At 38.6% G+C, this 115,343-nt stretch carries 133 protein-coding genes and 1 riboswitch (2 of these 134 only partly in view); of the genes, 18 read left to right on the forward strand and 115 right to left on the reverse strand.

Annotated elements, in window-relative coordinates:
• The 4 genes from LIS78_RS21755 to LIS78_RS21770 all read right to left on the reverse strand — a co-directional run.
• Positions 1-118, reverse strand: the 5' portion of a protein-coding gene (locus LIS78_RS21755; protein ID WP_028411482.1) for an RsfA family transcriptional regulator. 485 nt of this gene lie to the left of the window's left edge; the window shows 118 of its 603 coding nt (coding positions 1-118); its start codon is at positions 116-118; the stop codon falls past the left edge of the window.
• Between the two features lie 178 nt (positions 119-296).
• Complete coding sequence (locus LIS78_RS21760) at positions 297-1,064, reverse strand: enoyl-CoA hydratase/isomerase family protein (protein ID WP_252284344.1); 768 nt, start codon at positions 1,062-1,064, stop codon at positions 297-299.
• Between the two features lie 170 nt (positions 1,065-1,234).
• Complete coding sequence (gene rpmF, locus LIS78_RS21765) at positions 1,235-1,408, reverse strand: 50S ribosomal protein L32 (protein ID WP_013058976.1); 174 nt, start codon at positions 1,406-1,408, stop codon at positions 1,235-1,237.
• A gap of 65 nt (positions 1,409-1,473) precedes the next feature.
• Positions 1,474-1,992: a YceD family protein gene (locus LIS78_RS21770; protein ID WP_014458367.1), complete on the reverse strand. Its 519-nt coding sequence runs from the start codon at positions 1,990-1,992 to the stop codon at positions 1,474-1,476.
• Between the two features lie 179 nt (positions 1,993-2,171).
• Between LIS78_RS21770 and LIS78_RS21775 the strand changes: the two genes are divergently transcribed.
• Complete coding sequence (locus tag LIS78_RS21775) at positions 2,172-3,371, forward strand: nucleotidyltransferase (RefSeq protein WP_252284345.1); 1,200 nt, start codon at positions 2,172-2,174, stop codon at positions 3,369-3,371.
• A gap of 27 nt (positions 3,372-3,398) precedes the next feature.
• Here LIS78_RS21775 and LIS78_RS21780 read toward each other — a convergent pair whose 3' ends face one another.
• Positions 3,399-4,415, reverse strand: a complete 1,017-nt coding sequence (locus LIS78_RS21780) for a SepM family pheromone-processing serine protease (RefSeq protein WP_280640294.1) — start codon at positions 4,413-4,415, stop codon at positions 3,399-3,401.
• The gene (locus LIS78_RS21785; protein ID WP_013058980.1) at positions 4,405-5,202 is read right to left on the reverse strand and encodes a patatin-like phospholipase family protein; all 798 of its coding nucleotides are present in this window, start codon (positions 5,200-5,202) and stop codon (positions 4,405-4,407) included. The genes LIS78_RS21780 and LIS78_RS21785 overlap by 11 nt, the downstream gene beginning before the upstream one ends.
• A gap of 466 nt (positions 5,203-5,668) precedes the next feature.
• On the opposite strand from LIS78_RS21785, the gene ylbJ reads away from it, so the two are divergent.
• Entirely contained in the window at positions 5,669-6,877 is a 1,209-nt protein-coding gene (gene ylbJ, locus LIS78_RS21790; protein WP_209150635.1) for a sporulation integral membrane protein YlbJ, read from the forward strand.
• Between the two features lie 58 nt (positions 6,878-6,935).
• Here the strand turns inward: ylbJ and coaD are convergent, their stop codons facing one another.
• Complete coding sequence (coaD, locus tag LIS78_RS21795; protein ID WP_013058982.1) at positions 6,936-7,430, reverse strand: pantetheine-phosphate adenylyltransferase; 495 nt, start codon at positions 7,428-7,430, stop codon at positions 6,936-6,938.
• Between the two features lie 35 nt (positions 7,431-7,465).
• Entirely contained in the window at positions 7,466-8,035 is a 570-nt protein-coding gene (rsmD, locus tag LIS78_RS21800) for a 16S rRNA (guanine(966)-N(2))-methyltransferase RsmD (RefSeq protein ID WP_252284346.1), read from the reverse strand.
• Between the two features lie 611 nt (positions 8,036-8,646).
• Between rsmD and LIS78_RS21805 the strand changes: the two genes are divergently transcribed.
• The gene (locus tag LIS78_RS21805) at positions 8,647-9,033 is read left to right on the forward strand and encodes a DUF7147 family protein (protein ID WP_013084871.1); all 387 of its coding nucleotides are present in this window, start codon (positions 8,647-8,649) and stop codon (positions 9,031-9,033) included.
• A gap of 79 nt (positions 9,034-9,112) precedes the next feature.
• On the opposite strand, the gene LIS78_RS21810 is transcribed toward LIS78_RS21805, so the two are convergent.
• Complete coding sequence (locus LIS78_RS21810; RefSeq protein WP_013058985.1) at positions 9,113-9,388, reverse strand: YlbG family protein; 276 nt, start codon at positions 9,386-9,388, stop codon at positions 9,113-9,115.
• 77 nt (positions 9,389-9,465) lie between these two features.
• Here LIS78_RS21810 and LIS78_RS21815 point away from each other — a divergent pair, with 77 nt between their 5' ends.
• Positions 9,466-9,780: a hypothetical protein gene (locus tag LIS78_RS21815; protein WP_116073455.1), complete on the forward strand. Its 315-nt coding sequence runs from the start codon at positions 9,466-9,468 to the stop codon at positions 9,778-9,780.
• 5 nt (positions 9,781-9,785) lie between these two features.
• Here the strand turns inward: LIS78_RS21815 and LIS78_RS21820 are convergent, their stop codons facing one another.
• The 37 genes from LIS78_RS21820 to LIS78_RS21995 form a co-directional block, all read right to left on the reverse strand.
• Positions 9,786-10,232, reverse strand: a complete 447-nt coding sequence (locus tag LIS78_RS21820) for a YlbF/YmcA family competence regulator (RefSeq protein ID WP_028410752.1) — start codon at positions 10,230-10,232, stop codon at positions 9,786-9,788.
• A 100-nt stretch (positions 10,233-10,332) separates the two neighbouring features.
• Entirely contained in the window at positions 10,333-10,719 is a 387-nt protein-coding gene (locus LIS78_RS21825) for a carbohydrate-binding protein (RefSeq protein ID WP_048019818.1), read from the reverse strand.
• A gap of 99 nt (positions 10,720-10,818) precedes the next feature.
• Positions 10,819-11,055 (reverse strand): YlbE-like family protein, encoded by a 237-nt coding sequence (locus LIS78_RS21830; RefSeq protein ID WP_013058988.1) that lies wholly within the window; start codon positions 11,053-11,055, stop codon positions 10,819-10,821.
• Between the two features lie 5 nt (positions 11,056-11,060).
• Complete coding sequence (locus tag LIS78_RS21835) at positions 11,061-11,471, reverse strand: YlbD family protein (RefSeq protein WP_013058989.1); 411 nt, start codon at positions 11,469-11,471, stop codon at positions 11,061-11,063.
• Between the two features lie 82 nt (positions 11,472-11,553).
• Complete coding sequence (lhaT, locus tag LIS78_RS21840; RefSeq protein ID WP_195781953.1) at positions 11,554-12,141, reverse strand: lipoprotein heptaprenylglyceryl N-acetyltransferase LhaT; 588 nt, start codon at positions 12,139-12,141, stop codon at positions 11,554-11,556.
• Between the two features lie 135 nt (positions 12,142-12,276).
• Complete coding sequence (locus tag LIS78_RS21845) at positions 12,277-13,044, reverse strand: menaquinol-cytochrome c reductase cytochrome b/c subunit (RefSeq protein ID WP_013058991.1); 768 nt, start codon at positions 13,042-13,044, stop codon at positions 12,277-12,279.
• Between the two features lie 110 nt (positions 13,045-13,154).
• A complete protein-coding gene (gene qcrB, locus LIS78_RS21850) occupies positions 13,155-13,829 on the reverse strand; it encodes a menaquinol-cytochrome c reductase cytochrome b subunit (protein WP_013058992.1) in 675 nt (224 codons plus the stop codon).
• A 3-nt stretch (positions 13,830-13,832) separates the two neighbouring features.
• Entirely contained in the window at positions 13,833-14,333 is a 501-nt protein-coding gene (locus LIS78_RS21855) for a QcrA and Rieske domain-containing protein (protein WP_013058993.1), read from the reverse strand.
• Between the two features lie 204 nt (positions 14,334-14,537).
• On the reverse strand, positions 14,538-14,996 hold the full coding sequence (locus LIS78_RS21860) for a YpiF family protein (RefSeq protein ID WP_025750392.1): 459 nt from the start codon (positions 14,994-14,996) through the stop codon (positions 14,538-14,540).
• A gap of 117 nt (positions 14,997-15,113) precedes the next feature.
• Positions 15,114-15,659, reverse strand: a complete 546-nt coding sequence (locus tag LIS78_RS21865; protein ID WP_195781950.1) for a ReoY family proteolytic degradation factor — start codon at positions 15,657-15,659, stop codon at positions 15,114-15,116.
• A gap of 97 nt (positions 15,660-15,756) precedes the next feature.
• Positions 15,757-17,019: a tetratricopeptide repeat protein gene (locus LIS78_RS21870; RefSeq protein WP_434092312.1), complete on the reverse strand. Its 1,263-nt coding sequence runs from the start codon at positions 17,017-17,019 to the stop codon at positions 15,757-15,759.
• Positions 17,020-17,261: 242 nt separating this feature from the next.
• Entirely contained in the window at positions 17,262-17,396 is a 135-nt protein-coding gene (locus LIS78_RS31515; protein ID WP_268241085.1) for a hypothetical protein, read from the reverse strand.
• Between the two features lie 140 nt (positions 17,397-17,536).
• Positions 17,537-18,826 (reverse strand): 3-phosphoshikimate 1-carboxyvinyltransferase, encoded by a 1,290-nt coding sequence (aroA, locus tag LIS78_RS21875; protein WP_252284348.1) that lies wholly within the window; start codon positions 18,824-18,826, stop codon positions 17,537-17,539.
• A 21-nt stretch (positions 18,827-18,847) separates the two neighbouring features.
• Positions 18,848-19,948, reverse strand: a complete 1,101-nt coding sequence (locus LIS78_RS21880) for a prephenate dehydrogenase (protein WP_195781947.1) — start codon at positions 19,946-19,948, stop codon at positions 18,848-18,850.
• A gap of 72 nt (positions 19,949-20,020) precedes the next feature.
• Positions 20,021-21,124, reverse strand: coding sequence for a histidinol-phosphate transaminase (hisC, locus tag LIS78_RS21885; protein ID WP_252284349.1), 1,104 nt, complete (start codon positions 21,122-21,124; stop codon positions 20,021-20,023).
• Between the two features lie 4 nt (positions 21,125-21,128).
• Positions 21,129-21,944 carry a tryptophan synthase subunit alpha gene (gene trpA, locus LIS78_RS21890; RefSeq protein ID WP_195781945.1) on the reverse strand — a complete coding sequence of 272 codons (816 nt, stop codon included), beginning with the start codon at positions 21,942-21,944 and terminating at the stop codon, positions 21,129-21,131.
• A complete protein-coding gene (gene trpB, locus LIS78_RS21895) occupies positions 21,931-23,145 on the reverse strand; it encodes a tryptophan synthase subunit beta (protein ID WP_013059002.1) in 1,215 nt (404 codons plus the stop codon). The genes trpA and trpB overlap by 14 nt, the downstream gene beginning before the upstream one ends.
• The gene (locus tag LIS78_RS21900) at positions 23,142-23,768 is read right to left on the reverse strand and encodes a phosphoribosylanthranilate isomerase (RefSeq protein WP_195781944.1); all 627 of its coding nucleotides are present in this window, start codon (positions 23,766-23,768) and stop codon (positions 23,142-23,144) included. Before LIS78_RS21900 ends, trpB begins: the two co-directional genes overlap by 4 nt.
• Complete coding sequence (trpC, locus tag LIS78_RS21905; protein WP_252284350.1) at positions 23,758-24,525, reverse strand: indole-3-glycerol phosphate synthase TrpC; 768 nt, start codon at positions 24,523-24,525, stop codon at positions 23,758-23,760. Before trpC ends, LIS78_RS21900 begins: the two co-directional genes overlap by 11 nt.
• A complete protein-coding gene (trpD, locus tag LIS78_RS21910; RefSeq protein WP_195781942.1) occupies positions 24,515-25,540 on the reverse strand; it encodes an anthranilate phosphoribosyltransferase in 1,026 nt (341 codons plus the stop codon). The genes trpC and trpD overlap by 11 nt, the downstream gene beginning before the upstream one ends.
• Positions 25,533-27,047 (reverse strand): anthranilate synthase component I, encoded by a 1,515-nt coding sequence (gene trpE / locus LIS78_RS21915; protein ID WP_195781941.1) that lies wholly within the window; start codon positions 27,045-27,047, stop codon positions 25,533-25,535. The genes trpD and trpE overlap by 8 nt, the downstream gene beginning before the upstream one ends.
• A 283-nt stretch (positions 27,048-27,330) precedes the next feature.
• Positions 27,331-28,413 (reverse strand): 3-dehydroquinate synthase, encoded by a 1,083-nt coding sequence (gene aroB, locus LIS78_RS21920; RefSeq protein WP_195781940.1) that lies wholly within the window; start codon positions 28,411-28,413, stop codon positions 27,331-27,333.
• Positions 28,413-29,585, reverse strand: coding sequence for a chorismate synthase (gene aroC, locus LIS78_RS21925; RefSeq protein WP_013059008.1), 1,173 nt, complete (start codon positions 29,583-29,585; stop codon positions 28,413-28,415). Before aroC ends, aroB begins: the two co-directional genes overlap by 1 nt.
• A 134-nt stretch (positions 29,586-29,719) precedes the next feature.
• Positions 29,720-30,502, reverse strand: coding sequence for a CheR family methyltransferase (locus tag LIS78_RS21930; protein WP_252284351.1), 783 nt, complete (start codon positions 30,500-30,502; stop codon positions 29,720-29,722).
• A 210-nt stretch (positions 30,503-30,712) separates the two neighbouring features.
• Positions 30,713-31,162, reverse strand: coding sequence for a nucleoside-diphosphate kinase (gene ndk, locus LIS78_RS21935; RefSeq protein WP_013059010.1), 450 nt, complete (start codon positions 31,160-31,162; stop codon positions 30,713-30,715).
• 115 nt (positions 31,163-31,277) lie between these two features.
• The gene (hepT, locus tag LIS78_RS21940; protein WP_252284352.1) at positions 31,278-32,243 is read right to left on the reverse strand and encodes a heptaprenyl diphosphate synthase component II; all 966 of its coding nucleotides are present in this window, start codon (positions 32,241-32,243) and stop codon (positions 31,278-31,280) included.
• A gap of 81 nt (positions 32,244-32,324) precedes the next feature.
• The gene (menG, locus tag LIS78_RS21945; RefSeq protein WP_195781938.1) at positions 32,325-33,029 is read right to left on the reverse strand and encodes a demethylmenaquinone methyltransferase; all 705 of its coding nucleotides are present in this window, start codon (positions 33,027-33,029) and stop codon (positions 32,325-32,327) included.
• Positions 33,030-33,033: 4 nt separating this feature from the next.
• Positions 33,034-33,825 (reverse strand): heptaprenyl diphosphate synthase component 1, encoded by a 792-nt coding sequence (locus LIS78_RS21950; protein ID WP_252284353.1) that lies wholly within the window; start codon positions 33,823-33,825, stop codon positions 33,034-33,036.
• A 281-nt stretch (positions 33,826-34,106) separates the two neighbouring features.
• Complete coding sequence (gene mtrB / locus LIS78_RS21955; RefSeq protein ID WP_028411509.1) at positions 34,107-34,337, reverse strand: trp RNA-binding attenuation protein MtrB; 231 nt, start codon at positions 34,335-34,337, stop codon at positions 34,107-34,109.
• A 25-nt stretch (positions 34,338-34,362) separates the two neighbouring features.
• Positions 34,363-34,929: a GTP cyclohydrolase I FolE gene (gene folE, locus LIS78_RS21960; protein WP_013059015.1), complete on the reverse strand. Its 567-nt coding sequence runs from the start codon at positions 34,927-34,929 to the stop codon at positions 34,363-34,365.
• A 148-nt stretch (positions 34,930-35,077) separates the two neighbouring features.
• A complete protein-coding gene (locus LIS78_RS21965; protein WP_013059016.1) occupies positions 35,078-35,350 on the reverse strand; it encodes an HU family DNA-binding protein in 273 nt (90 codons plus the stop codon).
• A gap of 373 nt (positions 35,351-35,723) precedes the next feature.
• Positions 35,724-37,202, reverse strand: a complete 1,479-nt coding sequence (spoIVA, locus tag LIS78_RS21970) for a stage IV sporulation protein A (RefSeq protein WP_013059017.1) — start codon at positions 37,200-37,202, stop codon at positions 35,724-35,726.
• 229 nt (positions 37,203-37,431) lie between these two features.
• Complete coding sequence (locus tag LIS78_RS21975) at positions 37,432-38,154, reverse strand: YphF family lipoprotein (RefSeq protein ID WP_098599820.1); 723 nt, start codon at positions 38,152-38,154, stop codon at positions 37,432-37,434.
• Positions 38,155-38,178: 24 nt separating this feature from the next.
• Positions 38,179-38,382, reverse strand: coding sequence for a DUF2768 domain-containing protein (locus LIS78_RS21980; RefSeq protein ID WP_116073485.1), 204 nt, complete (start codon positions 38,380-38,382; stop codon positions 38,179-38,181).
• A 316-nt stretch (positions 38,383-38,698) separates the two neighbouring features.
• Entirely contained in the window at positions 38,699-39,730 is a 1,032-nt protein-coding gene (locus LIS78_RS21985; protein WP_252284354.1) for an NAD(P)H-dependent glycerol-3-phosphate dehydrogenase, read from the reverse strand.
• Positions 39,731-39,747: 17 nt separating this feature from the next.
• Entirely contained in the window at positions 39,748-41,058 is a 1,311-nt protein-coding gene (der, locus tag LIS78_RS21990) for a ribosome biogenesis GTPase Der (protein WP_057243147.1), read from the reverse strand.
• Positions 41,059-41,355: 297 nt separating this feature from the next.
• Entirely contained in the window at positions 41,356-41,961 is a 606-nt protein-coding gene (locus tag LIS78_RS21995) for a YphA family membrane protein (protein WP_252284355.1), read from the reverse strand.
• A gap of 120 nt (positions 41,962-42,081) precedes the next feature.
• Between LIS78_RS21995 and LIS78_RS22000 the strand changes: the two genes are divergently transcribed.
• Entirely contained in the window at positions 42,082-42,219 is a 138-nt protein-coding gene (locus tag LIS78_RS22000; RefSeq protein WP_116073489.1) for a YpzI family protein, read from the forward strand.
• A 29-nt stretch (positions 42,220-42,248) separates the two neighbouring features.
• On the opposite strand, the gene LIS78_RS22005 is transcribed toward LIS78_RS22000, so the two are convergent.
• From LIS78_RS22005 to prsW, 10 genes are all read right to left on the reverse strand, one after another.
• Positions 42,249-43,463: an MFS transporter gene (locus LIS78_RS22005; RefSeq protein WP_195781933.1), complete on the reverse strand. Its 1,215-nt coding sequence runs from the start codon at positions 43,461-43,463 to the stop codon at positions 42,249-42,251.
• Between the two features lie 176 nt (positions 43,464-43,639).
• Complete coding sequence (gene fni, locus LIS78_RS22010; RefSeq protein ID WP_252284356.1) at positions 43,640-44,692, reverse strand: type 2 isopentenyl-diphosphate Delta-isomerase; 1,053 nt, start codon at positions 44,690-44,692, stop codon at positions 43,640-43,642.
• A 16-nt stretch (positions 44,693-44,708) separates the two neighbouring features.
• Positions 44,709-45,845: a 30S ribosomal protein S1 gene (gene rpsA, locus LIS78_RS22015; RefSeq protein ID WP_252284357.1), complete on the reverse strand. Its 1,137-nt coding sequence runs from the start codon at positions 45,843-45,845 to the stop codon at positions 44,709-44,711.
• Between the two features lie 162 nt (positions 45,846-46,007).
• Positions 46,008-46,595: a lysophospholipid acyltransferase family protein gene (locus LIS78_RS22020; protein ID WP_252284358.1), complete on the reverse strand. Its 588-nt coding sequence runs from the start codon at positions 46,593-46,595 to the stop codon at positions 46,008-46,010.
• The gene (gene cmk / locus LIS78_RS22025; protein WP_013059029.1) at positions 46,592-47,266 is read right to left on the reverse strand and encodes a (d)CMP kinase; all 675 of its coding nucleotides are present in this window, start codon (positions 47,264-47,266) and stop codon (positions 46,592-46,594) included. Before cmk ends, LIS78_RS22020 begins: the two co-directional genes overlap by 4 nt.
• A 162-nt stretch (positions 47,267-47,428) precedes the next feature.
• Positions 47,429-47,605, reverse strand: coding sequence for a YpfB family protein (locus tag LIS78_RS22030; RefSeq protein WP_013059030.1), 177 nt, complete (start codon positions 47,603-47,605; stop codon positions 47,429-47,431).
• Between the two features lie 69 nt (positions 47,606-47,674).
• Positions 47,675-48,340, reverse strand: coding sequence for a flagellar brake protein (locus LIS78_RS22035; protein WP_252284359.1), 666 nt, complete (start codon positions 48,338-48,340; stop codon positions 47,675-47,677).
• Between the two features lie 155 nt (positions 48,341-48,495).
• Positions 48,496-49,845, reverse strand: coding sequence for a germination protein YpeB (gene ypeB / locus LIS78_RS22040; RefSeq protein ID WP_195781929.1), 1,350 nt, complete (start codon positions 49,843-49,845; stop codon positions 48,496-48,498).
• Between the two features lie 17 nt (positions 49,846-49,862).
• Entirely contained in the window at positions 49,863-50,795 is a 933-nt protein-coding gene (gene sleB / locus LIS78_RS22045; RefSeq protein ID WP_057233606.1) for a spore cortex-lytic enzyme, read from the reverse strand.
• A 146-nt stretch (positions 50,796-50,941) separates the two neighbouring features.
• Positions 50,942-51,592, reverse strand: a complete 651-nt coding sequence (gene prsW / locus LIS78_RS22050) for a glutamic-type intramembrane protease PrsW (RefSeq protein WP_013059034.1) — start codon at positions 51,590-51,592, stop codon at positions 50,942-50,944.
• Positions 51,593-51,790: 198 nt separating this feature from the next.
• Here prsW and LIS78_RS22055 point away from each other — a divergent pair, with 198 nt between their 5' ends.
• Complete coding sequence (locus tag LIS78_RS22055; RefSeq protein ID WP_195781928.1) at positions 51,791-52,762, forward strand: asparaginase; 972 nt, start codon at positions 51,791-51,793, stop codon at positions 52,760-52,762.
• Between the two features lie 19 nt (positions 52,763-52,781).
• Here the strand turns inward: LIS78_RS22055 and LIS78_RS22060 are convergent, their stop codons facing one another.
• The 10 genes from LIS78_RS22060 to LIS78_RS22105 form a co-directional block, all read right to left on the reverse strand.
• On the reverse strand, positions 52,782-53,753 hold the full coding sequence (locus LIS78_RS22060; RefSeq protein WP_252284360.1) for a YpdA family putative bacillithiol disulfide reductase: 972 nt from the start codon (positions 53,751-53,753) through the stop codon (positions 52,782-52,784).
• 124 nt (positions 53,754-53,877) lie between these two features.
• The gene (locus tag LIS78_RS22065; RefSeq protein ID WP_370506064.1) at positions 53,878-55,143 is read right to left on the reverse strand and encodes a Glu/Leu/Phe/Val family dehydrogenase; all 1,266 of its coding nucleotides are present in this window, start codon (positions 55,141-55,143) and stop codon (positions 53,878-53,880) included.
• A gap of 357 nt (positions 55,144-55,500) precedes the next feature.
• Positions 55,501-56,103 (reverse strand): genetic competence negative regulator, encoded by a 603-nt coding sequence (locus LIS78_RS22070; protein WP_252284361.1) that lies wholly within the window; start codon positions 56,101-56,103, stop codon positions 55,501-55,503.
• 127 nt (positions 56,104-56,230) lie between these two features.
• Positions 56,231-57,142 carry a MerR family transcriptional regulator gene (locus LIS78_RS22075; protein WP_060747016.1) on the reverse strand — a complete coding sequence of 304 codons (912 nt, stop codon included), beginning with the start codon at positions 57,140-57,142 and terminating at the stop codon, positions 56,231-56,233.
• A gap of 107 nt (positions 57,143-57,249) precedes the next feature.
• On the reverse strand, positions 57,250-58,017 hold the full coding sequence (locus LIS78_RS22080) for a metallophosphoesterase (protein ID WP_252284362.1): 768 nt from the start codon (positions 58,015-58,017) through the stop codon (positions 57,250-57,252).
• Positions 58,018-58,037: 20 nt separating this feature from the next.
• Entirely contained in the window at positions 58,038-58,412 is a 375-nt protein-coding gene (locus LIS78_RS22085; protein WP_195781924.1) for a hypothetical protein, read from the reverse strand.
• Between the two features lie 54 nt (positions 58,413-58,466).
• Positions 58,467-58,919 (reverse strand): DUF2663 family protein, encoded by a 453-nt coding sequence (locus LIS78_RS22090; protein ID WP_252284363.1) that lies wholly within the window; start codon positions 58,917-58,919, stop codon positions 58,467-58,469.
• 91 nt (positions 58,920-59,010) lie between these two features.
• Positions 59,011-59,616 (reverse strand): CPBP family intramembrane glutamic endopeptidase, encoded by a 606-nt coding sequence (locus tag LIS78_RS22095; protein ID WP_252284364.1) that lies wholly within the window; start codon positions 59,614-59,616, stop codon positions 59,011-59,013.
• The gene (locus LIS78_RS22100) at positions 59,616-61,133 is read right to left on the reverse strand and encodes a RecQ family ATP-dependent DNA helicase (RefSeq protein WP_252284365.1); all 1,518 of its coding nucleotides are present in this window, start codon (positions 61,131-61,133) and stop codon (positions 59,616-59,618) included. Before LIS78_RS22100 ends, LIS78_RS22095 begins: the two co-directional genes overlap by 1 nt.
• A gap of 23 nt (positions 61,134-61,156) precedes the next feature.
• Positions 61,157-62,206, reverse strand: a complete 1,050-nt coding sequence (locus LIS78_RS22105) for a YpbB family protein (RefSeq protein WP_252284366.1) — start codon at positions 62,204-62,206, stop codon at positions 61,157-61,159.
• A 257-nt stretch (positions 62,207-62,463) separates the two neighbouring features.
• Between LIS78_RS22105 and LIS78_RS22110 the strand changes: the two genes are divergently transcribed.
• A complete protein-coding gene (locus tag LIS78_RS22110) occupies positions 62,464-62,712 on the forward strand; it encodes a ferredoxin (protein ID WP_013059046.1) in 249 nt (82 codons plus the stop codon).
• A 78-nt stretch (positions 62,713-62,790) separates the two neighbouring features.
• On the opposite strand, the gene LIS78_RS22115 is transcribed toward LIS78_RS22110, so the two are convergent.
• On the reverse strand, positions 62,791-63,366 hold the full coding sequence (locus LIS78_RS22115) for an ECF transporter S component (RefSeq protein WP_195781919.1): 576 nt from the start codon (positions 63,364-63,366) through the stop codon (positions 62,791-62,793).
• Positions 63,367-63,520: 154 nt separating this feature from the next.
• A riboswitch (FMN riboswitch) is annotated at positions 63,521-63,663 on the reverse strand.
• 299 nt (positions 63,664-63,962) lie between these two features.
• On the opposite strand from LIS78_RS22115, the gene serA reads away from it, so the two are divergent.
• On the forward strand, positions 63,963-65,537 hold the full coding sequence (gene serA, locus LIS78_RS22120) for a phosphoglycerate dehydrogenase (RefSeq protein ID WP_209150642.1): 1,575 nt from the start codon (positions 63,963-63,965) through the stop codon (positions 65,535-65,537).
• Between the two features lie 32 nt (positions 65,538-65,569).
• On the opposite strand, the gene LIS78_RS22125 is transcribed toward serA, so the two are convergent.
• The 12 genes from LIS78_RS22125 to LIS78_RS22180 all read right to left on the reverse strand — a co-directional run bounded on the left by LIS78_RS22125 (position 65,570) and on the right by LIS78_RS22180 (position 77,406).
• Positions 65,570-66,259: a peptidoglycan DD-metalloendopeptidase family protein gene (locus LIS78_RS22125; RefSeq protein ID WP_043976344.1), complete on the reverse strand. Its 690-nt coding sequence runs from the start codon at positions 66,257-66,259 to the stop codon at positions 65,570-65,572.
• Positions 66,260-66,430: 171 nt separating this feature from the next.
• Entirely contained in the window at positions 66,431-68,203 is a 1,773-nt protein-coding gene (locus tag LIS78_RS22130; RefSeq protein WP_116742589.1) for an ATP-binding protein, read from the reverse strand.
• Entirely contained in the window at positions 68,203-68,919 is a 717-nt protein-coding gene (locus LIS78_RS22135; protein ID WP_013059051.1) for a response regulator transcription factor, read from the reverse strand. Before LIS78_RS22135 ends, LIS78_RS22130 begins: the two co-directional genes overlap by 1 nt.
• A gap of 417 nt (positions 68,920-69,336) precedes the next feature.
• A complete protein-coding gene (gene ccsB, locus LIS78_RS22140; protein WP_209150643.1) occupies positions 69,337-70,515 on the reverse strand; it encodes a c-type cytochrome biogenesis protein CcsB in 1,179 nt (392 codons plus the stop codon).
• An 11-nt stretch (positions 70,516-70,526) separates the two neighbouring features.
• The gene (gene resB / locus LIS78_RS22145) at positions 70,527-72,149 is read right to left on the reverse strand and encodes a cytochrome c biogenesis protein ResB (protein WP_252284367.1); all 1,623 of its coding nucleotides are present in this window, start codon (positions 72,147-72,149) and stop codon (positions 70,527-70,529) included.
• A 12-nt stretch (positions 72,150-72,161) separates the two neighbouring features.
• Positions 72,162-72,683, reverse strand: coding sequence for a thiol-disulfide oxidoreductase ResA (gene resA, locus LIS78_RS22150; RefSeq protein WP_014458314.1), 522 nt, complete (start codon positions 72,681-72,683; stop codon positions 72,162-72,164).
• 197 nt (positions 72,684-72,880) lie between these two features.
• Positions 72,881-73,606, reverse strand: a complete 726-nt coding sequence (locus LIS78_RS22155) for a pseudouridine synthase (RefSeq protein WP_013059055.1) — start codon at positions 73,604-73,606, stop codon at positions 72,881-72,883.
• Between the two features lie 86 nt (positions 73,607-73,692).
• Positions 73,693-74,226 (reverse strand): spore maturation protein, encoded by a 534-nt coding sequence (locus LIS78_RS22160; RefSeq protein ID WP_013084923.1) that lies wholly within the window; start codon positions 74,224-74,226, stop codon positions 73,693-73,695.
• A complete protein-coding gene (locus tag LIS78_RS22165) occupies positions 74,223-74,822 on the reverse strand; it encodes a nucleoside recognition domain-containing protein (RefSeq protein ID WP_013059057.1) in 600 nt (199 codons plus the stop codon). The genes LIS78_RS22160 and LIS78_RS22165 overlap by 4 nt, the downstream gene beginning before the upstream one ends.
• Complete coding sequence (locus tag LIS78_RS22170) at positions 74,815-75,963, reverse strand: D-alanyl-D-alanine carboxypeptidase family protein (RefSeq protein ID WP_252284368.1); 1,149 nt, start codon at positions 75,961-75,963, stop codon at positions 74,815-74,817. Before LIS78_RS22170 ends, LIS78_RS22165 begins: the two co-directional genes overlap by 8 nt.
• A gap of 118 nt (positions 75,964-76,081) precedes the next feature.
• Positions 76,082-76,654 (reverse strand): SMC-Scp complex subunit ScpB, encoded by a 573-nt coding sequence (gene scpB / locus LIS78_RS22175; protein WP_252284369.1) that lies wholly within the window; start codon positions 76,652-76,654, stop codon positions 76,082-76,084.
• Positions 76,651-77,406: a segregation/condensation protein A gene (locus LIS78_RS22180; RefSeq protein WP_013059060.1), complete on the reverse strand. Its 756-nt coding sequence runs from the start codon at positions 77,404-77,406 to the stop codon at positions 76,651-76,653. Before LIS78_RS22180 ends, scpB begins: the two co-directional genes overlap by 4 nt.
• 198 nt (positions 77,407-77,604) lie before the next feature.
• Here LIS78_RS22180 and LIS78_RS22185 point away from each other — a divergent pair, with 198 nt between their 5' ends.
• Complete coding sequence (locus tag LIS78_RS22185) at positions 77,605-77,703, forward strand: YjcZ family sporulation protein (protein ID WP_170836726.1); 99 nt, start codon at positions 77,605-77,607, stop codon at positions 77,701-77,703.
• A gap of 132 nt (positions 77,704-77,835) precedes the next feature.
• Positions 77,836-78,357, forward strand: a complete 522-nt coding sequence (locus LIS78_RS22190) for a DUF309 domain-containing protein (RefSeq protein ID WP_014458309.1) — start codon at positions 77,836-77,838, stop codon at positions 78,355-78,357.
• Positions 78,358-78,432: 75 nt separating this feature from the next.
• Here LIS78_RS22190 and LIS78_RS22195 read toward each other — a convergent pair whose 3' ends face one another.
• On the reverse strand, positions 78,433-78,786 hold the full coding sequence (locus tag LIS78_RS22195) for a GNAT family N-acetyltransferase (RefSeq protein ID WP_195781912.1): 354 nt from the start codon (positions 78,784-78,786) through the stop codon (positions 78,433-78,435).
• 244 nt (positions 78,787-79,030) lie between these two features.
• The gene (locus LIS78_RS22200; RefSeq protein ID WP_013059064.1) at positions 79,031-79,465 is read right to left on the reverse strand and encodes a peptidylprolyl isomerase; all 435 of its coding nucleotides are present in this window, start codon (positions 79,463-79,465) and stop codon (positions 79,031-79,033) included.
• 388 nt (positions 79,466-79,853) lie between these two features.
• Between LIS78_RS22200 and LIS78_RS22205 the strand changes: the two genes are divergently transcribed.
• Complete coding sequence (locus LIS78_RS22205) at positions 79,854-80,729, forward strand: DUF1002 domain-containing protein (RefSeq protein WP_195781911.1); 876 nt, start codon at positions 79,854-79,856, stop codon at positions 80,727-80,729.
• Positions 80,730-80,778: 49 nt separating this feature from the next.
• Here the strand turns inward: LIS78_RS22205 and lysA are convergent, their stop codons facing one another.
• The 20 genes from lysA to LIS78_RS22305 all read right to left on the reverse strand — a co-directional run bounded on the left by lysA (position 80,779) and on the right by LIS78_RS22305 (position 96,053).
• The gene (lysA, locus tag LIS78_RS22210; RefSeq protein ID WP_195781910.1) at positions 80,779-82,098 is read right to left on the reverse strand and encodes a diaminopimelate decarboxylase; all 1,320 of its coding nucleotides are present in this window, start codon (positions 82,096-82,098) and stop codon (positions 80,779-80,781) included.
• A 138-nt stretch (positions 82,099-82,236) separates the two neighbouring features.
• A complete protein-coding gene (locus LIS78_RS22215; protein ID WP_252284370.1) occupies positions 82,237-83,718 on the reverse strand; it encodes a spore germination protein in 1,482 nt (493 codons plus the stop codon).
• Positions 83,711-84,277, reverse strand: a complete 567-nt coding sequence (gene spoVAEA / locus LIS78_RS22220) for a stage V sporulation protein SpoVABEA (RefSeq protein WP_280640295.1) — start codon at positions 84,275-84,277, stop codon at positions 83,711-83,713. Before spoVAEA ends, LIS78_RS22215 begins: the two co-directional genes overlap by 8 nt.
• Positions 84,278-84,283: 6 nt before the next feature.
• Positions 84,284-84,634 (reverse strand): stage V sporulation protein AE, encoded by a 351-nt coding sequence (gene spoVAE, locus LIS78_RS22225; RefSeq protein WP_013059069.1) that lies wholly within the window; start codon positions 84,632-84,634, stop codon positions 84,284-84,286.
• Positions 84,622-85,653, reverse strand: a complete 1,032-nt coding sequence (spoVAD, locus tag LIS78_RS22230; RefSeq protein WP_252284371.1) for a stage V sporulation protein AD — start codon at positions 85,651-85,653, stop codon at positions 84,622-84,624. The genes spoVAE and spoVAD overlap by 13 nt, the downstream gene beginning before the upstream one ends.
• 13 nt (positions 85,654-85,666) lie before the next feature.
• Complete coding sequence (gene spoVAC / locus LIS78_RS22235) at positions 85,667-86,128, reverse strand: stage V sporulation protein AC (protein WP_013059071.1); 462 nt, start codon at positions 86,126-86,128, stop codon at positions 85,667-85,669.
• A gap of 18 nt (positions 86,129-86,146) precedes the next feature.
• Entirely contained in the window at positions 86,147-86,569 is a 423-nt protein-coding gene (locus tag LIS78_RS22240; RefSeq protein WP_014458301.1) for a stage V sporulation protein AB, read from the reverse strand.
• On the reverse strand, positions 86,559-87,179 hold the full coding sequence (locus LIS78_RS22245) for a stage V sporulation protein AA (protein ID WP_014458300.1): 621 nt from the start codon (positions 87,177-87,179) through the stop codon (positions 86,559-86,561). Before LIS78_RS22245 ends, LIS78_RS22240 begins: the two co-directional genes overlap by 11 nt.
• Positions 87,180-87,340: 161 nt before the next feature.
• Positions 87,341-88,102 carry an RNA polymerase sporulation sigma factor SigF gene (gene sigF / locus LIS78_RS22250; protein ID WP_013059074.1) on the reverse strand — a complete coding sequence of 254 codons (762 nt, stop codon included), beginning with the start codon at positions 88,100-88,102 and terminating at the stop codon, positions 87,341-87,343.
• Positions 88,103-88,114: 12 nt separating this feature from the next.
• Entirely contained in the window at positions 88,115-88,558 is a 444-nt protein-coding gene (gene spoIIAB, locus LIS78_RS22255; RefSeq protein WP_013084935.1) for an anti-sigma F factor, read from the reverse strand.
• Positions 88,558-88,908, reverse strand: coding sequence for an anti-sigma F factor antagonist (spoIIAA, locus tag LIS78_RS22260; protein WP_013084936.1), 351 nt, complete (start codon positions 88,906-88,908; stop codon positions 88,558-88,560). Before spoIIAA ends, spoIIAB begins: the two co-directional genes overlap by 1 nt.
• Positions 88,909-89,010: 102 nt before the next feature.
• The gene (locus LIS78_RS22265) at positions 89,011-90,177 is read right to left on the reverse strand and encodes a D-alanyl-D-alanine carboxypeptidase family protein (protein WP_028410701.1); all 1,167 of its coding nucleotides are present in this window, start codon (positions 90,175-90,177) and stop codon (positions 89,011-89,013) included.
• Between the two features lie 116 nt (positions 90,178-90,293).
• Positions 90,294-91,124 (reverse strand): purine-nucleoside phosphorylase, encoded by an 831-nt coding sequence (locus LIS78_RS22270; protein ID WP_013084938.1) that lies wholly within the window; start codon positions 91,122-91,124, stop codon positions 90,294-90,296.
• Between the two features lie 16 nt (positions 91,125-91,140).
• On the reverse strand, positions 91,141-92,322 hold the full coding sequence (gene deoB, locus LIS78_RS22275) for a phosphopentomutase (RefSeq protein ID WP_209150645.1): 1,182 nt from the start codon (positions 92,320-92,322) through the stop codon (positions 91,141-91,143).
• A 197-nt stretch (positions 92,323-92,519) separates the two neighbouring features.
• The gene (gene xerD, locus LIS78_RS22280; RefSeq protein ID WP_013059080.1) at positions 92,520-93,413 is read right to left on the reverse strand and encodes a site-specific tyrosine recombinase XerD; all 894 of its coding nucleotides are present in this window, start codon (positions 93,411-93,413) and stop codon (positions 92,520-92,522) included.
• 6 nt (positions 93,414-93,419) lie between these two features.
• Positions 93,420-93,647 carry a YqzK family protein gene (locus LIS78_RS22285; protein WP_013059081.1) on the reverse strand — a complete coding sequence of 76 codons (228 nt, stop codon included), beginning with the start codon at positions 93,645-93,647 and terminating at the stop codon, positions 93,420-93,422.
• A gap of 196 nt (positions 93,648-93,843) precedes the next feature.
• Positions 93,844-94,296, reverse strand: coding sequence for a ferric iron uptake transcriptional regulator (gene fur / locus LIS78_RS22290; RefSeq protein WP_013059082.1), 453 nt, complete (start codon positions 94,294-94,296; stop codon positions 93,844-93,846).
• A 112-nt stretch (positions 94,297-94,408) separates the two neighbouring features.
• Entirely contained in the window at positions 94,409-95,053 is a 645-nt protein-coding gene (spoIIM, locus tag LIS78_RS22295) for a stage II sporulation protein M (protein WP_116073553.1), read from the reverse strand.
• A 113-nt stretch (positions 95,054-95,166) separates the two neighbouring features.
• A complete protein-coding gene (locus LIS78_RS22300) occupies positions 95,167-95,331 on the reverse strand; it encodes a hypothetical protein (RefSeq protein WP_195781907.1) in 165 nt (54 codons plus the stop codon).
• A gap of 170 nt (positions 95,332-95,501) precedes the next feature.
• A complete protein-coding gene (locus tag LIS78_RS22305; protein ID WP_013059084.1) occupies positions 95,502-96,053 on the reverse strand; it encodes an NUDIX hydrolase in 552 nt (183 codons plus the stop codon).
• A gap of 71 nt (positions 96,054-96,124) precedes the next feature.
• Between LIS78_RS22305 and mciZ the strand changes: the two genes are divergently transcribed.
• A complete protein-coding gene (mciZ, locus tag LIS78_RS22310) occupies positions 96,125-96,289 on the forward strand; it encodes a Z-ring formation inhibitor MciZ (RefSeq protein ID WP_013059085.1) in 165 nt (54 codons plus the stop codon).
• 93 nt (positions 96,290-96,382) lie between these two features.
• On the forward strand, positions 96,383-97,300 hold the full coding sequence (locus tag LIS78_RS22315; RefSeq protein ID WP_195781906.1) for an aldo/keto reductase: 918 nt from the start codon (positions 96,383-96,385) through the stop codon (positions 97,298-97,300).
• A gap of 27 nt (positions 97,301-97,327) precedes the next feature.
• Here LIS78_RS22315 and LIS78_RS22320 read toward each other — a convergent pair whose 3' ends face one another.
• The 4 genes from LIS78_RS22320 to LIS78_RS22335 all read right to left on the reverse strand — a co-directional run bounded on the left by LIS78_RS22320 (position 97,328) and on the right by LIS78_RS22335 (position 100,442).
• A complete protein-coding gene (locus LIS78_RS22320; protein ID WP_016765509.1) occupies positions 97,328-97,576 on the reverse strand; it encodes a YqkE family protein in 249 nt (82 codons plus the stop codon).
• 64 nt (positions 97,577-97,640) lie between these two features.
• The gene (locus LIS78_RS22325) at positions 97,641-98,309 is read right to left on the reverse strand and encodes a 3-oxoacid CoA-transferase subunit B (protein WP_016765510.1); all 669 of its coding nucleotides are present in this window, start codon (positions 98,307-98,309) and stop codon (positions 97,641-97,643) included.
• A gap of 20 nt (positions 98,310-98,329) precedes the next feature.
• On the reverse strand, positions 98,330-99,019 hold the full coding sequence (locus LIS78_RS22330; protein WP_013059089.1) for a CoA transferase subunit A: 690 nt from the start codon (positions 99,017-99,019) through the stop codon (positions 98,330-98,332).
• Positions 99,020-99,254: 235 nt separating this feature from the next.
• A complete protein-coding gene (locus tag LIS78_RS22335) occupies positions 99,255-100,442 on the reverse strand; it encodes an acetyl-CoA C-acetyltransferase (protein ID WP_195781905.1) in 1,188 nt (395 codons plus the stop codon).
• Between the two features lie 177 nt (positions 100,443-100,619).
• Between LIS78_RS22335 and LIS78_RS22340 the strand changes: the two genes are divergently transcribed.
• Together LIS78_RS22340 and LIS78_RS22345 are read left to right on the forward strand one after the other, a co-directional pair.
• Entirely contained in the window at positions 100,620-101,516 is an 897-nt protein-coding gene (locus LIS78_RS22340; protein ID WP_195781904.1) for a hydroxymethylglutaryl-CoA lyase, read from the forward strand.
• Positions 101,517-101,584: 68 nt separating this feature from the next.
• On the forward strand, positions 101,585-102,496 hold the full coding sequence (locus LIS78_RS22345; protein WP_214984344.1) for an alpha/beta hydrolase: 912 nt from the start codon (positions 101,585-101,587) through the stop codon (positions 102,494-102,496).
• Here the strand turns inward: LIS78_RS22345 and LIS78_RS22350 are convergent.
• The gene (locus LIS78_RS22350) at positions 102,493-102,831 is read right to left on the reverse strand and encodes an iron-sulfur cluster biosynthesis family protein (protein ID WP_195781902.1); all 339 of its coding nucleotides are present in this window, start codon (positions 102,829-102,831) and stop codon (positions 102,493-102,495) included. The genes LIS78_RS22345 and LIS78_RS22350 overlap by 4 nt on opposite strands.
• Positions 102,832-102,961: 130 nt before the next feature.
• Between LIS78_RS22350 and LIS78_RS22355 the strand changes: the two genes are divergently transcribed.
• Positions 102,962-103,177, forward strand: a complete 216-nt coding sequence (locus LIS78_RS22355) for a CDGSH iron-sulfur domain-containing protein (RefSeq protein ID WP_013059094.1) — start codon at positions 102,962-102,964, stop codon at positions 103,175-103,177.
• Positions 103,178-103,250: 73 nt separating this feature from the next.
• Here the strand turns inward: LIS78_RS22355 and LIS78_RS22360 are convergent, their stop codons facing one another.
• Entirely contained in the window at positions 103,251-104,045 is a 795-nt protein-coding gene (locus LIS78_RS22360; protein WP_252284372.1) for an SDR family NAD(P)-dependent oxidoreductase, read from the reverse strand.
• 23 nt (positions 104,046-104,068) lie between these two features.
• The gene (locus tag LIS78_RS22365) at positions 104,069-105,025 is read right to left on the reverse strand and encodes an MBL fold metallo-hydrolase (RefSeq protein WP_195781900.1); all 957 of its coding nucleotides are present in this window, start codon (positions 105,023-105,025) and stop codon (positions 104,069-104,071) included.
• 268 nt (positions 105,026-105,293) lie between these two features.
• Between LIS78_RS22365 and proI the strand changes: the two genes are divergently transcribed.
• Together proI and namA are read left to right on the forward strand one after the other, a co-directional pair.
• Complete coding sequence (proI, locus tag LIS78_RS22370; RefSeq protein ID WP_050688182.1) at positions 105,294-106,142, forward strand: pyrroline-5-carboxylate reductase ProI; 849 nt, start codon at positions 105,294-105,296, stop codon at positions 106,140-106,142.
• 137 nt (positions 106,143-106,279) lie between these two features.
• The gene (namA, locus tag LIS78_RS22375) at positions 106,280-107,296 is read left to right on the forward strand and encodes an NADPH dehydrogenase NamA (protein WP_252284373.1); all 1,017 of its coding nucleotides are present in this window, start codon (positions 106,280-106,282) and stop codon (positions 107,294-107,296) included.
• A gap of 28 nt (positions 107,297-107,324) precedes the next feature.
• On the opposite strand, the gene rnz is transcribed toward namA, so the two are convergent.
• The 7 genes from rnz to hydA form a co-directional block, all read right to left on the reverse strand.
• Positions 107,325-108,254, reverse strand: a complete 930-nt coding sequence (rnz, locus tag LIS78_RS22380) for a ribonuclease Z (protein ID WP_195781898.1) — start codon at positions 108,252-108,254, stop codon at positions 107,325-107,327.
• A 68-nt stretch (positions 108,255-108,322) separates the two neighbouring features.
• A complete protein-coding gene (locus LIS78_RS22385) occupies positions 108,323-109,681 on the reverse strand; it encodes an aspartate aminotransferase family protein (protein ID WP_195781897.1) in 1,359 nt (452 codons plus the stop codon).
• Positions 109,682-109,774: 93 nt separating this feature from the next.
• A complete protein-coding gene (locus tag LIS78_RS22390) occupies positions 109,775-111,244 on the reverse strand; it encodes a CoA-acylating methylmalonate-semialdehyde dehydrogenase (RefSeq protein WP_116073579.1) in 1,470 nt (489 codons plus the stop codon).
• A 208-nt stretch (positions 111,245-111,452) separates the two neighbouring features.
• Positions 111,453-113,084, reverse strand: coding sequence for a PucR family transcriptional regulator (locus LIS78_RS22395; RefSeq protein ID WP_252284374.1), 1,632 nt, complete (start codon positions 113,082-113,084; stop codon positions 111,453-111,455).
• Positions 113,085-113,223: 139 nt separating this feature from the next.
• Positions 113,224-113,415, reverse strand: coding sequence for a hypothetical protein (locus tag LIS78_RS22400; RefSeq protein ID WP_013059103.1), 192 nt, complete (start codon positions 113,413-113,415; stop codon positions 113,224-113,226).
• A 395-nt stretch (positions 113,416-113,810) separates the two neighbouring features.
• On the reverse strand, positions 113,811-114,023 hold the full coding sequence (locus tag LIS78_RS22405) for a hypothetical protein (RefSeq protein WP_013084958.1): 213 nt from the start codon (positions 114,021-114,023) through the stop codon (positions 113,811-113,813).
• A gap of 33 nt (positions 114,024-114,056) precedes the next feature.
• Positions 114,057-115,343: the 3' portion of a dihydropyrimidinase gene (gene hydA, locus LIS78_RS22410; RefSeq protein ID WP_252284375.1), read on the reverse strand. It continues 132 nt past the right edge of the window; 1,287 of the gene's 1,419 nt are visible here — the last part of the coding sequence; its start codon lies off the right edge, out of view; the stop codon is at positions 114,057-114,059.

Here is a 115,343-nt window from a genome sequence, read left to right on the forward strand (position 1 = left end):
TCCCCACTTCTTCAAATGCAGCTAGCTGAGTGCCACCTTCACGTATATGACGCAGTACAATTTCTGCGAGTAATAAATCTTCATCATGAGTCCATGCATCTTGACGAGAAGAAGTCATTTTTCTATCCCTCCTTATCCGTACTTATTAAATGAATATGCACCTACTAGATAAGATAGACTATTGTTCCTCTTCTCAATCAAGAAAATCTTTCATATACTTTGAAGCAAAATGAGAAATTCGTGATTCTTTCATCTTTCGCTTATTAACTATATTGCTATGGAAATGCAGTTCATAACTATGTTTTTTTAACGATGACCTTTTGAACCGCTTCTTCATGCTCAGGCGACTCCCACAATATCGAACAGCGATGAATTTCTTGTTCCATCCGATTCCAAACCCGGCTTTGCTCCCATTTCTCAATAGCGATTTCTTTGTAAGCTTGCAATACCTGGGTCGGTTTATGAGTGATAGGCGCTAACCACTCCTCACACCTCATAGTTAGTTCTTTAAACGACGTGACATAGGAAAGAAACCCAATTTGCTTTGCTCGTTCTACTCCATACAGCTGAGCACTGTAGATCATTTCCATCGCTTCTTGATAACGCAGCTTTTCAAGAAGAATGGTTCCTCCTCCCCAGCCTGTTGTAATTCCTAAATCCCCTTGAATAAAGCCCATTTCGCTATGTGTTGCACTTATACGGAAGTCACATGCAATCGCAAGCTCACATCCTCCTCCAACCGATGTTCCATTCAAAAGGGCAACTGTTGGTTTTGGGAGTGTTAAGATTTCATAGAGAATTTTCCCCATTTTCGTTAACATTTGAGACGCCTCTTTCGAAGTCTTTAGCTCATGAAATACGCTTAAATCTCCTCCACTGCAAAATGCGTCTGAACCAGCACCTGTAATTACAAAAGCTTTTACTAACTGATTATGTTTCACATAACCTACAGCTTGCTGCAGTTCATTCATAACATCATAATCAATAGCATTACGCTTTTCAGGACGATTAATCACAAACGTAGCAATGCCTTGGCTTGTAGTAAACAGCTCGCTTTTTTTCATGCTTTTTCCTCCTTATAGACAAGGTATGAATCTTTTTACAACAGTAATTGTTTATTTAAAAAGAGTTCTTGTTCTATAAGAAAAATCCTTCTCTTCCAAAGGGCAGAGAAGGAAAAAAGGCAAAAAAAAATAAAAGACCCTTTAAGAGGGTCTTTTATTTAAATAAGCAATTATTTGCTTACTACGTCATTTCCTTTGTAAGTACCACAAGCTTTACATACGCGGTGTGATAGTTTCATTTCACCACAATTTGGGCACTCTACCATACCAGGAACTTGTAATTTAAAGTGCGTACGACGCGTTCTTTTCTTCATTTTAGATGTTCTTCTAAAAGGTACAGCCATTATTCCCACCTCCTTAAAAGAATTTTAAAATCATATGAAGGCCCGAAAGCCGGATCTTCGCATTTTTATTTCTTTTTGTCTTTAAAGAAATTTTCGAGTACGGCTAAGCGGGGATCTACTTTTTCCTGCTGTTCTTCTTCGGTAACAACTTCCCAGTCTTTTCCTGACTGTGGAGCTGCTCCTGCCGCTTGCTGATTTTCACTAAATACCTGCAGAGGAATTTCAACAATAATTAACTCTTGAATCAAAGGTTGTAAATCAACCGTTTCTCCCTCTACAATGCGTACTTCAGCATCTTCTTCATAATCAGCATTCACATTCAATAAAAACGTTTCAGTTGCGTTAATTTCAAACGGATACGGAACGTCAACTAATGTACGAGCACAAGGCAACGTCATTTCTCCTGAAATTTTAAGGTGAAACGTTACTTTCGAAGAGCTAATGTCGGCTCTTCCTTTCACGTTTACATCTGACATTCTACGAATTTGAGGATCAGCATTCATAAACTCTTTGCCGTCAATCACTTCGTCAAATGTTAGACCTTTATTTTGCAACTGATACAATTGATGTATTGTCCATTTCATTGTTAATCACCTCAAGGCAACAAAGGTTATTATAGCTTTCACAAGATTATTTGTCAATATTTTTTCTTTACACTATAATGTACTTAAATATGCTTTTTTGTAAAAATTTCTTACTTTCATAAAAAAATGTTTTTAAAACAAAGAGCTAGACTAAAAATAATAAATTAAAAGGAGACATTATGCAAGCAGTTGGAATAATTGTCGAATATAATCCTTTTCATAACGGACACGCTTATCATTTGCAGCAAGCGAAACAACAAACCGGAGCAGATTGTGTGATTGCTGTGATGAGCGGGCACTTTTTGCAGCGCGGAGAGCCTGCTCTTGTATCGAAATGGTCCCGCACAAGAATGGCTTTAGCCGCTGGTGCAGACTTAGTCGTTGAATTACCCTATGCTTTTTCTACTCAAAAAGCTGAAACATTCGCAAGCGGCGCTATTTCTATTTTAGAATCCCTTCACGCTGACTTTGTATGCTTTGGCAGCGAAAATGGCAATATTGACTCATTTACCCGCACCGCTGATTTGCTCGAAGCTCATGAATCAGAACTATCCGCTTTAATTCAACAAGAGATGAAAAAAGGAAACAGTTATCCAAAAGCAGCTTCCAATGCTTTCTTACAGCTTTTCACGGAGGCTCCTATTGATCTATCTCAGCCAAATAATGTGCTTGGAATGAGCTATGTAGCTGCCATTAAAAAACAGCATGCATCTATTAAACCATATACAATCACTCGAATTCAATCACATTATCACGATGATTCCCTGTCTTCCTCTTTTATTTCAAGCGCTACAAGCATACGTAAAGCTATTTTTGACAGCAGCAGCCATGGGGACCTGAGCAAGCACATGCCAGTTAGTACGGCAAACGAATTAGCAGCTTACAAGCAAGCACACGGACAGTTTCATCATTGGGAGCATTATTTCCCATTTTTGAAATACAAATTATTAACTACTCCGCTTTATGACTTACAGCGTATTTATGAAATAGAAGAAGGTATTGAACATCGGCTGCTATCTTATATTTCTTCATCTACTTCATTTGAAGATTTTTTAACAAATGTTAAAACGAAGCGATATACGAGAACCCGTTTACAGCGCATGTTCGTTCACCTTTTAACCAATACAACAAAAAGTGAGATGCAACAAGCTGATCCTTATATTCGCTTATTGGGAATGTCAAAGACAGGACAAACCTATTTAAAAACAATTAAGAAAAAGCTGTCCCTTCCTATTGTATCCACTGTATCGCAATGTAAACTAAAAGAAATTGATACCGATATTAAAGCGACACATGTTTATAGTATGCCGTTTCAGGAGCCTTTGCGCTCTCAGTTTATGAAACAAGAATATACGCAGCCCCCTATCCTTTGGCCATAAAAAAATCGTCTGCAAGAGACGATTTTTTTATGGTTTCAGCTTTTCTAAATATGTTACGGCATCCGAAAATGAATCTACGGGTACAATTTTCATATCACTTTTTATTTTTTTAGCTGTCTTCACTGCTTCTCGGTAGTTAGAGCCCGCAGCCCCTTTTTCATTTGGTGCAAAGAAAATCTCTGCTCCTTCTTTATCTGCGGCTACAATTTTTTGCGAAATACCTCCGATTGGTCCTACCTCTCCTTTATCATTGATAGTCCCTGTACCTGCAACGCGGTGGCCTTTTGTCATGTCCTCTTTAACAAGCTGATTATAGATTTCAAGCGAGAACATCAGTCCCGCTGAAGGCCCTCCTATTTTTTCAGTATCAATATGTATATCGGGCTTAACTTCTAATTCTTGGTTCGTTTCTAAAGCAATTCCTAGGCCTACTCGTTTCGGCTCGTCAGGAAATGCTTTAACTTTTAGAGTATGTTTGCTTTCTTTGCCATCTCTTTTTACATAAATTGATACTGAATCTCCTGCTTTTTTAGTCGATACGTAGTTGATTAAGTCCTCAGCAGTTTGAATTTTTTTCTCGTCTACTTTCGTCACTACATCTCCAACATGAAGTTTTCCGTGTGCAGGCATATTTTCTACGACATATGTAACATATACGCCTTTATTGTGATAGGAAACGCTCTTTCCAGCTGCTTCGTATGCTACTGAAATAGCGGCATTTTTTGACGTATCCATCATATGTAATTGCCTTGTCGAGTAATCTTCATCGCTTTCACCTTGCTGCAAAATTTGCTTTGTAGGGAAAATTTCATGAAAGTCCTGTATTTTCGCAAGACCATATGAAAGAGGAGTTGCTCTGCCCATTCTTACAGTTGTAAGCATAAACGTCCCTTTTTCATGGTATCCATCTTCTACTTTAATAATAGGCGCAAGTTCTTCTGCCATTCCAGGCTTTGTAATGTAGTACGGCAAAGGATAAAAACAAAGCATTGCCACCACTGCAATAACAGCCAAATATACCAAAATTCTAATTCTAGATTTCACTTTTTTTGTTCTCCTTCCAATGATCAATTGCTTGTAGAATAGAAGGCAACTGCTCATGTGCTGCTTGTTCACCAATTGAAATCATTTCTTGAATGTTTGTAAACGCTCTGGAACTAAAAGTATCGAGATTAGGACGAATCATAATGTCTGAAGCAATGGTCCGATGAGCTACTAGCTCATCTTGCAAAATATCTAAACTTTGCATAATGACATCAAAAATGGAGCTGATTTCTGCATTCACTTTCGCTTTTGATACATCGACTCCAATGACAATATCAGATCCCATTTCTTTTACAACCGATACAGGAATACGGTCCACTACCCCGCCGTCTACAAGCAATCGTCCATCAATTACTTCGGGAGCAAAGATTCCTGGAATTGAAATACTTGCTCTCACCGCTTCAGCGATAGGTCCTTTTTTAAACACCACTTTCTCTCCTGTTTTCAAATCTGTCGCTACAATGGCAAACGGTATAGATAACTGTTCAATGGTTCTATTTTGCGTAAAGGTGCGAACCAGCGATTTTACTCTGTTGCCCGTAATAAATCCCATTTTAGGCACGGTAAAATCCAAATAATACTTTCGTTTGAACGTTAGCGCCATTTTATAAAGAGTTGCCAGTTCAATACCTGACGCATATAGTGCACCAACTAAAGCTCCCATGCTGCTGCCAGCTAGAAAATCAATAGGAATGTTATTTTCTGTTAGCGTTTTGATTACTCCTAAATGTGCAAAACCTCTAGCTCCACCTGAGCCTAACGCAACTCCTATTTTTGGGCTTTCCACTTTACCTGCCCCCTCGTTTTACCTTATAGACTTCTAAAAATGTAAAAACATTTGATGAGCTTCTCTATCATTGTTGCCCTGTCTTCGGTAGGACTATTCTTCATTTTCTATTTGTTCATTTAGTATGAAGCTAAAGATATGTTTTGCTCAATACACGGTGGTTATTAAGCATTATACTATACTGAAGGTTGTTTTAAGAAATTCTTACTCTTCGCTTGCTGCGTATACGTTTTTTTACTCCTTGACTATCCTAGAAGTGCATTGATTTATGTATATGAATTGTATTTCCAAATGTGACAAGACGCCTTTTTATTCAGCATGAATTTATTTTCTCCTTACTCATAGGCATAAAGTCGATGCATAGCTTCGTATATTGATATATAGAAGAACTTGTACATTTGCCTAAAACTCCTCATTTCATTCATATCAAAATGACGTGAGCTTAGAAAAGGAGATGAATCGTTCGTTGAATAAATCGATGGTGAAAACACTTCTGCTCGGGACGAGCGTAACGCTTCTCGCTATTGCGCTTATTGTATATCCAAAAGAAGCGCTAGAAGGTTCAGTAAGAGGTCTCAACACATGGTGGAAGGTCGTCTTTCCTTCTCTGCTGCCCTTTTTTATTGTTTCAGAAATGCTTATTGGGTTTGGCGTAGTGAAGTTCATTGGGATCTTATTAGAGCCGTTTATGAGGCCTTTATTCCGAGTACCTGGAGTAGGGGGGTTTGCTTTAGCAATGGGCATGGCTTCTGGGTTTCCTTCAGGTGCAAAAATCACTTCCCGGCTGCGTCAAGAAAAGCAGCTAACAGCTATTGAAGCTGAAAGACTCGTATCATTTACTAACTCATCTAACCCTATTTTTATTTTTGGAGCTGTGGCCGTTGGCTTTTTTCACAATCCAGCTGTCGGTATCATATTAGCTCTCTCTCATTACATAGGGAATATTTGTGTAGGGCTGGTGATGCGGTTTTATGGATCAGCAAAACCGAAAGGACAAGTAACTCAAAAACCTTCTTTATCGTTAGCTTTTCATGAAATGCATAAAACGCGTTTAAAAGACAAGCGTCCTATCGGGAAGCTTCTAGGAGATGCGGTTACTTCTGCTGTTCAATCTCTCTTAATGATTGGCGGTTTTATCATTTTATTTTCTGTATTAAACAAACTTTTATATGTTACTCATATCACGGCCTTTTTAAGCAGCGGTCTAGCTTATTTATTTTCCCTTTGTCATATAGGGACTGAACTGAGTCTTCCCTTTATTTCAGGGCTTTTTGAAATCACGCTAGGAAGCCGGCTAGCAAGTGAAGCGCCAGACACGCTGCTGTTTCATCAAATTATCATCGTTAGCTTTGTATTAGGCTTCAGCGGTTTCTCCGTTCAAGCACAAGTGGCTAGCATACTCGCCGAAACAGATATTCGATTTTTCCCGTTTTTTATTGCACGCATTTTTCACGGTTGTTTTGCGGTAGTATTCACTATCTTTCTATGGGGTCCTCTTCGAGAATCCATTACTACTTTTCAAGCATCTGAAGGAGCACTGCCGGTTTTTTCTCACTTGGAGTCTGTTACGATTCTATCGCAGTGGCTAAACGTGTACGGTCCGCTCTTAACGATTTTTACGCTGTGCTGCTATATTTATATATATTCAAAACGAACGTTTCTTCATCGGTCCTAGTAAAAAAAGAACGTGAGGTTTTCTTATCGGCAAAGAAAACCTCACGTTCTTTTTTATCTTATTTTTGAGACAACTGTTCAAATTTTTCCGCAAGCGCTTCTCTAACAGGGGGAGGAACTAATTCAGAAATATTCCCGCCATATTTGGCTACTTCTTTTACAATACTAGAACTTAAAAACGAGTATTGATTATTTGTCATCATAAATAACGTTTCGATTTCTTTATCTAATACGCGATTTACAGATGTGATTTGCATTTCGTACTCAAAATCCGATACTGCACGCAAACCTCTTAAAATGGTCTTTGCCTGCTTTTCTTTTGCATATTCCATTAATAATCCGCTGTACGACTCTACTACCACATTAGGAAGTGATTTTGTTACTTCTTTCAGCAAAGCTACTCGCTCTTCCCCTGTAAATAGAGGACTTTTTGAAGAGTTATTTAAAACAACCACATAAATCGTATCAAATACATTTGCGCCTCGTTTAATAATATCAAAATGTCCATTTGTAACTGGATCAAAGCTTCCTGGACAAACAGCTATACTGCCCATACGTATCCCCTTTCTACATCTAACAGCTCATTGATTTATTCAACTGATTCTTCTTTTTTGTATGTATAAATAGAAACACCAATGATACCGTACGTTTCGCTTTTTATTTTTTCAAATAAACCAATCTCATTATCTAAATGTACATCATGAGAATGCTCCGCTACAATAATTCCTGTTTTTTTCAGAAGGTTTTCTTCACTTACCGTTTCGATAAGCGCTTTCAACTTTTGTGCTTTATACGGTGGATCAAGCAAAAGTAAATCGACAGTCAGCTCCCTTTTCTTTATCGCTTTCAGTGCACGTTCTGCATCATTTCGATACACTTCAGCGCGGTCTTCTAACCGGCAAGATGCTAAGTTTGCTTTAATCGTCTGAATCGCTTTGCCATCCCGGTCCACAAAAATGACTTTATCTATTCCTCGACTTAGAGCTTCAATTCCCAAGCCACCGCTTCCACCGAACAAATCAAGAGCTGTTCCACCTTCAAAAAACGGTCCAATCATATTAAAAATAGCTTCTTTCACCTTATCTGTTGTAGGGCGGGTTGAGTATCCTGGAACCGCCTTTAACGCATGGCCTTTATATAAACCTGCTACTACTCTCATCCTTATCACTACCTTACTTTTACTTCCTTATTCTTCATTATCCTAACATATTTTGAATTACAAAGACTAGCAAAAATCCTCAATTTATTCAATGGTGTATGCATTCTGTGCAATAACCCAGCAGCTTGCTTTTATGCTGGACTTTTACGACCGTGTCCTTAGATACACTGATTCTTTTCTAAGAGATACACCTATGAAGATCATTCGGCATTTCGTTCATAGAAGATTTCCTTTACTTTAATATGTCATAATAAACGTAAATTTACCCTTTTTCTCTGTCATGTTATCAGTCTTTTATGTTTTAAAAAGTGAATTTCACAAGACAGGTATATGAACGTTTAAAACGGACATACTGACTAGTAACAACATCATCTAACCGATGTTGTTGCCAACCGCGGAGAAGACTTACGTTTCCCCATAAGTTCTTCCTCCGGTTTCTCCTCTCCCTTTGCCTTCATCAAGGTGCTTGTAATCGCAGAGGTGATTACACCCCTTTATTGAAGGGCCCTACAATGAGTAGTTGTAGGGATTTTTTTATTTACTCTTAAAATATTCAGTGATACATTAAACTACGTGAGTTTGCTTTTTAATACATAAAGGGGGAAATACATATGATTCAGCGTTTTATTGAGCTCGGAGAAGGGTATTCAGATATTTATGAGCTGTTAGAGATTGTCAAAAGCAACAAACATCGTCTTGCTCATCTTATTATGCTGCGAACAGTAAAAGAAGATCGACAAGTAGCTTCTTTTGTCGCTGTCTTGCATCCAACAGCTGAAGGGAATTTCCAACCGCTTTACGTTTGCCGAGAAGGAATTGTTTTAAAACAAAACGACAGCAAGCGCGTTGAGTTATTTAAACGAGCTGCTGAGGAAGCGGGAAAAGAAATTGTGGTACTCGATGTCAAACCATCTACTACATTTCCAGAAACAGCACTATACTATCAGCACCTTATTGGCATTTTGCGAATGAACCGCTTTATTCCGCCAATGCAATAATCTCATCTCATCCCTGCCTATTCGTTTGCTAAGGGCAAGTAAAATAAAAAAAGGAATGTACATCACATTCCTTTTTTGTTTAAATTCCTATCTTATAGTCATATTCCTTCGCCTTATCTGGCTTTGAATTTTCGAATTCTGTTTTTAAAAACGGCCGATAAGAAGGATCTACTTTCTTCACAAAAGGTAGAGACTGAAGTTTATGGATTGTTTTTTCAATGCCATCTTGGTTGCAATATAAGACAACATACTTTAATTCTTTAGATACGTAATGTACATTTCCGTACTTTCGCAATGCTTTTGCTTGCTTAACAGAATGCACATACGCCACAATTCCTTGACGTTCAACAAACATATTTAGTTCCCCTTTTGCATACGTTATATTGGTTTTCTTTATCATAAATTCTTTTATATGAAGTAGGTGCTTTATGTATGAATTTAGATGATATCTGGATGCTCTTTCTTACTCATTTTAACGAGCACAGAGCTATTGAACAAGTCATTTTCAAAAAAATCACAAATATACCCTTTTTGTATATAAACACATCAATTAAGCGTAGAAAAATAGATGAGCTTCTAGAAGCTTCATCTATTTTTGCTACATCCAATACAAATGCTACTTGGCGCTCGACCTTTGTCAGAAGTCAGCATCTTACTTATGTCTATCAGCACAGGTTTTACGTTCCACAGCGTAAAATGGCCTGCTGCGGAAATTCCTGTGCTGATTGCATTCGATTTATACAGTGAACGGCTTATGCGCTGCACCCACAGCTTCCACCAGATCCGCAGCCACCGCCGCAGCTGCTTCCCGTATCAAAAAACGGATTTCCCGTCGGTACTTTAACGTGCTCTGAAACAGCTTGACCAAGGATAACGCTAATTTCATCAAGCAGCTTTTGTAATTCATTTTCTGCTTTTTTGAACGCAGCGATTGTCGCGTGTAAATCAACTTGACGCTTTACATCACGTACTTGTCTCGTAATGGTTTTATAATCAGGATGATATTTTCCAAATCGCTGAACATCCTCATACTGTTCCTTTATTTTCACAAATTCAGCAATTAATGCCTGTGCATGTGAATCTTTATTTAATCTATATAAACATTGACGATAGTTCTCGGCTACGTCTGATTGTAACACCATGTTAGCTACGTGATCAGACTCATCGAGTAATTCAACAGTTCTCATTGTTGTCAGCATGGCTGTGCACCTCCGTTTTTATCTTATCACGTTTTGGATCTAAAGAAAAAGAACTTGCTAAAACAGCTTACACTGATTTACTACAAGTTCTACTTTTTAACTATATAATTTCAACCGTAAAGGTATTCCTCACTTGATAACTTTCTTCTTTAGATTTCATCAGTTCAATCGTAACAGTATGAGATCCTTTTGGAAGATCACTTAAAACAAAGGCTGCTTGCTTCATTTCTTTAAATGGTTTTCCATCTACTGTAATTTGAAGGAATCCACTCTCTGTTGAAAATGAAAACCCGCTTAGAATACATTCGACGTATACGTTTTGTCCTTTCACATGCTGGTGTACCATCAGTGAAGGTTTTGTATTCATTGCACCAAACGTTTCAGCTGCCCGCGGTTGAGAGGAAATTTTAGTTTCAGGTTTTGGTTTATCATGGTTGCATCCTAGCAGAGAAACTACACATAAGGCCGTCGTTAATAGTAAGCGCATAATACCATTCCTTTATCATTCGTTTCTCCATAGTGTTTACAAACTCTTTGTTTTTACTCATGATGTGCAAAAATCTCTGCATCGCTATGTATGCAGAGATCATTGATTTTTCATGGACTGAAACATATGAAACATCATGTTTGCCATTTGAATCGAATTCGAAAACTTTTCGACTTTATGAGGAATCGTTTGTTTGTAGTAGTGTTTGGATTCTAATTCAAATTTCTCCAGTTCTTCAGGATTTCTAGATAAACGTCGGTACCACATTGGCTGTTCACGAACGAAGTCGTTGAGTTTAGGACGAGACTGCATATACTCGTATATATCTTTTCTCATTGCGTTTAATCTTTCCTAAAGCCAAATGGATTCCCTGGCCCGGAAGCTGCTCCTCCACCGGATGGCTTAGATGGTTGAAATTGCTGCAGTACTTGTTGAATATTCGAAATAGCTGAATTTACATTTGTGATATGATTTTGCATTTGATTCAAGTCCATGTTTTTCAGCGAGGATACAATTGTACCCATAATATCTTTTTTCTCCTCTGTTGCAGCAGCTGGTTCAGCCTTTGCACTTTCTTCTGAACGATATGCCTCCCACATTGGATCTTCTGCACCGAATAAATACCAATCTTCATATAGCTCTTTCCACGTTTTTTGCTGCTTTCGAACCTGTTCTACTAATTTGGGATGTGATTTTACAAATTGTTTAAATTCCACAACGGACGGATGAAGCTCTCGTTTGGTTTCCTTCACAGTCACTCACCTCATACTTAAATATAGCCTACTATATCTTAGAAAAAGAGAGCTCGTTTCGTGCGCCTATTTCAAAAATTTTTTATAGCTGTTTTTTTGAAGAAGCACGAACTGTGAACCAGTATGTAATGAAAATAGATAAAATGCTTAGCCAAAATGTAAAATAACCAATTTCAGACATATACGCATTGAGCATGCTGTATCTTGGCATCATAGAAAAAACGTAATCAATGATATCATTATGTACGGTCCATACAGCGGCAACAGCTAAATGCCATAATTTAATCCGGTAAAACGGTACGTATAAAAGCCCTTGAAAAGCCATTGCTGCATGAGAAGCCATCAACATAAGCATCATCCAATCAATGTATCCTGTTAACACATAGACCAATACATTCATTACGACGGCCCAAATCCCGTATTTAAACAGCGTGATCATTGCTAAAGCTTCAAATAGTGAAAAATGTTTTCCAAGTAAAAGACCGATAAGTACAATAACAAAAAACAAGCTTGCCGTTGGACTATCAGGCACAAATACTAAAAACTTCTTAGGCGTTTCCGCTAATTGACTACCATACCAAATATATCCGTAGATTGTTCCTAGTATATTCACAATCAGCAAAAGCGTTAAAAAACGCTTATCTTTTAAGGTATACCATAACCAAGCCATTTAGAAAGTCTCCTTTACATTTACTCTCTTCTTTATTATGTACAGTTTTTGAACAATAGCAAGCACCTATCTCATTGATGTAAAACACAGCATTAAATAAATTCAAAAAAAAACCAGCCCTTTGGCTGATTTTCATTATTCTTTCCCTAAGTTGCCGACAAATTCCGAGAGCGTTTTCAATTCTTTATCTGAACCTTTGAAAACACCTTTTGGCATATTGCCTTTACCATTTTTTGCGATATTGGCGATTTCTTCAGGAGATAAATCAATTCCTGTTAAAGCCGGAGCCGCAGGGCCTCCCTGTAAATTATCACCGTGACAGGTCAAGCACGTTTGCTCTTGCATGATTTTGTAGCCTTCTGAATTTTTGTCAATCGCTACTTCTTCTCTAATTTTCCCTTGCTCTTCACGCGCTTTCCAATCCACCTGTGTCGCTGACTGCCACGTTAGGAAAAAGACTGCTGCTATAGCCAAAAGCATGAATCCTGTTGCAAATGGCCTCTTAGCTGGTCTTCTTTCTGGTCCTCGATCAATGAACGGAGCAAGCATTAATGCGCCAAATGCAATCCCTGGAATAATAAATGCACCTATAATATTATATGGACCAGAAGCAAATGAATATTTAAGCAATTGATATAGGAACAAAAAATACCAGTCAGGAAGAGGCAAGTACCCCGTATCAGTCGGATCGGCAATACGTTCAAGAGGAGATGGATGAGCGATGGTTAAACATAAATAACCGATTAAAAAAACTGCCCCTACCATCCATTCTTTTAGTAAAAAGTTTGGCCAGAATGCTTCTGTTTTCCCTGGAAATTCAGAGTAATCTTTTGGAATATTGGGTTTTCGTTCTGCAGGAACACGTGAATCTCCAACAAACTTCATCCCTTTACCACGATGCATGTTCTCCCTCCTTTTTCTCACTGTTCTAGTGAAAGTACTAACAACGGAGTATGTGCTTGATGCATATGATGACTAGTGTGATTGACTAATTGAATAAAGCGTATAAAATTTTATAGTGGTCCTGAAATTCCTTGTTTACGAATCATTAAGAAGTGGGCACCCATTAAGCCAAGTAGGGCTCCGGGTAAAAAGAATACGTGAATGGCGAAAAAGCGAGTTAGTGTTTGAGCACCAACGATGTCTGGATGTCCTGAGAGTAATGTCTTCACTTGCTGGCCTATAATTGGTGTGGATTCAGCAATTTGCAAACCTACTTTCGTTGCAAATAGCGCTTTCATATCCCACGGCAACAAATAACCTGTAAAACCTAAACCTAACATAACAAAGAAAATTAACACACCCACAATCCAGTTTAACTCGCGGGGTTTTTTGTATGCTCCTTGGAAGAAAACACGAAGTGTATGTAAAAACATCATGACGATAACCAAACTTGCTCCCCAGTGATGCATACCTCGAACAATTTGTCCGAAAGCGACTTCATTTTGCAGATAATAAACGGATTCCCATGCATTTTTTATATCTGGTACATAATACATGGTTAAAAACATACCTGATAAAATTTGAATAACGGTAACAAAAAACGTTAATCCACCAAAACAATACACAAATGCTGAAAAGTGATGTGCAGGATTTACGTGCTCTGGCACTTCATGATCGGCCACATCTCGCCATAAAGGAGTAATATCTAGCCGTTCATCCACCCAGTCATAGATTTTATTCAACATTTTCTATGCCCCTCCTTGTGGTTTGGCTTTTCCTAGATATAACGTACCGCCTTTTACCTTTTGAACGTATACATCTAACGGTCCCATCGGTGGTGTCCCCGGTACATTTTTACCGCTTTTTTCATACATTCCCCCATGACAAGGGCAGTAGAAACGATGTGGATAGTTTTTGTCACCAGCCCAGTTAACCGTACAGCCTAAATGCTTACAAATTGGTGACAGCGCGACGATTTCACCTTTATCAGTTTTGTACACCCAAGCCGATCTTGGTTCTTCTGATTTATGCCACGCATCCACTTGCTTGATTTTAAAATCGACACGTTTCGGCTCTTTTGTAATGTCTTTAACCTGCGCTACAGCTACTAAATCCTGACCCGCTTCTTTTTCCAAAATTGGATCTACTGCAAAGCGCACCATTGGCATTAACATTCCAGCAGCCATGAATCCCCCTACACCAGTGAGCGTATAGTTTAAAAACTGTCGTCTTGATACCCGATCACCCATGCTTTTCCCCCCTTTAAAAAAGTTCAGTCCAGAGAATTTTGGACACATGATGGACCATTCTATTAAACTAGGACATAATCATGATATATTAATATTTCTGGAAGGTCAATACAATAAAAACCTAAAACATGGAAATAATCTTTATTTTTCTAAATTTTTTGTCATTATTTTGTTTGCGCTTCCATTACTTATTCTACAGTCTTTTTAAACACTCCATTTCTCTACAAAAATCGGTAAGAGCTGTTGAACTTGTTCATGTATGAGCGTATACTTATGCGACTCATCTATATGCTCAAGCGGTAAAGCAGGTATCCAAATGCAGTACGCCCCTATTTCTTTTTCAAACTGCAGCCAGTCTCGGTCGCTAGTAAGCACAAAAAGATGTTTTACTTCATTGTCATTTATATGCTCATTCCAACGAAGTAATGTTTCATAAACAGCAGCTACTCCATCTTTTTTTAAGTATGTAAAACTAGGTGTTAAAATCACTCTTCCTTTAAATTGCCTCTCTAACTCTTCAGTAAGAGCAGTCGTGTATTCACTCATAGATGCAGTAAGCTTTAAATCTTCTCCGAAATCAATCGGAATGAGTGGAACCAATACGGTATCAACATAACTTTTGGATTGTAGGTACACATCCATTTCCTTGGCCTGAAGCTTCAACTTTCTTCTCCTCTCAGCAAGCCTGCTAAGGCTTGTCTTATTTATTTTCCAAAATGGATAAGGAGATAAAAAAAGAGATTGACCTTTTTCTAAGAAGCTAGCCAATCCCTCGTTTATCTACTGTACATAATGGTTATTTAAATATTCGCTTAAGCGCTGAAATTCCTCTTTATCGTTTTCATCTAATGCTTTATCAATTAGTTCCATGATTTTTGATCGCTGAAACTTCTGAATAGATTCTTCCAATATTTGCTCAGCTAATACTCTGTCTTTTTCATTTGTTTGATTAGTTTTTGGCATATACGGATTGTCTTCCAGTACAGCCACATATTGAGGCGATGAATACAACGATCGGAAGTTTAATTGAATATAAATGTCTTCTTCTCGATTCAAACGAATATCATGAAATGATTTTTCTGCATCGGTTGTCATGATATTTTCTTTATAAAAACGAAATGGAGGGTCTTCCACACAGTGCGTAGACATCACCATCCCGCGAGGACAAAACTGTGCTTGCTCAACGAAGTGAACTCGTTTCATCAATTGATCATGGCTCATCAAATAATTTAAAATCCATACACATTCTCTTCGCTTCAGCTGATAATTCGTTAAAAACCAGCGAACAAATTCTTTTTTCTCGTTGACAGTAACAGGGGTCGTCATATTCTCACTTCCCTCCTCTGTGTTTAAACTCTCAGTTAAAACACCTTTTACAGTTATTTATTCCACACGGCAGCAATAAAATCCTCTGAACTATTATTTATTCTTCTAATTGAAATAATATGTCTTGAATTTCAACAGCTGTTGGATCCATTGCTAATAAGGCTTGGAAAATCCCCTTCGCTTTCGAGCGCTGTCCTTCTTCTAATAAGAAGTAGCCATACTCTTCTAAAAACGCATACTCTTCTTTAAAAACAGTGTATGCAGATTCGTAGTATTTTAGCGCTTCTTCATAATTTTCTAATTCTTGGTGAGCTTTTGCTAAATCCCATTCAAAATGAGGGTCATGCTCATTATATTCTTTGGCGTGTTCGATATTCTCTACTACATCTTCATATCTCTCTTGACTCATATAAAGTTTAGAGAGAGTTAAAATGGCTTCAATATACCCTGGATCTAGTGCAATCGCTTGTTGAAATGCCGATTCAGCCTCTTCTTCTAGACCGCGCTTTAATGCTATCTTCCCTTTAAAAAAGTAAAGTTCTTTTTGAAATTCATCCTGCGCAATACCTTCGTTGACAGCCACCGCAGCCTCTTCTAGCATCTCTTCGTGTTCATATGATTTTGCTAAATATAAATAAAGAGAATGGTACTCACGGTCTAGCTCTTTTAGTTCTGTGAACTTTTCAATAGCGGTCTGATAATGACCTGCTTGATACGCTGAAATCGCATATTCAAATAGTGTGTTAATCTCAAGCTTATCTTTTAGCGCTTGATCAAAGTAAGGAAGCGCTTCTTCGAACTGGCCGATACCTGCTAAACTTTCAGCTAATCGCTGACGAAGATCCGTGCCGTTAAATTCTTTTTCTGTTTTTAGCAGCGTTTGATAAAAAGGAATCGCCTTTTGATAAATTCCTTGACTGCTGTAAAATTCACCGAGCCCAAAATCTATAACCGGCTCATTTGGAAGCATTTTTTTCGCTTCCATTAACTTTTGCTCACTTACTTCACTAAGGCCTTGCATTTGATATAAGTCAGCTACAAGAAGCAGAGCTGGCACGTAGTTATCATCTTCGCTGCTAATTTGATTTAAAATATGAATTGCTTCTTCTTCTTCTTCTAAATCAATAAGCATTTCAGCTTTTAATAAATACAGCTCGCCTTCTTCTGGGTATTTAGCGATGAGCTCGTCTATTAAAGGCAGCGCATCATTCACTAGTCCCCACTCCTGAAGCTGTTCAGCCATTAAAAATTTTTCTTCGTCTGTAGCTTTATCTTTCAATTCATGAATAAGGGCAAGACCTTTTTCAATTTCATTGGATTCTACGTAACCTATCGCGCGGTCTAGTTCTTTCACACACAATTCTCCTTTATTATTACATTCACTTTTTATATAAAAATAAAACGAATTAATTTTCTATTTTTTCCAAACCGAAGCAAGAACACATGCTTCTATACACCATGATAAAATAGTTTGAGCGTTTGTTCAACAAATCAATTTGAATACGCTTACATTTTTTAGATAAAAACGAGATTGAGACATGATTACATTAATCGAATCTAAAGGCGAACAAACGGGATAAATAAGCCAGTATAGATCGCTTGTTACACCGCTGTTGATTTCCGTGCAAGGCTTCGCTTTCCGCGGGCGGCCGGTGAGCCTCCTCGTCGCTTATGCTCCTGCGGGGTCTCACCTCTTCCGCTTTTCCCGCAGGAGTCTTCGCCTTGCTCTTCAATCAACAGCTAGAAGCACCTACATACATGAAAACTACGTTCACCCTATCAATAAAAAATCCGAACGAGTTGGATTCTCCATCAAGAATATCAATTCATCGTTCGGATTTCCCTTCAACCAAAATACGTTTGTCCCAGCCTCTTTCTTATTCGCTTAGTTTATCAAGATCTTCAAAGAAAGTAGGATAGGAGACGTGAATGGCTTCACTTCTCATTAGTATTACATCTCCCGTTGCAATGGCTGCTGCGACCGCAAGCATCATTCCAATTCGATGATCTCCGTAACTGTCTACTTCACCGCTTTGCAGGGCCGTCTTGCCTTCAATGATGAGGCCATCAGCTGTTGGAGTAACAGAAGCACCCAGCTTGCTTAGCTCCGTTGCAACCGTATCAATACGGTTCGTTTCTTTTACTTTTAATTCTTCGGCATCTTTAATAACCGTTTTCCCATTGGCCTGAGTCGCCAAAAGAGCGATCACTGGAATTTCATCAATTAAACGAGGAATTAAATCCCCCCCAATTTCAATCCCTTTCAACTGAGACGTTTCAATCGTCAAATCGCCAATAGGCTCTCCATTTTGAATACGTTCATTAGAAATTGTAAGACGTGCACCCATTTGCTGAAGCACATCAATAATACCTGTTCTTGTAGGATTGAGTCCGACGTTTTTCAAAACGATTCGGCTGTTTGGAACAATGGCTCCTGCAACAAGAAAGAACGCGGCTGAAGAAATGTCACCAGGTACGTATACATCCGTTCCGCGCAGAGATTGTCCTCCTTCAATACTTACAGTCGTTCCCTCTACCTCTACGTCTACTCCAAAGGCGCGAAGCATACGCTCTGTATGGTCACGTGATGTAAAAGGCTCGGTTACTTTTGTTGTGCCTTCCGCATGAAGTCCCGCTAGTAAAATCGCTGATTTTACTTGTGCACTTGCTACAGGAGAATGGTAATGAATTGCTTTTAAAGCTCCTCCTCGAGTGGATAAAGGCGTATATTGGCCATGCTCACGCCCATCAATCTTTGCACCCATAGAGCGCAGGGGCACCGTAACGCGGCTCATAGGACGCTTGGCAATCGAATCATCTCCAATTAGAGACGTATGAAATGGCACACCTGCAAGAATCCCAAGCATTAAACGAGTAGTTGTTCCTGAATTTCCTACATCTAGGATGGAAGTAGGTTCACTTAACCCTTCGATACCTTTACCTTCCACTTCGACATACTCGCCTTCTCTTTTAATCGATACGCCCATCTTTTCAAAACACGAAATCGTACTTAAGCAATCTTCCCCTGCTAAAAAATGATTAATCGTTGTTTTCCCTTCTGCCATCGCTCCGAACATCACAGCTCTGTGAGAAATCGATTTATCTCCAGGAATAGAAATTTCTCCTTGGAGAGATGAAAGATTAGTTTTTAATTGTTTTCCACTCATTTCATTCACACCTTTCGTACATTAAGAAATAAACGTCTGATATTGATGCTGATGGAGACACGCTCTTGCCCGCTTTCTATCTTCCTCTGTTTGAAAGCTCAAACGTAATACTCCATATATGTCTTCTCGTGTTTCTAAAATTCGAATGTTTGTAATACTGATTTCATCTTCTGCTAAATAACCCGTTACTTCTGAAATAATCCCCGGATAGTCAGGAACATCCACATAGAGATCATAAAAGGATGGAATCGCTCCTTTGGTTCGTACAGGAAGCTGATCTCTAAATTGTTTTGCTTGTGAAAAATATGTATAGATATCGTTCGCGTCTTTTCGTTCGATCATATTTCGCACGTCGTTCATTTCTTCAAGCCAGTGGTCAAACATTGAAAGAAGCGCATCCTGGTTATGAAGCAAAATATCTCTCCACATCGCTGGACTGCTTGAAGCAATACGTGTAATATCACGAAACCCTCCAGCTGCAAGCTGCGAAACTAGCTGGTTGTCTTGTTGGTAATATTCTGCTTGATGAACAAGGCTTGCAGCAATAATATGAGGAAAATGGCTGATGACACCTGCTAATTTATCATGTTCTTTTGGTGACATCACAATAATTTTAGCTTTTGTACCACTTAGCAATTCCTTTAAACTGTCTAAAGCCTCCGAAGAAGTAGAAGATGAAGGTGTTAATACATACATTGCATTTTCAAATAAATGAGCTTTAGAAGCAGCTACTCCGCTTTTATGAGACCCAGCCATTGGGTGGCCGCCGATAAACTCAATGCCTTGAGCAATAAGAGTCTCCGCTGTCTTCACTACCTCTTCTTTTGTACTTCCTACGTCTGTGACGATAACAGACTGTTTGAGCGTAAAATGTTCTAACTGTTTTAGCACTTCCGCTGCTTGAGTGACCGGAATGGCAATAACAATATAATCCGCTTGCTCCGCGCCTTGTTGCAAAGAAGAAGCCGCTTGGTCAATTACACCTAGGGTTTTGGCAAGCTCCAGCTGCTCTTGATTAATGTCAAAACCTATTACATCAAGATGATGATGCGTCTTTTTTATATTAAGTGCCAGCGATCCTCCAATTAACCCCAGGCCTATAACAAAAACATTTTCTTTCACTTTCCTTCACCTCATTGTACATATGAAGATGAGAGTGTGAAATCACACTCTCATCTTTTACTATATTAGGTATTAAGCTTTCGCTGCTGCTTGGTTAACAAACTGCTGAAGCAATTCAATGATTTGTTCATTTTGTTCTTTTGTTCCCACTGTAATACGAACGGAAGTTGGGAAGCCTAATGCATTCCCTGAACGAACGATAAATCCGCGCTGCAATAAAAATTGAAACACTTCATCGCCTTGACGACCAAAATCAATTAGAACAAAATTAGTGAAAGACGGATAATAGTTTAAGCCATTCTTATCACAGAAAGCATAGTATTGCTGCAAACCTGCTTGATTTTTCTTTTTACACTCTTCAATGAACGCTTGGTCTTCAAGAGCAACGATTGCTGCTTTTTGAGCCATGCGGCTTGTATTAAAAGGTTCACGAGCCGGCTCAATTTTTTGTAGCAATGATTCGTTTGCAATACCGTAACCAATACGCAAAGAAGCTAAGCCGTATGCTTTTGAAAATGTGCGAAGTACAATTAAGTTTTCGTATTCATTCAAAAACTCTACCGTATTCGGATAGTCGGCTTGATCTGCTGCATACTCAAAATAGGCTTCATCCATAACGATTAATGTATGCTTAGGAACTTGTTTCATAAAAGAAATTAACTCATCGCCCTTCACATACGTTCCCGTTGGGTTATTAGGACTGCATACCCACACAATTGTCGTATTTTCATCAATTGCACGAAGCATAGCATCTAAATCATGATCTCCGCCGCGCAGCGGTACTTCACGAATTTCTGCACCTTCAATTACGGCATTGTGCTTATATTGAGGAAATGACGGCGTCGGCATGACAGTATTTGTATCAGCCGATAGCAAAGCTCGGCAAATAATTTGAATGACTTCATCAGACCCATTTCCAAAAATCAGCTGATCTTGCTCTACGCCTACGTGCTTTGCTACTGCTGCACGCAGTTCAGCTGCATAACCGTCTGGATAAAGCGCCATATTTTCGATTTCTGCAGCAATCGCCTCTTTTACTAAAGCAGAACTGCCGTAAGGATTTTCATTAGACGCTAATTTTACAACGCGATCTAAATTAAATTCACGCTTTACTTCTTCAATTGGCTTACCTGGTTTATATGGAGATAAAGTTAGTAATTGTTCTTTTACCTTCAACGTGTTACACCTCGCATTTTTGTATAGGCGAAACGATGGATGCAACATACTCCTCAATTTGATTTAATCCGTCTCGGCGTGTATCCTTATTTAAAAGAACTTGTTCAAGCTGGCCAATTTTATTAACAATTGCACTTCCAATTACAATGCCGTCGCTATGTTCTTTTAACACCTCTACTTGTTCACTTGTTGAAATCCCAAAACCGACGGCAACCGGTATAGAAGCTGCTGCTTTCACATCTTCTAAAAAGGTGCCAATATCAGCTGGCAACGTAGAGCGAACCCCAGTAACGCCTAAAGACGACACGCAGTATAAGAAGCCCGTTGCATCTGCAGCGATTTTTTGAATACGCTCTTTAGATGTAGGAGCAACCATTGAAATGTACACAACTTCATTTTCAGCGGCAAGCTCCCGGATACGGCCACTCTCTTCGTACGGTAAATCCGGAATTAGCACTCCATCTATTTCATTTTCTCGCATTAACGCGAAAAAGGATTCTAAACCTAATTGTAACACAGGATTAAAATAGGTAAAGAGAATTACCGGTATTTTCACACCTTTTTTTCTCATCACCGATACAAGCTTAATGGCTTTTGAAATAGACATACCGCCAGATAAAGCTCTTTTGGACGCCTCTTGAATAATTGGACCATCTGCTAAAGGGTCGGAATATGGTACGCCCAGCTCTAAAATAGAAGCACCTTGCTTTTGCAAAGACAAAGCAATATCCACCGTTGCATCTTCATGAGGATCTCCTGCTGTAATAAATGGAATAAATAATGTTTCATGTTTAGGTAGTCTCGCTTCAAACGTATTCATGTTCTTCTTCCTTCCCTTCTAGCAAGTTTACTAATGTATGAACGTCCTTATCTCCTCGACCTGACAAGCAAATTAAAATCGTTTCTTCCTTCGTCATGCTTTTAGCCAGTTCAAATGCTTTTGCCAGCGCATGGGCGGACTCAATAGCCGGGATGATTCCCTCTGTTTTCGCTAGCAGCTGAAGAGCTTCGATTGACTCATCATCCGTTACACTTTCATATTCTACTCGTCCAATAGATGAAAGGTGAGAATGCTCTGGACCGATACCTGGATAATCCAAACCAGCTGAAATAGAATAAGGCTCTGTAATTTGACCATTTTCATCTTGAAGTAAATACGTGAGCGTTCCGTGAATAACACCTTTTGTGCCTTTAGCCATTTTAGCAGCATGAAGGGCTGTATTTAGTCCTTTCCCTCCTGCTTCTACGCCGATCAAGCGTACGTTTTCTTCTTTAATAAAATCATAAAACATGCCGATTGCATTACTGCCGCCTCCGACGCATGCCACGACAGCATTCGGAAGTTTGCCTTCTACCGCTGTAAACTGTTCTTTTGCTTCTTCTCCAATAATTTTTTGGAAATCTCGAACCATTTTAGGATAAGGATGCGGTCCAATGGCCGAACCAATTAAGTAAAAGTGATCTTCACAATGTTGAACCCAGTAGCGAATTGCTTCATTTGTTGCATCTTTTAGCGTTTTTGTTCCAGAAGTTGCAGGAATGACTTCCGCTCCTAGAAGCTTCATGCGAAAGACGTTCAACGCCTGACGTTCAATATCTTCTTCTCCCATGAATACTTTACATTCCATTCCGAACTTTGCAGCTACTGTAGCTGTGGCTACCCCGTGCTGACCCGCTCCTGTTTCAGCAATAATTTTTGTTTTCCCCATCCGTTTAGCAAGTAAAATCTGTCCAATGGCATTATTGATTTTGTGAGCACCCGTATGATTTAAGTCTTCACGTTTTAAATAAATTTTTGCCCCGCCGAGCGTTTCGGTAATATTATCAGCATATGTTAAAGCCGTTGGTCGCCCAGAGTAGTTAACAAGTAAGGATAGATACTCATCTTTAAATGCCGGATCTTTCATTGCTTGATTCAAAGCTGCTTCTACTTCTTCAAGTGGTTTCATTAATGTTTCAGGTACGTATTTTCCGCCAAATTCACCAAAGCGGCCAAATTCATCAGGATGATTGTATGTCATAGTATGATCTTCCTTTCAATCTCTATAATTTTTGTATAGTCCTTCGTTCCGTTTGTTTCAATACCGCCAGAAATATCAATCGCCCCAGGCTTGTATGGTAACAAGTTCTCAATGTTAAAAGCATTGATTCCTCCAGCAATAAAGCATTTTCTACCTAACCTTTGTGCAGCTGATTCATACTGAGGAACGAAGCTCCAATCAAAAGCGACGCCCGTTCCTCCGAATTGTTCTTTAACCTTGCTATCAATTACATACCCGTCAGCTTCTTCATATACATGCATTTGCTGCAGCGTCTCTTTATTGTGAGGGAGTGCTTTCCACACTTCATATCCACGCTGCTTTAACTGACGTACGTCCGCAGCTGTTTCTTGCCCGTGGCACTGAATAACATCTAAATTTGTCACAGAGGCAATTTCAAGTATTTGATCTACCGGTGTATTAACAAATACTCCTACTAGCGAGACTTGTTTTTTTATTTCATCCGTTACAAACTCATTTACTCGCTCAGGCTTTACATATCGTTTACTTTTAGGGTAGAAAATAAAGCCAATGTGAGTAGCAGCCGACTTTTTGATTAAAGCTATATCTTGTTTTGATCGAATACCACAGTACTTAATAAGCATATTCACTTTCCCCAAACAGCTTTTCAATCGCTTTGGTTTGATTATCCTGTCTCATAAGCGATTCTCCTACTAAAATAGCTTTTGCTCCGGCTTCTTTTACGTAGGAAACATCATCGTATAAGTAAATGCCGCTTTCACTCACTAACAGCTGATCCTTCGGAACGTGCTTGGCGATTTCTTTGGTCTGCTGCAAGCTGGTTTCAAACGTATGAAGATTTCGGTTATTGATTCCGATAATTTTCGGCGTAAATACAGCTAACAGCTGTTCGAGCGTTTCTAAAGAATGCACTTCTACTAAACAATCTAACTCTTTTTCAGCAGCTTGAAGATAAAGCTCTTGCAATTTTAATGGTTCAAGTGCTTCTCCAATGAGTAAAATAGCATCAGCACCGATTCTTGAACTTTCTTCCACTTGAATGGAATCAATAATGAAATCCTTGCGAAGCACAGGGATAGAGACACGCTGTTTAATATCACTTAGAAACGTTCGATGTCCTTGAAAATAGTGCTGATCTGTTAACACAGACAAAGCATCTGCTTTTCCTTCTTCGTAGGCTTTAGCAATTTCCACAGGCTGAAAATTCTCTTTTATTAATCCTTTAGAAGGCGAGGCTTTTTTCACTTCTGCAATAAGAGCCAGCTCCCGATTCGGGTTTGATAAAGCTTCTAAAAATGATCGTTTTGCAACATTTTGCTGTTCGGGTAACTGTAGGTTTTGAATTTCTTCTTTTTTTGTTTCAATAATTTTATTGAGCATGTTCAACCACCTTTTTCGATTTCAATCGTTGTAATTGCGTATATGCAGCCCCTGATTCGATTGTTTCTAAAGCTACAGCTACTCCTTCTTCAAAAGTAGAAACGTTTCCGCTAACGTAAATAGCTGCAGCAGAGTTTAATACGACTGCATTTTTAGCAGTTACATTACTTTTATTTAAAAATAGCGATTCAATAAGCTCTGCACTCGATTTCGCGTCTTCTACCACTAAGTCTTCAAGCTTCCCTCTCTGTAAGTGTACATCCTCTGGTGCAAGCGTATATTCTGTAATGACATTGCCTTGCACTTCTACAATATCCGTTACATCCGTGGCACTAATTTCATCCAAACCGTCTCTGCCCGCAACCAGAAGGACGTGGTTAGCTCCCAGTACAACAAGCGCTTCTGCTAATTTTCGTGCAAGCTCAATGGAATAAACGCCAATTACTTGCTTTGTGCAGTTAGTAGGATTTGCTAATGGACCTAATGCATTAAAAACGGTTCTAAACCCTAATTCCTTTCGAGTAGCAGCAACGTGCTTCATAGCAGGGTGATAAAGCGGCGCAAATAAAAAGGACATGTTGAGGTCAGCCACCGCGTTTTTCACTTCTTTTTCATTTCCTTGAATCCATATATCCAGATGTTCTAACACGTCTGCACTTCCGCTTTTAGAAGACACAGCGCGATTCCCGTGTTTCGCAACCTTTACTCCAGCAGCAGATGCCACAATCGCACTAGCCGTCGAGATATTAAAAGTAGAGGCGCCGTCTCCTCCCGTACCGCATGTATCTACTACGTTTAATTCTTCTAGAGAAATAGCATTCATATTATTTTTCATACCTCGGACAAAACCAACAATTTCATCAACGGTTTCTCCTCGATACGTTAAGATGGTTAGCACGCTAGCAATTTGAGCTGCCGGGACTTTACCGTTCATAATATCATTCATAATTTTTTCTGCTTCTTCCGCTGAAAGTGACTCGCCGCGCAAACACTTTTTTAACAATTCTTTAAACATATACATCCTCCTTTTTATCGTAGATGTTTTGAGCTAATTGAATTGTTTTGATTAAAGCGCTAGCTTTATTGCGGGTTTCTTTCCACTCAAGCTCCGGTTTTGAGTCAGCAACCACTCCTGCTCCGGCCTGGATATAAGCGGTCTGGTCTTTCAAAAGAATGGTCCGAATCGCAATGCACGAATCAATGTTTCCATCAAATCCGAGATATGCTACGGTTCCTGCATATACATTTCGCGCAACTGGTTCAATTTCATTTAAGATTTGCATCGCTCGTACTTTTGGAGCGCCAGATACGGTACCCGCTGGAAATGCAGAAAGCAGCGCATCAATAGGATGTACTTTTTCGTCAAGGCGTCCTGTCACTTTAGAAATCAAGTGCATGACGTGCGAAAAGTTAACCTGCTGCATTAATACTGGTGTTTGGACACTTCCATACTGTGCAACTCGGCCGATGTCATTTCTTGCTAAGTCCACGAGCATATAGTGTTCTGCCCGCTCTTTTTCATCGTTAATTAAGTCTTCGTACAAGCGCGCATCTTCTTCTGCATCCCTGCCACGTCTTCTCGTTCCTGCAATCGGATGAATTTCTAAATGGCCGTTTTCAATTTGAATCAACCGCTCAGGAGAACTTCCAATTAACTCCGCGCCTTTTACTTTCACGTAAAATAAATAAGGAGACGGATTAACTAATCGCAATACTCTGTAAATATCAAATCCAGCTACGGTCGTATCAATTTGAAATCTCTGCGACAATACGGCTTGAAAAACATCTCCGCTTTTGATGTATTCCTTAATTTTTTCCACATCTTGCACAAATTTATCTTTTTGGTATGACGATGTCACGCCTTCAAAGCTAACTTCGCGCTGCTCGCTTTCAAACATCATTGGCTTTTCTTTCACCGTCTGTGCTATTCTTTCAACATATCTATTGATCTCTGCTAGAGCTTCACCGTATTTTTCTTTTTTCTGCTGTTCTTTGTCTTGCTCATTAAGCTGAATGTAGTGAATCACCATAAGCTCTTTTGTTTGATGATTATAAGCAAGCATCGTTTGACAATAGATAAAGTGAAAAGTAGGCATGTTCAAATCGTTTTGGGCATGTACGTTTACTTTTTCAATTTGCGATACTGCGTCGTAGCTGATAAACCCTACTGCTCCTCCTTTAAAAGGAAGTGCAAGGTCTGGTACTTTCACTTTCAGCTCTTGCTGAATTTTACAAAATACCTCTTTAAAGCTGTCTCCTTGCAGCACAGGGTGAAGCTGCTTGTTTTTTGCTAGATAGGTTCCGTTTTCTTCCTCAACATACAAAAATGGATTTAAGCCAATAAAAGAATAATTGGACCATGGTGATGATTCATCATTACTTTCAAGCAAATATACGGCTTCATCTTTTACTTGTTGAAAAAGATCAACAGGTGTCATGCTATCGATAAATATTTTTTTTATAATTGGAATGGTTAAATACTCTGTAGAGTCTTCTAAAAAAGAAGTATAAGTGTTCGTCATATCTTTCAATCCTCCATTTCATGGAGAATGAGAATAGATGAGGTTATATAAAAGAGGATATAATAAATAAACCCAAAGACACATCAAAAATGGGCCTTTGGGTATACGAATGGTAAAATTCACTCAACTAAACTCTGCTCAACTGTCTCATTCTCGTCTACCCTAATCTCAACTAAACTGTCTATTGTTTTCTCATAACTAAAATCTCTAAACTAACTTGTTACCAATTGTAGTACGTTTCAAATTCATTTGTCAACTACTATCTACTTGGCTTTAGATGAAACTAAGCTTTAAGCTCTTCATTCAGCAGTTTAAGAATCACTTCATCTTCTACTTGTTGAACAAAAGGTTTGCCTATGCCTTCAAGCAGTACCATATGAACATTGCTTGATTTAGACTTCTTGTCTGCTTTCATTCTTACGAGCAGTTTTTCAGCTGAAAGATGGTTTGGGACAGACGTCTTGTAGCCAAATTTTTCAAACCATTTCGCAATGTCGTCCACAGAGAACTGACTTTTCCCAAGAACATTGCTGACTTTCATAGCAAACAGCATACCAATCGCTACGCCTTCTCCGTGGCTGATTTGTCCATAGCCGCACTCTGCTTCGATCGCATGACCTAGCGTATGTCCAAAGTTCAGATGAGCGCGAACGCCAGCTTCTGTCTCATCTTCTTTTACAACAGCTGCTTTGACTAAAATACCGTTTTGAATAGCATAAATTAATTTTTCATCTTGTAAATCAGTCAGCGATTGTATATTTTGCTGAAGCCATTCATAAAATGCTTCATCGTGAATAAAAGCGTGTTTAATCACTTCTGCAAAACCGGAACGCCACTCTCTTTCGGGAAGCGTTTTAAGAAGATCAATGTCATAAACAACCGCTTCAGGCTGATAAAAAGCACCAATCATATTTTTTCCAAGCTCATGATTAATGGCTACTTTACCGCCTACAGCACTATCGTGAGCAAGAAGCGTCGTTGGCACTTGAATAAAAGAAATTCCTCTCATATAAGTAGCGGCTACAAATCCAGCTAAATCGCCAACCACCCCTCCGCCAAAAGCAATAACGAGCGCATTGCGGTCAAGCTGCTGTTCGAGCGCAAATGTCTGACAATCGTAGTAATGTTGAAATGACTTTGCATGTTCACCGCTTGGCACTACGTATTTAGCCACTTTAAACTTCGTCTCAATCGCTTTTACAACCGCTTCTCCATAATATGAATCTACAGCTGAATCAGTGATGATTAACACGGACGACAGATTAGGTTTTACACTCTCGATAATAGAAGGCAGCTTTTCAATTAATCCATTTCCTAAATAAAGAGGATATGTTTTGGATAAAGTTTGAATATCAATTTGCAACATTAAAACTCCCTCGCATGTGCACGCATTTTCTCAATATTTTCAGCAATTAAATCAATTCGGTCTTGTCCAAACTGTTCGATTAGCGCATCAGCCAGTTCCCAAGCTACAACGGCTTCTGCTACAACGCTTGCCGCCGGCACAGCGCAGCTGTCTGAACGTTCGATGCTTGCCTCGAAGGCTTCTTTTGTTTCAATATCAACACTTTTTAACGGCTTGTAAAGCGTTGGAATAGGTTTCATTACACCGCGTACTACAATTGGCATACCTGTTGTCATGCCGCCTTCAAAGCCGCCTAAGTTGTTTGTTTTACGGGTATATCCATTCTTTTCATCCCATAGAATTTCGTCATGAACTTCGCTTCCTGGTCTGCGAGCCGCTTCAAATCCAATCCCAAACTCAACGCCCTTAAATGCATTAATGCTCATAACAGCTGCAGCAATCTTCGCATCTAATTTACGATCGTAATGAACATAGCTGCCTACTCCTGCTGGCACGCCTTCAATAATAACTTCTACTACGCCTCCGATAGAATCGCCGTTTTTCTTAGCATCATCGATTGCTTGCATCATGTCTTTCTCAACAGCTGAGTCAAAACATCTTACTGGAGAAGCTTCAGTGACTTCTTGAAGTTCCTCTAAGCTTTTGTATTGAGGCGGATTTGCCTGTACGCCGCCAATTTCTAATACATGTCCAGCTACAGAAATCCCGAACTGAGCAAGGATTTGACGAGCGACAGCACCTGCTGCTACCCTTACAGTTGTTTCACGAGCTGAAGAACGTTCTAATACATTTCTCATATCGCGATGACCATATTTAATAGCGCCGTTTAAATCAGCATGCCCTGGTCTTGGTCTTGAGATCTTACGCTTTACTTCTTCTGATTCTTCTTCAGAGATTGGCTCGATGCCCATAATTTTTGTCCAGTGTTTCCAGTCGTTATTTTCTACCGCTAACGTAATAGGAGATCCTAACGTATAGCCGTGGCGGACACCGCTTAAAATTTCCGCTTGATCTTTTTCAATTTGCATACGTCTTCCGCGACCATGACCTTTTTGTCTTCGCGCTAAATCTGTATTGATGTCTTCCGCTGTTAAAGGAAGCCCTGCCGGAACACCCTCTAAAATAGTAGTCAACTGTGGACCATGTGATTCTCCTGCTGTTAAATATCGCATAATCGTACCTCCGCTTAATATGTATTATTCGTCAGAATTTTTCCATTTTTAAATATGACTATACCATACTATAACATAAGAATGTACAAAAAGTTTCACCTCAGCTTTTAAAAAACCGCTTCAGATTGTCTCGATTAAATGGTCTTTACTTTTCTGTAAAAAAACGTATCAGCCGTTTCAAATCCATACTTTTGCGGAGTAAAAACCTGTTCTGTGCTACCTACAAATAAGATGCCGCCAGGTGCTAAAGCTCTGCTAAATTTTTCATATAAAGCATGCTTTGCTTCATCTGTAAAATAAATAAGCACATTTCGACAAACAATCAAGTCAACGTTTTTTGGAAAAGAGTCTGACAGTAAGTTATGTTTTTGAAAAACAACTGTTTTTTTGATTTTTTCATCTAATAAGTACCCGGTTCCTCTTTGTTGAAAGTACTTATTTTTCATCGAAACAGGCATTTCCTGAAGTGAACGTTCATCATAAAAGCCTATTTTTGCTTTTTCTATCACTTTTTCATCCAAATCGGTCGCCAATATAGAAATACGTGAAAGCGGAAAAAATGTTGATAAAACCATCGCTAGTGTATATGGCTCTTCCCCTGTTGAACAGGCAGCGCTCCACACTTTCAGGTCTGTTTTTCCTTTTACAAGAGTCGGTAAAATTTTTCGCTCCAATATATCCCACCGCTGATAGTTGCGATAAAACTCTGACACGTTAATCGTCATCCGATCTAAAAACTCCTCAAGCAGTTCGTTGTTACTGTTCATTGCTCGATAATATTCAAAAAAACTAGAAAAACCTTTTTTTTCATACAGGGAGGTGAGGCGGCGTTGCATTTGAGACTGCTTATATAGTGATAAATCAATGCCTGTTTTTATTTTCATTTTCTCCACAAACGCGTCGTATTCATCTATCATTTTTGACTCTCCTTTCTCATTTCTATACGTTTATGTTAGACGTATAAGGAAATAAAACCTTTATATACGCTTATCTTCTTATTAATATATCGGAATACATTGTGAAAATGTTTATGTAGAGAGACATTCGCAATCAATAGCCTAGGACCTATTTATAAACACAATAAAAAAGACGAATGAAAATTCATTCGTCTCCTTGCGCTATCTAAATTAGTAAATCCAAGCGTCTGCGTCTTTTTTATAGAAAGTCAGCTCTTCACTTTCAAAGAATAAGCTGATTTCACGCTCCGCACTTTCTGGTGAATCTGAGCCGTGAATAATATTCTTATCGACAATCAGTCCATAATCACCTCGAATAGTTCCAGGAAGCGCTTCTTGAGGGTTAGTTTTTCCCACCATTTGACGTGATACTGAAATCACGTTTTCACCTTCCCATACCATAGCAAAAACTGGACCTGATGTGATAAATTTCACTAACTCACCGAAGAAAGGTTTCTCTTTATGTTCACCGTAGTGTGTTTCAGCTAATTCCTGCGAAATATGCATAAGCTTAGCTCCAACTAATTGAAAACCTTTTTTCTCAAAGCGAGAAATAACCTCACCAATAATGCTTCTTTGTACCCCGTCTGGTTTGACCATTAAAAACGTTTTTTGTATCATTTTACTCTCCACCCCTGAAGTTCATGATATGTAAACAAGTTTTGAAAGCGCAATCACACCTCATGAAGATATTAACATTGTTTCGAGCAGTTTACAACTTATGAAAGTAAATAAATCAAAATTTCCGTTTTCCAATGTACTTCGCAATTTGATGCAGCGTTTTTTTCGCCTTGTTTGGCGGCAGTTCTTCTAAAATGCTCATCGCTTTTTGCAGATAACGATCGCTCATCTCAAATGAACGTTCAATGGCGTTAGAAGATTTAATATCAGAAATAATTTCATTGATCAGCTCTTGCTCATATTCCCTCTCGAAAAGCTGTTCTACTTTATCTCGAAACTCAGCATTTTCAATGGCATACAAAACTGGCAGCGTAATATTTCCTTGCAGTAAGTCGCTGCCAACTGGTTTCCCAAGCTGTTCTTCTGATGAGATAAAATCTAAAATGTCATCGGTAATTTGAAATGACATTCCCACGTAATATCCAAACCAAAATAAACGTTTATGTATATCTTTAGGAGCTCCCGCTGCAATTGCGCCTAACTGACAGCTTGCAGCAATTAGCAGTGCCGTTTTACGTTTAATTCTACGCAGATACACGCGTAAGTTTTGGTTTAGGTTGTATTTGTCCTTAATCTGTTCAATTTCACCGAGCGTTAATTCCACCATCGTATTAGATAAAATTTTATGTGCTTCCACATCTTTAACCTCACTCATAACTTCAAGCGCACGAGCAAAGATGTAATCCCCTGTATACATAGCAATACGATTGTCCCATTTTGCCTTAATTGTTGGTTTTCCGCGTCGCTTATCAGCGTCATCGATAACATCATCATGAACAAGAGACGCCATATGAATCAGCTCAAGCGCTACTGCCACATGTTTGATTTGGTCGATGTTGTAATGCCCAAATTTAGCTGCCAACAAAACAAATACAGGGCGAATTCGTTTCCCCCCTGCTTGTAAAAGGTGAAGAGAAGCATCTGTGATAAGTGTTTCATCGGTATGAACAGTTTGTTCAAGTTCTTTCTCAATAAGGGTAATATCCGTATTCAAAAAAGCGTACATCATTTTTAGTTTCATTGGACTCACCTTGCATTATATATTCATTCTTTACTCCTTATCCTACAGGCTGTTGCACCTGTAGGACAAGCTTTTTCTCTTTTATCGTTTGTACCCTAGATGCATCGCTGCTACTCCACCTGTGTAAGATTTCACTTCAACATCTGTCAAACCGGCTTCACGGAACATATCAGCCAATTTTTTTTGACCTGGAAAGTCCCTAGCTGACTCTTGAAGCCATGAATATTCATCATAGCTTTTAGCGACCATCTTTCCAAGCGCAGGCATAATATACTTAAAATAAAGCAAGTACATTTGTCGGTAGCCAATCATCGTGGGCTGAGACGTTTCAAGGCAAACCACTTTTCCGCCAGGTTTCACGACGCGCTGCATTTCCTTTAAAACTTGAAGGTAATCGGGCACGTTGCGCAGTCCGAATCCAATCGTTACATAGTCAAATGAATTATCTTCAAAAGGAAGTTCCATTGCATTGCCATGTAGTAAGGTAATATTTGAAAAAGGTGAGTTTTTTACTTTCTCTTCACCAATCTTTAGCATATTTTGACTAAAATCCAGGCCAACTGCCTCTCCTGTTTCTCCAACTGCTTCAGCCATAGCTAGCGTCCAATCCGCAGTTCCGCAACAAACATCTAAAGCTTTTGTTCCTTTTTGAACATTCATTCGCTTCATCGTATCTTTGCGCCATGCCTTATGACGCTGAAAACTAATAACAGAATTCATTTGATCATAATTTTTGTATATTTTTTCAAATACGCCATGGACACGCTGTTCTTTTGATTGCTGCATATCTCTATCCTTCTCCTACGACATTTTTCAGCACTTCTAAGCTAGATGTAAGTTCATCTAAGTGCTCTCTTAAAAACTCATTCATCACAAATTCACTTCGTAAGTATCCTCTAACAATATTTACAGACTGTTGAGTATACGAATAAAGGTATTCTTTTATTTGTTCTTGATTCATGCCAATTTGTTTGCAATAGTTTAGCAAGAGAGTAGGTTCTTTATGCTGTAATGACTTTAATTGCTTTAATATCCCGTTCAAATACGCTGCATGTTTTAAAAGTTCTTTCCACTCTTCACGTTCAAAATAGTCACATAAGCATCTTACAAACGATGATTCTGCTGCTAAAAAACTATTCATAACGTCGTGTGGATTAGTAGAGCGATTGTTATAAATGTGTATCTTAGCGATATTAATTTCTTTAATAGCAGATGCTATAACTTTCATTAAATTCAGCTGGCTGCTTTGAGCTAAATAGTAATAGTACAGGCCGCTGTAATAATCTCCGGCCAAAACTACCAGCTGCCGCTCATGCAGCTTCCCTTCATTTCCGCTAACATTTTGAGTGGAGACTAGATCGTGGGTATCAAGTGCGGTTTGAACGAGCATCACAGATAGCACAGAGCTGTTCTTTTTTTCTTCTTCCATTGAAAGAGTATCTAAGAACGAACACATGTACAGTAATCTATTTTCATCAATACGCGGATGATGAATATATTTTTTTACATATGGATGACTTAATTCAACATGAAGCTGTTCTTTCATGTTGGCCACAATATCATAGATGGTTTTTACGCTCATCATCCTTGTCTCCCTTTCCATCACTATTTGTTTAAAGTTCTTTTAACTCCAAATCGATAGTGTCAATTATAACATAATTACATTATAAAATATCCTTTAAATTCTTTTGAAGCTTTTTCACGGTTTAAATCCTTTAGCTGCTCATCCACTTGAACACCGTTCATCCACATACCATCAGGATTTCTTAGACAGTAATTTAAGATATTGCTTTTAGTTTCACCATGTTTTTCCTGTTCTTATTCATTTATTTTAAATATAAATAAAAGCAGGAAAATCCCTGCTTATTTTTTCGTATCGGATTCAATTTCTCCGTGAACAGTCTGAACGACGGCTTTGCCACGAATTTTAATTGCGGATGTATGCTCAGTAAACTGCGCAATCATTACTTCGCCTTTATCTAGTTTTTCTGAATGATGAAATCGCGTATCTGCTCCTCGCGTTAAGCCAATTACGTTAACTCCATCTTCGACCGCTTTAATGACAATATACTCTGGCGTTCCTTTTTGTGTCATATTCTCTTCTCCTTCATCATCCACATTATGATTTAATCAGTGATAAAACTTCAGCTCTAGAACTTGCATCGTGTTCTAACACTCCACGCACAGCAGAAGTGATTGTCATAGCACCAGGCTTTTTAATGCCTCGCATGGTCATACACATGTGCTCTGCTTCCACTACTACCATTACCCCGTGCGGCTCTAATGTTTCTACAATAGAATCCGCCACTGTAGATGTAATTCTCTCCTGAAGCTGAGGACGTTTCGCAACAGCTTCTACTGCTCTTGCCAGCTTACTTAAACCGGTCACTCGTCCGCCTTTTGGAATATACGCAACATGAGCTTTTCCGTAAAAAGGCACTAAGTGGTGTTCACACATAGAGTAAAAAGGAATATCTTTTACAAGCACTAGCTCTTCATGATCTTCTCCAAAAACTGTTTTAAAATGCTCTTTTGGATCTTCATTCAACCCGGAAAAGACTTCCTCATACATTTTAGCTACTCGCTTTGGTGTATCTAATAATCCTTCACGGTTTGGATCTTCGCCAATTGCTTCTAAAATTAGTCTCACGGCTTGTTCGATCTGTGGTTTATTTACAGATGACATGTTGTTGCCCTCCAATTCGTTGCATTACGACTTTATGAAAAAAATTCTAGCATATGTATATACCAAAGGCAAAAAAGAAAGGTCGCAAATGTGCGACCTTTCAAAGCTCTTCATCAACGGCTATGAATAAAGCCATTTTATGTAGATATTATTTTACAGCATCTTTAAGAGCTTTACCTGGTTTGAATGCAGGAACTTTGCTAGCAGGAATTTCGATTTCTTCGCCAGTTTGTGGATTGCGTCCTTTACGAGCAGCACGTTCACGTACTTCGAAGTTACCAAAACCGATAAGTTGAACTTTGTCCTCAGCTTTTAAAGCTTCTAAAATTGTATCGAAAACAGCATCAACTGCTTTTGTAGCATCCTTTTTTGAAAGCTCACTTGCTTCTGCAACAGCATTAATTAATTCTGTCTTGTTCATGCCATTCACCTCCTCCCAAAATCGGATCATATAATAACTAAAAACCTTGTTAGAAAAGGAATCTAGTAATTCGTTATATCTCATTCTTTAACAAAACAAATGGATATTATACATAACCTATGTATCGACAAGCCTAATCATAAACGATTGAACTAAATAATTCAATGTTTTTCATTCATCTGCCGTATGTATGTAGTGAAAACAGTATGATCGATCGATTTCTGTTAAAAGATTAACATATTGAACAAGGCATAGCAAGCAGAAAATAACGCAGGAATAGGATAACCACGCGATCTATCACAATATATGTAAAGTTTTGTATGATCTATCCAAAAAGAAGAGGCTCCTTTATGAGGAGCCTAACGTTATATTCTTATAAAATAATCGCGATTAAACCTCCAGATCCTTCGTTAATAATCCGTTCTAGCGTTTCTTTTAACTTATATCGCGCATTTTCAGGCATCAGCGACAGCTTTCCTTGAATCCCTTCTCTTACGATTGAACTTAGAGAGCGGCCAAATATATCTGAATTCCAAATTGAAAGCGGATCATCTTCAAAGTCTTGCATCAAATAACGAACTAATTCTTCGCTTTGCTTCTCCGTTCCGATAATCGGCGCAAATTCTGATTCTACATCCACTTTAATCATGTGTATAGAAGGTGCCACTGCTTTTAAACGAACTCCAAAACGCGATCCTTGGCGAATAATTTCAGGTTCATCAAGGCTCATATCTGAAAGCGAAGGTGCAGCTACACCATAACCCGTTTGTTTAACCATACGAAGGGCATCAGAGACTTGATCATATTCGGTTTTTGCATGCACAAAGTCTTGCATTAACTGCAGCAAATGATCTCTTCCGCGAATTTCTACTCCCACGATTTCTTTCAAAATCTGATCATATAAATCATCTGGAGCGTATAAGTCAATTTCGGCAATTCCCTGCCCCATCTCAATTCCGGCTAATCGAGCCTGATCGATAAACTCAAACTGGCTAAATTGCTCTACTACCCGTTCAACGTCTCTCAGCCTCTTAATATCTTTTACCGTTTCTTTAACGGCTTCTTGATAGCTTTCACGCAGCCAATGTTTATCTTTTAAAACCATTACCCAGCTTGGTAGATTAACGTTGACTTCTAATACAGGGAACTCGTAGAGTGCTTCTCTTAATACGTTCATCACATCAGTATCGCGCATGCTTTCCACACTCATCGCTAATACTGGGATATCATATTTTTCATTAAGCTTTGCACGAAGCTTTTCTGTATCAGGATGATATGGCTGTACGGTATTAATAACCATGATAAATGGTTTGCCTACTTCTTTTAGCTCATTAATGACGCGCTCTTCTGCTTCCACGTAATCTTGACGAGGTATATCTCCAATTGAGCCATCTGTTGTAATGACGACACCAATCGTTGAGTGTTCTTGAATTACCTTTCTCGTTCCAATTTCAGCCGCTTCGTGAAATGGAATTGGTTCTTCATACCAAGGTGTATTGATCATTCGAGGTCCGTTTTCATCTTCGTACCCTTTAGCGCCAGGCACCGTATATCCTACACAATCTACTAACCGTATGTTAACTTCTAGCCCGTCATCTACCAAAACATTAACTGCTTGATTCGGTACGAATTTCGGCTCAGTTGTCATAATCGTTTTTCCAGCTGCACTTTGTGGTAGTTCATCTTGTGTGCGAGCTCTTTCTGCCTCGTTCTCGATGTGAGGCAGGACCACCAGCTCCATAAATTTTTTAATAAATGTAGATTTTCCTGTTCGAACTGCTCCCACCACACCTAAATATATATCGCCTCCTGTACGTTCAGCGATATCTTTAAATACATCCACCTTTTCCAAAAGATCCCCTCCGATCTATGAGTTCATGGAATATGACATCCATTGCGAGAGTAAATTAGGACACTATATAGTTATGACGTTGTCCTATTAAAATATGACTTTTGATAGAAAAATTTATGATTTTTTTCATGCACATGCTGACTTAGTCATTCTGATTATCATTATTGGTGTACAAGAAAGAGAAAACCCCTTCTCTCTGAATATTATTCAAGGAGAAGGGGTTCATGACTTATTTTTTTAAAAATATTGGTTCATTCTTATCGTTGACTGTATAAGGAAGAGAGTAAGCAGGTACAAAATCACTGTTTTCCACAAGGAGCTTTCGTATATCTTCACCCGGTTTGTAGGAGCTTTTATGCTTTTGAATGGCATCATACAAATCAGGACGATAATCCACAAATACATCTCCCTGTCCATTAACAATTAAAGAAAGACTATTCCCTGTATATGGGCTAGTAACGACAGGAGGTTCTTTCATATTCAATTTTTTATAATTAATAGAGAATACTCCTGGAGCGATGACGTCTTTAAACGGTACGTACCCTTTATGATTTTGACGGTATATATTCAAATGTACATTAACATCTTGAATCGTATCCGCCATCCGTAAGTCTAATAATTTAACCGTGGGCTTTGTTTCTGCATCCACAAGCACGTACGCAAATATCCCTCCGCTTTCATACGAATTCCCAGGTGCGTCTTGCATGTATCTAGGAACAATTTTCGTAAAGTCAATCGGATATTTTTGATAAATCGGCGTGTCCATATCTTTCGTTTTTATCGGCAATAAGCCTCCGCTTTCTTGTTTAAATTGATCAACTGCCGTTTGCACGGAAGCAACTTGATCTTTATAAGGAACTTGATTTTGAGACATTCTTTCCGCCGGGTACAAACAACCGGATAATACAAAAATGGTTAACCCAACAATAGACGTTAGCATGAATTTTTTCATTTTTCTCACCCTACCATATGTACATTAAGCATCTGTCGGACCGCTGAATACAACAATTACCATAATAAGACCTGCTACAATCATGAGCGAATAGGCAATGAAAGCGAGTACAATTTTACCAACGCGGTTCGTAATTTTATAACGACTAAAGTAAATAGAAAATACCGAAATAAACATAAATACAATGGAACCCAATGAAATCCACATCTTTAACAAACCTGGCGACAAATTGCATCCACTCCTTTTTTCACCGTTATTATAACATAAGGACTTATAGTTAAGACGGATATTGATAGAACTTTCTAAATTCACTATTTATTTATCTTCCATTGATTCATGCTCTATAGTAATTACTTTCCTATTAAATTGACAAATTCCTGCTTTTTCACATAAAAAAAAATCGAAGCGAAGGGGGCTCTTCGCTTCGACTATAACTAAATATTCCCATACTAACAGTTCTACTCATCTTTATTTACACGTTATTTTATGCAAGTAAATGATTTTGGGTATCACCAATTGCCTATTTTTTCATATTTCTTTGCACTTAATTTAATTTTTCTCCTAAAACATTCGCTAAATCTTCCATTTCATGTGTTTTAGTACGAGACATAAGCGCGTCTACTGCATCTTTTGCCTTCACATCATTAAACAGTACATTATATAAAGCATCAGCAATCGGCATTTTTACGTCATATTTTTGAGATAGCTGGTAAGCTGCTTTCGTCGTGCGTACACCTTCTACAACCATTCCCATATTTTCTAATACTTCGTCTAAATTTTTGCCTTTTCCAAGAAGATTACCAGCGCGCCAATTTCGAGAATGAACGCTTGTACACGTTACAATCAAGTCTCCAATCCCGGTTAAACCTGAGAACGTCAGAGGATTGGCACCAAGCACAGTACCTAAACGAGCGATTTCAGCTAAGCCACGAGTCATAAGAGCGGCCTTCGCATTGTCACCATATCCAAGTCCATCCGTGATACCAGCAGCAAGAGCAATAATATTTTTTAACGCTCCCCCAATTTCCACACCAATCACATCAGGATTTGTATAAACACGGAAGTACTGTTGATTATTAAATAAATCCTGCACTTTTTCTGCTGCTTGTATATTTGTTGAAGCCGACGTCACGGTTGTCGGCTGCCTTCTACTTACTTCTTCAGCATGACTCGGACCTGATAAGACAACGATGTCTTTTGTATTAATTTCTTGTTGAATCATTTGAGATATACGTAAAAGAGAATCCGGCTCAATTCCTTTACTTACGTGAACAATTGTAAACAGTTCATCGGTAAGGGATTTTAGCTGCTGCAACACTTCACGAATGGCCTTCGTTGGAACAGCTAAAATAAGGGTTTCAACACCCTCTATTGCCTTTTCTAATGACGTAAAACCTTTAATCTGATGAGGAAGCTCTACACCAGGCAAATATTTTTCATTCTGATGCGTCTCGTTAATTTGATCAATGACTTGTTGTCTATGTCCCCAAATGCGAACATCGTGTCCATTTTCCGCCAATACGAAAGCTAATGCAGTTCCCCAGCTCCCTGCTCCTAGTACAGCTATTCTTTCCACGCCGATCACATCCTCTGTTATTTTCTTGGTCTTGCAATAATTTTAATTGGAGTTCCTTCGAATCCAAAAGCTTCACGAAGCTTATTTTCTAAGAAACGTTTATATGAAAAATGCATTAGCTCAGGATCATTTACAAACACAACAAAAGTTGGCGGCTTGATTGCTACTTGAGTTGTGTAATAGATTTTTAAGCGGTTGCCGTTGTGAGTAGGCGTAGGGTTCATTGCTACTGCATCCATAATCACATCATTTAAGATGCTTGTTTCTACACGTACCGCATGGCTTTCGCTTGCAAGATCAATCATTGGCAATAGCGTATGCGTACGTTTTTTCGTTTTAGCTGAAAGGAATACAATTGGAGCATATGTTAAGAACTGAAAATGCTCACGTATATTTTCTTCAAATTTTTTCATTGTTTTTTCATCTTTTTCTACTGTATCCCATTTGTTTACAACGATGACAACAGCTTTTCCAGCTTCTTGTGCATAGCCAGCAATTTTCTTATCTTGTTCAATAATACCCTCTTCAGCATTTAATACAATTAAGACAACATCTGAGCGTTCAATTGCCTTTAATGCGCGCAGTACGCTGTATTTTTCAGTACTCTCGTACACTTTTCCACGCTTTCTCATTCCAGCTGTATCAATAACAACATATTCTTGATCTTCTTTTGTAAACTTTGTATCAATGGCATCGCGTGTCGTACCGGCAAGATCACTGACAATAACACGGTCTTCACCTAGAAGAGCATTAACTAATGAAGATTTTCCTACGTTAGGACGACCAATCAATGAAAATTTAATGACGTCTTCTCCGTAATCTTCGTCTTTTTCTTTTGGAAAGTGCTTAGCTGCCTCGTCTAGCAGGTCACCTAAACCTAAACCATGCGTTCCTGAGATTGGGAACGGTTCGCCATATCCTAGTGCGTAGAAATCGTAGATTAATTCTCTCATTTCAGGATTATCTACTTTATTAACGGCTAGGACAACGGGCTTTTTCGATTTGTATAAAATTTTCGCCACTTCTTCATCAGCTGCAGTAATTCCATCGCGTCCATTCACTAGAAAAATGATTACGTCCGCTTCATCAATTGCAATTTCTGCCTGCTGTTTGATCTGTTCTAAAAATGGCTCATCTCCAATATCAATACCGCCAGTATCAATAATGTTAAAGTCCATATTCAGCCACTCACCTGAACTATAGATACGATCACGAGTTACACCCGGAATATCTTCTACAATAGATACTCGCTCTCCTACAATTCGGTTGAAAATTGTTGATTTTCCTACGTTGGGACGACCAACAATCGCAATAATTGGTTTTGGCATACGATTCTTCCCTTTCCTTGATCTTTTTTATGTATCGGCAACCAGTCTTTAATCGACTAAAGGTATTTATCTACATGTACAAATAAATAAGATCATTCTTTTTTCAAAAATTGAGGCCATGCAGCGTGGCATGACCTCTACTAATCGATCATAAGCGATAAAGCAGGCTTTTTATCAGCCCTATTTTACACCAAGCTGATTAACTGCCTATCCGCTGAATAAGCATTACTCTTTCAATCAAACAATTTTATCAAAAATCACCGGTAACAACAATATAATTTTACGAAATCTCTTCTTCTATTTGTAAGTACTTTGCTTTTGCCTGTGAGACTTTAGCACGTACAAATCTAAATAAGCAGAGAAATAAACCAGTATCTCCCAAATAAACACAGCTCCTACTGCCGTTGCTAAAACGTCGAGTGTCCGAAGAGACCCTACTTCATAAGATACAATATCTCGAATGACAACTGCGTATAAAAAATCTCCTCCAACTACACCTAAAATGATCGCTGCGAATCTTTTTTCAGCACCTTTAATCACCATAAAGCAAATATATAAGATAAGTCCAGTCAAAATCCACTTACGATCAATAAAAATCCATACAGGATCATAGAGCTCAAGCAAACAAAAACCAGCATAGGCAATTATTATAATGCCGCATACAATAACATAATATAACTGCTGAAATCTGCTGTATCCTGAAGCATAAACACACGCTACTCCTACTAAAAACAAAGCGGTGTAGCTGCATGAAAACTGAGTTATATGCATGTTCATTCCGCTTAGGAGTATACTGATTAATATAATGGCTGATACCTTCCAACGCCTAGATGTTTTGGGCATAAGAAAAGTCGCAACAATCCATCCCATCCACGAAAGCCAATAAAAGAAAATTCCGTCCACTGAATATGGCACCTCCTCTACCTGTCATCAGTATGTATCAATTTGGTAAAACTTAATCGGAGTTTTAGAATAGAACCGGTTATTTTGGACAACCTATCAGAAAAAAGGAGGGAATCTATAATGGGAAAAGATCGTCAAGAGAAAAAATTAAAAGAATCAAAACGAGTTGAATCTGACCGTGATCAAGGACTTCACTATCCAGGAGCAACTGGCTTGCAAAGTCCTGAAGAAGCGCGCGAGTTAAATGAGCATAAATAAAAAATGCGCTGACTAAGTCAGCGCATTTTTTATTTTAAAACTGGATGTGAAACAGGATAGGAACGTTCTTTCTTTCCTGTAAACAAAAAGAGAACTCCTCCCACTAACAATAGTGCTCCTGACAAATAAAATCCGAATTCCATACTTCCAAGTTTATCTGCAAAATACCCGGTAATGTAAGGCGCAAAGATCGATGACAGCATGCCGCTGAAGTTGAAAAAACCGTACACTTTAGAGTACATGGACGATGGAGTAATATCCGCCATATACGAAATCAAAATGGGATCTAATGCTAATTTCCCTATCAGACCGTACACAATTAAGCCGATTAATAGCCAAGAATAACTCTCTGTATAGGGAATAAAAAATTGACATAAAGCGCCCGCTACTGACAAACTCACAATTAATGCTTTTTTATTTGCAATTCGATCAGATATATACCCAAAGAAGATTGCTCCTGGAATAGACGCCCAAGGTACTAAAGATGCTATAATGCCTGTTTGAGACCCTTCTAAGCCTCGCGAGTGCTGCAAATAATAAGGAAGCCACGTCAGCATCCCAAAAAATCCGTAAAGAGAGCAGAAGATTAAAATGTATACGAAAATATGATTTTTTGTAAATAATACTTTTAGCGACTGCTTTGTTTCTTTATTTGGCGAATTTTTTTCTTGATCCCTTTGCTTATCTTTTACAAAGAAAGCTATTAAAATAGCTATTACTATAGTCGGAATAGCAAATAAGTAAAAAGTAAACTGCCAGTCTTTTTCTAACGTATATGTAATGTATGTAGAACCGATAAAACCAAGTGATATACCAAAAGCCATTCCACTATTGATGAGCGCAGACACTAGACCTCGGTATCGTTCAGACGTGATGCTTGAAGAAATTCCGTATTGTGAACCATAATACGTTCCTTCTCCAAGCCCTGTCAGCGCCCGCATGAGTAAGAACATACCGAAAGTAGTTGTAAGTCCTGTAAAAAATGTGGCAACTCCAAACAAGATGTATCCAGCTACTAAGATCTTAACGCGACCAAATCGATCTGCCAAAAAACCCGTTGGAATCTGCATAGCTGCATACGCGGCAAAAAACACGGTAGACATTAGCCCAAGTTCAGCTTTATTAAGATCCCACTGTGCACCGATATCTCCCATAACCGGAGATAAAATATTACGATCTGCATACATGAAAACCCAGCCTAAAAAGAAAAGAAAAATTGTAAATATAGGATGTCCCTTTTTCATTACGCCACCTCTTTTTTCTGATTTTTCTGTTTATTTAACTTATTATAAGGGGCCAACGTTTGGGATTTCATGCTTTTTGTCATTTCTTCTGCCAACATTTTTTGTTTTTTTAAATAAAAACGCGATCATTCATCTTCTAAAGAAATAAAAAAGCACGCAGTCAACTGCATGCTTTTTTATGATCTGTTATTAAATGTTTCTATAGATACATTTCGCTGAGTCAGCCAGCTATGGGTATCCCCTGTAATAACTAGAGGCATTTGCTGAAGCTTGGCAATAGAAGTTGCTCCTAACGCAGCCATGATGAACGTTAACTCCTCATGCAGCTCAGCTATCTCTCCTACAACTGCTTCTAAACCAGACTTCATTAAAATGGATAAAAAATATCCTGCCATTCCCGTTGCAGAAGCTCCTAACGCAATAGACTTAGCAATATCCATAGAGGTTTGAATACCTCCTGAACCAATAATGGACATACCTTCTACGTGCTGAGATACTTCCGCTAAAGAAGCTGCTGTGGAAATTCCCCAATCATTAAAGAAGTGAAAATGTTTTGCTCGTCTTTCATTTTCGATTTTCGAAAAATTGGTACCACCGTACCCACCAATATCAACGATTTCAACACCAACATCTTTAAGTTTTTGCACTGCTTGAGCGCTCATCCCAAAACCTACTTCTTTGACAATTACAGGAACGGCTACTTCTCGGACAATTCGTTCAATACGACGTAATGCATCGGTAAAATCACGATCTCCCTCTGGCATGACCAGTTCTTGTATAACATTTAAATGAATTTGAAGTCCATTTGCTTCAAGCATATCAACCGCTTTTTTAGCTTGTTCAACTGTAGCTTCACTGCCTAGGTTGGCAAAAATAACTCCGTTAGGGTTTTCTTGACGCACTACTCTGTATGATTGTTCTTCCTTTTCATCTTTAATCGCAGCCATCTGCGATCCAACGGCCATTGCTAATTGACCATGATGAGCAATTTGAGCAAACGAACGGTTAATCCGTTCCGTTTCTTGTCCGCCTCCGCCCGTCATAGCATTTATAAAAATTGGCGAACTTAAAAAAAGTTCGCCAATTTTTGTATCAATATGAACATCGTGCACGCCTGTATTTGGTAAGCTATTATGAACGAAGCGAATATCATCTAGCCCGTGCAGCCGATGCTGTCCCGTTTGAATCGCATGATGAATGTGATCAATTTTACGTTTTGCTCTGCTCACAAATCATCACCATTACTTATCTTAATTTTTTTAATTGATCCCCAATCATATCACCTAATTGGAAACCTTTTGACTCTTCTTGTAATTCATAGTCACCGTAATCTTCTTGTTCTTCTTCCTCAAGATCACGAATGCTTAACGAAACGCGTCGTTCTTGTTCATTCACATCAAGTACTTTTACCGTCACTTTTTCGCCTTCAGAAAGCACTTCATGCGGTGTCCCAATATGCTTATGTGAAATTTGAGAAATGTGTACAAGTCCTTCTACTCCAGGTAGAACTTCCACAAAAGCTCCAAAAGATACAAGTCTTTTAACGGTTCCTTCTACTACATCACCTTGGCGAAGCTTCGTAGAAATGTTGGACCATGGACCTTCTAACGTATCTTTAATAGATAATGAAACACGCCCCGTTGATTTGTCAACAGATAATACTTTGACTTTCACAGTATCTCCCTCAGCTACTACATCTGAAGGTTTTTCTACACGCGTATGTGAAAGCTGAGAAATATGCACTAACCCATCTACTCCGCCTACATCTACAAACGCACCAAAGTCTGTTAAGCGCTGAACGGTTCCTTCTAAAACCTGACCTTCTTTTAATGACTCAAGAACATTTTCTTTTTGTTGTACAAGCTCTTCTTCTACAACTGCACGATGCGAAAGGATCACGCGATTTTTTTCTTTATCTAATTCCACTACTTTGACTGTAAGAGTTTGATCTTGATACTCTGCGAAATCATCGACGAAATGAGTTTCAACAAGAGAAGCTGGAATGAATCCTCTTACACCAATATCTACAACTAATCCGCCTTTGACAATTTCTTTGACTACCGCTTCAAACACTTCACCTGAAGAAAGTTTTGCTTCTAAACCGTCCCATGCTTTTTCAGCATCTACAGCCCGTTTAGATAACACAAGCAAATCGTCTTCCACTTTAATTACTTTCGCTTCGACTTCGGCACCTTCTTGGATTACATCGCCTGCTTTTTCAATATGTAAGCTCGCTAATTCACTAATTGGAATAATACCGTCTAGTTTGCTGTTAGGTACATCTACATACACTTGCTTTTCTTCTACTTTTGTAATAGTACCTTTTACTGTTTCTCCTACTTCTAATGACGTTACCTCTACTTGATTCATATCTTCTGTCATCGTCTTTTCCTCCTCCAATATCCATCTACAATATGTATTCCCTTGTAAGAGTTCTTCACTCTCTTAGCTCATCATTATTGTATATAGCTCTGTATAGAAAAAACTCTCTTTGTTACTAACTTCTAATAAATAGAATCTTTTGTCAAGTCATAAGGTTACAAACTATTGATATTTTTCAATTAATTTACCAATGCTTTTCATAATAACTTCGGTTACTTCCTCGGCTGATGCTTTTCGTTCGCGAAGCTCATCCATCTGAATTGGGGGTCCGTACACTACTTTTAACCTTGCAAAACGCTTATATGGACCAATAACAGCGCAAGGCACAACAGCTGCTTTTGAACGCAAAGCAAAAAAGCCTACTCCAGCCATCCCTTTTCCTAATTTCCCATCTTTACTTCTTGTTCCTTCTGGAAATAATCCAAGCACTTTTCCTTCTTTTAAAATCTTTAACCCTTGGCGCAAAGCTTCACGATCTGCCATCCCGCGCTTTACAGGGAATGTTTCTAACTTTGGCAGGACCGTCTTCAGAAAAGGTGCTTTAAACAGCTCTGCTTTTGCCATAAACGAAATAGGCCTTGGACATGTCACACCTACAGTAGGCGGATCTAAGTTGTCAATATGATTTGAACAAAGCAAAACTCCGCCTTCTGAAGGGATATTTTCTGCACCGATTACTTCATAACGATAAACTGGTGTTAAAATACCTTTTACAATGGCACGTGCAAACATATAAAAGCTCAAAATCATCCAATCCTTTCTTTTGTAATAGAAAGTATTTTTTCTACAACTCCTTCAATCGATAAGGAAGTTGTATCGATTTCAATTGCATCTTCAGCTTTTTTAAGAGGTGCTACTTCGCGCTCAGAATCCAGCTTGTCTCTGCGGGCAATTTCTTCTTTTAAACGCTCTAAATTTGATTCAAAACCTTTTTTTATGTTTTCGTCATGGCGTCGCTGTGCTCTTTCATCCACAGACGCTAATAAAAAGATTTTAACTTCTGCGTGAGGAAGCACGTGTGTACCGATATCACGTCCATCCATTACAACGCCTCCATCTTTAGCAAGGCCCTGCTGTCTCGCTACCATCTCTTCACGAACTGCACGATGTTTCGCTACGATGGATACAGAGTTAGTTACTTCTGCGGAACGAATTTCACTTGTAACATTCTGTCCATTTAAGATGACTACCTGTCCAGATTCAGACGGTTTTAAATCGATTACTGTTTCGTTAAGCAAATGCAATAGCTCTTCTTCATTTTGCAAATCTACCTGGTTTTTCTGCGCTTGATACGTTAGAGCACGATACATCGCTCCTGTATCAACATAAATATATGATAAGGTTTCTGCTATAATCTTTGCCACTGTACTTTTCCCAGCAGCTGCAGGACCGTCAATCGCGATTGAAATTTGTTTTTCCATAAGTGCCTCCCTTAATTTCAAAACAGGAACAAACCACTTTCATCTTTTATACAATGAGCCATTTTATATGAAACGTTTATAAACGAAAAAAAGAGCAGGGGGTCTTCTCCTGCCTGGTGTTCACTGCATGTTTCTTTCCTAGCTATTCTACCATACGTCCGACTACTGGTCGAATGTTTCAATAATTTTATTAAAATTATTTTTGCTAACTCCCTCATACTGAATAACCTTTGAGAAATATGTACTGTGACTGCTAGATAGTAAAATACATTGGGCAATTATTAAAAACACAAATTGAATAACCACTAATTTAATTAAAATTCGTTCTATTCGATTCACCTTTTTTCTCCTTTTGTAAGAAGTAATACCTTTGCTTACAGTTTAGGAAAGAGAAGTTTTTTTTATACGCTAAAGAAGACCTTTTCTTCTTAGGTCGAGCTGACGCTTTAAGGTATAACGAATCATCATTTCTTTCGTTTGTTTTTCCATATCCATAAATTTAATAGATAGCTGACCTACTTTACAAGAAGTCGGGGCGGTAATTCGTACAACTTCCCCTTTTAATTCAAGATGCTGCAAAGCTCCCTCACGATTAGGAAGACTTAATCGTACAACAACCGAATCTTTCTCATTAAAAAGCAGCGAGTGATGGAAGGAGCCGGCTATTCCACCTGCACTGATGTTTTTAGTCATGATTTCCATTACGTCCTGCTGTTCTTGTTCACTTTCTATCACCGCCTTCACTGTAAGCCGCACACGGAAAAAATTTCTTCTTTGGATGGATTTTAACTTTTTATCGCCCGGGTAAAAGAGCTTCACAACAGGCATGCCTTTTATTTCACGCCCTGTTACTTCAGTTGGAAAGGTATATACATTTTGATTGTAACCAATAAACGTGGCAAGCAATTTTGTACCTTTTAGTAAAAAAGCACTTCGCTGCGTTTCTTCATTTAGCGGATAGCTAATATAAATCACGTCTTCCGTAAACTCAACTACCTTACATCGATATGTTTGTTGTAATGTAGACTCTCTGTGCCCGCTCTCTAACGTCAACCTCATTCCCGCTTTTATCATCTTCTCTCTCCTTCAGTTCCACTATATACACTTTTTCCTTTTATTCAAACATAGTCAAATATATTTATTTCGCAAATATAAATTAGTTATTTAGACTCAATAAAATATTACAAAACACAAAAACCAGTGTCTATAGACACCGGTTTTTGTCAACTTTACACTTCATTATATAAAGGTTCTGAGTTTTGCAGTTTTTCGACTTTTTCTTCAAAACCCGTATCGGCATTGATGAAAATTCGATACGTATCATTTTTTATTGTCCCTAAAAACTCATAGCATAGCACTTCTTCGTTTAAATCATTCGTAATAATTGCCAAGTGGTCTTCCATCACTTTGACGTTCGAGTTCAGCTTGGTTTTTGCCTGTTCTTTTGAAATTTTAGGTTTTGGAATATCTCTTGTACGATGTTTTAATAAGAAGTCTTTAGCTGAGAAACCAATCACAGATCCATCTTCTAAAGACATTTTCATTTTAACTGAATCCGGATAAATCCGAACTCCACTTTCCGTCTGCTCTACGAATGTAAAGACTCCCATGTTGTCGTATTGAGCGCTTTCAGCCATCACTAGGCTTTCAAAACGATGATCTTTTAAAAACTTATTCGCTTTGTTCATAGCATCGTTTAAACTAATATTTTGTTTTTTAATATCTCGATCTTCGAGCACCCAAAGCGGATATCCACCTTTTTGTGTAATATCCATATACGTCTCTTGTTTAGTCTTCGGATCTGTAATGGTTAAGCTGTACACCTCATAATCGGCATCTTTTCCGCTCTTTACAATATGAATTTGTTCATTTCCTTTTAAATTCAAAAACGAACGCGCCACTTGTTTTGCAACATCTTCACTAACTTCTCTACCTTTTAATTGATGAAAAGCGTTTTTTTCCTGCTCATTCGTTGCATTCATAACGCCTAAATCTGTTTCGGCAAAAGAATCCATACTTTTTTCAACGGTTTTTAATCCGTCAATAATCGTATTGTCCCCTTGCTTTTCTTTTGTGGCTAAGGCTAGCTCAACATCCATCCAGCGCAAGTTATTATCAATGACTAGATGCTGTACTTGGCGCATTTCATTTTGAATTTCGCCTGACTGATCATAAAGCGAATTTAACGTTTTATACTCTTTATCTGTTAAGGGGGATTTGCTTAAATCCCTTACCGCCACTTTATACGTAAAGTCACCAACATCTGAAAGAAACTCTTCTGTTTTATTGAACGGTAAAAGCGATAAAGGCAGCTGTCCTACATTGTTATGAGCTTCAGAAGTTAAACGCCATACTTCTGCAAGCGCGGGCGAAAGCTGATCTCTCGAACTCATGGCGAGCGTGCCACCGATTTTATCATTTAATAAATCTAGCTGATATGACAAATCATGAAATGCTCGTTGATACGTATTCTCCGCTTGAAGCAGCACAGCATCTTTTTCTTGATGTTCGCTGTACCCCCAATACCCTACACCTACAACACCAATAGCTAATAATACAATTAAAATTGTTCGAATCATGTTTCCTTCACCTCTCTTTATCGACAGAAAATGTGTTTCCCGATTTGCTTAATTTGAGGACGTGACCAAATCCATGCGCTTGTTGCTGTATCTGGATTAAAGTAATAAATAGCATTCCCAGTAGGATCCCATCCGTTAATAGCATCCATAACCGCTTTTTTAGATGTTGGATTGGGTTCAAGCCAAATTTGCCCATCTGCTACGGCAGTAAATGCACGCGGTTCAAAAATAACTCCAGCGACTGTATTTGGAAATGACGGACTGTTAACTCGGTTCAAAATAACGGCCGCTACGGCTACTTGGCCATTATATGGTTCACCCCGTGCTTCACCATGCACGGCATTTGCCATGAGCTGAATATCATTTTGTGAAAAACCGCTCGGTACATTCACCGCTGTTGGCTTTTGTGCTTTTTCTTTCTGTTGTTCAGAATTTCCTTTAGACGTATTACGCTGCGGCTGACTGGCAGGTTTTTTTGCTTGAGAAGATCCGCTTTGTGCTTTTTGTTGACCATTATTCCCGCTGCTTTTCCCACTGCTACCGCTTCCTTTAGACTGTTGATCAAGAGGCTGACCGCCATAGTGCGTAAACTTATTCCCTTTTCTAATTTGATTTTTCACATAGTTTTCGTGATATTTTGTTGCGTTGGCTAATTTAATCTTTGTTTGCCAGCCTGCTAAACCGTCAATCTTTTTAATGCCAAATTCATATTGAAAATTGCGCAGTGCCCAGTATGTGCTCCATCCAAATACACCGTCAATTTTCCCATTATAATAACCTAAATACTGAAGTCTCGACTGCAGCTCAATAACGTCATCTCCAACTGCTCCGTGTTGAATGACTTGATTTGAAAACGCGTGAGCGGCCTTTGGACTCACAACGGACGCTGCAATAAATGAACATATGCATATGAGACATGCATACTTTTTAAAACATCGAAATGATAACATGACAAAACCTCCTACATCGTATGTAACTGATAAGATGATAGGAGTATTTTTTGTAAAGGTTGTTTTTTTATACAAGATGCGCAAAATTTACCGAAATGAAAAAAACTCAGCTCATAAATCTCTCAAAAAAGATTTACAAGCTGAGCCTAGACAATCGATGGCTGTTTGGCCTTTTTTACTTTTCTTAATGCCAGCCACCATAAATAAATCATAAATGGAATAATAATAAATACCCAATGATCCATTGTTTTTAAAATATAATCATATGTTCCATGTAAAATGAGCGGCGCAAATACGGAATACAGCGTCCACTTCGTTTTTTCCTTTCCTTCAGAAAACTTTGCTTTCCCTAAATAATACCCCATAATGACGCCGAATAAAGCATGACTAGATACGGGTAAAAAGGCTCTTCCTAGCGCTGATTCTAAACCATTTGCAAATAAATATAAAATATTTTCAACGGTAGCAAAACCTAAGGAAACAGCTGCCCCGTAAACAATTCCATCATAATGCTCATCAAATTCCACATGCTGATAAATCGTGAAATATAAAATGAACCATTTGAAAAATTCTTCTAAAAAGCTTGTCGTAAAAAATGCTTGAAGAAAAGGTGATTGAAAAACGTGTTCTTCACCAAATACATATTGAATAAACATAATTGGCAAAACAAGCATTGCTCCAAAAATAAATGTTTTTAATACCATTGAAATCGGCTCAGTTTCATATTCATCTTTCAAATAAAAAAAACTTAACAATGCCAATCCTGGCGCAATGCCTGCAGATACAATCGCCAACATAAATAGCGCCTCATCTCCTCTATTTTTTTTAATAGTAACATGTTATCTTTAGGATGAAAATCTCCGTCTATAATGTCCTTATCTTTATATGTAAATGCTCACATAACTTGCTGTCGATTTACAAAGCCTAACAAAGACCTTAAACAAGTATACCAAAAAATGTATCATACTTATATGAAAAATTGAAAGGAGCTCTCTATGAAAACTGTTTATATTCTTCACACCGGCGGCACAATCTCTATGAAAGAAGACATGGCAACTGGATCGGTAACACCAGATATTCAAAATCCGCTTCACCGCTCAACATCATCTGTTTCAGGTATGGCCAATGTAATCGTAGAAGAAGCATTTCATCTGCCTTCTCCTCACATTACTCCTAAGGAAATGCTTATACTTTCAAAAAAAATACGCGATAAAATTAATGAGGGCAAAATTGATGCAGTCGTGTTAACCCACGGTACGGACACGCTGGAAGAAACCGCTTATTTTTTAGATCTAACAGTGCATACAGATATTCCAATTGTCTTAACTGGAGCCATGAGATCAAGCAATGAGATCGGTTCAGACGGTCCTTATAATTTTATATCTGCGGTTCGGGTGGCTATTAGTGACGGTGCAAAAGGAAAAGGTGTCTTAGTGGTGATGAACGATGAAATTCATACCGCTGAAAATGTGACCAAGACCCACACAAGCAACGTGGCGACATTTCAAAGCCCTCAGTACGGGCCAATAGGATTAATCACAAAACGCGGCGTATCTTTTCACCACATGCCTACAGAACATGAATTTTATCCTGTTAATCAGATAGATAAACAAATCACTTTATTAAAAGCTTATGCAGGAATGGACGATCAATTATTTCAAGCGGCGGCTTCAATGAATGTCGATGGACTTGTAATTGAAGCCCTCGGCCAAGGAAATCTCCCTCCCCTTGCACTTCCGGGAATTCAATTGCTTTTAAAACGAAAGATACCCATCGTGCTCGTTTCTCGCTGTTTTAATGGAATTGCTCAAGATGTATATGGATATGAAGGCGGTGGCAAGCAGTTGAAAGAGATGGGCGTTATTTTTTCAAATGGCTTAAATGGTCCTAAAGCACGCATTAAACTGTTAGTTGCTCTCCAAGTAACAACGAATCATGATGAACTGCAGCAGCTATTTAATCATTAGTAAAACAACGCATAGAAGCCTATGCGTTGTTTTTGTTGATAATATGAGAAGCGATTGATTTTCCATGAAAACGTCCATTTTCAATAAAAATCTCATTAGCATTGTTTCCTGCAGCAATCACACCAGCGATATAAATTCCTTCCACGTTTGTTTCCATCGTCTCTTCGTTAAAAGAAGGGCGGCCTGTTTCATCATCTAATTCCACACCCATTTTTGTTAAGAACGAATGATCAGGGTGATAGCCAGTCATGGCAAAAACGAAATCGTTACTAATCGTAGATTCTTTCCCTTCCTGCTCATATGTTACCGTTTCATCCGTTATCTTTGTTACATGAGCATTAAAATGCATCTGAATTGTTCCATTTCGAACCAGCGCCTCAAATTCAGGCAATATCCAAGGTTTTACGCTAGAGGAGTAATCTGAGCCACGATAAATAACCGTCACCCTTGCATCACACTTCACCAATTCCAGAGCTGCATCGACGCTAGAGTTTTTTCCGCCTATAACGACTACATCTTTATCAAAGTACGGATGCGCTTCTTTGAAATAATGAAATACCTTTGATAAATCTTCACCAGGAACATTCATATAATTAGGATGATCGTAATAGCCCGTAGCTATAATGACATTCTCCGCTTCATATGTCTCTTTAGATGTTGTGACAATAAATTGGTTTTCCGCTTGTTTGTCTACTTGCAAGACACGTTCAAACGACTGAATTCGAACCTGCTTGCGCTTCACCACTTCTCGGTAGTAAGCAAGAGCTTGGTTGCGCACAGGCTTACGATTTTCCGTAATAAAAGGGACATCCCCAATTTCTAGTTTTTCACTCGAACTAAAAAACGTTTGGTGGGTCGGATAGTTATAAATGGCATTCACAATATTCCCTTTTTCAATTACAAGGGCATCCATACCTGTATGTTGAAGCTCAATAGCTGCTGAAAGACCGCATGGTCCTCCGCCAACAATAATTACTTTTTCTTTCTTCATGCCTGTCACTCCTTCAGTTGTAAACGCACCTTTTTTTTATTTTAACGCAGTGTAAAACAAAAAAATCTCCTCATTAATGATAGGAGATTTTTTCTATTTACGCAATTGTTCTGCTGTTCTGTTTTTAAATCCAGCCTCTGAAACGAGAGCCTTCTGCCATTTTTCTTACGCCTATCATATAAGCAGCTAGACGCATGTCGACTTTTCGAGTTGTAGAGGTTTCGTAGATGTTATTAAATGATTTAACCATTACTTTTTCAAGCTTTTCTTCTACTTCTTCTTCCGTCCAATAATAACCTTGGTTATTTTGCACCCATTCAAAATAAGAGACTGTTACACCGCCGGCGCTTGCCAAAACGTCTGGAACTAATAAAATTCCTCTTTCTGACAAGATGCGCGTTGCTTCAAGAGTTGTTGGTCCATTTGCTGCTTCTACAACAATACTCGCTTGAATGTTATGGGCGTTTTCTTCTGTAATTTGATTTTCAATCGCAGCTGGAACTAGGATGTCACAGTCAAGTTCAAGCAGCTCTTTATTGCTGATTGTATTATTGAATAATTTCGTTACTGTGCCAAAGCTATCGCGTCGATCTAATAAATAATCAATGTCTAAGCCGTTAGGATCATGCAGCGCTCCGTACGCATCGGATATCCCTACAATTTTAGCGCCAGCGTCGTGCATGAACTTAGCTAAAAAGCTTCCTGCATTTCCAAACCCTTGTACTACTACCCGTGCGCCTTGTAATTCAATGCCTCGTTTTTTCGCTGCTTCACGAATACAAATAGTTACTCCTTTTGCAGTCGCTGTTTCACGGCCGTGCGAACCACCCAAGACAAGGGGCTTTCCAGTAATAAAGCCCGGTGAGTTAAATTCATCAATCCGGCTGTATTCATCCATCATCCAAGCCATAATTTGTGAATTTGTAAACACATCCGGCGCTGGAATATCCTTTGTTGGTCCAACAATTTGGCTAATCGCACGAACATATCCGCGGCTTAAACGCTCTAATTCTCCAAAAGACATATTTCGAGGATCACAAACAATTCCACCTTTTCCTCCACCGTAAGGAAGGTCAACGATTCCACATTTTAAACTCATCCATATAGATAGAGCTTTTACTTCTTTTTCAGTTACGTTTGGGTGAAAACGAATTCCACCTTTCGTAGGACCAACTGCATCGTTATGCTGCGCTCGGTGACCTGTAAAAATCTTAACTGATCCGTCATCCATACGAACAGGAATTTTTACTGTCATCATTCGTAATGGCTCTTTTAATAGTTCATACACTTCATCAGGATAGCCTAGTTTTTCTAACGCTTTATGTATCACTGTTTGTGTAGATTTTAAAACATCATGCTTCTCTTCTTGACTATTTTTACTGTCTTGCATCTTGTCGGCTACCATCTGTAAACCTCCTAAAATGTATCGAAAATTATTCGTTTTTAATTGAATGGTGCTTCTTTCATGACATAGTATACACCCTTAGTTTTACATTGCAAAGGAAAATATCGAACTTTTAGTATTTTTTGTGTTCTTCTAAGAAAACGCTTCCAATAACTTTACAAGGTATGCTACAATGTTTTAAGTCTGCCTCTTTTCTAGTATGCTTTAATCGTCTAAAAAAAATTAAAAACACCCGGTGATAAAGAGCACTTTCAACAACTTTGTACAAGCTGAAAGTGCAGCCACTCTTATTTTAATAAAAGTGCTTTATCCTTCACGGGTGTAATTATTTCAATTAAACAGTTAAGAAAAGACAGAGTTAATATACTCCAAAGCTCTCTTTTCTACTAACATTTTTCCATATTCATTTACGCGGTGCTTTGTAATTGTAGAGGGATTTCCATACTCCGCCAAAACCGCAATCATATTCCCAACTTCAGCTGGTGACAGCATGTGATAATCCAGCAGCACGTAAAAACGTTTTTCAAATGAATAGAGCACGCTATCCGTATCGTAAAAGTTTGACAGGCGTTTGGTCAGCTGAATGACATCTTCAAATGAATCAAACTCAAAAAACATGTCTTCGCTTTCATCTAGCATGACCTGCATTTCAATGAAGTCCTCGAACTCGTCTTCATCGAACTCACCGTAGCTGGTTTCTTCTTCATACTGCTTTGTCACAAATACAACCATTCCCTGTGCTTGAAGTGAAAAAACTTCTACCGAAAGAGAATTTGTAGGTTCAAAGTTCAGTTCTTGAGAAGCTTGCTCTATCATCTCACGAAAGAGCTGTTTTACTTTGAATGTATCTGTCCATAGATCTTCTTTTGTTAACCCTCTTTCTTTTAAATCATCGTAGGTCAAAAAAACTTTTAGCTTATTATAGTTTAATCGTTCAAGCCTCATTAGCGTCCCTCCCCGCTTGCACTCATAACCACATGGTTCGATAATGCAGTATATGTATTTTTTGGAAAACGGTTCGTGATGTTTACTTACGAGTTTACAGGTTTATGATAGGAAAGACAAGCTATTCTCAATCAATTTCTGCTAATTTTTTTGTTAGCCAGCTGTTCCACTCTTCTTTTGTATTTCCTAAAATAAACGGCTGGGCCTCGCCTTTTCTTTTGCTATCTAAACCATCAAACACATAACCGCCTAATCCTACTTTGAGATGCGGGAACTTCTTTATCATTTGGTTCGTCAAATTTAGTGTTTTCTCGGCATTTTCCATCATTGTGCATGACATAAATAAAAACGTTGGGTCTACTTCTTTAACAATTAACTCAACATCTTTATCTTCAATGCTGCTTCCTAAATAAATAACCTCAAACCCTTTACGGCGTAAAAATAGCGTAAAGACTAGGAGTCCCACTTCATGTGTCTCATTAGGCCCGCATACAGCAATCGCTTTAGGCAATAAGCCATTTGAAGGCAGCGAATAAAAAATCATGCTGATACGCGTTTTTAATACTTGAGTCGTATAATGCTCATGGGCACTTGTAATTTGCCCTTTTTCCCACATATCTCCAACCGTCACGAGTAGAGAACCCAAAATATCAATAACCACTTTTTCTACCGAATACAGGCTAAAAGCATGATTAATTAAATCCTGTGCTTTTCCTTCTTCAAAAGATAAAAGCATCGTTAACAGCTCATCCCTAATTTTTTGAGGGGAATCTACTTCTCCTTCTTCTTCAAACGTTCCTACTGTACTACTTTCCGTTTCTAATAACGAAACCGCTTGACTTATGGTAAAACCTCCGCTCACTTTTTCCGTGAGCCATTTTAATTTCCGCAAATCTTCCTCTGTATATAACCGATGCCCCGATTCATTGCGGACAGGATTTAAAATTTGATAACGTCGTTCCCATGCACGCAAAGTTCCCGGCTGGATTCCGACCATATTTGAGATGGCTTTAATATTATACTTCCCTTCGTGAGCCATACGTAACCTCCAACTACTCTTCGTGAACTGTATCTATTAATTGAATTATAGGATAAGTTATCCTGTGTGTAAAATTTGTATATGCTATGTAAAGAGTTTGTTCAAGGCTATTCTTTCCTTTTTAAAGTGATATAATGCGTTTGGGCTCTAGCTTGTAAACGGAGAGGCAAAGAGGTTGTACCATATCCGTTACTGACAAAAAGAGGAATGTTTCTTTTTTCTTTCAGCCCTCCTAATTCATACATACCAAAATTAAATAAGCGTATCTGTCCTCCGTGTGTATGTCCGCTCAAAATTAAATCTACTTTTGATTCTTCATCTACATAATAGATAACATCAGGATTGTGGCTTAGAAGAATGGTAAGCTGTTCAGGTTCAATGGAAGAAACAGCTCTCTTTAGATTCATCTGACCTTCTGATAAATCATCTACCCCCGCAAAATGGCATGTAGTACCATATTTAGAAACGGCAAAGACATGCTCGTTTTTAAGAGCAATAACTCCTTCATCTTTAAGCATCTGCTTCAATTGCATTTGACTTACTTCGTAATCATTATTTCCCCACACAAAATAGACGGGTCCTAGCGTTTTAAGCTTTTGAATATTTTGACGAGCCCGCAATAAAGGTACTCCTCCTTCTAGTAAATCACCGCCTATGATCACAAAATCTACTTCGCCCGGTATTTTTTCCAACAGCTTCGACGAAACTGTTCGCTTATGTATATCCGATATAAAAAACAGGCGCAAAGGCTGCTGATTTTCAGGAAATGTTGATAAATGAAGCGTTCTTTCTTCGACATATGTACGATGGGCTTCTGAAAACATAAAAATCAGCAAGCCTATGCCTAACGCTAAAATAATTAAAAGAATAACCATATATTCTCCTTCTTTTCATTTTATACCCGGTGTGTTTCTGTTAAAGAAGAAAGGGCATAAATTATCGCAATTGTTAATAAAACTACTACTTGATAAAGCGCAATTGCACTTAACGATAAAATTCCTATCACACATAGACATGAAACAAGGTATTCATGCCATTTCACCTTATAGCCTTTTAGAAACAACCGACTTTGCAGAAACACTTTACGAACTGCCGCCGACAGACAAAAAAGAGCCGTGAAAAATAAGATTATAACACTAAACACATCTAACGGATGTAAAATCATTTGAATAAGTAAATAGGTTAACGAAGCTTTTGAGCCTACAGCTGTTAAACTGCTGATATAATAACTGCATAACCACGCAGTGAGCAAGTTAAACCAATCCCTCACAAAAAAACCCCCTTCACTAAACTTCTATGTAAAAAGAGGCTTTTTCATGCGATTCTATTTGTTTTCATGATATAAATTAATTCCATAGGTTGACTGCATCCAGCGGAACGTTTCTTTTCGGTGCTCCCATGTTTCAGGCGTTGCCCATAGCTCTTTGCTTCTTTTAATAATCTCACAGCGCAAATCTTGAAAAGTCTTTTCTGCTTTCTCGCTTTTTTTCTGCAGCTGTACAGTATAAAAATAAAGTGAGACGGTAAGCAATAGAAACATCAAATGCCATATGTTGCCTAACAAAAATGAAAAAAATTCGCTAAACGTCGTAAAAAAACCGCTTTGAAATATGAAAAGAAAGTAGCTAATAACAGCCGTTACACTGCCTAAAAACAAAATCTTCCATTTTTTCTCTTTAGCTTTCAGCTTATTAACTGCCTCTTTTCTTTTAATAACGCTCGCTAATATATATTGAAGTGTTTCATCGCTTTCAAAGTCTATCACCTTGTTTTCCATCATTCCACCCCCTCGTATGCTAGTACAACATATGAGGGAACATAAAAGATTATGTGGGTAGCACTGAAAATAATGGCTGTATCCTTAACCTTTACTGCATTAGTTCTTCTGGCTGTGCAGATTTCCCTTTTGATTTTCGTATCTGCAGGCCTAATAAAAAATCAATGAGAAAATGAGTAAAAATCGTGACATACAAATTTTCAGTCCACCAAAAAAGTAACCCTATTAAAAAGCTTAAAAACACAACCGAAATAAAAAGAAACCACTTTTTTAAATATCGAATGTGAACGAGTGCAAATACGATACTCGCCCAAAAAAGACCAAACTGAACTTGTATAACCCCTCGAAATAATATTTCTTCTGAACATGCAACGATTAGGCAAATAAGGGCTAGATGAGGAACAGAACGATTAGCAAATAAACGTTCATTGATCCCTCCGTCATCGTATAAATGCTCAGGTACGCATTTCATTAGAAGTATATCTCCTACTACTACCAAGAGAGCTGTTCCTCCCCCGTATAATAAAATAGAAGACCAATCCAGCTGAAAAAACTGCAAAAAGGAATTCCATGAATCGAATGTAAAAAAACCGATGCCTAAAGCAATGAAGCAGATGAGCAGCTGTGTTACATATAAATTTTTAACTAACTCTGCATCTGTCATGGATGAAATAAGCTCTTGCTGTGATTTTGCCATTATATCTCTCCTTGACGAAGCAAACGAGCTAATTCTAATTCCCAGCCTTGAAAGGTCCATTGCTCTTGCTCACCATTTGTTTTTTTATAGTTTTCTAAATCCAAGCCGCAGCAATCGCAACAATTCTCAAGCTCTGATTTTCCCGGCTCATTGAAATAGCCAAGCAGCACGTGACGACGGCATTCTTTTGTCTCAATAAACCCCTTCATCGCACGATACTTGTCATGTTTGTTTCGAAGACGTTTATTTACAGCTGCAACAATCGTTTCATGCAGCGATTCAGGAATTTTCCAGGGTTCAACATGTTCATTTTTTACTACATTTTCTCTGTACAAATAATAACGAATAAATCGCCAATTTGTTTCTTGAATACCCACTGTATAAAGAAAGTGAGACTCTACTTGTTTTAAAGGAATGGCCTGATCATGGTTTCGTAAATACGACAAGCAGTATAAGATGATATCTGAAGAAGGAAGCTCAATTTTAAGTAAAGAATGAGCAAAGTCATCGTCTCCTTCAGCATAAAGCAAGATCGCAATACTGTTTCGCTGATCGCGTCCACTTCTTCCAATTTCCTGTACGTATGCTTCTAGCTGCGTAGGTGTATGAAAGTGAATAATAAAGCGAACATTCGATTTGTTAACCCCCATTCCAAATGCACTTGTGCAGCAAATGATATCAAGCTGATTTTCTAAAAATTGCTGTTGAACAAGCATTCTTTCATTTGGTTCCATTCCCCCATGGTAATACTGCACTCGCTGTATCCCATTTTCCTTTAGAAGCTGTGTTAATGCTTCTGTCCAAGATCGGCTGGAACAATAGATAATTCCCGGACCTTGCAGTTCACTAACGTACATCAGTAACTTCTCTTTTTTTTCTTCAATACTTGCAACAAAATCAACTTTCATCGCAATATTACTTCGATTCATGGAATAGATGTGCTCGTTGACAGCAGGCAGCGATAAGTAGCGCTTAATATCTTCTACTACTTCCCTAGTCGCAGTTCCCGTTAGTGCCAGACATAGCGGACTGCCAAGTTCCTTCCATATATCTCCTAGTTGTAGATAATCTAAACGAAAATCATGTCCCCACTGAGAAATACAGTGCGCCTCGTCCACAACGAAAAGGCCTACATTTGCCTGCTTTAATGCTTCTACTACAACAGCATTTTGCAAAATTTCAGGAGATGCATAAATAAAACGATAAAAAGCTAAATCTTTTAGCGCCCGTCGCTTTTCTTCTTGTTGTAGGAAACTATTTAAGGCAATAACTCGCTTTTCTCCGCTTGCCTTTAGTTGTTGAACTTGATCTTCCATCAGTGAAATTAAAGGAGATACAATCAGCACGGGTCGGTTCAACAAATAAGCTGGGAGCTGATAGCACAATGATTTTCCTGTTCCTGTAGGAAGAACCGCTAACACATTATGACCTGTCAAAATATCTTGAATAATCTCTTTTTGTCCTAGTCGAAATTGGCTATAGCCAAATTGTTTCTGTAGAAGTTGTTCTATCTTCACATCAAACACCACTTTTTTTAGTATCAGGTAAAATGTTTTGCTAATACGAGACGAATCTGAAAATAGGTAACGTCGTCTTTTACTTCTTCCTTTATCACCTTTAATTTATTTGTACGCAAACCTTCAAAGGCTGAGATAATTTCTTCCTGCTGCTTAGGCGATACGTATGCATCGATTGAAAAAGATGGAACAAACAGAGCTAATTCTGCAATATGATCTTCAATTGTACTTTCTTTTAAACGCCTTATATAAGCAATTTCTTCAAGCGTCTTGCCTTTTTGAAGCCAGCTATACGTTTTTAACGTCGAGCTTGTCAAAGGCAATTCTAAATATAGATCACGTAAAAAAGAAGAAAGTACATGAAAGCTTTCATTATTTTTACTCACTTTTTCAATGATATGGTGAATAACCCCTAAAAGTTGAATATGAACATAATGCTCATCGAGTTCATATTGATATGCTAACTGATTTTTTGTAAAGCCTACTCTTTGGTATCCAGTCAGTTGCAAAACAAAAAGAGACGCATCCCGTTCCGTACAACCTTTCAAGCACGTTCGGAGCTCTTTGAATAGCTCGGCGGCTAACTCTTGACGCGTTTGCTTTTGAGACATAATATACGTTTTGACCCATTGAATGACCTCAGGATTTTTGGAAATGGGTAAAAATCCTTTTTGAAAATACTGTAGGTTTGATAAGGTCTGAATGAACAAAGTGATTCTTGCTAAAAATAATTGAGTACTGCTTGCGAATTTCCATCCGTCTAAAGCTGGATGAAAGGGTCGAGCCGTCAGTTCATCTTCAAGGCGTGCTAGTCCCTTATCTGTCATCACATACTTTTGATTTTCAGTTTCTTCAATATACTGCTGTTCTTTTAAATATGCAACGCAGGCTTCAAAAGACCGTTTATCTAAGTAAACAAATGACTGAAAAAGAAACGAAATCCCAAAAATTTTTCCGTCTTGAATCGTTTGAGCTGACTTTTTACCTGTTAATAAATGATAAATACCATAGGCGGTTCGCTCACCTTTTAACTGTTTTATACAAAATAAAATGCTAACTTGAATATAATTCAAAGGTGTCAACTTCCTTTCTCATTCATTGTACCAAAAGTGACCAATAGCATGTGAGATAAAGGCTTTTTTGCTCTTTCCTTTATGTATCAAAACGTTTGGGTAAGTGAAGAAACCTTGATTTGATAAGCATTCTCAGTGACTTTTCTATTGAAAAGTTTTATAAATCATTTTACAATGAATAAGGAGAAATTTCACTCTTGATTCGCGAAGAGATTATATAATGAGAAATTTTCGAACACTTTACAGGAGGTCTTGTTATGCCAAAATATACAATTGTTGATAAAGATACTTGCATCGCATGCGGCGCTTGCGGAGCAGCAGCACCAGACATTTATGATTATGATGATGAAGGTATTGCATTCGTAACATTAGATGATAACCAAGGTGTAGTAGAAATTCCAGAAGATCTAGAAGATGATATGATGGATGCAATGGAAGGCTGCCCTACGGATTCAATTCGCGTAGCGGATGAAAAATTCGAAGGCGATGCTAATAAATTCGAATAAGTATTGAGCAAACCTGTAGTGTACATGCTGCAGGTTTTTTTATATATAAAAATCGCTCTCCCCGGGAGAGCGATTGAATCAAACAGCAATGCGACGCGTGATCCATTGCTTCATTTTTGAAAACAATAAGACAAAGATAGCCCCTGTTGCTGCGCCTTTTATTAAGTTAAACGGCAAAATACCTGCAACGATATATTGACGTGCTTGTTCACTAGACATTTCTGGCGATTGTAAGAAGATTGTATACGCTGGTAAGAAGACATAATAATTTAAGACAGCCATGAGTACCGTCATTACAACCGTACCCGTAACCAAACCTATCGTTACGCCTTTAGCCGTTTTAAATCGGCTGAACATGTATGATACAGGAAGAACGAACAGTAAACCAGCCACAAAGTTCGCCACTTGACCAACTGGAACTCCTGTAGCACTTCCTTGAATTAAATAATTCAATAAATTTTTTATTCCTTCTACTATAACAGCAGCCATCGGTCCAAATACAAGTGCTGCTACGAGTGCAGGAATTTCGCTAAAATCAATTGTTAAAAACGGAGGTAATCCAGGAATTGGAAAATTAATCATCATTAAAATATAAGCAATACTACTTAACATTCCTAGTATAACCAGCTTTTGAGTTTTCTTACTTTGTTGCATCTTGCCTCTCTCCTTCTTTGTGATCCACTCTTCAAAGAAGAAAGGTTCAACTTTATATCCCCACGCAAAAACCTCCCAACAAATGATTCGTTGAGAGGAGACATGGCAGGCATATTTAATAAACGTTCATCACATTAGGTTTTGAACGCTGAACCTCCACCTTCTCCCATCCAGACTGTACTGTCGGCTTTGGAATTTCACCAAATCTGCTCGTATGTATTACATATAAGCTCGCGGGCTCAAAACAATTTGTTTTTTACCGCCGGTCGGGAATTTCACCCTGCCCCGAAGATAGACCAATATTTAATTATGAATTTATTATATGTTATCTCGAATTAAAAGTAAATAAAGAAGTTTTTTAATTCCTATTAAATTGATGTATTTTATAAACTTCATTCTTTTTTTTATATGTAAAATCAGTAAATAAGTGCATAACCAACAGCATTATGACATATTTATAGTTTCAATTTTACGTTTATAATTGTGTATTTGATAACTAATCGTAAAGTTTGAAAAATATAATTGACAGAATTTTTTTAATATGGTAAGTTATCAAATATTTGATGATAGTAAAATCCAAGGGAGATGTTCACGTCATGTATAATGTGTTAGTAGCTGATTCAATTAGCAATGAAGGTCTTGCTCCACTACTTGAAGCTCCTCATGTGAATCTTACGCGAAAAAAAGTTGAAGAAGTTGAGAATGATTTGCATACGTACGATGCACTTTTAGTACGGAGTGCTACGACGGTTACAGAGGATTTGCTGGCAAAAATGCCAAATTTAAAAATTGTTGCTCGCGCTGGAGTAGGTGTCGATAATATTGATATTGAAGCCTCAACCAAACGAGGGGTTGTCGTTATTAACGCGCCGAACGGAAATACCATTTCAACGGCGGAACATACATTTGCTATGATGGCTAGCTTGTTTCGGCATATCCCCCAAGGAAATGCTTCAGTTAAAGCGCGCGAATGGAACCGCTCAGCATTTGTTGGAACAGAGCTTAATCACAAACACCTGGGCATTATCGGATTTGGACGAATTGGCTCAGAGCTTGCCAAACGCGCAAAAGCCTTTAATATGAGCGTTCACGTTTACGATCCTTTTTTAACCTCTTCCCGAGCTGAAAAGCTAGGCGTAGAACTATTATCCCTGGATGAATTACTAGCAGCAGCGGATGTAATTACCGTGCACACTCCACTTACGAAAGAAACAAAGGGATTGCTCAATCATGACACGTTAGCCAAAACAAAGAAGGGTGTGTTTTTATTAAACTGCGCACGCGGCGGGATCATTGATGAAAAAGCCTTAGTTCATTATTTAGAAATTGGCCATGTTCAAGGTGCAGCTATTGACGTATTTGAAGTTGAGCCGCCGATTGATAACCCTTTGTTACATTTTGATCAAGTTATTACAACTCCCCATTTAGGAGCTTCTACAAAAGAAGCCCAGCTTAACGTTGCTGAAGACGTGGCACATGACGTTCTGCGTTTTCTAGAAGGTAATCCTGTAAGCTCATCCATTAATTTGCCAACGCTTTCTAAAGAAGTTTTTGAAAAAATTCAGCCGTTTACGAGCCTTACTAAACAAATGGGAGCCATTTTATCTCAATGCATGCGAGAACCTGTTCAGCATATCTCTATCTCCTACGGAGGTACAGTGACGGATTTGGAAACTACTTATATTACACGGAGCTTGTTATCAGGCTTTTTAACTCATCGTATCGACTCACCTGTTAACGAAGTCAATGCTTCTATGATTGCAAAAGAACGAGGAATTACATTTGGTGAAAAAACATCGGAAGATACGCAAGGATATTCCAATATGATTGACGTTACAGTAACAGGCGAACAGCGTACATTTACCATTACGGGCACCTATATAGCAGGCTATGGACCTCGAATTGTTAATATTGATTCGTTTGATATTGATTTTTATCCGGAAGGACATCTTCTTTATATCCGTCACAGTGATCAGCCCGGAGTTATTGGAAATGTAGGGAAAGTACTTGGAGATTTACGTATTAACATTGCTACCATGCAAGTGGGCCGTAAGCAAAAAGGCGGAGAAGCCATTATGATGCTTACGTTTGATAAACTTTTAGATGATTCTGTCATCTCTTCGTTAAAACAAACAAGCGAAATTGTGAACATACAGCGTATTGAATTGTGACATTGAAAAAAAGAGCCTTAGCGGCTCTTTTTTTATGGACTTATTTTTAACACTTGTCCTGCATTTAACATCGTATTTTCTAAATGATTCCACTTTCTTAGCTGATCCATATCTACTTCATATTTGACTGCGAGCTCAGATAATGTATCTCCTTGATGGATAAGAATACAGTTATCAGAAGTCTGATGTAACTGCTGAAAAACCGTGGCAGCTAAATCGCTTTTTACGTATGCCGATAGTTTTTGCTTATCCAATTTGGCAAGTGGGTTTACTGCATTGGTTTTATCCGGATTCCAACTTCCTTGATGAACTTCAAAATGCAAATGTGCACCTGAAGATCGCCCTGTATTGCCAACTCGTCCAATGTTTTGACCTGCGGCTACACGATTTCCTTCTGCAACAAAACGTTCCTCTAGATGAGCATAGACCGTTTCGTATCCATTCGTTTGTTTGATAAAAACAACTTGTCCGTATGTATTTGAATAATAAGAGCGGCTCACCACTCCTTTTGCAACAGCATACACCTGTGTACCAACAGGTGCTGCTATATCAATTCCAAAGTGTTTGGCGTGACGAGAACCAAATATATCAGTTAAGACTCCTTCAACCGGCCACTCCCACTGCTTCTCTTCTGCTTTTACCATTTGCCCGCCCAAAAATAAAAGACCTATACACAATCCCATTACTAATACAACCAATATTCTTCTTAACACGTCAATCATGAAGAAAGAACCTCCTATGTAGATCATTGCACACAAAACATACTATATGCCAATTCCTTCTCTTTTAGACTAGTTTATAGAAAAAATAAAGAGATGTGATTCTCCACTGAATCACATCTCTTTACTATTCTTATTATTTCAGCCGAAGAAAAACTGTTATTTAGCATGTGTTTACTTTGGCAGTTTGATAAAGAAAGTTGTTCCTTCATTTAATTCACTTTCAACCGCAATGATCCCTTGATGTGCCTCCACGATATTTTTGGCGATTGCAAGCCCCAGACCAGTTCCTGACTTTCCTCTCGTTCTGGCTTTATCCGCTTTATAAAATCGTTCAAATACAAATGGAAGATCTTCTTTTGGAATGCCTGCTCCTGTATCTTGAACAGAAAGGTGGATTTCCGATTGACTTTTATCAAGATGCAGCCTTACTTCTCCGTAGTCATCCGTATGACGAATGGCATTATCAATTAAGTTTGTCAGCACTTGTTCCATACGGTCTGAATCAATCATCGCTTCAAATTCATCTTCTACTTTTCCATTAAGAGACAGTTTAATATGTTTTTCTTTAGCTAACCCTTGAAACTTACGCAAAACACGTTCTGTAAATTCAACCATTGCTACAGATTCTAAGTGAAGCTGCACATGTCCTGCTTCCATTCGCGCCAAATCTAAAAGTTCATTTACAAGCCGGCCCATACGGAGTGATTCATCATAAATCACCTGTGCAATTTCTTTTTTTTCTTCATCCGTACTTGCAATATCGTCAATAATGGCTTCACTATAACCTTGAAGCATAGAAATAGGTGTACGCAATTCATGAGACACGTTTGCAATAAAATCTTTTCTCGATTTATCAAGTTTACGCTCTTCAGACATATCTCGTAGTACAGCTACAGCACCGCGAATTTTCGTTTGATTATAGAGCGGTGACATTAAAATGACCCACGTTTTCCCTTGAATTTTCAATTCTGCACTTCGCTCCGTTTCAGTCTCTACTACCGTTTGAAACAAATGCACGACGTTTGCTGGAAGCTCAGGCACCTGCTGATTGTTGACATCCTGCTCGTAATACCAAGTCTGAAGAAAATGCTCCGCTGGGGGATTGGTAATTAAAATCGATCCGTCTCTACTAAACGTAATAACACCGTCTGCCATACTGCTTAAAATACTTGAAAGCTGCTCTTTTTCCTGATTAAGCGCATTGAGGTTAAACTTTAACTGCCTGCCCATTTGATTAAAAGCAATCGCTAACTCCCCAATTTCATCGTGAGTTAAAATAGGTACTTTTGTATCAAAGTTCCCTTTTGTTACTTCAAATGCCGCCTGCCTCATTTTTCTAAGAGGCGCTGTAATTCGAGTGGATAAGAAAAAAGCAAAGATAGTAGTTAAAATAATAGCAATACCTGCAGCCAATAAAATGAACTTAGTCGTATATTGAGCGGGTTCTTCAATTTCAGAAAGAGATTGATACAAATAAACGCCGCCTGTCGGTTTGTTATCTTTCATTAAAGGTACACCGACAACAAACATTAAAGGCTCATCACTCGTGTCTTTCTTTGTAGTCATGTACATTTTTTCCCGTATTACTTTACCTTTTTCAACCACTTGATTTAGCTGATCGTTTTGTTTAACAATGGCCGAAATAGCTTTCTTATTTTCTTTATCAGGATGTGTGGAATGCCAATAAAAATCTTTGTCTTGAACAATAACTACACTTGCTTGGTCTGCAAGTTCACGAGCAATGGATAGTCCTAGTTTTTCATCGTCCGTTTCCTGCACAATGGTAGAGATTTTAGCAGCCGTTTTAGTTAAACGGTTTTCTGCATCTACAACATGATAATTTTCAAAAAACTGAAGCAATAAAATGGTCAAAATAAATAAAACAAGCGTGACGAGCAATAGGATAGTAAACCATAGTTTACCAACTACACTTCTCCAAAACATCAGTTATTTTCAACCTCAAATTTATACCCTACTCCCCATACGGTTACAATCATTTTCGCCGCTTGTGACGATACACGATTTAACTTTTCACGCAAACGCTTGACGTGCGTATCTACCGTACGAAGATCTCCAAAGAAATCATAATGCCATACTTCACGCAGCAGCTGCTCTCTGTCATATACTTTATCTGGCGTTTTTGCAAGGTAGCATAATAATTCATATTCTTTTGGAGTTAAGTTAACTTCTTTTCCGTCTGCTGTAACGCGATGTGCATCATTATCAATCGTTAAGTGATCAAACACAATAAGATTTTTCACGCTCGTTTCTGGTTGAATAAACGTTGCTTGAGAAGAACGTCGAAGCAGTGCTTTTACGCGAAGAACCACTTCTCTTGGGCTAAACGGCTTAACGATATAATCATCTGTACCTACTTCAAACCCTTGGACTCTGTTTACTTCTTCCCCTTTAGCTGTAAGCATGATAATAGGAGTTGCTTTTTTCTCCCGAATTTGTTTACAAACCTCAATACCATCTATGCCGGGCATCATTAAATCTAATACAATCAAATCATAATCTATGTGTAACGCTTTTTCGATTGCTTCATGCCCATCGGCTGCTTCTTCAATGATGTATCCTTCTTTTTCTAAGTACATTTTTAACAATCGTCTAATGCGATCTTCATCGTCTACTAGCAGTAATCTTTGTTCGTTTTGCATGTATTTTCAACCTCCTAGTCTTAGTGTACAAAAAAAAACCGGCGAGTTCTACTTATGATACCCAAACAATGTGACAATTCGTGAACACCTTTACGAAAAAAAGCTTTTTTTACCAAAAAGAGGTTGAGACGTAACGAAATCCATCCAACCTACAGACGAACAAATAAAATAAAGAAGCTAGTAGGGATCGCTTGTTCCACCGCTGTTGATTTCCGTGCAAGACTTCGCTTTCCGCGGGAGTCTTCGCCTTGCCCCCCAATCAACCGCTAGAAGCACCTACATACATGAACCCTACGTTCACCATCCCAATGAAAAAATCCGAACGAAGGTGATTCTCCATCAAGAATCTCAACTCATCGTTCGGATCTTCCTTCAACTAAAATATCTTTGTTTCAGCCTCTTTTATATTTTTAAAGGTTACGCATATGAATGTAAACCTGCAATAACTAGGTTCACAGCCACTAAGTTGAACATGATGATGGCAAACCCGCCAACTGCCAGCCAAGCTGATTTTTCACCATGCCATCCTTTAGACAGCCGAAGATGAAGAAAAGCGGCGTAAAATAAAAAGGTGATCAGCGCCCACACCTCTTTAGGGTCCCATCCCCAAAAGCGCGTCCAGGCCATCTGAGCCCAAATCATAGCGAAAATAAGTGCTCCTAGTGTAAAAATAGGAAATCCAATCGCCACTGCTCTGTAGCTTACTTCATCAAGCAAGTCGCTGTTTACCTGCTTCACAAGCGGCTGCAGCGCGGCTCCAATTCGCTTCCGTAAAATGAAACGAACCAGCCAATATAATACAAAGCCACCGGCTAACGACCAAATAACCGTATTTAATTTTTTAGCATTGATAATAGCCGGCATATCAACAAGCGGCTGTATGTCGTTCCCGTCTGTCCACTCACTTTGATGAGGCCCCACTAGCGGAACCATATGGTATACGACTTGCTCTTGTTCTCCACTTTTATTAACCCAATTAAATGATGACTCGTAGTGAGCCGCATTAAAAGCCAGCGTCACTGCTACAAACCCAAGCGTACTAATAAGCGTATACAGGATGAATTCCAGCCAAAATGCTTTTTTATTTCGCTTGGATTGGTCAATCGTTTTGATTAAATAAATCAATCCTGCAACAAAGCTAATGGAAAGCACGGCTTCACCCGTAGCTGCGGTTGTAACGTGAATATGCAGCCAATTCGTTTGGAGAGCCGGTATCAGCGGCGTAATTTCAGTTGGAAACATGCTTGCATAAGCAATGATCAAAAGAGCCACCGGCAATGCAAAAAGTCCAAGCATGCTAAGACGATAAATAAAGTAAATAACAATAAATGCGCCAACAAGCATCATGCCAAAAAACGTCGTAAATTCAAATAAATTACTAACAGGAGCGTGGCCTGATGCAATCCATCTTGTAATGAAGTAGCCAATCTGTGCAATAAAGCCGATGATGGTAACCGCAATTCCAAACGTTGCCCACTTTGTTTTCTTTTGAGCTGCTCGCTTATCTCGAATAGCTCCTCCGAAAAAAAAGGTTGCAACTAAATAAGCAATAAACGCCACATACAGTAAATTACTACTTATACTCGCGTAATCCATGCTTTTTCCTCCTATTTTGTTTCTTTATCATTTTGGTCCTTCAGCTGTGTAAGGGATGTTGATTCTAATAAACCATTTAGTTCTTTTTTAAGCCCATACCAGTTTTTATTTGTATGTGCGGCCAACCATATCTCATTATTGACTTTTTGAATCCACATGCGACGATGATTCCAATACATCCCTTGAATCACACCAATCATAAAGATGGCTCCGCCAATTCCTAAAAACCAAAGCGTATAGTCTCTGCGAACGGTTAATCCCGTTACATTTTTCGTTTCCACACCAGCAAAGGTCATTTTATAATCGTTATTTCCTAGCGGCTCCAAGTTCTCTCTAATTCCAACAAAAGCAACTTCACCTTTTTTATGCTGAGGCGTAATCATTTTAAATACAAAAGCCGGATTGTTAGGCACTCTGGTCTTTGTATTCGGATTTCCTTCATCATCAAAGAAAAAGTCTGGAAAGTAACTCATGAGCTTGACTTTATATCCGTTTTTTAAATCATATGTTTCTTTTGGATTATGTAAATCTACTGTAAGTGAACCAACGTTTCTATTTGCATTTTTATCTGTTAAATGGAAAGACATAGAGCTAAACTCATTTAACTTGAAGTCCACTTGGTACATGGCATATCCTTCAAACTTAAGCGGCTGATTCACACGAATTTCTGAATCTTTTATTTTCTTTAACTTTGGATCTGCTCCCGGTATAAGCTTTCCTTCGCGCTTATACAAACTAACATCCGCTTCATATTTTTTGGCTACTTTATTATTCCCTGCACGATCAATTGCTTCTTGAAACACGGCGCTTTCACTATCTTTATCATACGTTTCAACAGTAAAACGATGGTTTTTCAAAAAATATTCTCCGTTCGTCCCAGGAATAACTTTTGTTTCACCTTCACGGATCCAAAGAACTTCATCTATATACATACCTGGTACAAATCTAAGCATAGCACCTAGTAAAAAGATAATGAGACCGATATGATTAACGTATGGACCCCATCTTGAGAAGCGTCCTTTTTCAGCCAGAAGATTGCCGTTTTCTTCGCGAATAGAGTATCTTCTTTTTTTTAGCATGCTTTTTACATGTTCATAATCTTGATCCGTCCACGATGATGAAGTGCTATATAAACGCTGTCTTTTTAAGAAGTTTGGATGTTTTGTTACACTCTGCTTTTTTAGAGCTCGGTACAAAGGCACTACTCGATCTAAACTGCAAATGACTAACGACATTCCTAAAGCAGCAATTAAAAGCAAGTACCACCACGATTCGTAGAGATGATGAAAACCTAACTTATAATAAAGCTCTCCTGTCCATCCATATTCCTTTTGGTAATACTCATCTGCTGTCACATTAGGAGGTATGTAAGCTTCTTGAGGATAAATGGTTCCGACTGCAGACGCAACAAGCGTCACAATAATGATCCAAATACCTACTTTTACAGAAGAGAAAAAGTTCCATACTTTATCGATAACTGTTTTATTGTACGTTTGCGATCGCCTTGCGCTTCCTTCATAACGCATATCTACTAATTTATCAGTTGTTTCTTCTGCAATCGGCTTACCACAGGCTTCACACAAAATCGTACCATGCGGGTTAACGTGTCCACATTCACATTTTACGTGTTTCATTGTCAACACTCCCTATGGTTTAATTTCTTCCATATATTCTTTTATTTTAGATTCTTCCAATCCCCCAATAAAACTGTCTACAATCTTTCCGTTTTTATCAATTAAAAATGTAGTCGGCAGAGGATCTATTCCGTATGCACCCAAAACTTGTGAATCTTTATCCATCAAAATCGGAAAAGATAGCCCATACTGTTTAGCAAACTGCTCCACTGCTATATTCGTTTCTGCAACGTTAACAGCTAAAATTTCAACACCTTGCTTTTTATATGATGCATACTGCTTTTCCATAGCCGGCATCTCTTGTTTACAGGGCTTGCACCATGTTCCCCAAAAATTCAAAAAAACTCCTTTGCCTTTGTAATCTGATAGCTGATGAGTTTCTCCATTAACATCTCTTAATATAAAGTCAGGTGCCTTATCTCCTACTGATACCTTTTGTTTATCAGCAAAGAATTGAGCATAAAGGGTATATCCAACCGCGCACAGCAACACTGCCAATATAACTGTTCGAATAATCAAGCGCTTTTTTTTCATGGCACGAACTCCTTTTAACCGCTTTCAATACGCTTTTTTCTACCATTATATCATTTTTGTGGTAGTGGCTTTCCAATAATATTTCGACGTTTCTGTGAAGTCTTCCTCTCATTCTACAAGTTCGACATTTTTTCAAAAAACCTTGCTTGTTTTTCTAATTCACGACATATTTCATAAAAAAAACAGGTAAGTGAAAATTACTTACCTGTTTGAGACATTGAATATAATTGTTTGACTTCATGCGCTGTAAGCTCACGAGCTTCTCCTGCATTTAATCCGCGTAAATCTAAAGGTCCGTAGCGCTCACGTTTTAATTTTAATACAGAATGTCCAATTGCATCGAACATGCGACGTACTTGACGATTTTTCCCTTCGTGAATCGTCAATTCCACAATCGCCGTCTGCTTGCTTTTATCAATAGAAAGAACTTTTGCACGAGCTGGTGCTGTTTTTCCGTCCTCAAGCATCACACCGCGCTGCAGCTGTCTGATTTTTTCACGACTTGGAATTCCTTTAATTTTAGCCACATACACTTTGTCCACTTCAAATTTAGGGTGCATTAGCTGATTAGCAAATTCACCATCGTTTGTTAAAAGAAGTAAACCCGACGTATCATAGTCCAGACGTCCAATGGGATAAATTCTTTCTTCTACATGTGGAAAGAAGTCAACGACTGTTTTTCTTCCCTTGTCGTCGTTAGCAGCTGAAATTACGCCTCTTGGTTTGTATAACATAAAGTAAACGGGCGCTTCGCTTTCTACCGGCACTTCGTCTACTTCAATTTTATCGTTAGGACCTACTTTCGTGCCCAATTCTCTTACAACTTTTCCATTTACTTTCACTCGGCCTTGGCCGATTAATTCTTCAGCTTTACGTCTTGATGCTACACCTGCGTGAGCAATCACTTTTTGTAATCGTTCCATTAACACTTCACCTCTTGTAACATCTTACTTGTTTACGAAGTAATACACAAGTCTATTTGCCACTCAGAGGTAGAATTTTCGATTTCTTACCGGCCAAACACAAGGATTACAATGACAACTGAGGCAATAATTCCTACCAAATCTGCCAGTAAACCAACCTTCAGCGCATCTCCCATTTTTTTAATGCCAACCGCTCCAAAATAAACCGTTAAAATATAAAATGTGGTATCCGTACTTCCCTGCATGGTCGATGCCAAACGACCGATAAAAGAATCAGGTCCGTATGTAGAAATTAGATCCGTCGTGATACCAAGAGCAGCCGTTCCAGATATCGGTTTGATAAGAGCTAAAGGTACAATTTCAGCCGGAACGCCAACTGCTTGAAGCATAGGTTTTAAAACAGATAAGAAAAAATCAAGGGCTCCTGAAGCTCGAAAAATAGAGATGCTCACTAACATGCCGACTAAGTAAGGAATGATGGAAAAAGCAATTTGTAATCCGTCTTTCCCTCCCTCTACAAACTTTTCATACGTAGGAATTTTTTTATAGGTTCCATAAAGTAAAATACATCCTACGATAAGAGGAATAAACATCAATGATACTTGATTAAGCATAGTCATTTTCGTTTTCCTCCTTTTCGTGTGCGTCGATAATAAAAAAAGCGATCAATGATGATAGCTCCTATCGTAGCTACAACAGTCGCTAAAAGTGTTGTACCCACAATTTCAGTAGGATTAGCCGAGTTATACGTAATTCGAATTGCAATAACTGTGGTTGGTATAAGCGTTAAACTGGTTGTGTTAAGTGCTAAAAGTGTGATCATAGAACGGCTTGCTTCGTCTCTATCGCCGTTTAGCTTTTTAAGCTGCTCCATCGCTTTAATGCCAAGAGGAGTTGCCGCATTCCCGAGCCCAAACATATTCGCCATCATATTGGACAATATGTACCCTAAGGCCGGATGATCTTTTGGAACATCAGGGAAAAGTCTTGTAATAATGGGTCGAAACAGTTTCGCTAACTTGTCGAGAAGCCCTGCACTTTGAGCAATATTCATCATTCCTAACCAAAAGACCAGCACGCTGATTAACCCAATGCTGATGGTCACTGCTTCGCCTGCTCCTTGAAAAATTGCTTTGTTTACATCACCAATTTTCCCATTTATAATCGCAAAAACAATTCCGATAATGGTCAGCAGCATCCAAATAATATTAACCATTTGTTTTGGCTCCAGACTGAATAAACATTAATCGCTTTACTCTATCAAAGAAACCTTTTTGCTGCTCGGACTGCTTTTCGAAATAAATTGGAACACTGTCAATCGTCTCTCCACTTCTATAAATATCGAGCTTTCCTACCACATTTGGAACTTCCCCTGTTTCTTTCCACTGCTTTTTAGGCTGAATTAACGTTGTTTTCACTTCTACAGAGCTTTGTTCTTTCTTTGTGAGCGGATAGACGACATTTCGTTTAATATACAACTGATCTTTATAAAAAGAATCCTTTATATCTGCCAATTCGCCTTTTGCAGCTAAACTGGTCATATCATATTTATCAAATGCATTTTCATACATGGAAATGTGATCGTTCCAATCATCTGGGGCATTAATCGTTACGGCGATTAAATCCATTCCATCTTTTGTAGCAGTTGTCACAAGCGTTCGTTTTGCTAATTTTGTATATCCTGTTTTTCCGCCAGTACAGTATGCATATAGTGTTGTCAGCAGTTTATTTTTGTTTTTCCACACTCGATCCCATTTCTCTTCAGGATGCTTCATTCGATAGACTTTTGTTCCTGAAATCTCTTTGAAAATTTTATTATTCATTGCATAGCGCATTAGCAGAGCCATATCGTGCGCTGTTGAGCGATGATTTTCATGATCGTCTAATCCATGCGGATTTTGAAATGTTGTATTTGTCATGCCAATTTCTTCTGCTTTTTTATTCATCAAATAAACAAATCCATCTTCGCTTCCTCCAACGGCTTCTGCGATAGCTACAGCAGCATCATTACCCGAACGAAGCATCAAGCCATATACTAAATCTTTTAATTTTATTTTTTCACCTTCAACTAAATACACAGAAGAACCTTCAACACCAACTGCGTTGTGGCTAACGGTAACTGTTTTATTTATTTTGCCAGATTCAATCGCCAGTATTGCTGTCATAATTTTTGTAATGCTAGCAATTCGGCTAACTTGATCTGCATTTTTAGCATATAACACTCTCCCTGATTTCTGTTCCATCAAAATAGCACTATGAGCACTTACGCTCCCCGCTGCAGATGATGTGGAAGGCCAACCGCTGAGACATAGCAATACAATAAATAGATAGATGATACTTTTTTTGCTTCTTTTCATGTCATCCCCGTCCCTCTACCTGTTTGTACAAGTTTATGCTCGTCTTTTTTGGTTATGAATGAAAAGATTTGTCCATACAAAAAAGAACATAGAAAAAACTCTATGTTCTTTTACACTTTCACTTCATTTCTTGAAACGATTGAAAAAACAAATCTGCTTCTTGATCGGTTCCTTCTTGTAATAAATCTTCTGGAAGCGGCGGCAGCTCTTCGATACTTTTAAGGCCAAAATAGCCTAAAAATTCTTTTGTCGTTCCGTATAAGATGGCCCGACCTGCGCCTTCCGCTCGTCCCACTTCTTTTAATAAAACCTTTCCAATTAAAGTTTGAAGAGGTCTTTCCGTTTTCACTCCGCGAATCTCTTCGATTTCAGCTCTTGTAATTGGCTGCTTATACGCTACAATAGCTAACGTTTCAAGCGCTGCTTGTGATAATGATTGATTAGCGGGAGCTTCTACGAGCTTCTCAATATATGGTGCATACTCTTTTTTTGTGACAAGCTGATAGGCCCCTCCTATTTCAATAAGTGTAACTCCTCTGAACTTACACTCTTGCTCTAAGCTCTCCAAAGCACCTTGAATGTCTTCATGAGGCTTTTCTATAATCTCAGCTAACCGGCTAATGGATAGACCTTCATCACCAGAAACAAAAAGTAAGCTCTCAATAATAGCCTGTAGATTATTCGTTGTCATTCCTCTTCATTCCTTTCTCGATACGATACATAAAGCTCGTCTAGATTGTGCTGCTGTTCCACAACGATTTCATTTTCTTTCATTAATTCCAGCACAGCTAAAAACGTTACAACAATATGATCACGCTCTTGATAAGGAAACAGCTGATAAAAACTTTTTTTCCCTTTAAAGGCTTTTAATTCATTCACAATTTCACTCATGCGCTTGTCAATTGGAATATCTTGCCTTGCTATTTTCGTCTGCATAGGCTTTTTGTTTTGCTTTCGTTTCATCAACTTTTGAAAAGCACTTAGCATATCATACAGTGATATATCCAATCCTTCGTCCTGAGGCTGCGTACGTTCTTCTGCATTTATTTGCACATTACTTGGAGGTTTTGTATACACATGACTTTGGTCTTCTTCCAGCTTTTGAAGCTCTACCGCCGCTTCTTTAAACTTTCGATATTCAATTAAGCGCTGCATCAATTCTTCACGCGGATCTTCTTCATCGACCATTTCAATTTCATCCATATCTTCTTCATACGTAGGCAGAAGCATTTTACTTTTAATTTGAAGCAAGGTTGCTGCCATGACTAGATACTCACTGGCAACGTCTAGCTGAAGCTCATTCATTGTATGTATAAACATCATATATTGCTCAGTAATTGTCGCTACTGGGATATCGTAAATATCAATTTCAAATCGGTTAATCAAATGCAGAAGAAGATCTAAAGGTCCTTCAAACGCATCTACTTTTACACTATACTCCACTTTTATCTCACCAACACTTTTCAATTGCTTATCATTTCTGCTGCTTTATATAACGTTACTATCATTAGTATAGAGGATTATAGACACATGTCCAATACAAATTAACGTGAAAATAGGTCATTTGCCCATACAAAAAGTTTAAACATACATATGATGTCAAGGTAATAACATTTTGAAATGACTGAAGGAGGAACTCGCATGGGTGAAAAATCTTGTGGATACGGTAGCGGTTTCGCTTTAATTGTTGTACTGTTTATTTTATTAATTATTGTTGGTTGTTCTTGCTTACGCTTCTAACCACACATATTGAATAAAAACAAACGTGTTCGCCATACCTTGAGCACGTTTGTCTCTTTAAAGGTACCGCGATGATGAATAGCTAATTTTTGTGATACACTACATATAGAGTCTTACCAGGAGGGAACAAGATTGTATTCACAAGCCTATATTGATTATTTAGTTCATTTTCATGGCGACCGGGATTACTTTGAATGTCATGAACTGCTAGAAGAACACTGGAAAAAAGACGAAAGAGGGCACCGCAATATTATTTGGGTTGGCCTTATTCAAATTGCTGTTTCACTCTATCATCATCGACGCCAAAATTTCGCCGGAGCCAAAAGAACGATGCAAAAGGCGCTGGCAATTTTAACGAAGGAAGAAGAAAATATTGCACAGCTTGGACTTAATTATCCTTCACTGCTTAAACTTCTTCGCAAACAATTAGCTTTAATCGATACCTATCAGCCATATAAAAGTATTAACTTGCCCATTGAAGATCCAGCATTATTACGAGCTTGCAAACAAAGAAGCACTGATAAACAGCTTGTCTGGTTATCAGCTTCTAATCTGCAAAATGATGCGATTGTTCATCGTCACAGCACGCGAGATCGCTCAGATGTGATTGCGGAAAGACAAGCAAACTTATTGGCAAAACAAAACAACAGGTAGCTAGAAGCTACCTGTTGTTTTATGATGACTAAGATGTGAAAGAAGCTTTCGCACCTTACCTAATCATGCTTTTCTTTATTCATCCGACTGACACTTTTCATAAAACGGAGCGATGATTTCACTCGGCTTAATTTGTGCAGTCGTATACATTTCTTTAAGAGCTTTAATCATTTTTTTGCCAATGCCCTGTTGGCGGTGTGAAGGGTTTACACTGACGTGTTGAACCTCAATCAAACTTTTATCGAGCATGGAAATGCCAACAATCCCAATAATATCTTCTTCTTGCTTCCAAAGATACAGCTGCCAATGTTCGTTTTGCTCATATTCTTTCATCGTTTGTTGAAGTTTTTTTAAATCTTTTTCCGTAGGTACAAACGATAGAAGACCCATGGCAATTTTTTCATAGTTTCGTTTATAGCGAATAAGCATACGATTCTCCCTCGTCCTCAAACTTTCCTACAAATTAATGCGCTGCGTTTTTTACTGCTTTTATCATACAAAATTTATAAGTAAATAGCAATATTACACAAAAGCTTGTCCTATGTCATGCGTGTATGAGAAACCTAATCTATTACGCTTTTTGAGCTGTTGCGCGAAGAAAAAACGCCGTAACCCCCTGTAAAAGGTTGTTATGACGTTTTATTAGCTAATATCCATTTATAGCAGTATGCTCTTATTCTTCCCAGACTTTTACTTCTTTCATTACGTCGCCATTTTTCATTTTTAACACTGTATCAAGTCCTTCTGTTACTTTTCCAAATACAGTGTGAACACCGTTCAAATGAGGCTGTGGCTCATGAACAAGAAAGAACTGACTGCCGCCTGTGTCTTTACCAGCATGTGCCATTGATAAAGAACCCGCTTCGTGTTTGTGAGGGTTTCCTTCTGTTTCACATTTAATTGAATAGCCAGGGCCGCCAGCACCTGTACCAGTTGGGTCTCCTCCTTGAGAAACAAATCCAGGGATAACGCGGTGGAACGTTACGCCGTTGTAGAATCCTTCATTAGCTAACTTTTCAAAGTTTTCTACTGTTCCTGGTGCTTCGTTCGGAAATAAATCGATTAGAATTTTTTCGCCATTTTCCATTAGAATACTTGCTTTTTTCATATAAATGACCTCCAATATATGTATTAGTACCGCTATAGGCTCTGTTTTCCCTATCAAAGCGGCAAAACGTAAAAGTTGTAAGTGCCACCTAGAGTAGAACACTTACATTTATAAACTCACTCTATTCTACTACAAACAAGCTCATGAATTCAATGAATGCACTTTTTCACTTTCTTCTCGTAGGGCTCTAAATAAAAAATAATAGTTGTGAGATGAAACTTTTTATAGTATCATCCGTCTAATACAGTGATGGAGATACATAGATTTCATTTCATATAGAAATCTACGCCTCTAGACTGATTTATGGGAAAATGATGAATTGACTCTGTTACTTCAGACCTGCCCGTATTATAATAGGGCAAGTATGGGATTAAAGGAGGAAAAAGGTTTGAAATTAACGATAAAAGCAATGATGGTGACATTAGGTCTTCTTCTATTCCTAACCGCACCCTTAAAAAGTTTTGCAGATGCTGCTCCAGGCGATGTTATTATTACATTAGGTCAGGACTTAACCAGCTCTCAGAAGCAACAGGTATTAAATGACCTTGATGCGCCAAGCAATGCTCAAACAGTAACCGTGACAAACCAAGAAGAGCATGAATATTTAGGTGACTTTATTCCAAAGGCTACTATTGGATCTCGTGCTATTTCATCTTCTAGTATTACCCTTGGTTCAAAAGATTCAGGTTTAAGCGTATCAACTCAAAATATTAATGGTATTACAGACGACATGTATATTAATGCTTTGATGACCGCCGGCGTTAAAGATGCAAAAATCCAGATTACCGCTCCATTTGAAGTATCTGGTACAGCTGCTTTAACAGGTATTATGAAAGCATATGAAGTTCAAACAGATCAAAAAATCCCAGAAGAAGTAAAAAAAGCAGCCAATGAAGAGATGGTCCAGACATCTGAACTTGGTGAAAAAATCGGTAAAGAAAAAGCAGCGCAGTTTATGGCAACGATTAAAGAAGAAATTGCCAAAGAAAATCCTCAAACAAAGGACGATTTACGCACGTTAATTCAGCGAGTGGCTGATGATTTAGGTATTCAATTAACAGATTCAGAGCTTAATACACTTGTTGACTTTTTCAATCGTTTAAAAGATATGAACATCGATTGGAATCAAGTAAAAGACCAACTTTCTGCGACAAAGGAAAAAGTAACAACATTTCTTCAGTCAGAAGAAGGCCAATCATTTCTTGATAAATTAAAGCAATTCTTTGTTGATATTATTAATGCTATTAAATCGTTATTCTCATAAAAAAAAGAGCCTCTTGAACAAGAGGCTCTTTTTTTACGTTAATCACTCGTTACTTTTTTACCGTCACTTTGTATTTCACGTCATTTTTTACGATGTCTTCATATGTTTCGCGTTTTACGACTAGCTGTGCTTCTCCATCTTCTACGAACACGACAGCTGGCTTTGGCAAACGGTTATAGTGGCTTGCCATAGAATAACCGTATGCGCCTGTACAAAACATCGCTAATAAATCATCTGGGTTTGCTTTTGGAAGGTGTACATCCCACATCAGCATATCCCCCGATTCGCAGCACTTACCTGCGATGGATACGAGCTCATCACTCTCATCATTCATTCGATTGGCAATGACCGCTTCATATTTCGCTTGATACAGCGCAGGACGGATATTGTCGTTCATTCCTCCATCAATCGCTACATATTCACGTACATTAGGTACATGTTTACGAGAACCAATTGAATACAGGGTCGTCCCAGCATCTCCTACAAGAGAGCGGCCGGGCTCAATCCAAATTTCAGGAATTTCTACTTCTAACTGTTTGGACTGCTTTTTGACCTCTTCTATAATAACTTCCACATACTGAGAAACAGGGATAGGCTGATCTTCTTCCGTATAACGAATACCAAAGCCGCCGCCTAAATTTAATACTTGCGGAACAAATTCTATACTTTGTTTCCACTCTTTCATTTTTGCAAAAAGCTTTTGAGTCGCCATAATAAATCCGGTTGTTTCAAAAATTTGCGATCCTATATGACAGTGAATACCTAAAAGTTCCAGCCCCTTGCTATTTTGCACAAGACGCACAGCTTCATCTGCTTGACCATTTTGAAGATCAAACCCAAACTTCGAGTCTTCTTGCCCTGTCAAGATATAATCATGGGTATGAGCTTCAATTCCAGGTGTTAATCTGAGAAGAATAGGCATCTTTTTTTGATACTGTTCCGTTATTTCCTGAAGCAATGCAATTTCATAAAAATTATCAACTACAATGCATCCTACATCTTCTTTGATGGCCATTTCTAGTTCCGCCCGGCTTTTATTGTTTCCATGAAAATGAATACGTTCTTTCGGAAAGTCAGCTGCTAAAGCCGTATACAGTTCTCCTCCCGAAACAACGTCTAACGAAAGACCTTCTTCATGAACGACTTGAACCATTGCAATTGTAGAAAAAGCTTTGCTTGCATAAGCGACCTGTGCTTTTACCCCATGCTTTTCAAATGTTTCTTTAAATCCTCTAGCACGCTGCCGAATTAAAGCTACGTCATATACGTAAAGAGGTGTCCCAAAATTTGATGCTAATTCAACCGTATCAACTCCACCAATTTCAAGATGCCCCTTTTTATTTATGCGACTTGTTCCGTGTAAAAACATGTTTAGACCCCGTTCCTGTGTATAGTGTAAAAAAGACAGTTAACGGCAATTCGCTGCTAACTGTCTAAATATTTATTATTTTCCATATTTAAAACAAATTTATCACATCTTCATACAGGTTTCAACCACCTATTTTGTTTAAGGTTTTGCAGGCTGGCGGTCTTTATCCTGCGGATGCACAATACTAGGTCGCGGATTTGCTCCAGGAACCGGTGTGCGAATGATAATCTGCCATAAAGCCTGCGGATTAAATGGAAGAAACGGCCACAAATAAGGCGTATTCAATGATTTTAGACGTACCATGTAGAGAATGATAGCCGTTGTCGCAATAAGGAATCCTGGAGTATGAAATGCCGCAACAAAAATTAATAAAAACAATCTCAGCATCTTATTTGCCACTGCTAACTCATAGCTTGGCGTTGAAAAAGAACCAATGGACGCAATAGCTACATAAAGAATAACTTCCGGAACAAACAATCCTACATCAATGGCAATCTGTCCAATGAGTGCTGCAGCAATTAAACCCATAGCAGTAGCAAGCGGTGTCGGCGTATGAATGGCGGCCATCCTCAGGAACTCAACCCCTATATCGGCTAAGAAAATCTGGATAACTGTCGGAATATTTGTTGCTTCGTTTGGCCCAATAAATTGCAATTTTGCCGGCAACAGATCTGGCTCAAGTACAAATAACAGCCATAGCGGTAATAAGAAAAGAGACGCAAGAATTCCTAAAAACCGTATCCAGCGTATAAAGGTACCTACAGAAGGAGACTGCCTGTATTCTTCTGCATGCTGCACGTGATGAAACAGCGTAGTTGGTGTAATAATAACGCTTGGTGATGTATCGGTAATAATAATGACATGCCCCTCTAGTACATGGGCTGCTGCTGTGTCAGGGCGTTCTGTATAGCGTACCATCGGAAAAGGGTTAATTCCTTGTTTGACTAAAAACTCTTCAATGGATTTGTCAGCCATAGGCAAACCATCTACATCGATAGCTTCCAGTTCATCTTTTATCAGTTTAACCAGTCCTGGATCAGCTACCCCCTTTATGTACCCAATCGCTACGTCCAGTTTCGAACGTTCGCCTACCTTCATAATTTCAAAACGAAATCTTCCGTCACGGATTCGTCTTCTCGTTAACGCTGTATTGATAATGATGTTTTCAGTGTATCCATCTCTTGCTCCGCGAATCACTTTCTCTGTATCCGCTTCTTCAGGCGATCTGCCGGGATACGTACGCACATCGACTTCAAAGCCAACTTCTTCACCGTCAATTAAAACGAATAACAGTCCTGATAAAACAGAAACCATTCCATCATCTAACGTTTTTAAAGGCTTTACTTGCTGATGAATAAGACGATTTTCAACAATATCTTTTAGCTTCGCTTTTTCAACTTCATTATCATTAATTTGAACGAGCACTTTTGTAATTTCAATAATAAATGAACTGTCGCATAATCCTGTTACATAGTAAACATGAACTTCTCGATCCAAAATAAGTAATTTACGCACGCCCACATCAAAACTTGTGTTCATACTAGCGTTTTCTTTGAACCACTGATCGTTTTTTTGCACTTTTGAAAAAATAGCTGTTTTCTGCTCTGCTGGCTTACCCAAACGAATCGCTCCTTTCTAAAATAAGTCTTGCTGCTTTTTCAGTAATCGGACATCCAATTTCAATATCGTCCATCCTAGCCATTTTGCCGATATCCCCTATTCCTACAACTAAGGGAATATCGAGCTGATCCAAGCAGTAAACTGTATCTCCATTAATTCGTCCGACTTCTAACTCTTGAATTCCGCTTTTATCCACGCCGTAATGCGATATTTCTCCAAAACGATCGATGGTCACATCCACTCTTGTCCATTCGCTTTGATGAGTACGTGATGCAACGGCGATTACTCCAAGAACTTCTACTTGAGGATGCTTTGCTACGTGCAGCAAAGCAATTTCCCCTGGTCCTTCCTCTAAGAAACCGCTATCGTCGAACATCACAAAGACGGGATCATACGGTGCTTGAAGAATTAAATCTACCGTTTGACTACCTGTTAACGTAGTAGGGTTTCCGTATGATCTCGAAATGCATCTGCCACCAACCGATTTAGCCACATGCTCAATTGCTTTACGTGCATATTCATCGCCATCGGTTACAATAATGACCCTTCTTTTTTTCATAATCTTTTATCCTTTCGGTTTAAAGATTAACGCGATAATAAAAGCAAATAAAATAGCTGCTGAAATACCAGCCGAGGTAAGTTCAAAAATCCCAATTCCAATCCCAATAAATCCATGGTCATCTGCTTGCTTCATCGCTCCGTGCAGCAAAGAATGACCAAAGCTTGTAATTGGAACCGTCGCTCCGGCGCCAGCAAATTCAATTAACTTATCATAAAGACCAAACCCATCTAAAATCGCTCCTGCAACTACAAACGAACTCATGACGTGCGCCGGAGTGAGTTTAGCAAGATCAAGCAGCAGCTGCCCAATAACGCAAATGATTCCTCCTACAGCAAAAGCTATTACATACTCCATTGATCATCCCCCTCCCCAATATGTTCTAAGACGACGCCATGAGCAATTGTTGGAATTGACTCTTTTTGCTGAATCATCGTTGGACTTAAAAGAGCTCCTGTTGCCACCATAAACACTTTCTTTAAGTTTCCTAATTTTAATTCATTTAAAATATGCCCATACGTGACAATAGCCGAGCAGCCGCAGCCGCTTCCTCCTGCAAATACATTTTGATCAGGGCGATATACCATTAATCCGCAATCATTATGATTGGTTGATATATCGTAGCCTTCGTCCTTGAGCAGCTGTTTTAAGATTGGACTTCCTACACTAGATAAATCTCCTGTTAAAATAAGATCATACTCGCTTGGAGAGACGTTTAAGTCTTCCAAATGCCTTTGAATGGTATCTGCAGCAGCTGGTGCCATAGCGGAGCCCATATCGTTTGCGTTTTTAATACCATAATCCATCACCCGACCAATCGTTGCAGACGTGAGACGCACAATACCTTTTTCTTTCGAGACAAGCGCTGCCCCTGCTCCCGTAATGGTTGCCGTTGCTGTATCTGGTTTTTGTCCTCCGTACTCGGTAGGATTTCGAAATTGGCGCTCAGCCGTTGCGTTATGACTGCTCGCTGATGCAATAACACGATTAGCAAATCCCGCATCCACAAGAGCTGCTCCTGTTGCCAACGTTTCCATTGATGTGGAGCAAGCGCCAAACATACATAGAAATGGAATTTGGTTATGCCGAGCTACAAAATTAGCGGTTACGTTTTGATTTAATAAATCTCCAGCCAAAAACAAATCAACGTCTTCATATGATAAATTTACTTTTTGCAAACAGGAATCAATAGATTCCGTCATCAGCCTTCTTTCAGCTAACTCCCAGTTGTCTTCTTCACAGTGCAAATCTTTATGTGTAATATCAAATGTTTCTCCTAAAGGTCCATCTGCTTCTTTTGGTCCTACTGCTGTTCCTGTAGCATTAATGTAAATAGGATTTTCATAAACCCACGTTTGCTTTCCAGTTTTTCTCATAATCCCCCTCTTTTCATAGCAAATAAGTTTTAAAAAGGTAGCGAATGATTCCTACAATATAAGCGGAAACCGTTCCAAATACGATTACGTTTCCAGCTAGCTTGAACATATTCGTCGCAACCCCGAGAACAATTCCTTCACTTCGATGTTCGAGCGCTGCACTCGTCATGGAATTAGCAAAACCCGTAACAGGGACGGCTGAACCTGCACCTGCGAATTGACCAATACGATCATATATCCCAAATCCAGTTAAGAGCGCAGATATTAAAATAAGTGTTGCAACGGTAGGATTACCTGCATTTTTTTCATTAAAGTCAAAAAATGCAATATAGAAATTTTGAATTGCCTGTCCTAATGTACAAATGATTCCCCCTACCAAAAAGGCTTTTAGGCAATTTGCCACATATGAAGGTTTAGGCTGAAATGGTTTAATGCTTTCTTGATAGTTATCTTTTAATTTTTGATTATTTGCCATGTTACATACATCCTTTTCTTATTGATTAACAAAATAAATCCAATGAAATAATGATCCGCATACTTTGCCTAGTACAATGGCCATTAACAATAAAATAAGCTTGCCTTCCATTCCTATCCGTTTCGTTAACGTCGGCAATACATTAAGCACTTCTGTTAACGCTGCTGCCAGCATCCCAATAAAAATACCGCTCGTTAGACCTATGATCATAATAAGCACCGCAGGAAACTGCCACGTGTATTGATGAAGACTGCACCACCCGCCTGTAACAGCACCACCCACCACTCCCCATTCATATGCTTGAATATATTTCATGGTTTTGGTCAGCTGCATCAAACGCGGAATAATGCCCAGCACCGTTAAAAATGCTACAAACCCAGCACCTGCAGCCAGTCCTCCCGCAAGTCCAATTACAATGGTCATCACAATGTTAATGATCATCAATTTTTTTCATACTTTCTTTATTCTCGTGCATAATGACGTATTGATCTAAGTCTTGCTGGTAGTTAAACATTTCGACTTCGAGAGGACTAGGCTCTTCATTAATTCGTTTTCTAAAGACATGGTTAAAAAACAGAATCATTCCCAGGCCTAAACCGATAGAATAAGGCACTTGAATCAGCAAAGGCTGCTTATCTCTCAGACCGGTCAGCATATAGAACAATTTTTGATGTACTTGTCTCATACTCACATCTTCGTGAAAGTTCATAATTGCTAAAGCAGCTCCGATGAAGAGAAGAAACCAAACAGCTAGAAAAAACAAAAAGGAATATTGTTTCTTTTTATACACGACCTCTACAATCGTTTGAGCGGGTCCAATCGTCTGAATGTCTAAATGCGGATACTGAGAGGCAACTTTTTCAATTACCTTCATTAAATCAACAATGATAATATTTCGATCACTCATACTTACTTGATATACAACTAGCTTTTCAATTTGCTTTTGAACAGAATCTCCTGCTATAACCATTGCTAATTGTCCAATATTTACAGCCTCATCAGGTTTTACTTGAATACGATGCCTCATTTTAAGATAAAGAACGTTTTCCATTCATATCACACCTTACGATTCATTATCTCCCTGTACGTGTAGTATGGATTTTCTTAAATTTTCTAATTCACGTTTCTGAACAGACCATTAATTACCAAATAAAAAAAGCAATCCGTTTCACTATTCTTCTTTGAATAGCAAAACGGATTGCTTCTTAAGTCTTACGTGTCATTCATATGCAGCTTCATTTGTTTTAAGATTTTCTTCTCAAGCCTCGATACCTGAACCTGGGAAATTCCCAGCCTTGCGGCCACTTCGGACTGAGTTTGATCTTTGTAATACCTCAAATAGACAATGAGCTTTTCACGCTCATCAAGTTCTTCAATTGCTTCTTTTAAGGCAATTTTATCAAACCACTTCGCTTCCGTATGATCAGCAATTTGGTCAAGAAGGGTAATTGGATCTCCATCATTTTCATAGACGGTCTCGTGAATAGACGAAGGAGCACGATTAGCTTCTTGAGCTAGCACTACTTCTTCAGGAGTGAGATCCAAATGTTCTGCAACCTCAGCGACTGTAGGGACGCGTCCAAGTAATTTGGAAAGCTCGTCTTTTGCTTTACGTATTTTATTGCTCATTTCTTTCAGAGAACGGCTAACCTTTACCGTGCCATCATCACGAATAAATCGCTGAATTTCACCAATAATCATTGGAACAGCATATGTTGAAAATTTAACATCATACGATAAGTCAAATTTATCAACGGACTTTAATAGCCCTATACATCCAATTTGAAATAAATCATCGGGCTCATAACCACGGTTAATAAAACGTTGAACAACCGACCAAACGAGCCGCATATTTTTTTGGACGATTGTATCTCGTGCAATTTGATCACCTTGCTGACTGCGCTTGATGAGGTCTTTAACTTCATGATCCTTTAAATACGGTTCGTTTTTATTTTTTTTGACCTCCACATCCATTGGCAAGTCTCCTTAATTACATAGCGCTTTACTATTTGTTAAGTGCTTTTTTAAATATAAGGTCGTACCTTCTAATACAGTAGACTCCACGCGAATTTCGTCCATAAAGTTTTCCATTATGGTGAAACCCATTCCAGAACGTTCTAGATCTGGTTTCGTTGTGTATAAAGGCTGCTTGGCTTCATCCACGTTATCGATACCAATTCCTTCATCACGAATCATCAGCTCGACTACACCGTCTTCATGAAGCGTCACAGAAATATATACCACACCATCCGGATTGCTTTCGTAGCCGTGAATAATAGCATTTGTTACTGCTTCAGATACGACTGTTTTAATTTCTGTTAACTCATCCATTGTTGGATCTAACTGCGTAATAAATGATGCTACCGTGACGCGGGCAAACGATTCATTTTGACTAAGGGCAGAAAATTGGAGGTTCATTTGATTTTTCATTATGCCACCCCCAATTTTTGAAGCGCGTTTTCTTCATTAGGTTCAAAACGAATAATTTTAAATAAACCTGACATATTAAACAAACGTTCTACGGCAGGGGAAATAGCGCATACAACCATTTCCCCGCCGTTATTATGAACCTGTTTGTATCTCCCTAAAATAACCCCCAAGCCAGAGCTGTCCATAAAGGTTAAATGCTGTAAATTTAAAATCAAATGGCTGATAGATTCCTTCTCTATCGCTTCGGTGATTTTGCTTCTTAGCTCTTCTGCCGTATGATGATCTAATTCTCCTGTTAATCGAACCAACAAGACATCTTGTTTGAATTCCAATTCAATCGAAAGACTCACTATACAAACCTCCTCGGAAATCTTATAGTCAGTCTTTCGCTGCCGACAGAATAGAATCCTTCTCACCGACAAAACTAGTTCTATTTCGTCACATTTAGCTGTTTAAGATGTTTGAGAGAAAATAGAGAATGTACGTTTGAATATCTTCCACCAAGAAGCAGCATCGATATCTTCTTTTGCAAGAAGCGGTGAAGAACTAACTACTTTGTTATCCTTCTTAATGGTCAACGTTCCAATTTTGTCGCCTTTTTGAATAGGCGCATTTAGCTTCTCGTTCATTTTCACTTCTGTTTTAACGTCTTTGGCTGCATTTCCTTTTTTCAATAAAACAGAAATAGGCTCGGACGTAACAGCTGTTACCTGATCTTCGCTACCCTTGTTTACATCTATCTTGGTAATAACGTCTCCTTTTTTGTATAAAGGCTTCGTTGTATATTGACTGAATGCGTAGTCTAACATTTTGGTTACTTGATTATTGCGATCTTTTGGCGTGCTTGCACCGAATACAACCGCTAACACACGCATATTTCCCTTTTTAGCGGTAGCTGTTAGGCAATACTTAGCTTGACCTGTAAATCCCGTTTTGAGTCCATCAACGCCGGGATAAAACTTCACTAAGCGATTTGTATTTACTAACCAAAACTTCTTATCTGTATCCGTGCGTAAATAAGCTTCATATTTACTTGTATAGTTAATAATTTTTTCATACTTTAGTAGCTCTCTGCCCATCATGGCCATATCATGAGCTGTGCTATAGTGATTTTCTACGGGCAGGCCTGTCGGATTTTGAAATTTTGTATGAGTCAAACCAAGCTCTTTCGCTTTTTGGTTCATCTTTGCTACAAATTTTTCTTCTGATCCAGCTAAATATTCAGCCATTGCCATAGAAGCATCGTTACCAGAACCTATCGCAATCCCTTTTAGCAAATCATTTACCGTCATTTCTTCTCCGGGCTCTAAAAAGATTTGTGAGCCTCCCATTGAAGCGGCATATTCACTTGCTCGCACTTTATCTTTTAAGGTAATTTTCCCTTTATCCAAAGCCTCCATAATTAAAATCATTGTCATAATTTTAGTCATACTGGCAGGGGGAAGTTCTTGATTACTATTTTTTTCGTATAGAATTTTTCCTGTATCCCGTTCAATTAAAATAGCTGACCTAGCACTGTCAGCAAGCTCAGAATTCTTTTTTTCTGCGGCTAAAACAGGTTGCGTCATAAGTGGAAATAAAAATATGACAACGAGTAACTTTACAATAGTTCGCTTCATCTCCACAAACCTCCATTCTTTATACAACCTATTTTTTCCAAGGTATAATCGATTTATACTAAACGAAATAAAAAAAGCATCGAGAAATTCTCGATGCTTGAAGTCATATTTTCTTCTTATTTTTGATAAGCTGGAAGCTGCTTTACTACTTCTTTTACAAGCGATAAAAACTGCTGTTTTACTTTTTCAGTCGTTTCAATCACTTCTTCATGATTTAACGGCTGATCTAAAATGCCAGCTGCCATATTAGAAATACAAGAAATACCTAGTACTTTCATACCTGCATGGCGTGCCACAATAACTTCTGGCACTGTAGACATACCGACCGCGTCTCCCCCGATAATGCGAAGCATGCGTACTTCAGCAGGCGTTTCATATGTTGGACCTGTATTTCCTACATATACACCTTCTTGTAAGGCGATATTTAAATCAGCTCCTACTTTCTTCGCTAATTGACGAAGATCCTTGCAGTAAGCAGTTGACATATCCGGGAACCTTACTCCAAAATCAGAGTCATTAGGCCCAATCAAAGGGTTGGTTCCAAAGTTATTAATATGATCAGAAATAATCATTAAGTCTCCTGGATTAAAGGATTCGTTCACTCCGCCTGCTGCATTCGTTACAATCAACGTTTCTACCCCGATTTCTTTCATTACGCGCACTGGAAATGTTACTTTATCAAGGGCGTACCCTTCATAAAAGTGAAAACGTCCTTGCATAGCTACAACCGGTACGTCATGAATAGTACCTATTACTAATTGACCTGCGTGACCTTCAACTGTTGAAACCGGGAACTCAGGAATGTCGTTATACGGAATTTTTACCGCGCCTTCAATTTCGTCAGCTAATACCCCTAGTCCAGAACCTAAAATAAGCCCAATTGTTGGTGTAACAGCTGATTGATTTTTAATATATGCTGCTGCTTTTTCAATATATTCTTTTTTCATACTCCATTCCCCCTGCTTAATTCAACTCTTTTAAAAAACTTTTTCCATGCTTAGGCATTGCTACGCCAAAATTTTCTGCTACCGTTGCGCCAATGTCCGCAAACGTTTGACGAATAGAAAGTTCTTTTCCTTCTTGCATGCCTTTATTGTACACAAGAAGCGGCACGTATTCACGCGTATGGTCTGTCCCATGATGAACAGGGTCATTTCCATGATCAGCTGTAATAATCAATAAATCATCTTCTTTTAATAAATCAAATACTTCTTCTAATCGTGCATCATATTCTTCAAGCGCTTGCCCATATCCTTGTGGATCGCGGCGATGACCATAAAGCGCATCAAAATCAACTAAATTTAAGAAGCTTAAGCCTGTGAAGTCCATGTTTAATGTATCAACTAGCTTATCCATGCCGTCCATATTCGATTTGGTACGAAGAGATTTTGTTACCCCTTCTCCGTCGTAAATATCAGAAATTTTACCGATAGCAATAACATCAATGTCATTGTCTTTTAATTCATTCATTACTGTACGTCCAAAAGGCTTTAATGCATAGTCATGACGATTGGATGTACGTGTGAAGTTACCTGGTTCACCTAAAAACGGGCGAGCGATAACACGTCCAATCATATATGGATCATCAAGTGTTAATTCACGAGCAACCTCACAAATTTTGTACAATTCATCAATTGGAACAATTTCTTCATGAGCAGCAATTTGCAAAACAGAATCCGCTGATGTATAGACGATTAAGTCACCTGTTTCCATATGCTGTTTTCCTAGCTCATCTAAAATTTCTGTACCAGACGCTGGTTTGTTCCCAATGATTTTTCGACCTGTTTTTTCTTCTAATTGTGAAATCAGCTCTTCTGGAAATCCATCTGGAAACACATTAAAAGGCGTATCAATATTAAGACCCATAATTTCCCAATGCCCTGTCATTGTATCTTTTCCTGCAGAAGCTTCCTGCATTTTTGTATAGTAAGCCAACGGTTTTTCGGCTTTATCGATTCCTTTAATTTCACGGATATTGCTTAGGCCAAGCTTAGCCATATTAGGCATATGAAGACCGTTGCAGTGCTCTGCAATATGACCAAACGTATCAGCACCTTTATCATTGTATTTTTCAGCATCCGGTGATTCACCGATACCTACTGAATCCATGACAATTAAAAATACGCGTTTATATGTATGCGCCATTTTATTCCCTCCAAATATCAATTTATTTATTCTCTATAAAATTCCCGTTTGGAAATAATTTAACCATCTTCTCTTATTGGTCAGAAGTCTGACCTCTCTATTAGTATAGACGCTTTTTATTTTTTTGTACACATGAATGAAAGTGTTTTCAATCAAAAAAACCAATGTCTATGAACTCATTGGACATTGGAATCTTCCTACGCTCGCGGATGAAACTGATTGTATACATCTTTTAAACGTGCTTTTGTGACATGTGTATAAATTTGAGTGGTCGAAATATCCGCATGCCCGAGCATTTCTTGAACGGCTCTCAAGTCCGCGCCGTTCTCTAACAAATGAGTAGCAAACGAATGCCGTAACGTATGAGGAGTTAATTCTTTTTCAATTTTTGCTTCAGAAGCTAACTTTTTTAATATTTTCCAAAACCCCTGCCTTGTTAAACGCCTTCCGTGATGATTAACAAAGAGTGCTTTGTCCTGTTCCTTTTGCTTTGTTAAAACACTCCGGCTATGCTGTAAATACTCTTCGATAGCCTCCGTTGCCAACCTTCCGATGGGGACAATTCTTTCTTTATTCCCTTTTCCGATACAACGAATAAATCCCATCGTCAAATGTGCATCATCAATATTTAAGTTAACGAGTTCAGACACACGAATTCCAGTAGCATAAAGCAACTCAAGCATCGCTTTGTCTCGTATGCCAAAAGGCGTCGAAGTATCAAACACATTTAACAGCGCCTCTACTTCCTCTGCATTTAGCACTTTTGGCAGCTTGCGCTCAAGCTGCGGAGTATCAATATGAACGGATGGATCTGTATCCGCTGCTTTTTCTCTTAGTAAGAATTGATGAAAAGATCTAGTTGAAGCCACATGTCTCGCAATCGTTTTAGATGACTTTTGCTGATCACTTAAATATTTCAGAAAATTAACGATGTGGAGTCTTGTTACTTCATTAAATGATTTCAGCTGCTCTACATGCTCTAAATATTGAGCATACTTTTTTAAATCTCGTTCATACGAATCAATCGTATTTTTCGCCAGTCCCCGCTCTACTACTAAATAATGAATAAAATCTTGAATTTGATCATTCAATAGCCTCTACTCCCCGTTTTGATAAAACATAAATAAACGCTCTAGCCACGTCTGATCTTTGTTCACACTTGCTTGCATGACCTTAACTGCTGAACCCGACGGCTCATCATAACGTTTATAATTTTGATACTCTTGAGATACCCATATCATTCCAAAATAAAACAAAAGAGTAAACCCGGTAAATAAGATAAATACTTTACATGTATTATATACCATTTCAGCCCATGATTTCATGAAACAATTCCTCCAATTTTTGATTCTATTAGAAGATATGCCAATTGGGACAGGTTTTATACATGTTTCTTGCCTTTATACGCTGAGTTCTCTTCTGGACATTTCCTTTCTTTCTATAAAACCATGTAGCTTATAACCTCGTTATTTTTTTCTATTTATGTACAACAAAAAACCTTCTCCATTAGGGAAAAGGCTTTTACTGCTTGTCTTCTTTATCCTGACAGCGATGGCAAATGCCATGAAATGTCAAGCGGTGATCTTTAATTTTAAAATTCCATTGCTTTTCCACAATTTCTTCAACGTCTTCAAGCAAATCTTCTTGAATTTCGTCCACAGATCCACATTCCATACACACAAGGTGATGATGAAAGTGTGCGGCTCCTTCTTGTCTTAAATCGTAGCGAGAAACGCCATCGCCAAAGTTTATTTTATCAACAATTTTAAGTTCAGTTAACAATTCTAACGTACGATAAACAGTTGCCAATCCAATTTCCGGAGACTTTTCCTTGACGAGGAGATATACATCTTCGGCACTTAAATGATCCTCTTCATGTTCAAGAAGTACTCTTACAGTCGCCTCACGTTGAGGTGTCAATTTATAGCTAGCTGAGTGCAACTGCTGCTTAATTCGCTCAATTCGACTTTCCATAATTATTCCCTCCCTCGCCATTCACTAATCCATTATATCAGATGTGTCGAGGGTGTCAAAATAAAGTTATTATTAATAAGAAAAAAGAATTCTTTTTACTTAATACTTATTCTTACTTATTTAATAGAGCCATTACACTTTTCATTAAAGTAGGTGATACGTACGCTTCAACTGTAGCTGCACAGGCAACCAAACATACCATTGCAATCATCGTGCCGCTATAGCGTAAAAAGGATGCGGAAATAGGCTCCGCTGCTTTTTTAAAGAACTGCTGCCGCACAAGCTTCAAAGAAAAGGCAACTGAAGCTGCAGACAAGATCAGAAATGCCGGTATGAGAAAGATATTTTGCGGCATAACAGATACAAAAGATAGCACAAACCCAGAGAGTCCCATTTGATTGACTAAAAAGCCTACGGTAAAACCAATCACCATTCCTTTTAAAAACAGTAGAATTAACACTACAGGCAAACCAATAATAGCAATTCCTAGTATCCAAATGAGCCCCAAGTATTTAACATTGTGAAAAAAACTTTGCTGAAACATTTCAACGCTGCTTGCTACTTCTCCACTCTTTACCTGTCCGAAAAACCGGTTTAAATAGAAGTACAGGTCTTCTTTTTGATCAAGCGTCAAACTATTTACAACAATAGCCCCAAAAATGATTCCCATTAAAAACAGCACGGTCACAAACAAATAAATAGAACTGTTTTCTTGAAAATGTCTTGCATACGATAATGGCAATTGTTTTTTTCTCATCGTCTTCCTCCTATTAATCGCTTAATAGAGTGTATGATAGAGTACAAAAACTATGCCAAGAATCTTTTAAATCTATCAAATAAAAAAAGAGATTGAGACATAATGAAATCAATCTAATCTAAATAAGAACAAATGAGATAGTATGGATCGCTTGTGACAACGCTGTTGATTTCCATGCAAGGCTTCGCTTTCCGCGGGCGGCCGCTAGAACCAACTATATAAATGAAATCTACGTTCACCATCACCTTGAAAAAATCCGAACGAATTTGATTCTCCATCAAGAATCTCTATTCATCGTTCGGATTTTCCTTCAACTAAAATATGGTTGCCACACATTTTTTTAGGTTAGAGATACACGCATGCCTGTTTTTTCCTCACATCAAATGACGTTTCAATGTAAACTTCTAAATTGCTAGATTGCCGTTCGTATGTAAAAGAAAAAACTCTCTTACTCTCCTAATCCGCTTTTTAACTGTAAGTACTGCACAGCATAGGCTGTTTTTGCATCATAAATTTCCTTGTTTTGAATAAGAGTAAGGGCCTCATCTACCGTAACTTCCATCACTTCAACAAATTCATCTTCGTCTAATTCCGCTTTGGTGGTCATCACTTTTAAATCTTCCGCTAAATAAAGGTGAACCAACTCATCCGCAAAACCTGGTGATGTATAAAAAGAAATAATATGGCTAAGCGAATCCGTCGTATAGCCTGTTTCTTCTTCTAACTCACGTTTTGCCGTCACAATCGGCTCTTCTCCTTTTTCTAGCTTGCCGGCTGGAATTTCGACTAAAATACGATCCATCGGCCTGCGATACTGTTTGACCATAACCATTTTATGATCGCTTGTTAACGCAATGACAGCTACAGCTCCAGGGTGCTTAACTACTTCTCTTGTACTCGTTTTTCCGTTTGGAAGCTCTACTTCTTCTAAGTACAAATCAATCACTCTGCCTCCAAATAGCTTTTCAGAAGACAGCATTTTTTCTGTTAAATGATCCATTTTCTACACCTCGTTCTATTTTTTTGACTCTTACATATATTCTATCATACGAATCTTGGGAGGTAGAAAAAATGAAAGTTTATGTTCACGAGAAGCAAATCATTTTGGTCGGTAAAGCATGGGAAATCAAGCAAAAGTTAAAAGAATACGGCGAACAATTTCAGTATGTTGATGAGTGGACGAACGCTATCTCTCAAAATTTCAATTCTTACAAACAAGCAGACTGCAGACACTAATTGTGCTGCAGTTTTCTAATCTTCTTATTTGAGTTTCCCTCTATCATAGCGCTACAATAGATAGAAACAAGTAAAAAATAAGGAGTGACATATATGGAAAAAAGGCGCTTAGGTACTTCAGACTTGCTTGTCAGTACATTAGGTTTAGGGTGCATGTCTCTTGGAACGGAACAGAAACACGCTGTCAATATGATTGATGAAGCTCTCGAATATGGCATTAATTATTTCGATACAGCAGATTTATATGATTTTGGCTTAAACGAGGAGTTTGTGGGACAAGCCCTAAAAAAACGCAGAAATGATATTATTTTAGCCACAAAAGTGGGGAATCGCTGGAATGATGCAAAAGACAGCTGGACGTGGGATCCGTCTAAGATTTACATAAAAGATGAAGTAAAAGAAAGCCTGCGCCGTCTTCAAACGGATTACATCGATTTATATCAGCTGCACGGAGGGACCGTCGAAGACAATATTGAGGAAACGATTGAAGCATTTGAAGAATTAAAACAAGAAGGCGTCATTCGCTACTATGGTATTTCATCTATCCGCCCAAATGTGATTCGAGAGTATGTGCAAAACTCTTCTATTGTCAGTGTCATGATGCAATACAGCTTGTTAGACAGACGTCCTGAAGAAAGTGCACTTCCTCTTTTACATGACAACGGCATTAGCGTTGTAGCGAGAGGTCCGGTAGCCAAAGGGCTGCTAACCGAAAAAGGAGAGCAAAAGCTTTCTGCATTCGAAGGCAAGGGCTACTTAGATTATAGCGGTACGGAATTAGCAAAAACGATAGAAGAATTTCGTCACGTACGACCAACTCACTCTCTGAATTCAACGGCACTTCAATACTGTTTAGCTAATCCTACGGTAGCCTCAGTTGTAGCAGGAGCAAGCTCTTCTTCACAGCTTCGTGAAAACGTCAAAGCTGTCGAGGCTTCCCCGCTTCAGCCTACTGAAATTAGCAAGCTGCAATCGATCTTTAAAACAAATCAATATGAAGCTCACCGTTAAAAAATAAAAGCGCCTTTATCGGCGCTTTTATTTTTTAAATTCAGACCAGTTCAAATCACTTTCATTTAACAGTTCTTCAAACGACTTATTTTTTTCTTTTTCTTTTCGAATTCGAGCAGCTTCTTTACGCTCTGTTTCTTTCTGCTCTTCTTCTTTTAAAGAAAGCGCCTGTTTTTTAGCTTGAAGCTGTTTTAATAAGCTATCATTTAGCTGATCTTTGATACTGAGCTGATCATTTTGTTTTTGTGCTGATTGTTTTTGCTTTTTTTTAGCCATCACAATTCCCCCGCTACTTTAATTGAGAGATATTGTATCATATTCTTGCTTTTGTTACCAAAAATCAAAATGCATCTAGTTTTACATGTTCATCAATGATTAAAGTTGGCTCTGTAGATTGTTGAATATCTTCTACCGTATAGCCTTTCGCTACTTCAACAAGCTTTAGACCTTCTGCCGTAATATCAATGACCGCTCGATCTGTAATAATACGATCCACTACCTCTTTTCCTGTCAGAGGGAGGCTGCACTCATTTAAGATTTTAGGCTCATCTTTTCTCGTCACGTGTTCCATAATAACAATGATGCGCTGTGCTCCGTGAACTAAATCCATTGCACCGCCCATTCCTTTAATCATTTTTCCAGGAATCATCCAGTTTGCCAAGTCACCAGTTTTTGAGACTTCCATTCCTCCTAAAATCGCAATATTAATGTGCCCTCCGCGAATCATTCCAAACGATTCAGCACTATCGAAGTAAGAAGCGCCTTTTGTCGCCGTTACGGTTTCTTTACCTGCATTAATTAAATCAGGATCTACTTCTCCTTCTTTCGGATATGGTCCAATTCCTAACAGACCGTTTTCAGACTGAAGCACCACCGTTTTATTATCTGAGATATGATTAGCCACAAGCGTTGGAATACCAATTCCAAGGTTTACATAAAATCCGTCCAAAATTTCTTTTTCAGCACGTTTTGCAATTCGCTCTCTCACGTTCACGCCGTTTTCAATCATGAAAAATCTCTCCCCTTTTGTTATTTTTGAACGGTTAAACGCTCAATACGTTTTTCTTGTTCACCAATAATTAACGATTGAACATATACACTAGGTGTGTGAATAATATTTGGATCAAGTGAGCCTGTTGGATGAAGTTCCTCCACTTCTGCTATCGTCACTTTTCCTGCTGCTGCAATCATTGGGCTGAAATTGCGCGCTGTCTTGTTATACACTAAGTTCCCCATATGATCGGCTTTCCAAGCTCTAACCAAACTAAAATCAGCTTTTAACGCCTCTTCTAGTAAATATTCTTTTCCATCAAACACGCGAACTTCTTTTCCTTCAGCAATGGGTGTTCCCACTCCCGCTGGTGTATAAAATGCAGGTATGCCCGCTCCGCCGGCGCGAATCTTTTCAGCTAGCGTGCCTTGAGGTAGCAATTCTACTTCAATTTCTCCTGACAATACTTGTCTTTCAAACTCTTTATTTTCTCCCACGTAAGAACCAATCATCTTTTTAATTTGTTTGTTTTTCAGAAGCAGTCCAAGTCCCCAGTCGTCTACGCCGCAGTTATTTGAAATTACGGTTAAATCTTTTACCCCTGTTTCAACTAACGCTAAAATCAAATTCTCCGGAATTCCACATAAACCAAAACCACCGACCATAATCGTAGCACCGTCGTGAATATCTTTCACCGCTTCTTTAAACGACGTATGTACTTGTTTCATACATAACCACCCCTTCGTTATTTTTGAAAACGCTTTCTAATCCATTATAAAAGATTTTTATTTCTTTTTAAATATATATATAACTGAAAATTATAATTTAATCATTTTTTTGTCAAAAAAGTTATATTACTAGACAAATTAAAGGAAAAACAAAAACGCCACGAGTTCCAAAGCTGTATGCTTGGAATCTGTGGCGTTGTGATATAGCTTTAATGTTTGTTAAAACTATATCAAATTAAGGACGTTCAACGATTGTTGCAACGCCTTGGCCTCCGCCAATACATAACGTTGCTAACCCAAGTTTTGCGTCGCGTTTTTGCATTTCATGAATAAGTGAAACTAGGACACGTGTACCACTTGCACCAATAGGATGTCCAAGCGCAATTGCTCCACCGTTTACATTTAAAATATCATGATTAAATTGAAGTTCACGATCCACAGCGATTGACTGTGCAGCGAATGCTTCGTTTGCTTCTACTAATTGAACATCTTCTAATGAAACAGCAGCTTTTTCCAGCGCCTTTTTCACTGCGCTTACAGGACCGATTCCCATAATGCTTGGATCTACTCCGGCAGTTGCATTAGCTTTAATAGACACTAATGGTGTTAGGCCTAACTCGTCTGCTTTTTTACGGCTCATTACCACTACTGCAGCTGCACCGTCATTGATACCAGATGCATTACCAGCTGTTACAGAACCGTCTTTTTTGAAGGCTGGACGTAGTTTCCCTAGACTTTCAGCCGTTGTGCCTGCGCGTGGGAACTCATCTTGTTCAAAAATTGTTACTTGGCCTTTTCTTCCAGGCACTTCTACCGGCACAATTTCATCTGCGAAACGACCAGATTGAATAGCTGCTTCTGCTTTTTGCTGGCTTGAAGCTGCAAATGCATCTTGTTCGTCGCGGGTAATTTCATATTTATCACACAGGTTTTCAGCTGTAACGCCCATATGGTAGTCGTTAAATGCACACCATAATCCATCTTGAATCATGCTATCGACTACTTTTTGATCGCCCATTTTAAACCCGTTGCGTGCATTTTTTAATAAGTATGGTGCTTGGCTCATGTTTTCCATTCCACCAGCAACAATCACATCAGCATCCCCAGCAAGAATCGCCTGTGTAGCGAGATGTACTGCTTTTAGTCCTGATCCGCATACTTTATTGATGGTTAATGCTGAAACAGTTTCAGGTAAACCTGCTGCTAAAGTTGCTTGTCGTGCTGGATTTTGTCCTAAACCTGCTTGTAAGACATTTCCCATAATAACTTCATCTACTTCGTTTGCTGATACCCCTGCTTTGCTTAAAGCTTCTTTAATTACAGTACCACCTAAAGTTGTTGCGGATACATTTTGTAAGCTTCCCCCAAAGCTGCCGATTGCTGTACGTACAGCGCTTACAATGACTACTTCTGTTTGACCCATGTCGAAAACCTCTCCTTACTGTTTGATTACTGTGATTAACTGTCACCTTTATTACTTTCGACATCGCTTGCGAAATTCCTCTTTTTTTGTAAAAATTTATAATTTTTATTGAATTTTAATTTTTTAGAATTAAAATAAGTATTAGTAAGCGTTTACATTGCGGGAGGAGAGCGGTTTATGGGATTTCCTGAAAAAGTAACAATTATAGAAGTTGGTCCACGAGATGGACTTCAAAATGAAAAAAATTTTGTTCCAACTGATAAAAAAATTAATTTTATCAAAAAATTAAAAGAAGCTGGACTATCCGAAATAGAAATTACATCCTTTGTTTCTCCAAAATGGGTTCCTCAAATGAAAGATGCTTCTACTGTTGCAAATACATTTCAGCCTGATACATGCCGAAACATTGTACTTGTGCCGAATCAAAAAGGCTTGGAAAAAGCACTGCAAGCTAATTGCCGCTCCGTTGCGCTGTTTATTGGCGTAAGCGATACCTTTAATCAAAAAAACATTAACAAAAATACCAAAGAAGCTGTACAAACGCTGCTCCCTCTCATTCAACAGCTCAAGCAGCAAGAATGTTTTATTCGAACTTGCATTTCCACCGCCTTTTATTGCCCGTATGAAGGAAAAATACATGAACGCGACGTGCTGACTCTTTGCGAAAGCTTTGTGGAAGCTGGAGTGAATGAGCTAAGCGTTGCTGATACAATTGGCATGGCAAACCCTAAAGATGTATTTTCACTTTTCTCGAAATTAAAACAAAGCTTTCCACACACGCTACTTGCTGCGCACTTTCACGATACGAGAGGATTAGCCATTGCAAATATCTATGCAGCTCTGCAAGCCGGTATTAACAGGTTCGATTCATCCGCTGGCGGGTTAGGTGGATGTCCATTCGCTAAGGGAGCAACGGGAAACGTAGCTACGGAAGATCTCGTCTTTATGCTTCATGAAATGGGTATCTCCACTTCTATTAATGAAGAAAAGCTGCTCGAAGCGGTCGCTTTTATCGCTCCTTACATTTCAAGACCGATTGAAAGCAAGCAATACTCTTTGTTTGCACAGCGTTAAAAATTAGGTTTTTATGAGAGCGATGCTATAATAAATAATAGCTATATTAACAAAAGGAGCCGCTAATCATGAAAAAATGGCTATTATTAATAGGAAGTGTTTTCGGAGCATTTGCCGCTCTTGGCATCTTTTTTACAAATCAAATGATGTACATCCGTAAAAAGACCGACAAAGTCATTATTGACCGCGATACGGAAGATGGCTTTTATGATGAGAAAGTCTATAGCACTCTTCCTAAAGAAGCATTTGTGCTTCCTTCTTCTCTAGGCTATAACATAGCTGGGACCGTTATCAAACAACACGACAACAACCGATTTATGATTCTTTCGCATGGAGTTACAGTTCATTCACTGAACTCTATGAAATATGCTCGGCTTTTTCTAAAGCTTGGATGGAACGTCGTTCTTTATGATCATCGCCGCCACGGCAAGTCTGAAGGGAAAACAACGAGCTACGGCTATTATGAAAAGCTGGACCTTCAATCCGTTGTTCACTGGGTAAAAGAACAATTCGGTTCAACTATTTCCCTTGGGATTCACGGAGAGTCTATGGGAGCTGCGACCACTCTTTTGTATGCTGGAATGGAAGACGGAGCTGATTTTTATATTGTCGACTGCCCTTTTTCTGACTTGGAAGAACTTCTTGCCTATCGCTTAAAACAAGATTTCCACCTGCCCAAACAGCTTGTGATGCCAGCAGCTAATATTATTTTAAAATGGCGAGAAGGCTACTCATTTAAAGACGTATCACCCATTTCAGTCGTAGATCAAATCAAACATCCTGTTCTGTTTATCCATAGTAAAGAAGATGACTATATTCTTCCTAAAATGACGGAGCAGCTGCATGCCAAAAAAATGGGAGCAAAACGGATGTATTTAGCACCTGTAGGCACTCATGCCCGCTCGTATGCTGATAATCCAGAGGAATATGAACAAGTTATTGAATCATTTTTAGAAAAAATACAAAAAGAAGCGCTTTAAAGCGCTTCTTTTGTTTTATCGATAAATGACATGCGCGGATTTAAAATTTGAGAAGGACATTTGAGCATAAACGCATATGCACTTTCATTGTAGTCAATCGTCATATTATCATCTAAAAATACTTGCTTTGTTTTTTCGACAAGAATAGGAACAAAATTCGTCTCGATGGTTACATCATCGCTCTCTTTTTCATCAACAATCCATAGCGTCGTTACACCGCTCACAACACAGCCGCATCCATCTGTATCGTATTTTAATTTTAAATATAGTGAAGAATCTTTCCCGTACTTTTCTTGTACTTTTGCTATCGCTTTATCAGTAAAGGTAATATTCATTTTCCTTTAACTCCTTTTAAACTAATTGTATAAACAAACGAAAATTGCTTATATAATGAGTATAATACACATCTCGCTTTCATTAAACTCTGGCGCTTCATATAGATGTGTACAAAAAGGAGGTTTTTCTATGTCAAAAGTACAAATTAAAGTAATGGATAACGGCTCTTTCCGTGTCACTGGAGACGTTGAATTAATTGATGCAGACGGCAACAAATTTGAAACAAAGCCGACATTTTCACTATGCCGATGTGGCCAGTCGCAAAAGATGCCCTTTTGCGACGGAAATCATAAAGGAAAATTCGACTCTTGTGTGCGCGCTGCAAAAATTTTAGACGAGCAGTAGATTCATAGAAATACAGCCTTACTGAACGAAACCATTAACGAAAAACATTGATAACCTGTGGTTAAAACACAGGTTATTTTCTATTAAACGCATCGCCTGCCAATTTTTCTACGAGCCCCGGGGCAAGCTGATACATCTTCGAACCTATATTCATCCACTTAGGCAAGTTGACTTCTCGTTTTGGTTTCCCAATAATATTGACCGTTTTTTCAGCTACGTATTGAGGTGTTAACATAAACTTTTCTACACTTTTTTCATAGTTTCCTGATTGATCTGCTATTGAAAAGAAGTTGGTTTGAATGGGACCTGGATTCACTGCGGTTACATAGATATCTGTTTTCGCTAATTCCATTCGCAGGCTGTTGGTAAACCCTAGCACGGCATGTTTAGAAGCTGAATAGCCACTGGATTTAGGCGTTGCAAGTTTGCCTGCTTGAGAAGCAATGTTAATAATATGTCCTTTGTTTTCTTTTAGCATATAAGCTAAAATTTCTTGTGTACATGCAATTAATCCAATAACATTGACTTGAAACATTGAGGCAATTGTCGTAATCGATGCTTCTTTCACTTCTTCAAATACACCAAAGCCTGCATTATTAATCAGGACATCAACACGCTTAATTTCACTCATCATTTTCTGAACAACTCTTTTGACTTCCTCTACGTTCGCTACGTCAGCTTTATATATGTAAGAGGTAATCCCATACTTTTGACTAATTTGCTCGGCTACTCGGTACAGCTTTTCTTCTGTACGTGCAAGTAAAACGGGGACGCCCCCTCTTTTGGCCACTTCATAAGCTAAATGTTCTCCAAGACCTCCTGAAGCGCCTGTGATCACGACATGTTGGTTCTTTAACAAGGATTTCAAATATAACACACCTTTTTTATAAGTTAAGAGCACACAGAATAAATAAGCGTACTTTCTTTTTCATGTGTACTGATTTTATTTGCACCTTCTAAAAAATCGAGCTGACCAATTGTTTCAGAAAGAGTTAGCCCTAGTTCTTTTTCATAAATAGTAGGAAATAGCTGTTTGCAAATATCAAACGCTGTTTGAGGGCGTTCTTTTATCATGCTAAGCACTTTATCCGCTCGGTCGCTCTGCTTTTGTAACCTCTCTTGTACAAGTTCGTGAACATGTAACACTTCATCTCCATGACCTGTATAGATACAGTTTATCTCTAAATCAAGCAGACGTCTTAATGAATGATTATATTGAAGAAGCGTTTTAGGTCGCTCGCCGCTTGGTTTCATAGGAGGTTCAATAAGCGGATTAGATGAAATATGCTTTAACAGTAAATCTCCTCCAATCATAACCGCTGTTCTTTCATTGTATAATGCAATATGGCTTTGAGCATGACCGGGTACTTCAAGTACTTTCCAACTCTCTAGGCCCGGAATGTAATCTCCTTCCTGCACAGAAGTTGTAAGAGAACGGTGACATGAGTACTTCATTGATGCTTTTAAACGTTTTAAATAGGGGCGAAACCTTTCATCTACGCCGGCTTTCATAAAGTGATCTTCAAAAAACGCATCGTACCACTCAAAAAAATCTGGATTTTGGGAGATCCAAGGCTGATTTTTCGCATGACCGACTATGGCGATATCTTTATCAAAAAAATCAAGCATTCCTACGTGATCAGGATGGTGATGAGTTAGGACAACTTGCTTAATATCATCTGGTTTTAATCCTATTTCATTAAGCTTTTCTTTAAATACAGACCACGCTGCCTCCGTTTTAATACCAGCATCGATTAGCGTAACGGTCTGACCTTTTATAACAAAAACATTCACATCTCCTACCGCAAAAGGAGTAGGCAGCACAATTTTATATAATTGCTCATTCATCTGTATTTTTGCTCCTTTACCATCGCATTTTCTTTTAAGTTTACACGATTTTTCCTGTTATTTATACAATTGCATTCGTTTTCTGAAAATTACATTGACATCCCTCTCTTTTTCATTGCATAATGACAGAAATATAGTGAAGTTTTATTCATATCTTTAGATAACTATGCATTTTATAAAGAAGAGATACACAAACACAAACCTTTAACAGATACTGAAATCTCAGTATCTGTTTTCACTGGATAGCAAATGACTGGAGGAACTTTTAATGAAAACGGATCTAAACATCGCCTTTATTGGAGCTGGATCAATGGCTGAAGCCATGATCTCAGGGCTGCTGTCAGATAAAAAGCTTCGCCCCAATCAAATCACCGTAACAAATCATAGCAACGATAAAAGACTTCACGAACTTCGAAACGCCTATGAAATTAACATTACGCGTAATCATGCCTTGTTAATCGAAAAAAGCGATATCATCGTGCTTGCTATTAAACCAAAAGACGTAGCGGAAAGCATCGATACGATTAAGTCCTATATTCGTCCGCATCACCTCGTTCTCTCTGTTTTAGCAGGTGTATCGACTGCCACAATTGTAAACTTGTTTGACCAAGAAGTAGCGGTTGTAAGAGCTATGCCAAATACATCTGCCTCTATTGGGTTATCGGCTACAGCCATTGCACCCGGCAAGTTTGCTACAGCAGAGCATATGAACGTTACTACTGCTTTATTTGAAACGATTGGTACGGTTACAACTGTAGAAGAAGAGCAGCTTCACGCTGTAACAGGACTATCTGGAAGCGGCCCAGCGTATGTTTACTATCTAGTAGAAGCAATGGAAAAAGCAGCTGAAAAACAAGGCTTGGATACGTCAGTGTCAAATGAACTAATTCTTCAAACTCTTATCGGTGCTGCAGAAATGCTGAAACAGTCACCTAAAACGCCAGCCGTACTTCGAAAAGAAGTGATGAGTCCCGGCGGCACAACAGAAGCAGGAATCGAACAGCTTATTTCTCATAACTTCCAAGAAGCCATGATGCAGTGTATTGAACAAGCTACAATTCGCTCCAAATATTTAGGAGATACAATTGACGAAAAAATCTCGAGTAAACGTTCGTAGAGGTTCACCTCTTTCTAAAAAAAGAAAGAGGTTTTTTTATGATTAAAAATGGATAAGCAGATTATGTGAAAGAAAATTCAATGCGGTGATATAATAACTTTTGTTTAGAGTATCGAAATAATTGGAGGTTAAACCGAATGAAAACAAAACTATTTTCACCTTATACAGTGAAAGAGGTAACATTAAAAAACCGAATTGTAATGTCACCAATGTGCATGTATTCATGCGAAAAGGAAGACGGCGTAATAACCGACTTTCATATGGTTCACTACACAACTCGTGCGGTTGGACAAGTAGGTCTCATTATGGTTGAAGCCTCAGCTGTCGTGCCACAAGGTCGTATTTCAGCTCAAGACTTGGGAATTTGGAATGATGAACAAAGAGATGGATTAAAGAAACTTGTGACACAGCTAAAAGAAAACGGTGCAAAAACGGCCATTCAACTTGCACATGCAGGACGTAAAGCAACTGTTGAAGGCGATATTTATGCTCCTTCCGCTATTGCTTTTGATGATAAAAGTAAAAAACCTGTGGAAATGACCACAGAACAAATTCATGAAACGATTTCTGCCTTTAAAGAAAGCGCTCGACGCTCAAAAGAAGCTGGGTTTGATATTATCGAACTTCACGCGGCACACGGTTATTTAGTACATCAATTTCTATCACCGCTAAGCAATAAACGCAGCGACGAATATGGCGGCAGCGCAGAAAATCGCTATCGTTTCTTAAAGGAAATTATTGAAGCTGTGAAAACAGAGTGGGACGGCCCTTTATTTGTCCGTGTTTCTGCTTCTGACTATACAGAAGGCGGATTAACAGTCGATGATCACGTTGCATTTGCAAAATGGATGAAAGAACAAGGCGTCGACTTAATTGATGTTAGTTCCGGTGCTCTTGTACACGCTCCAATCAACGTATACCCTGGCTATCAAGTGCCGTTTGCAGATAAAATTAAGCAGCAGGCAAATATTGATACAGGCGCAGTTGGATTAATTACAACCGGACGACAAGCAGAAGAGATTCTGCAAAGCGAACGCGCTGATTTAATTTTTGTTGCGCGCGAACTTCTGCGCGATCCGTACTTCCCGCGCACAGCGGCAAAAGAACTAAATGAAACACTTTCAGCACCCGTGCAGTACGAACGCGGATGGTAAAAAAAGACGAGGATACCCTCGTCTTTTTTTATGAAATCGTAAACCTTTTCAAGTCTTCTGCTATATCGGTATTCGGAAAAATTTCTTTTGCTCCTTCTGCTAACCGGCTGACTGCATCTCCTTGGTAACGCGAACTGATATGAGACAAAATAAGACGCTCGGCCGATGCTGTTTTAGCAATTTCAGCGGCTTCTTTTGCAGTAGAATGAAAATAGTTGTAAGCCAGCTCTTCATCTCCCGCTGCAAAAGTAGCTTCATGGACTAACACATTCGCATGCATAGCAAGCTGAACACTTTGCATGCACTTTCTTGTATCTCCTAAAACCGTGATGACCTTCCCTTTTTTAGGCTCTCCTACAAATTCTTGTCCATTAATAAGACGACCATCTTTTAATACTACTTCTTTCCCTTCTTTTAACTGCTGATAATGAGGCCCTGGGGGAATACTCATCTCTTTTAAACGCTGAACGTCCAGTGATCCTGGCAAATCTTTTTCGACAACTCGATATCCATAAGATAAAATGCCGTGTTCAAGCTTGGCAAACTCCACTGAAAAAGTTTCATCTTCAAAAATCGTTCCATTTTCACTTTCCTCTTCTATTTCAACAATCTCTAGAGGATATTGCAGATGAGTTTGACTTACAGCCAGCGTGACTTTAATAAATTCTTTAATTCCTTTTGGCCCATATACAGTAAGCAGCGATTCTCCGCCTTGAAACGAACGGCTTCCAAGGAGTCCAGGCAATCCGTAAATATGATCACCGTGAAGGTGCGTAATAAAAATTTTCTCAATTCGCCTCGGTTTAACGGTTGTATGTAAAATTTGATGCTGCGTTGCTTCTCCGCAATCAAAAAGCCACACTGACCCTCTTTCTTGCAAAAGTTCGAGCGCAAGAGATGAAACATTCCGCTGTTTCGCCGGTACTCCTGCACCCGTTCCTAAAAATAACAATTCCATTTTCTACTTCCTCCTTCACACGCACAAAAAGCCTGTAAGTATATTATACAGGCTTTTTGCAAACTTACCTATTTGATGCTGTCAAGCGCATACGTAATAGTAGCTAATAACAGCTCAATATCACTTTCCTCAATGTTGAGCGGCGGCGAGAGCGTGAGAACATTATTATAGCCGGCTACCGTTGCTCCATTTTTCCCAATAATGACTCCTTTGCTTTTGCATTTAGCAATCACTTCATTTACAAGATTAACGTCTAACGGTTCCTTCGTTTGCTTATCAGCTACAAGTTCAATTCCAATTAAAAACCCTTTACCTCTTACGTCTCCAACGTATGGGTGGCTATCGATAAGCGGCTTCAGCTCACTTAATACGTAAGCCCCGAGCTGTTTAGAACGACCAAAAAGATTTTCTCTCTCCATAATTTCTAAATTCTTTAATGCCAGTGCACACGCAGCTGGGCTTCCTCCAAATGTATTAACATGGCGAAAATACTCGTACTGATCGCTATCTTTGAACGCTTCATAAATTTCTTTCTTAACAGCAGTTGCAGAGAGCGGAAGATATGCGCTTGTAATTCCTTTTGCCATGGTAATGATATCTGGTTTTACATCGTAATTCATAAAACCAAAAGCTTCTCCTGTACGTCCAAAGCCGCAAATAACTTCATCTACAATTAAAAGTGCACCGTGCTTTTCACACGTTTCTTTTACGCCTTTCATATAATTTTGAGGCGGTAAAAGAATTCCTCCTCCTGTAATAATTGGCTCCATAATAACAGCGGCAATCGTTTCGCTTAGCTCCCACGTCATAACATTGTCAATATCTTTTACAGATTGAAGCTTCTCTTTCGGTGCATCGTAGTCATCTTGCCCTCGGTACGAATCAGGCGGGGCAACGTGAATAAAGCCAGGGGCAAGCGGTTCATATTTATATTTACGCTGAGCTTGGCCCGTTGCTGCTAGTGCGCCCATTGAATTTCCGTGATACCCTCGATAACGCGAAATAAATTTGTAGCGAGAATGCTCTCCTTTTTGCTGATGGTACTGACGCACAATTTTAAAAGCCGTTTCATTTGCTTCAGATCCGCTATTTGAAAAGAAGATAACATAGTCATCACCTAGCATTTCATTTAGCTTCTCTGCCAGTTTGATAGCAGGTACGTGAGATTGAGTGAGTGGAAAATAAGCCAGTTCTTTTAGCTGCTCATAAGCTGCGAGCGCTAACTCATCCCGTCCATACCCAGTATTTACACACCAAAGCCCTGCCATTGCATCTAAATAGCGATTTCCTTGTTCATCTGTAATCCAAGCACCTTTTGCTTTTGTAGCTACCATCGTTGCATCCGGACTGTATGGTTTCATTCCATGCCATACATATTGCTCATCTTTTGCACGCAGATCTTTTTCATTTTGACTGACCTGTACCATCTTATCCACTCCCAAATCGCTAGCGCGGTATTTTTTTCTGTATGAAAAGACTTCGACAAAATGCCGAAGCCACTTGCTATATTCATCTATATGTTAAAAGTCAAAGCGTGATGTAACCATCTTTTTACGTGTAAAGAAGTTCAAACCGTCTTTGCCGTTGACATGCAAATCTCCGTAAAAAGAGTCTTTCCAACCGGAGAATGGGAAGAAGGCCATTGTAGCAGGTACTCCTACGTTAATACCGAGCATACCGGCATCTGCTTCTTCTCTAAATTGACGCACCGCTTTCGCATCTTTTGTATAAATCGTTGCTCCATTTCCAAAACGGGATTTTTCCATATAGCGAAGTGCTTCATCTAATGTGTCAGCGCGAAGCAAGCTTAGTACAGGTGCAAAAATCTCTTCTTTAGCAATGGTCATATCAGGAGTTACGCGGTCAAAAATTGTTGCTCCTAAGAAATTGCCTTCTGTATGTTCATCCATTTCTTTACGTCCGTCACGAATGAGTTCCGCCCCTTCTTTCATGCCAAGTTCAATATAATCCAGCACCTTATCACGGTGCTCTTTTCGAATCACAGGCGTTAGAAGCACTTCATCATCAAAGCCGCTTCCCATAATTAATTCATCTGCTTTTTGCTTTAATTTTGCGACGAATTCATCGCCTTTTTCACCAACCACGACCACGGCGCTGCACGCCATGCATCGCTGGCCGGCACTTCCATAAGCCGAGCTGATAATATGTGATACCGCTTTATCCATATCGCAGTCTGGCATCACAACATGATGATTTTTAGCTCCGGATAAAGCCTGAACTCGTTTCCCTTGAGCTGCAGCTTGTTCATAAACATATTTTGCTACCGGCTGCGATCCGACGAATGAAATCGCTTTAACTTTTTCATGCTCTATTAATCCGTTCACGACATCATGTGCCCCGTGCACAATATTTAATAATCCATCCGGTGCTCCTGCTTCTGTAAAAAGTTCAGCAAGTCGCGTTGCTAAAAGCGGCGTTCGCTCAGACGGTTTTAATACAAACGCATTTCCACATACAATTGCAAGAGGGAACATCCAAAGCGGTACCATCATCGGAAAGTTAAAAGGTGTGATGCCGCCAACGACACCCAGTGGAAAACGGAACATCTCAGAATCAATTTCTTCCGCTATGTTATTTAATGATTCCCCCATTAATAAAGTAGGAGCACCCGCGGCAAACTCCACGCATTCAATACCGCGCTGTACTTCACCGTAAGCTTCTTTAAAAGCCTTGCCGTTTTCTTGTACGACTAATTTAGCTAACTCTTCATGATGCTTAACTAGTAAATGCTGAAACGCAAACATTAATCTTGCTCGTTTTGGAGCAGGAACGTTACGCCATGTTTCAAATGTTTTTTGAGCTGTTTCCACCGCATTGGCTACGTCTTCTTTTGTAGAAAGCGGTACTTTTGCAATTACTTCGCCAGTCGATGGATTAATTACCTCTCCAAATTTTTTCCCTGCCGTATCAACCCATTTTCCGCCCACGTAATTTTTTAAAACTTGCGTATCATTATTCACAACTGACATATCGCTTGGCCTCCTCAAAAAATAAGAAATGACAAATCTACCTTTATTATTGAATAAATAAATGGTGGTTGCATTAGACAAAATGTGAAACAACTCTAGATTCTCGTTTCACATTTTGCGCAGTGAACTCGGAGAAAGCATGAACTAAAATGAACATATAGTAAAATCAGCCTCAACATAAAAAAAACAGCTGTTTCCAGCTGCTTACTTATCCGTTTATAAATTCCGCACGCGACTTTTTCATCATAAACAAATATTCATATGCCATAATCATAAACTCAATTGCCAGTCGTTTTTCCGGCTCCATAAAGTCTTCACCCAGCAGCTTTTCTAGTTTTTCAATACGGTGATATAGCGTTTGCCGGACAATGTATAAACGCTTAGCCGTCTCTTGTTTAGATCCGTTGCATGCTAAATAAATTTTTAATGTTTCCATGAGTTTTGCATTATACGTTTCATCATATGTAATAACGGGCTGCAGATATTCAAACACCACTTCCTGTAAGTCTTCATGCTGATGTAAAAGCGAAATAATTCGGTACATATGCAAATCATCATAAAAATGAATAATTGTTTGTTTTTGCAGCATTTCTTGAATCGAAATCGTTTCTTTAGCCGTTTCATAGCTTTTATGCATGCAGTCAAGCTGTTCACAGTATTGGCCAATTCCGATAAAGCTAATGGCGTTCCTCTTTGAATTTTCATCCGATTCATATTGATTCATCCAGCGATGAAGGCTGTTTTCTAACCTCTCTCTCCACGTGCTAACCATTCGTTTGTTCAAAAGAATAAATAATACTTCGCGATTTCGCTCGGAGACTAATAAGTGAAAGCCTTCTTGTTCAAAAATGCTTCGCAAAATAAGCTTAAAATACGTTCGATCAAACTTCTCCCGCCTTTGCCACTTACAGCAAACAACGACACCTCCGCGAATAGGAGAATCTGAACACACTTCGTGCATAGAGTCTTTTATTTGTTCAAGAGTTAACTCTCCGTTCATCCATTTCGTCATCCATTCGGTTTCATCTACTCTTTTTTTCTCTTCGACATACAGGTCCTTCAAAAAATGCTGAGCAAGTGCAGTCGCCGTTCGGTCAACGGTGAGCACTTCAAGTTCTGTTAACGCTTCATTTATAGAAGCGACATACAGCTGAGCATAATCTTGTCCTAATAAATGAATAGGCTGATCAGTAAAATGCGGACTCTCATTTTCCCTGCTTATATAATGAAGTAGAAGCTGCTGTTTGAGCAAGTCCATCTCTGGAGCAAAGGTAAGTAATTCATTTGAAACTTTAAGGCCGACAAGAAGCCCCGTAGATTCATATAAACACTGTAAGATGACGGCCGGGTCATTAACTGTTAACAGCAGCTGATTTAGCCTATGAGAATACTGTTCTAAATCGGAAATCATTTGATAGTGCTGATTAATTAAAAGCGAGTGAACATCTTGCGTAATTTCAACGAACGGAACTTCCTCGTGAAATAAAATAATCGGAAAATCACATTCGTTCGCTTTATCAACTACAATTTGCGGAATCTTAGAAGTATAAGTGCCAAGTTCAATACACAGTCCTGATGCCTTACAAGAAATTAATTGCTGAAGAAATGATAAACAAGATTGAGGATCTTCTCCCCAGCCTACCCCTGTTGATAAAATGAGCTCGTTTCCTTTTAGCAGCTCATTAATGCGCGTCACTTCCATCACGTGCACCCACTTCACAGAATTAGTAAGCCCTTTCTCTCCAGCTATTACTTCACAGTTTACAAAATGTTTCCTTGTTAAAATCTCTGTTACTGTTAAATATGATTTCAAGTCAACACCGCCCCTAGCGAATTTCACATCATGTCTCCTGAATCATTAACGCGTATTTCGCATATGTGTAGAACAAAAGCTATATCTTCTTACATTATATTAAATATTTAGAAGAAATAAAATATTTAATGAAAGAAACGAAAAAAGCTGTAACGATAATGGATCGTTACAGCTTCTGAGCTGTTTGCTGTAATTTATTAAAAAAACCGTGGCGTTTAACCGCTTGTTCTTTAATTCGGTGAATTTCTTTTTTATAAAAACGCAAATCTTGTAGTGACACTGCATTTAACATTTCCATTTTTAATTTATCAATAATTTTTGTTTCTTCTTGTGTCATACACTGCGTAGCTTGATCCATCCGTGTCACACCCTTTTCGTATTTAATAGATTTATTTTGAAAACGTTCTACTATAATATTTACTACAATTTACTAGATAACTAAACCTTTTCTCTTTCGATGTAAACGAAATGTAACAACTGTAATACAGTGAATGGATAATATCTAGTTATTTTGCTTCACATCCAAAACGAAAAAAACAAAAAAACGGATCACTTTTGTCAGCCAATATGGTAAAAAACTTATAGGTATTAGTAAACAAATAAAGAGATTGAGACATAATTAAATTACTCCAATCAACAGCTAGAAGCACCTACATACATGAAACCTACGTTCACCCTACCAATAAAAAAATCCGAACGATTCATCGTTCGGATCTTCCTTCAGCTAAAATAATTTTGTCCCAGCCTCCGTTTTTATACTTGTTGGATCAGTACGGATGAAAAATATTTTCTAGCATCCGCCGTCAATATATGAAGCGTTTCTTGTTCGGTTTGGTTATTTTCGGTGCGTTCAAACGTCACAAATGCCCCGCTTAGATTCTCTGTTACGGCCGTTATTTTGAATCCTTTTTGCAGCAAAAAATCAATCTTTTCTCGCTCTGCCATATATTCATGGTAACTTGACATTTCCCTGCCCCCGATCTATTTCTTCATCTGTTTTTATAACATTAATTTTTCAGCTTCGTTAGCCGTGTTTAACTCATTAAACTTTGCTCTTTTTGTAAATTGTCCGTAGCCTTTTTGACCAACAAACTGCTTATTTTTTACGACAAATTCCCCGCGGCAAAGCACTGAAACCGGCTCACCTGTGACTTTCATTCCCTCAAATGCGCTATAATCGACTGCCATATGATGCGTGTTTGCTGAAATCGTACGTTCAACAGAAGGGTCAAATATAAGCAGATCTGCGTCTGCGCCAACCGCTATTGTTCCTTTTTTCGGGTACAGTCCGAACAGCTTAGCAATTTTTGTTGATGTTATATCAACAAACTGATTTATATTAATTCGTTTCTTCACTACTCCTTCTGAAAATAAAATACTCATGCGATCCTCGATAATAGGGCCTCCGTTTGGAATCTTCGTAAAATCTCCTTTTCCCAGATCTTTTTGACCGTTAAAATCAAACGAACACTGATCTGATCCAATCGTTTGCAAGTCGCCATTACGCAGAGCATTCCACAAAACATCTTGGTTCCATTTTTCACGTAAAGGCGGCGACCATACGTATTTTGCTCCTTCAAAATTCGGTTTCTCTAAATAGGTTTGGTCAAGCGTCAAATACTGCGGACACGTTTCGCCCCAGATATTTACGCCTTTTTCCCTTGCTTCAGCAATCTTTTTAACCGCTTCAGCGCACGACACGTGAACAACATAGAGCTGTGAGTCAGCCAGCTCCGTTAGCACCGCGGCTCTTCCCGTAGCTTCTCCTTCTATTTCTGGAGGACGAGTCAGTGCATGATAGATAGGATCGGTTTGTCCTTGTTCTAGTGCTTTTGCCGTTAAATACTCAATAACATCTCCATTTTCAGCATGTACCATCACAAGCGCCCCTAGTTTTTTAGCTTGCACTAGCGTTTGATAAAGGGTAGCATCGTCTGCTTGAAAAACATTTTTATAGGCCATGAATACTTTAAAAGAAGTAATTCCTTCTTTTTCAATAATCGTAGGAAGTTCATTTAATACATCTTCCGTGATTTCTCCAATCATTAGATGAAAGCTATAATCGATAGCCGCTTTTCCTTTTGATTTTTCATGCCATGTGCCGATCGCTTTTTGCAGCGGTTCGCCTTTATTGGTTAAGCAAAAATCAATAACAGTTGTCGTACCTCCAAAAGCTGCTGCTCTTGTACCTGTTTCAAAGTCATCTTTTGTAACGGTGCCCCCAAACGGCATATCTAAATGAGTATGAGGATCGATGCCTCCTGGAAATACATAGTTGCCTTTTGC

Source organism: Priestia megaterium (assembly GCF_023824195.1).
In the GTDB taxonomy this organism is placed as follows: domain Bacteria; phylum Bacillota; class Bacilli; order Bacillales; family Bacillaceae_H; genus Priestia; species Priestia megaterium_D.

Coding starts and splice junctions, on each gene's coding strand:
- qcrB (WP_013058992.1), bottom strand. CDS start 13,829: ATGTTGAATAAAATCTATGACTGGGTGGATGAACGGCTAGATATTACT.
- LIS78_RS22385 (WP_195781897.1), bottom strand. CDS start 109,681: ATGGTACAGGTCAGTCAAAATGAAAAAGATCTGCGTGCAAAAGATGAG.
- LIS78_RS21775 (WP_252284345.1), top strand. CDS start 2,172: ATGCAAGCAGTTGGAATAATTGTCGAATATAATCCTTTTCATAACGGA.
- ndk (WP_013059010.1), bottom strand. CDS start 31,162: ATGATACAAAAAACGTTTTTAATGGTCAAACCAGACGGGGTACAAAGA.
- LIS78_RS22330 (WP_013059089.1), bottom strand. CDS start 99,019: ATGAAACAAGTACATACGTCGTTTAAAGAAGCGGTGAAAGATATTCAC.
- spoIIM (WP_116073553.1), bottom strand. CDS start 95,053: ATGAGAAAAAAACAATTGCCATTATCGTATGCAAGACATTTTCAAGAA.
- spoVAC (WP_013059071.1), bottom strand. CDS start 86,128: ATGGCAAATAATCAAAAATTAAAAGATAACTATCAAGAAAGCATTAAA.
- aroC (WP_013059008.1), bottom strand. CDS start 29,585: ATGCGATATTTAACAGCAGGAGAATCACATGGTCCACAGTTGACTACT.
- serA (WP_209150642.1), top strand. CDS start 63,963: ATGTATAATGTGTTAGTAGCTGATTCAATTAGCAATGAAGGTCTTGCT.
- folE (WP_013059015.1), bottom strand. CDS start 34,929: ATGTCATCTGTAAATAAACCACAGATCGAACAAGCCGTGAGACTAATT.
- coaD (WP_013058982.1), bottom strand. CDS start 7,430: ATGGGCAGTATAGCTGTTTGTCCAGGAAGCTTTGATCCAGTTACAAAT.
- LIS78_RS22090 (WP_252284363.1), bottom strand. CDS start 58,919: ATGGAAAACAAGGTGATAGACTTTGAAAGCGATGAAACACTTCAATAT.
- trpD (WP_195781942.1), bottom strand. CDS start 25,540: ATGTTTAAAGAATTGTTAAAAAAGTGTTTGCGCGGCGAGTCACTTTCA.
- mciZ (WP_013059085.1), top strand. CDS start 96,125: ATGAAAGTTTATGTTCACGAGAAGCAAATCATTTTGGTCGGTAAAGCA.
- LIS78_RS22065 (WP_370506064.1), bottom strand. CDS start 55,143: ATGCAAGACAGTAAAAATAGTCAAGAAGAGAAGCATGATGTTTTAAAA.
- LIS78_RS22365 (WP_195781900.1), bottom strand. CDS start 105,025: ATGAATGAGCAATTATATAAAATTGTGCTGCCTACTCCTTTTGCGGTA.
- rpsA (WP_252284357.1), bottom strand. CDS start 45,845: ATGACAGAAGATATGAATCAAGTAGAGGTAACGTCATTAGAAGTAGGA.
- spoVAD (WP_252284371.1), bottom strand. CDS start 85,653: ATGAGAAAAACTGGAAAGCAAACGTGGGTTTATGAAAATCCTATTTAC.
- LIS78_RS22400 (WP_013059103.1), bottom strand. CDS start 113,415: ATGGATCAAGCTACGCAGTGTATGACACAAGAAGAAACAAAAATTATT.
- trpA (WP_195781945.1), bottom strand. CDS start 21,944: ATGAATACGTTTGAAGCGAGACTACCTAAACATGAAACATTATTTATT.
- LIS78_RS22155 (WP_013059055.1), bottom strand. CDS start 73,606: ATGGAACGATTACAAAAAGTGATTGCTCACGCAGGTGTAGCATCAAGA.
- rpmF (WP_013058976.1), bottom strand. CDS start 1,408: ATGGCTGTACCTTTTAGAAGAACATCTAAAATGAAGAAAAGAACGCGT.
- LIS78_RS22200 (WP_013059064.1), bottom strand. CDS start 79,465: ATGAAAAAAGCAAGTATTCTAATGGAAAATGGCGAAAAAATTCTAATC.
- LIS78_RS22055 (WP_195781928.1), top strand. CDS start 51,791: ATGAAAACTGTTTATATTCTTCACACCGGCGGCACAATCTCTATGAAA.
- LIS78_RS21805 (WP_013084871.1), top strand. CDS start 8,647: ATGATTCAGCGTTTTATTGAGCTCGGAGAAGGGTATTCAGATATTTAT.
- LIS78_RS22195 (WP_195781912.1), bottom strand. CDS start 78,786: ATGCTTATTCGCTATAAACGAAACTATGAAAAAATTGCCATGGGTCTT.
- cmk (WP_013059029.1), bottom strand. CDS start 47,266: ATGGAAAAACAAATTTCAATCGCGATTGACGGTCCTGCAGCTGCTGGG.
- LIS78_RS22325 (WP_016765510.1), bottom strand. CDS start 98,309: ATGATTGAAAACGGCGTGAACGTGAGAGAGCGAATTGCAAAACGTGCT.
- LIS78_RS21830 (WP_013058988.1), bottom strand. CDS start 11,055: ATGAGAAAAGATATATACGAGTATATGCAGTCTCGTCCTAAACTCAAC.
- LIS78_RS22355 (WP_013059094.1), top strand. CDS start 102,962: ATGTCAAAAGTACAAATTAAAGTAATGGATAACGGCTCTTTCCGTGTC.
- LIS78_RS22075 (WP_060747016.1), bottom strand. CDS start 57,142: ATGGCTCACGAAGGGAAGTATAATATTAAAGCCATCTCAAATATGGTC.
- LIS78_RS22020 (WP_252284358.1), bottom strand. CDS start 46,595: ATGATTTTGAGCTTTTATATGTTTGCACGTGCCATTGTAAAAGGTATT.
- proI (WP_050688182.1), top strand. CDS start 105,294: ATGAAAACGGATCTAAACATCGCCTTTATTGGAGCTGGATCAATGGCT.
- LIS78_RS22125 (WP_043976344.1), bottom strand. CDS start 66,259: ATGATTGACGTGTTAAGAAGAATATTGGTTGTATTAGTAATGGGATTG.
- LIS78_RS22170 (WP_252284368.1), bottom strand. CDS start 75,963: ATGAAAAGAAGCAAAAAAAGTATCATCTATCTATTTATTGTATTGCTA.
- LIS78_RS22305 (WP_013059084.1), bottom strand. CDS start 96,053: ATGGATCATTTAACAGAAAAAATGCTGTCTTCTGAAAAGCTATTTGGA.
- LIS78_RS22130 (WP_116742589.1), bottom strand. CDS start 68,203: ATGTTTTGGAGAAGTGTAGTTGGTAAACTATGGTTTACTATCCTATTG.
- LIS78_RS22320 (WP_016765509.1), bottom strand. CDS start 97,576: ATGGCTAAAAAAAAGCAAAAACAATCAGCACAAAAACAAAATGATCAG.
- namA (WP_252284373.1), top strand. CDS start 106,280: ATGAAAACAAAACTATTTTCACCTTATACAGTGAAAGAGGTAACATTA.
- LIS78_RS22080 (WP_252284362.1), bottom strand. CDS start 58,017: ATGGTTATTCTTTTAATTATTTTAGCGTTAGGCATAGGCTTGCTGATT.
- LIS78_RS21950 (WP_252284353.1), bottom strand. CDS start 33,825: ATGAGCGTAAAAACCATCTATGATATTGTGGCCAACATGAAAGAACAG.
- LIS78_RS22285 (WP_013059081.1), bottom strand. CDS start 93,647: ATGAAATCATGGGCTGAAATGGTATATAATACATGTAAAGTATTTATC.
- LIS78_RS22095 (WP_252284364.1), bottom strand. CDS start 59,616: ATGGCAAAATCACAGCAAGAGCTTATTTCATCCATGACAGATGCAGAG.
- LIS78_RS22160 (WP_013084923.1), bottom strand. CDS start 74,226: ATGACTATGCTTAATCAAGTATCATTGATGTTTATTCCTCTTATCGTA.
- spoIIAB (WP_013084935.1), bottom strand. CDS start 88,558: ATGAAAAATCAAATGAACCTCCAATTTTCTGCCCTTAGTCAAAATGAA.
- LIS78_RS22245 (WP_014458300.1), bottom strand. CDS start 87,179: ATGGAAAACGTTCTTTATCTTAAAATGAGGCATCGTATTCAAGTAAAA.
- trpC (WP_252284350.1), bottom strand. CDS start 24,525: ATGCTCAATAAAATTATTGAAACAAAAAAAGAAGAAATTCAAAACCTA.
- LIS78_RS22060 (WP_252284360.1), bottom strand. CDS start 53,753: ATGAAGAAAGAAAAAGTAATTATTGTTGGCGGAGGACCATGCGGTCTT.
- LIS78_RS21760 (WP_252284344.1), bottom strand. CDS start 1,064: ATGAAAAAAAGCGAGCTGTTTACTACAAGCCAAGGCATTGCTACGTTT.
- der (WP_057243147.1), bottom strand. CDS start 41,058: ATGCCAAAACCAATTATTGCGATTGTTGGTCGTCCCAACGTAGGAAAA.
- aroB (WP_195781940.1), bottom strand. CDS start 28,413: ATGTTGCAAATTGATATTCAAACTTTATCCAAAACATATCCTCTTTAT.
- lhaT (WP_195781953.1), bottom strand. CDS start 12,141: ATGGCTTGGTTATGGTATACCTTAAAAGATAAGCGTTTTTTAACGCTT.
- LIS78_RS22300 (WP_195781907.1), bottom strand. CDS start 95,331: ATGGAGAATCAAATTCGTTCGGATTTTTTCAAGGTGATGGTGAACGTA.
- LIS78_RS22165 (WP_013059057.1), bottom strand. CDS start 74,822: ATGGTTAATATTATTTGGATGCTGCTGACCATTATCGGAATTGTTTTT.
- LIS78_RS21845 (WP_013058991.1), bottom strand. CDS start 13,044: ATGCATCGTGGTAAAGGGATGAAGTTTGTTGGAGATTCACGTGTTCCT.
- LIS78_RS22240 (WP_014458301.1), bottom strand. CDS start 86,569: ATGATCATTAACATTGTGATGACCATTGTAATTGGACTTGCGGGAGGA.
- LIS78_RS22035 (WP_252284359.1), bottom strand. CDS start 48,340: ATGATAAAAGCGGGAATGAGGTTGACGTTAGAGAGCGGGCACAGAGAG.
- rnz (WP_195781898.1), bottom strand. CDS start 108,254: ATGGAATTGTTATTTTTAGGAACGGGTGCAGGAGTACCGGCGAAACAG.
- mtrB (WP_028411509.1), bottom strand. CDS start 34,337: ATGACACAAAAAGGAACGCCAGAGTATATTGTCATTAAAGCGGTCGAA.
- resB (WP_252284367.1), bottom strand. CDS start 72,149: ATGAAACACGTAAAATGTGAATGTGGACACGTTAACCCGCATGGTACG.
- LIS78_RS22405 (WP_013084958.1), bottom strand. CDS start 114,023: ATGTCAAGTTACCATGAATATATGGCAGAGCGAGAAAAGATTGATTTT.
- LIS78_RS21855 (WP_013058993.1), bottom strand. CDS start 14,333: ATGGGTGATCGGGTATCAAGACGACAGTTTTTAAACTATACGCTCACT.
- scpB (WP_252284369.1), bottom strand. CDS start 76,654: ATGACAACGAATAATCTACAGGCTATTATTGAGAGCTTACTTTTTGTT.
- LIS78_RS22000 (WP_116073489.1), top strand. CDS start 42,082: ATGGGAAAAGATCGTCAAGAGAAAAAATTAAAAGAATCAAAACGAGTT.
- ccsB (WP_209150643.1), bottom strand. CDS start 70,515: ATGGATTACGCGAGTATAAGTAGTAATTTACTGTATGTGGCGTTTATT.
- LIS78_RS22265 (WP_028410701.1), bottom strand. CDS start 90,177: ATGAAGCGAACTATTGTAAAGTTACTCGTTGTCATATTTTTATTTCCA.
- spoVAEA (WP_280640295.1), bottom strand. CDS start 84,277: ATGAAAAAAAGAAGGGTCATTATTGTAACCGATGGCGATGAATATGCA.
- sigF (WP_013059074.1), bottom strand. CDS start 88,102: ATGGATGTGGAGGTCAAAAAAAATAAAAACGAACCGTATTTAAAGGAT.
- LIS78_RS22070 (WP_252284361.1), bottom strand. CDS start 56,103: ATGAGGCTTGAACGATTAAACTATAATAAGCTAAAAGTTTTTTTGACC.
- LIS78_RS22350 (WP_195781902.1), bottom strand. CDS start 102,831: ATGAATATTACCTTTACTGATAAAGCGATAGCAAAAGTACAAGAAAAG.
- deoB (WP_209150645.1), bottom strand. CDS start 92,322: ATGGCGCATACATATAAACGCGTATTTTTAATTGTCATGGATTCAGTA.
- resA (WP_014458314.1), bottom strand. CDS start 72,683: ATGAAAAAAAAGCGCTTGATTATTCGAACAGTTATATTGGCAGTGTTG.
- hepT (WP_252284352.1), bottom strand. CDS start 32,243: ATGAAACTAAAAATGATGTACGCTTTTTTGAATACGGATATTACCCTT.
- LIS78_RS22340 (WP_195781904.1), top strand. CDS start 100,620: ATGGGATTTCCTGAAAAAGTAACAATTATAGAAGTTGGTCCACGAGAT.
- LIS78_RS21930 (WP_252284351.1), bottom strand. CDS start 30,502: ATGATAGATGAATACGACGCGTTTGTGGAGAAAATGAAAATAAAAACA.
- LIS78_RS21975 (WP_098599820.1), bottom strand. CDS start 38,154: ATGAAAAAATTCATGCTAACGTCTATTGTTGGGTTAACCATTTTTGTA.
- lysA (WP_195781910.1), bottom strand. CDS start 82,098: ATGTTTTTACACGGAACAAGTCGCATAAATAAAAAGGGGCATCTTGAA.
- fur (WP_013059082.1), bottom strand. CDS start 94,296: ATGGAAAGTCGAATTGAGCGAATTAAGCAGCAGTTGCACTCAGCTAGC.
- trpE (WP_195781941.1), bottom strand. CDS start 27,047: ATGACGAACACTTATACTTCTTTTTTAGAAGACTCTACAGAGTATTTA.
- rsmD (WP_252284346.1), bottom strand. CDS start 8,035: ATGAGAGTAGTAGCAGGTTTATATAAAGGCCATGCGTTAAAGGCGGTT.
- LIS78_RS22115 (WP_195781919.1), bottom strand. CDS start 63,366: ATGCAACAAAGTAAGAAAACTCAAAAGCTGGTTATACTAGGAATGTTA.
- prsW (WP_013059034.1), bottom strand. CDS start 51,592: ATGTTGGCGATTGTATCTGCAGGCATTGCGCCAGGATTGGCATTGTTA.
- LIS78_RS21900 (WP_195781944.1), bottom strand. CDS start 23,768: ATGCTTATTAAGTACTGTGGTATTCGATCAAAACAAGATATAGCTTTA.
- LIS78_RS22185 (WP_170836726.1), top strand. CDS start 77,605: ATGGGTGAAAAATCTTGTGGATACGGTAGCGGTTTCGCTTTAATTGTT.
- trpB (WP_013059002.1), bottom strand. CDS start 23,145: ATGACATACAATCATCCTGATGAATTTGGCCGCTTTGGTGAATTTGGC.
- LIS78_RS22270 (WP_013084938.1), bottom strand. CDS start 91,124: ATGAAAAAAGAATATATTGAAAAAGCAGCAGCATATATTAAAAATCAA.
- LIS78_RS21825 (WP_048019818.1), bottom strand. CDS start 10,719: ATGCGCTTACTATTAACGACGGCCTTATGTGTAGTTTCTCTGCTAGGA.
- LIS78_RS21965 (WP_013059016.1), bottom strand. CDS start 35,350: ATGAACAAGACAGAATTAATTAATGCTGTTGCAGAAGCAAGTGAGCTT.
- spoVAE (WP_013059069.1), bottom strand. CDS start 84,634: ATGGAGTATGTAATAGCTTTTGCTGTAGGAGGAATCATTTGCGTTATT.
- sleB (WP_057233606.1), bottom strand. CDS start 50,795: ATGTTATCATTTCGATGTTTTAAAAAGTATGCATGTCTCATATGCATA.
- LIS78_RS22135 (WP_013059051.1), bottom strand. CDS start 68,919: ATGCAAAACGAACAAAGATTACTGCTAGTAGACGATGAAGATCGCATT.
- ypeB (WP_195781929.1), bottom strand. CDS start 49,845: ATGATTCGAACAATTTTAATTGTATTATTAGCTATTGGTGTTGTAGGT.
- LIS78_RS22110 (WP_013059046.1), top strand. CDS start 62,464: ATGCCAAAATATACAATTGTTGATAAAGATACTTGCATCGCATGCGGC.
- LIS78_RS21770 (WP_014458367.1), bottom strand. CDS start 1,992: ATGAAATGGACAATACATCAATTGTATCAGTTGCAAAATAAAGGTCTA.
- LIS78_RS22335 (WP_195781905.1), bottom strand. CDS start 100,442: ATGGGTCAAACAGAAGTAGTCATTGTAAGCGCTGTACGTACAGCAATC.
- LIS78_RS21820 (WP_028410752.1), bottom strand. CDS start 10,232: ATGCTGACAACAATGAGAACTGTTGAATTACTCGATGAGTCTGATCAC.
- LIS78_RS22315 (WP_195781906.1), top strand. CDS start 96,383: ATGGAAAAAAGGCGCTTAGGTACTTCAGACTTGCTTGTCAGTACATTA.
- LIS78_RS22390 (WP_116073579.1), bottom strand. CDS start 111,244: ATGTCAGTTGTGAATAATGATACGCAAGTTTTAAAAAATTACGTGGGC.
- LIS78_RS21810 (WP_013058985.1), bottom strand. CDS start 9,388: ATGTTTGTTGAACGTCAAGGAATTGTGGCGTATGTGCATTCTGTTAAG.
- menG (WP_195781938.1), bottom strand. CDS start 33,029: ATGCAGCAATCAAAAGAACAGCGTGTCCATGGCGTATTTGAAAAAATA.
- aroA (WP_252284348.1), bottom strand. CDS start 18,826: ATGAGTGGAAAACAATTAAAAACTAATCTTTCATCTCTCCAAGGAGAA.
- LIS78_RS21815 (WP_116073455.1), top strand. CDS start 9,466: ATGAATTTAGATGATATCTGGATGCTCTTTCTTACTCATTTTAACGAG.
- LIS78_RS21865 (WP_195781950.1), bottom strand. CDS start 15,659: ATGACGACCCCTGTTACTGTCAACGAGAAAAAAGAATTTGTTCGCTGG.
- LIS78_RS22005 (WP_195781933.1), bottom strand. CDS start 43,463: ATGAAAAAGGGACATCCTATATTTACAATTTTTCTTTTCTTTTTAGGC.
- LIS78_RS22345 (WP_214984344.1), top strand. CDS start 101,585: ATGAAAAAATGGCTATTATTAATAGGAAGTGTTTTCGGAGCATTTGCC.